A 115,343-nucleotide genomic window follows, 5' to 3' on the forward strand; every position below is an offset into this window, starting at 1 on the left:
AAGGATACCACCGTATACCGCAACTCACACCACCAAAACGGGTAGGTAAACCCAAATTCAAAGGCAATTTCATATGCTTGGGAAACCGGCACCCAAGGGTGCCTGATCCCCTTGCATGACGGTGTAAACCTGTCGATTTCAGAGCAATGCGCGATCTGTGGCGCAGCGATAGAATCTGGTGGTCAGCAGGTAACGGTCAGCGTGGCTTCAAGCGGATGCGCCCAGAACTCATCCGCCGCACGAAATGCTCATACCCCTTGTCGGGTTCGCCATCCAACAAGGCTGAAACACGCAAACAAGATTGCGGCGACGCAAACAATAGAGGGACCTGCGGGCGTGTCAAAAACATATGCCCCTCGCAACCCGGCGACGGCCGATACGGTTCCGATCGCCGCAGCAATCAATGCCATCGATTCCGGTGACCGGGCCAGACTTCGCGCGGCGGCGGCCGGAATGATCAACATGGCGGCGATCAAAAGCACGCCAACAACCTTGATCGCAACTGCGACAGTGACAGCGAGGGACAGGGTCAGGATCAACTGTTCCCGCTTGGGGTCAAAGCCGCTTGCATACGCCAGCTCTTCGTTGAGTGTTGCGGTCAGAAGCTGGGACCAGCGCCAGGCGATCAATGCAACGACCAGCGCAGCGCCGCCCCAGATCACCGCCAGATCAGTACGCGACACGGCCAGAATATCACCAAAAAGATAGGCCATCAGGTCGATACGCACGCCGGACAGGAACGAAACCGCAACCAGACCGAACGCAAGGGCAGAATGCGCCAAAACCCCCAACAGCGTATCCATCGCGTAACCACGACCCGCCAGAAATGTCACCGTCAACGCCATCAAAAGCGCAACCGCCAGCGCACCCGGAAAAACCGACATCTGAAACGTGAGTGACAGCGCGACACCGAGGATTGCGGCATGTGCTGTTGCGTCTCCGAAATAGGCCATGCGACGCCAGACGACAAAACACCCCAGCGGAGCGGCTGCGAAGGCCACGCCAACACCTGCGAGTGTTGCTCGCGTCATAAAATCATCCAGCATTATTCCGCGGCTTCCTGAATGTTATCATTGTGGTCATGATGGTGATCATGCTCGTGTCGATAAAGGGCAAGCGCACCACCGGTACCTGTTCCAAACAAAGCCCGGTATTCCGGAGCCGAAGCAACGACAGCAGGCGAGCCTTCGCAACAGACATGACCGTTTAGGCAAATGACCCGGTCAGAGGCACTCATGACCACATGCAACTCGTGGCTGATCATCAGCACGGCACACCCGGTTTCGCGACGGACCTCCTCGATCTGCTGATAGAACGCCGCAGAACCCCGTTGATCCAGACCTTGCGTCGCTTCATCCAACAACAGGATGTCCGGCCGATTAATCAGGGCGCGGGCCAGCAGCACACGCTGGAACTGCCCGCCAGAGAGTTGCGACATCTGGGATTTCAACAGATCCGGCACACCGGCCGCTTTAAGCGCGTCCATGCTGCTTTGCCGCGACACACGGGAGGTCAGACGCATGAAACGTTCCACCGTGATCGGCATCGTCGGATCGATATGCAGCTTTTGCGGCACATACCCGATTTTTAGCCCCGGCTTATGTGTCACCTGTCCTGCCGAAAGCGGGGTCGCGCCGATGATGGCTCGCAACAGACTGGTCTTGCCCGAACCATTAGGCCCGACAATGGTCACGATTTCACCCGGCTCGACCGTCATGTTCACATGGCGCAAAACCGTGTTGGCACCATAGCGCACGCTAAGATCTTCGACAGTAACAAGAGTCATTTCTAGGCCTTTTCGGTGCAGTCCGGGCAGATTCCCTCGGCTTCTACAACCGTTCGCTCAATCTCGAAACCCGCAGCACGCGCCGCAGCGCCGAGTAAACTTTTGGCGGGGGCCGTCTGTGCCTCTGCCACCATATCGCATTTCCGGCAAATCATGAAGGCGGGCGAATGCACGGCACCGGGATGGGAACAGGCGACAAACGCGTTCAACCGCTCGATCTTGTGTACGAACCCATTGTCGACAAGAAAATCAAGCGCGCGATAGGCCACTGGCGGCTGCGATCCGAACCCTTCCTCGCGCAGGCGGTCAAGAATGGCGTAAGCGCCAAGCGCCCGGTGTTCCTGAAGCAACATCTCAAGCACCTTGCGCCGAACCGGGGTCAGGCGCAGGCCTTCCTCACTGCATCGTTTCTCGGCATTGGACAGGCCGGATTCGACACAGTTTTCGTGGTCATGTTTGTGGAACCCAACAAGGCCCGATTCATCTGCGGGAACGGGTGGCATCTCGCTTGTCATGTTATTCCATATCATCTATAGCGCTCGTAACGTTATAAAATCACACAGAGGGCCTGATGTCCAGAAAGCTCCTTCCAGTTTCGATTACTGCTGCGCTGATAGGCAGCACGGCAATTGCCGAGGTCCCGAATGTCGCGGTCGATATTGCGCCAATACATTCTCTGGTCGCACGAGTGATGGACGGTGTTGGCGAACCTGACCTGATCGTGCCACCGGGTGCATCGCCGCATGAATACAATCTGCGCCCGTCCGAGGCAGCCGCGCTGCAAGAGGCGAACCTTGTGTTCTGGATGGGCGAAGACCTGACACCTTGGATGGAAGGCGCCGTTGAAACCCTCGCGGACCGCGCAACCGTCGTGAGCTTGCTGGAGGCTGACGGCACCATCCTTCTGGAGTCCCGCAAGAGCGCTCTGTTCGAAGCACATGACCACGGTGATCACGATGACCACGGAGACGACGCGCACGCTGAAGACGAAGATCATGATGATCACGGTGACGAAGCGCACGCCGAAGACGAGGATCATGATGATCATGCCCATGACGAAGAACATGCGCATGAAGACGAACACGAGGAACATGCCGAAGGTGGCGATCACGACCATGAAGAGCATGAAGGCCATGACGATCACGATGATCACGGCCATGGCGCGCATGATCCCCATGCATGGCTTTCACCTGAAAACGCCGGGATTTGGCTGAACGTGATCGCCGCTCAGCTTTCGTCGATCGATCCGGACAATGCGGGTGCCTATTTCGCCAACGCCACAGCGGCCCGCACCGAGATGGAGGCGCTATCCGCCAAAGTGGCCGAAATGCTGGAGCCCGTTCGCGGTGGCAGCTTTGTGGTGTTTCATGACGCCTATCAGTATTTTGAGGGTGCGTTCGACTTTCCGGCCTCGGGTGCGATTGCCCTGAGCGATGCATCCGACCCGAGCCCGGCCCGCATCGCCAAGATTCAAGATCGCATTCGCAACGAGGGTGTGAATTGCGTCCTCGCCGAACCGCAGTTCAACCCCGGCATCGTCGAAGTTGTACTGGATGGAACGGATGCGAATACCGGCGTGGTCGATCCGCTGGGGGCAGAGTTTGAGACCGGTGCAACCCTGTATCCGCAAGTCATCCGGGCCATAGCCAAAACGCTGGCCGAGTGCCTTTGAACCCTGCCATCAGCCCGGTTGAGCCAAGCGCATCAATCGGGCTGATCCTACCCGGCACTTCAGATTCGGTGGCACCTGTCACAGCAGATCCAATGTCGATTGGGACCGGCATTTGGACCCCACAACCTGAGCTGATTCACTTGCCGGGCAACTGAATAAGGCCAGAGTTCACGATTTGCTGCGCGGCTTTCGGCTCGGGTATTCTGACCCACCCATTTTCCCGGCCGCCAATCTGCGGGCGCGGTTCTTTTTGCTGGACGGTTTTCCCACCGGAGGTTTGGGCCCTGGGCGGCGCTGCTGCCCGTCAGACGTTTTCGGTTTTTTGTCACCGGAATGGCGGGGCTTGGGTGACTTGCTGGCGCCCCCCTCGCCCGCTCGCGTGCCCTTTGCCTTTGGCTGTTTCGACTGTTTCGGTTTTGCGGGTTTGGGCTTGGCCACCTGCACAACCGGATCATCTTTGCGGTCGATTGAATCTGCCGCCCTCGGCTTTTTGCCCTTTGACGACGCTGGAGCACCATCGGCCACAGATGGGCGCATCTTGTTGGTCGGTTTGCGGGGTGATTTGTCAAATTTGGGTGGTGTCGATAATTGCGTCAGCGCTGCACCGCCCTCCAGCGCCATCGATGGTCCGACAGCCGCAAGAAAACGCGCAACCGCAGTTTCGCGCAGTTCAATCAGTGAGTCCTCGGGCTGGATGCGAATAGCGCCGATATCGTCGCGGGAAAGGTTACCCAGCTTGCACAACATCGGCAGCAGGCGCCTTGGTTCCGCACCGGCAGACCGGCCACCCGCCAGTGAGAACCAGACACTCGGGCCAAAAGCCTCGCGCGGTTTATGGGCTTCGCTGACATCCGCCAATTCTTCGGGGGCCGAGTGCTTTTCGCGGTATTGCCGAAGATATGCGGCAGCGATCTGATCCGGTGTAAAACCTGCGACCAACTTGTCCACGAGCGCGCGGTCTGTCTCGGCGACCGGTTCAAGCCAGTCGGGACTGGCCAGCATCCGTTCTTCGTCCTTGGCGGCCACTGCCTCGGCACTTGGGGCGTCGGACCACTCGGCTGTTACCTTTGCCCAGCCCAGCAAACGTTCGGCTTTCTTACGGGTATTGGGCGGCACGATCATGGCGCTGACGCCCTTGCGTCCGGCACGGCCGGTTCGCCCGGACCGGTGCAAAAGCGTTTCCTGATTGGTCGGCAATTCCGCGTGGATCACCAGATCGAGGTTCGGCAGATCGATGCCGCGCGCCGCGACATCCGTGGCTACGCAAATCCGGGCGCGACCATCCCGCATCGCCTGCAATGCGTGGGTACGTTCATTCTGGGACAGCTCACCGGACAGCGCTACAACCGACAATCCACGATTGGATAACCGGGTCGTCAGGCGGTTCACCATCGCCCGCGTATTACAGAACACGATGGCATTCGGAGCCTCGTAAAAGCGCAGCACATTGATGATGGCGTTTTCGCCATCACGGCCTGACACTCGAAAGGCGCGATAGTCGATGTCGGCATGTTGGGTTGTGCCACTGCTTGTCGAGATGCGAAGGGCATCCCGTTGATAGCTTTTTGCCATCTTCGCGATTGCAGGCGGCACCGTGGCCGAGAACAACAACGTCTGGCGCTGCGCCGGAGCGTTCTCGAGGATGAATTCAAGGTCCTCACGAAAACCCAGATCCAGCATTTCATCAGCTTCGTCCAGCACAACAGCCCTGAGCGCTTTCAGGTTGATGGATTCCCGCATGATATGATCGCGCAGACGTCCAGGCGTAGCGACAACGATATGCGCGCCGCGCGCAAGCGCCCGACGCTCATCCCGCATGTCCATGCCACCAACGGTCGAGGCGACGATGGCTCCGGCCTGTTCATACAGCCAGGCCAATTCGCGTTTGACCTGCAAGGCCAGTTCACGCGTCGGGGCAATAATCAAGGCCAACGGCGCCCCGGCCTGTTCAAAGTGTTCACCTTCACCCAGAATACCGGACGCGATCGCCAGTCCAAACCCAATGGTTTTGCCTGAACCGGTCTGGGCTGAAACCAATAGGTCCTTGCCGTCAACATCTGGATCGGTCACGGCCTCCTGCACTGCAGTAAGTGACGTATATCCGCGCAGGTCCAGCGCTTCTGCCAGAGTTTTCTTCACGACCATTTCCTATTTAAGCTGGTTATCAAGCGGCCGACGGCGATCATTTTCCAGATCTCGGCCGACAAGGGGCGGTGTCTAGCCCTTTGCAAAGGGGATGTACAGGTTTCAAACGCGACGCGCGCCAAAAAGCCGATACTGACCCAAGCATTCAAAGGAGTTACATCGCAATTTTATTTGCGGGCCGGGTTTTGTGGGGCGGCCCGATGCTTCGGGCCGCTAATAGGCGACTTGCCGGATTAGGCGATTTCGCCCCATGCCACGCTGCACGACACGACGGACGGTCGTGATCACGTGCGAGCTTTTCCGCTCAAACGACGCAGTTATCGTGCAACGGCGGTTTGCTTGGGTTCGGGCATCACCCAGCAGTCTTGATCCCGCAGCACCTTTTCCGTATCGCCAGCAGTCTTTTCGGCAAAAGGATGCGCAACGATCCGGTCAGCGGGGTTTTCGACCTCATTCGGCAGGCGCTGAACCTGCCGGTGCGGCAGCAATCCGACGCGAATGGGCGTTCCATCCTCAAGAACTCCGCGGCCCAGAATGGATTGATCGTGGCACACGAACGGGGTGTCATTGAGGTGCAGCTGATAGCCGCCATCAGGTGCATCCCATTCCATCCCGATCTCGGTCAGCAATTCGTTGAGCGCCTTTTGGTCATCGAACCTGATTTCCGGATCTTCGGCGGCGGCAACCAGCTGGTCGATCACATTCAGCGTCGCAGGTGTTGCCCGGAAGCCGATAAATCCGAAACACAGCACATGCCCCCATGCCGCCAGCGTGGTGCGTGGCCAGACCGTGCCTTGCGACGCAACGATGTCCGCGTCAATGTCATCCACAATCGAAATCGGGTCCTGCTTCCAGACCGCATCCGCGTCCGAATGGATCACATTGTAGCCCGCCGCCAACAGCTCGCGGATCACCCTGAGACGCAACCGCCAAAGCTCGGACAGGTTGCCCGACCACGGTACGTGACACGTATTGAAACCGGCATCTGCCATATCTGCTGCCAGTTCTTCGTCCAGCGCGCAGATGACCAGTGGCTGATCGCCCGTTCCTTCCGCGTTGCAAAGCCAGTTATCCAGTATCGGGCGATAACTGCTGTTGCAGAAGACAAGCACGACATTGCCATTGTCATCCGCCGCGCTCTGCGCTGCGTCCAAAAGAGACTGGCTTTGCCGCCGGAGCGAATTACCGACGCGCACCATGGTTTTCGACTTGTAGTGTTGCGCCAGGTACCATCCGGCAATGCGTTCGCACGCGCCGCCAACAATGTGGCGGTTCTGCTGCAGCCTGGTACGGGCATCGTCACCGAGACGGGATTCGGAAAACCGGCTGACTGGGCCGCCCCGAACCTCTTTGAGTGCATCCAGCAAAACCGGAAGTTCCCGCTTAAGCCAGCTCTGGTAATCCAGAAAGACATCCTTGTCCAAAACATAGCTGCCCTTGAGCGGAACACGGGCCGTATCAGCAACCGGGTATCTGGCTTTCAGAAACCCGATCACGTCATCCGGGGCTTCCGCTTCTTCAAGGTAATACCAAAGGTGATGACCCGGCGTCGCTTCGATATAGGATAATGTCTGTCCGGCGAACGGATGCTGCAGCAATCCGCGTTGGGGTATCCGGGGAAGAAAAACCCGAACATTACCGGTGGCCATCGCCCACCGGTATGAAAACTTGTCGAACAGAGAATAGTTGAAAAGGCCGACCTGCCCCGCTGTCGGAACAACCGACATATGCCCGGTATATTCCGAAAGAATTGCGTCCAGATTCGGATAGTCAGATGCAAAGCGATCCAGCGTTTCGGGAAGAGCGCAGTCGTTCAGATCCACCAGGTGGCAACCGCGTACGTCGTCCAGCGCCTGTATCGACGAACGGGAAGCGTCGTTGTGGTAAAAGAAAAACAGTTCAAGGTTTATCTGCATATCTCTCGGTCCGAAACCCAATCCTTGCCGTCACGGCTGTTGGCATATGATCAGCGGATAACCCGCAGATCACTCTTCCCAGGGCAGTCTGTGTTTGCGAATACCGACCAAAGATTTCAACCGGTTGATCCGGCGATTGCGCTTGCGCGCCTTTGGCTCGAGGTAAGATACCTTTTCCCTGAGCTCTTTCACTTCGGCTTCCAGCCTGAGCATGTGCTGCTCGCCTTTTTTCCCGGGCTTGTGCTTCTCTAGCAGTTCCTTGGCGGTTTCCAGTTCCGATCGCATGGACTGGATGTCGGTGCAGAACGCGGAATAGGCATTCAATTCAGCCGGGCTGGGTTCAGGTTCGCCGTATCCCATCAGTCGCATGGCGGGACCGTTGTACAAATCGAATAGGGCGGCCTCGACATCCGAGAACTCTTTTTGCCAGTTCCCTGTCCGGCCAGCACCGACAAATCCTGACCGCGCGGCAGTCTGGAATTTTTCAATGTCCGGGAAGGGCTCGGTATTTGCGGGCAGGCCCATAAGTTCAGAAAGCTGCTGGGCAAATCCGGGAATATCCGCAACGATTTCCTCAAACTTGAAAAGTTTGTACTTTTCCGGGTTCGCCTGCGCCCAACTCAGCGTGTGACGCCCCCAGCTGCCAAAGGCAACACGGCCGGAAACAACATCCGACAGCGTAACATGCGCCCGTTTGGCGACGTTGTGATTATATTTGAGGTAAGACAGCGAGGAATCCCGTCCATCGCGCACGATGTGGACATAGGTGTCTTCTGCCTGTGTCATCTCGTCAGGGACATTGTGCGTCTTGATGAGATATGGCTTTTCATCCCTGCGCAACGCCTCAAGGTCGATCGAATTTGCGTCGCCGTCGATATGTCCAACCAGTTTTCCAAGCTCGGGATTCGAGGCGATGTCGGCCCTGTCACCATGGATCGACAGGCTGCCGAGGTTGAAATAGTGATTGAACACCGATCTAGTGAGTGTATTGCCGCTACGTGGGTAGGAAACCAGCCAGATAATCATGTTTGGAAGTATCTCTGTTCGTTCGTAAACGCCTTCACAGGCTTGTCATTTGACCGGGCTCTTACAGTAGCCCAATGCGGCGGGCAACACCAGATATCACATTGATCGGTGCCATTTGTGACAGTTCGGCGACAATCCGCGCCGAATCACTGGATACAACAATGACGAATACTCGCTGTTCAGAGTACAACCATTGCAGAACTTCACCACGGAACGGCCCGTTCGCAATATTGGCCAAAGGACCGGGTGCCCCCTTCCCCTCGGTCTGACGGCTGGCTAAGAAGTGCTTCCAACCAATCCAGGAGGCCCCTTTGGACCGTATCGCCCGCACCATCGCCACGGAAATCAGCGCCCGCCCGGAACAGGTCGGCGCTGCGGTCAGATTGTTGGACGAAGGGGCGACCGTGCCATTTGTCGCCCGCTATCGCAAAGAGGTGACGGGCGGGCTGGATGACAGTCAGTTGCGAACCCTGGCCGAACGGCTGTCCTATCTGCGCGAGCTAGAGGCACGGCGCGAGACGATCCTGAATTCGATCCGGGATCAGGGCAAGCTGACCGACGATCTGACCACATCCATCGCAAAGGCCGAAACCAAGGCGCAGCTTGAGGATATCTATCTGCCCTACAAGCCCAAGCGCCGCACCAAGGCTATGATCGCGCGGGAAAACGGACTGGAGCCGCTGGCCGATGCGATACTTGCCGACCGCAATGCCGATCCCGAGGCGCTGGCCGGTGCCTATGTCACCGAGGCGGTGGCCACCACAAAGGATGCGCTGAACGGTGCGCGTGACATCATAACCGAACGGCTATGCGAGAACGCGGCCCTGCTGGGCGAATTGCGCAGCTTTATGCAGCGCGAGGCGGTGCTGACATCGAAGGTTGTCGAGGGCAAGGAACAGGAAGGCGCCAAGTTCAGCGACTATTTCGATCATTCCGAGCTTTGGGCCAAGGCCCCGTCGCACCGGGCGCTGGCGATGCTTCGCGCTTCGAAAGAGGGTGTGGTGACATTGGATATCGCGCCAGAGCCGGAAACGGGCGCCGCGCGGGCCGAGGCGATGGTCGCTTCGCATCTGCAGACGCGGGGCGATGGGCCGGGTGACAAATGGCTGCGCAAGGTGGCGGGATGGACCTGGCGGGTCAAGCTGTCGTTGTCGATGATGGTGGAACTGATGGCCGATCTGCGCACCCGCGCGCAGGAAGAGGCGATTCAGGTCTTTGCCCGCAACCTCAAGGACCTGCTGTTTGCCGCCCCTGCCGGGGCCCGCGCGACGCTGGGTCTGGACCCGGGCATCCGGACCGGCGTGAAAGCGGCCGTCGTGGACGCAACCGGCAAACTGGTTGCCACCGACACGCTGTATCCGTTCCAACCCAAGAACGATCTGCGCGGCGCGCAGGCGACGATCCTGAAGCTGATCGCCGAGCACAAGATCGAACTGATCGCCATCGGCAACGGCACCGCCAGCCGCGAGACCGAGAGGCTGGTGACGGATACGCTGAAACTGTTGCCCGGATCAATGAAGGCCCCAACCAAGGTGGTGGTGTCCGAGGCGGGCGCCTCGGTCTATTCCGCATCCGAACTGGCGGCGCGCGAATTTCCCGATCTGGACGTGTCCCTACGTGGCGCGGTGTCGATTGCCCGCCGCCTGCAGGACCCGCTGGCGGAACTGGTCAAGATCGAACCCAAAAGCATCGGCGTCGGCCAGTATCAGCATGACGTGGACCAGCACCGCCTGTCCCAGTCTCTGGAGGCGGTCATCGAAGATGTGGTTAATGCCGTGGGCGTTGATCTGAACATGGCGTCGGCACCGCTGTTGTCCCATGTCTCGGGGCTTGGGCCGGGCTTGGCCGAGGCGATCGTCATGCACCGCGATCTGAACGGCGCTTTCCGGTCCCGCAAGGAGCTGTCGAAGGTTGCCAGACTTGGGCCGCGCGCCTTTGAGCAATGCGCGGGCTTCCTGCGCATCCGTGACGGGGCGGAGCCGCTGGATGCCTCCTCGGTCCACCCCGAGGCCTATGATGTTGCCCGCCGCATCGTAAAGGCCTGCGGACGCGATATCAGGCAGATCATGGGGCATGATGGCGCGCTGAAAGGGTTGCGGGCCGAGCAGTTCGTGGACGACACGTTCGGCCTGCCCACCGTGAGAGACATCCTGTCCGAACTGGAAAAGCCGGGGCGCGACCCCCGCCCGAGCTTTGTCACCGCGTCCTTCACGGATGGTGTGGAAGAGATCACCGACCTGAAACCCGGCATGATGCTGGAAGGTACAGTGACCAACGTGGCCGCCTTTGGCGCGTTTGTGGATATTGGCGTGCATCAGGACGGTCTGGTCCATGTCAGCCAGTTGGCCGACCGGTTCGTCAAGGACCCGCATGAAGTGGTCAAGACCGGTCAGGTGGTCAAGGTGCGCGTGGTCGAGGTGGACGTGCCCCGCAAACGGATTGGGCTGACCATGCGCAAGGATGGTGCCACGCAAAAGCGCGAGGATCGCGGCCCCCGAAGTGCGCCGAAAAGCCGGGGACCTGCCAAGGTAAAAAGTCAGGGCAATTCCGGACAGCCCAAGACCAACGATACCGGTGCGCTGGGGGCGGCGCTGATGGATGCGTTCAAAAAGCGGTAACCTTACGCTTTTTTGTTACCGAAAATTCCGAACCTGCGGCATTCCCATTGGCGGGAATGCCGGGACCGGGTATTGGAATTGCCTGTATTTTAAGCATTTCCGGATCAAATTGAGACTGAAATATATTATATCCAATATTGTTTTTGATTGATGCGCCGGACGGTGTAGGTTCAACCCGAACACACTCACAACACGTCCGAACGATGCCAAAACTCCAGACCGTCGACATAGGCAAGATCGAATCCGCTGCCACCATCATCTTCAACGCCATCCGCAAGGCGATCATCGAAGGCGAGCTGAGCGATGGCGATCCGCTGCGTCAGGATGAAATTGCCCGTATGTTCAACACCAGCCGCATCCCCGTGCGCGAGGCCATCACCATGCTGGAACAGCAGGGATTGGTGAAAACCGAACGCTATCGCGGCGCAATCGTGGCGGGGTTGTCACTGGATGAAGCCAGCGAGATTTTCGATTTCCGGGCGCTGGTCGAGGCGCAGGTGATCCGCAAGGCGGTTCCGAACATGACCAAAGCCGTTCTGGAAGAAGCGCGCGAATATCTGGTTCAGTTCAGTGCGGCCGAGGACCCCATGGAATACGGCGATCTGAACCGCAAGTTTCACGAGACCCTCTATGGCGCCAGCAACCTGAACTATCATCTGAGCGTGATCGACAATTCGATGGACCGGATCGATCGCTATCTGCGCGCGCAACTAATCCTGAGCGACGGGATGGAAAGGGCGAACCGCGAACATCTGGGCATTCTAGAGGCCTGCGAACGCGGAGACGCCGAAGCCGCCGCCGATCTGACGGCGGCCCATATCACCGGTGCCAAGACATCGCTGGCCGTTCACATCAAGAAACAGTCAGCCGACTAGACACAACCCGCTAAAGTGGGTGAAAACACGCCGCCTGGTGCGTCTCGCCCTCCATCTGCGGCGCTTGCTTCCGGCATTCCTCGGTCGCCTTCCAGCAGCGCGGCGCAAATGCACAGCCGGGGGGGACGTTCATCGGGGATGGCAGTTCACCTTCCAGCTTGATGCGGTCTTTTTTCGCCTCGGGGTCCGCCCGCGGTGTCGTGGACAGCAGCGCCTTGGAATAGGGATGTTTGGGCGCGGCAAACAGATCTTCCTTGCTGGCCTTTTCGACGGCGCGGCCCAGATACATGACGATCACGTCATCGGCAAAATGTTTCACCACTGACAGGTCATGAGAGATGAACAGATAGGCAAGGTTCAGCCTGTCCTGCAGTTCGACCAGCAGGTTCAAAATCTGACTTTGGATCGACACGTCCAGCGCCGAGACGGGCTCGTCCAGCACCAGAATGCGCGGGTCCAGCATCAGGGCCCGGGCAATCGCGATCCGCTGCCGCTGCCCGCCTGAGAACATGTGAGGGAAGCGGTCGAAATGTTCCGGTCGCAAACCCACCAGCGTCATCATCTCGCGCGCCTTCGCCTCGCGGTCTTCGGCAGTGATATCGGGGCGGTTGATGACCAGCGGCTCCATCAGGATGGTGCCGATTTTCTGGCGCGGGTTAAGTGAGCCATAGGGGTTCTGAAACACGATCTGCACGGCCTCGCGAAGGCTGGACCATGCGGCGGGGGTCACTTCCTTGCCGTCGATGGACAGCCGCCCGGCGGTGGGCTCCTCGATCATGGTGACTAGGCGGGCCAGCGTGGACTTGCCACACCCGGATTCACCCACGATGGCAAGTGTCTTGCCCGCTTCGAGTTCGAAATCCACCCCGGCAAGTGCCCGGACGGTCTTGGCTTTGGACAGGAACCCTTCCTTGACCTCATAAAACCGGGCAAGCCCTTCGGCTTTGACGATTGGCGCGGTCATCAGGCGGTCTCCTTCTGGCCGGTCAGGGCATAGTGGCACAGGGCGCGGCCAAGTTCCGGCCCGTTGGGCACGGGTGGCGTGGTATTGCATTTCTCATCGGCATACTGACAGCGCGGTGCGAACAGACAGCCCGCCGGACGGTCGAACTGACCCGGAACAACGCCCGGGATCGACGGCAGGAATTTTGATGTTGCCCGTTCCGGCAGCGCTGCCAGCAGGGCTGCGGTGTAAGGGTGATGCGGGTGACGGAACAGATCGCGGACGGGCTGTTCCTCGACCTTCTGGCCTGCATATTGCACCTGAACGCGCTCGGCGGTTTCGGCCACCACGCCCATATCATGGGTGATCAGAACCAGACCCATGCCGGTTTCATCCCTTAGCGAGACCAGCAGATCGAGAATCTGCGCCTGAATGGTCACGTCCAGCGCCGTCGTCGGTTCATCCGCGATCAGCAGTTTGGGGCGGCAGGCGATCGCCATGGCGATCATCACCCGCTGGTTCATACCGCCGGACATCTGGTGCGGGAACACGTTCAGACGGCCCTCGGGCGCGGGGATGCCGACCTGTTCGAACAGCTCGATCGCCCGCTTGTGCCGCGCCTTGCGGTCCAAACCCAGATGGATGCGCAGCGCCTCCTTGATCTGGAACCCGACAGTGAAGCACGGGTTGAGCGAGGACATCGGCTCCTGAAAGATCATCGCCAGATCCTTGCCGACGATTTTGCGGCGGTCGCGGGCGGACATGCCGCGCAGGTCGAGCCCCTCAAACGTCATCTCGTCGGCGGTGATCGTCGCCGTCCACGGCAACAGGCCCATCAGCGCCAGCATCGACACGGATTTGCCCGAGCCGCTTTCGCCCACGATGGCCAGGATTTCATGTTTGTCGAGTGTCAGGTCCACACCGTCCACGGCCCGGAACTGGCCCGAAGAGGTGGCGAAATCGACAGAAAGATTGCGGATGCGCAACAGGCTCATGTCATCAGCTCCGCTTGAGTTTCGGGTCGAGCGCGTCGCGCAAACCATCGCCCATCAGGTTGATGGCCAGCACGGTCACAAGGATGGCGAGGCCGGGGAAGGTCACCACCCACCATGCGCGCAGGATGAATTCGCGGGCCTCGGCCAGCATCGTGCCCCATTCCGGTGTGGGCGGTTGCGCCCCCATGCCGAGAAAGCCCAGTGCGGCTGCATCGAGGATCGCAGTCGAAAACGACAGCGCCCCCTGCACGATGATCGGCGCAAGGCAATTGGGCAGAACGGTGATGAACATCAGCCGTGGCAGCTTGGCGCCCGCGACCTTGGCCGAGGTCACATAGTCCTTTTGCCGTTCGGCCAGCACCTGTGCACGAGTCAGGCGCACATAATGGGGCTGGAACACGATGGCGATGGCGATCATCGCATTGGTCAGCGAGGGGCCAAGAATGGCCACCAGCACCAGTGCCAGCAGCAATGACGGGAAGGCCAGAATGATGTCCATGATCCGCATGATCAGGGTATCGACGGATTTCGGCGCAAAGCCAGACAGCAGGCCGATGATGATCCCGCCCGAGGCGGCAACGGTCACAACGACGATGCCCACAAAGAACGAGTAACGCGATCCTGCAATCAGCCGCGACAGCATATCCCGACCCAGCGGGTCAGTCCCCAGCGGGAACTGCCAGCTACCGCCCTCGGCCCATGCCGGGGGTTGCAGGATGTGATCGCGGAATTGCTCGGTCGGATCGTAAGGAGCCAGCCATGGGGCCAGCGCGGCGCACAGAACGAAGGCCGCAAAGAACCACATACCGATCACGGCACCACGGTTTTCGCGGAAGTAATACCAGAACTCGCGCAGCGCGCTGGGGCGGGCGGGGGTGGTTGCGGGGGGTTGAATTGCCTGATCCGCCATTACCGTTTCCTGATCTTGGGGTTGATCACGCCATAGAGCACGTCAACGATGAGGTTCACGATCATCACGATGGTGGCAATCAGCAGCAGGCCACCCTGCACCACCGGGTAATCGCGGCGGAAAATACTGTCGACCATCCACTTGCCGATACCCGGCCAGCTAAAGATCGTCTCGGTCAGAATAGCCCCGGCCAGCAAGGTGCCGACCGACAGGCCGATCACGGTGATCACCGGGATCAGCGCGTTGCGCAACGCATGCAGGCCATTGATCCGCGCGGGGCTGAGGCCCTTGGCGCGGGCGGTACGGATATAGTCCTCGCCCAATACTTCCAGCATGGCCGAGCGTGTCTGTCGTGCGATCACCGCCAATGGGATGGTCCCCAGAACGATGGTCGGCAGGATCAGGTGCCGCACGGCGGATTTGAACGCGCCCGCCTGCCCCGACAACAAACTGTCGATCAGCATGAAGCCGGTGACGTCATCGAACCAATAGATCAGGTCGATCCGCCCTGACACCGGCGTCCAGCCAAGGTTGCCCGAGAAGACGATGATCAGCAGCAGTGCCCACCAGAAGATCGGCATGGAATATCCCACAAGCGCCGAGGACATCAGCAGCCTGTCAAAGAACTTGCCCCGGTTCACCGCCGCGATCACGCCTGCAGGAAGGCCCAGCATCACCGCAAAGATCATCGCGCAGAGAGACAGTTCCAGCGTCGCCGGGAACAGAGAGAAGAACTCGTCCCATACCGGCTTTTTGGTGACAAAACTTTCGCCTAGATCGCCATGCATGACGCCCCAGAGGTAGTCGGTGTATTGCTGCCAGACGGGTTTGTCGAAGCCCAGCTTCTCGACCATCTCCTGATAGCGTTCCTCGGTCATGCCGCGTTCACCGGCCATGACAATGATGGGATCGCCCGGCAGAACCCGGATGAACATGAAAGATATGAACGTCACCCCGATGAATGTCGGCAGGAACGTTCCCAGTCTTGATAACAAGTAGCGTAGCATCAGCGACCCACGACCATGAGGTCTTTTGGAAAGGTTGTCAGGCTGCGATAGCCATCTTCGGTGATCAGCACGTCATCTTCGATCCTGACACCAAATTTGCCCACCGCATAGAGGCCGGGCTCATTAGTATAGACCGTGCCCGCTGGCAACACGGCGTGATTGCCGCGCATGATATAGGGCGCTTCGTGCACGTCCCGGCCCAGCCCGTGGCCGGTTTTGGTACGGATGCGGTCGGCATAGGGCGACGCCTCAAGCACGCCGGTCACCGCATCGTCGATCTGATGCGCGGTGACGCCCGCGCGGGTAACATCCATCCCTTTCAGGTTGGCAGCAAGGACGGTGTCATACACTGCGCGCCCTTCATCCGATACCTCACCGACAAAGACGGTTCGGGTGATATCGGCGGCAAATCCGTGTTTACGTGCGCCAAAATCGAAAAGCAGCGCATCCCCTGCCTGAATTTTGTAATCGTCGCGCGCATGGGCATGCGGCAGGGCCGAGTTTTCACCGGCTGCAACGATGGGCGAAAAGGCCATGCCATCCGCGCCTTCGGCGAAAAGCGCATGGATCAGCGCGGCCTCGATCTGTTTTTCGGTCTGACCGATCCGGACATTATCCAGAACCTGTTGCAGGGCGCGCTCGGAAATGGTGATTGCGGCCTCAAGCGCGGCCACATCCTCGGCCGTCTTGATCATGCGCAGGCCCGATATTTCACGTTCGGCATCAATGATCTGCACGTCACCATAGGCCTGCATCAGCGCGTGGTGGACAAAGACGCGCATGACCTGCCCCTCGACGGCCAGCCGTTTCAGCGGCAGATGCGCGGCCAGCGCGGCAAAAGCGTCGGCATAGCCGGTCTGGTCGCGCCAATCGAATACGGCGCCCTCAAACCCAACAAGGGCCCAACTGTCCAGTTCCAGATTGGGAACGATGGCTGCCGGGGCACCTTCGGTGGGGACCACCACAAGAAAGGGACGCTCATGGCTCATGAAACTCTGGCCGAGGGCGCGGGTAAAGTTCGGCCCGGGCACCAGCGCCACGGCATCAACCGACAGATCGCGGGCGGCCTGGCGGTATTCGGCTAGGCGGTCAGTCATTTATTCATGTCTCCGCAGACAAAAAGAACCGGGGCTGCAAAAGCAGCCCCGGTCCGGGTTCAAGTGATTATTCGACGCTTACGCCATAGAAGATGTGACCGCCCAGCGGGTGGACCTTGTAGCCCTTCACATTTTCCAGCATCGGCATGAAGACGACCGAGTGTGCGATGGTGGCCCAAGGTGCCTGATCCTTGAAGATGGTCTGCGCCTCTTCGTACAGCTTGGTGCGCTCGGCAACATCGGTCGACTGCTTGGCCTTGTTCACCACGTCGTCGAACGGCTGGTGACACCACTGCGCGCGGTTCGAAGCTTCGACACCGTCGCAACCCAGCAGAACGGCAAGGAAGTTGTCCGGATCACCATTGTCACCGGTCCAGCCCAGCAGAACGGCACCGTCACGGTTCAGTTCTTTCGAGCGCGACAGGTACTCGCCCCATTCGTAGGACACGATCTCGACATCGACACCGACCTTGGCAAAGTCCGCCTGGATCAGTTCAGCCATGCGGCGCGCATTCGGGTTGTACGGACGCTGCACCGGCATCGCCCAGATCTTCATGCTCAGATCGGTAACACCTTCGGCTTCCAGAGCGGCCTTGGCTGCTTCGGGATCATAGGCATCGTCCACGATGGCTTCGTTATAGCTCCACATTGTGGGCGGGATCGGGTTCTTGGCGACCTGACCCGAACCCTGGAACACCACGTCGATGATGGCATTCTTGTCGATGGCCATGTTCAGCGCCTTGCGGACCTTCGGGTTGTCGAAGGGTTCCATGGTGGTGTTGTAGGCCAGATAACCGACGTTCAGACCTTCCTGCTCCATCATGTTGATGGCCGGATCGTCCTTCATCGCCTGAATGTCAGCCGGGTTCGGATACGGCATGATGTGGCATTCGCCCGCCTTCAGCTTCTGATAGCGCACAGATGCGTCGGGGGTGATCGCAAAGATCAGCTGGTCGATATCCGCCTTGCCGTTCCAGTAGTCGGCGTTGGCCTGATAACGGATCACAGCGTCCTTCTGATACGCCACCATTTCGAACGGGCCGGTGCCGATCGGAGCGGTGTTGAGCTTTTCAGGCGTACCTGCGTCCATCATCGCCTGCGCGTATTCCGCCGACAGGATGGAGGCAAAGTCCATTGCCATGTTGGCAACAAACGGTGCTTCGGGCGTGGCGAGGGTGAACTTGACGGTGTGATCGTCGATCTTTTCAACCGATTTCACCAGATCCGGCATGCCCATACCGTTGAAGTATTCCCATGTGCCGCCGTTGACCTTGTTGAACGGGTGGTCCTCAAGGCGCTGACGCTCAAAGGTAAAGATCACGTCGTCGGCGTTGAAATCACGGGTCGGTGTGAATTCGTCGTTCGAATGGAACTTGACGCCCTTGCGCAGGGTAAAGGTGTATTCCAGACCGTCATCGCTGGCTTCGACACTTTCAGCAAGGCCGGGGATCACGTTGGTGGTGCCGGTCTCGAATTCCATCAGGCGGTTGTAGATGGGGTGCGACGAGGCGTCGAAGGTGGTGCCGGCGGTAAACAGCGCCGGGTCGAACCCTTCGGGTGAACCTTCGGAACAGTAGACGAGCGTGCCTGCCGCCATAGCGGGTGCAGTCATCAGACCAAGGGCGGCGGTTGCCGCCAGGATTCTGGATTTCATTCTCTCCTCCTCAGTTGGAAAAGTTGGATCGCTTGAGCGATTCCGGTTGAGACACCCCCCGGTTCGTTTGTGTTGACCGGGAAACTTCATCTGGTTTTCATTATATTGCATCCAATATCAACCGCTTTCGGCCAAGATTTCCGGATTTCGGGAAAGATTTTTGTCGCTTTTCGCGACAAAGTGCCGTTTTTGGCCGATTTACTCAGGCGCTTACAAAACCGGCGACCTCGCGCCGAACAAAAGTCGGCCTCATTCGTTGGCCGGAACCGGGTGCACCGTTGATCTGCCCGTTCGCCCTAGTGAACCGGCGCACCCTGCGCCGCTCCGGCCTTGGGTGGGCGGCAGAACAAAAGCAGCGGCAGCGTCGCCAAGGCCACCAGACCCAGGTTGTTGAATACCGTGAGATAGGACAAAAGCTCGGCCTGGTTGGAGACCTCCTGCGCCAGAATCGCCGCGCCTTCTGCGCTGTCAGGCGTCAGCCCGAGCGGCGCCAGATAGGCCTGTGCCGCCGGGTTATAGGGGGTCACGAACTGCGTCAGCTGCGCGGTATTGGTCTGCAGCCCGCGTACCACCCACGTGCCGACGATGGATATACCGATCGAAGATCCCAACTGACGCGTCACACTGAACAGGCCGGACGCCTCGTCCTGGCGCGCCTGGCTGATGTTTTCGAATGCCAGAATCGAAAGCGGCACAAACACTAGCCCCATCCCCGCGCCACTGACCACACCGGGCCATGCCAGTTCCCAAAAACCGGCATTCATGTTCAGCGCGCCAAGCATGAAATTGCCCGCCGCAATCAGGCTCATCCCGATTCCGGCCAGCACACGCGGGTCAAATCGCCCGACAAGAACGGCGCCGGTGATGACCATCGAGGCCCCGGCCGCGATACCGCGCGGAATGAACAGGTGCCCGGATTCGATCACCGGATAATCCAGAAGGGTTTGCACAAATGTGGGCAGGATCGCGATGCTACCGAACAGCGAAACCGCAAAACCCGCGATGATCAAGTTGCACATGGCAAAGTTGCGATCCGCGAACAGGCGCAAGTCAACGATTGGCTTGTCCTGCGTCAGCGCATGATAAAGCAGCCCGAGCGCCCCCAGAATCGAGGCGATGACCGCAACCTGAATGACCCGCGACGACAGCCAGTCCTTTGTTTCGCCCTGATCCAGAACAAATTGCAGGCATCCGATGGCAAGCGCGATCAGCGCAAGACCGGTCCAGTCGATCCGGATGTCCTGAGTTTCATCTTTTGGCAGTTCGCCTGACAACAGCAGCAAGGCCAGCGCAGCAACCGGCATGTTGACGAAAAACACCATCCGCCACGAAAAGTACTCGGTCAGCCAAGCCCCGATCGTCGGTCCGAGGATCGGGGCGACCACCACACCCAGCCCGAAAATCGCCATGGCCTGACCGCGTTTTTCGCGGGGAAAGGCATCAAACAGGATGGATTGGGACAGCGGGATAAGAAAGGCGCCGAACATCCCCTGCGCCAGCCGGAAGACAACGATTGTCTCAAGGCTCCAGGACAGGCCGCACAGGATGGACATCGCCGCAAAACCTGTCACGGCGGTCAGGATCAGCCGCTTGCGTCCGATGCGGCGGGCGGCAAACCCGGTCAGCGGCATCACCACCACCGCCGAGACAATGTAACTGGTCAGAATCCATGTGGCCTGATCGGTGGTGGCGCCGAATGCGGCCTGAATATGCGGCAGCGCGACGTTGACGATGGTGCTGTCCAGCACCTCAAGCATGGCGCTGAGCACCACGGCAACGACAATGACGGCGTTGACGCCGCTTCGCGTAACCGTGGCATCGCTCATTTTGCGGCTTTCGTGGTGTCGACGGTCACATTCGTGCTGCCACCCACGCGCAGGGGCGCATCGGTCGGATCAAGAAAGATGCGCACCGGAAAGCGGCGCGTAACCTTGACCCAGTTGCCGCTGGCATTTTCTGGCGGCAGCAGCGAAAACGTGTCCCCTGACCCGCGCCCGATCGAACCGACGGTTCCGGTCAGTTTCGTGCCCGGCAACATGTCGACCGAGATCGAGACGGGCTGACCCGGGCGCACGCGCGGCAGGTCGGTTTCCTTGAAATTCGCATCCACCCACCATTCCGAGGACTCGACAATCGCAAATTGCGGGGCGTTAGCGGATACGGACGACCCTACCCGCAAGGTCAGGTTGGCAATCCATCCATCTGCAGGCGCGATGATCTTGGTCCAGGCCAGGTTCGTCTCGGCGATCTGAAGCTGGGCCCGCGAGGACAGGACCGCATCCTGTTTGGCCGCAAGCCCGCTTTGCAGCGACAGTAGGCGCGATTGCGCACCCGTCAGCTGTGCCGAGGCCTGCGCGAAATTCGATGTGTTCTGATCCAGACTTGCCTGAGCAAGATCGCCGGATGAAAACAGCGCCTTTGCCCGTTCCAGATTTTTCTGCGCCGTGTCAAAAGCGGATTGCGTACTGTCCACTGTGGCCTGGGCCGCTGCGATCTGAGTGGCATAGGCTTCGGCATCCTTGATAGCGGAATCCAGATCGGCACGGGCCTGATCGACCGTCGCGCTGAATTGCGTGTCGTCGATTGCAAATAGCAGGTCCCCTGCGCTGACCTTCTGGTTTTCGATCACGGCCATTTCCGAGACCTGCCCCGTCACCTGCGGAGCGATGTTGATGATATTGGCGCCGACATAGGCGTCCTGCGTCGATGGATAGCGCTTTTCGTGCTGCCAATAGAAGAAAAGACCGACCGCGATGCCTACAACCAGACCTACCGCCACTAGAAGTTTGAGTGATTTCATTCCTGCCAACCTTTGTTTTGTTAGCCCGATCCCCATCGTTTTGGCGAGGTCACCCCATATGCATCCGCATCGCCAGATTGCCCAATATCCACACCGTCCCGAGGATGATGATCAACAGTACAAGCGTCGAGAACAGCACCAGATCCAGATCCTCGCGGCTGCTTCGGCGGCGATCGATGTGCAGGAAATAGATCAGCTGAACCACAAGCTGTGCCAAACCAAGCAGGCCAATGCTCAGATAAACGCCGACAGTTTTGATGCCATACCGGTATGCGATGACAAACACGGCGAGGGTCAGAGCCAGCGACAGACCGTATCCGATCACATATCTGCGCCGCTCGCGCTTGTGCATCTCGCTCCTTCTATCCATAGGTCAGCCCCCCGAAATAGACGATGGTGATGATGCCGATCCAGATCAGGTCGAGGAAATGCCAGAATAGCGCAAGTCGCATCACGCGGGATTTCATCAGGTCGGTCATTCCCATGACCCGCAGCTGAATCCCCAGCACGATCAGCCACAAGCACCCCACCGCAACATGCAGCCCGTGCAGCGGAACCAGACCGTAGAATGCTGACAGGAAACCACTGCGCTGTGGCACCCCGCCCTGCGCGGCCATCGACATGAAATCGCGGATTTCCAGCACCAGAAAGCTGAGACCCAACAGCAAGGTCAACCCGAACCAGAACACAATCCTGACCCGTGGCAGGTTGTATTTCAGCGCCAGCGAGGCCAGCCCCACCGTCAAACTGCTGGTCAGCAGGATCAGGGTCTGGGCAAAGATACTGTAGAGGTCGAACAGCTCATGCGGCCCCGGCCCGCCCGCCTGCGCATCGATCATCGTGATGTAGATGGCGAACATCAGGCCGAAATAGACGAGATCGCTCATCAGAAAGACCCAAAAGCCGAACTGAACCCTTTCCGTCGCCTTGTGGGCACTGGCGTGATCCTCGCCCAGATTCAGGCCGGGATAGCTGTGTCTCGGTGCGCGTCTCATGTGGCGGCCTCCAGATCGGGGCCAGCAAGACCGCGGTTTTCCGGAGCGGTTTCGTGATCGCGGTCCACCGGAGCGGCACTGCGGACCAGTTCGAGCCATGCTTCGTGCTGTTTGCGGACCTCTGCGGCGGGGATGATTTCCTCGGTATCGGTGTTAAAGCTCCAGACGATGACCGACAGGATGATAAGAACCGACACCAACGCAGCCAGCCACCAGATCCACCAGACCAGCGCAAACATCCAGACACCGCTGAGCACGCACAGGATGAAGCCGATAGACGTGTTTTTGGGCAAGGCGATATCCTCGTAAGCTTCGGGTGACGGATAGGCCTCGCCCCGCTCCTTGGCGGCGGCGAAGTCATCGCGTTCGGTCACTTTCGGAATGATCGCGAAATTATAGGGCGGCGGCGGCGCCGGGATCGACCATTCCAGCGTGCGACCGTCCCACGGATCGCCGACCGGTACGCGGGATTTATCGCGGTCGCGGATGCTGACCCACAGCTGGATCAGGATCGAAAACAGCGCGCAGGTGATGATGAGAGCTCCAAGGATCGCAACGATCATGTAGGGGTGGAACGACGGGTCGCTGTAACTGAACGACCGGCGCGGCATTCCCATCAGACCGACGAAATACAGAGGCATGAAAGTCAGCAGGAAGCCGACGGTCCACAGGATCGCCGACATCCGGCCCCAGAATTCATTCAGGCGGAACCCGAAGGCCTTGGGGAACCAATAGTTGTACCCGGCCAGCATCCCGAACAGCACCCCCGGCAGCAGCGCGTTATGGAAATGCGCCACAAGGAACAGGGTGTTGTGGACCTGATAATCGACGGTTGGATTGGCCAGAACCACACCGCTCAACCCGCCAATCACAAAGAGGATCAGGAAGGACAGGCCGTAAAGCATGGGGACCGACAGGCGAATGCGCCCACGATACAGCGTGGCCATCCAGTCATAGACTTTTACGCCCGTGGGGATGGCGATCAGCATTGTGGCAATACCAAAGACTGCGTTGATCAGCGCGCTTTGCCCCATGGTGAAGAAATGATGCAGCCAGACGGTAAACGACAGCACCGCAATCGACATGGTTGCGATGACAAGAGACGGATACCCATACAGCCGCTTGGCTGAGAAGGTGGCGAAGGTTTCGGAATAGATGCCATAGGCGGGCAGCACGAGCAGATAGACCTCGGGGTGGCCGAACAGCCAGAACAGGTTGGCATAGTTCATCATGTTGCCGCCAAGATCATTGGTGAAGAAATGGAAATCCAGATAGCGGTCAGCGGCCAGCAGCAGGGCGGCGACCCCGAGCGGCGGCATGGCAAAGATGATCAGGATCGAGCTGCAGATGATGGTCCAGCAGAACATCGGCATCCGCATGAACTTCATCCCCGGCGCGCGCATCTTGTAGATGGTGACGGCAAAGTTGATCCCGCTGAGTGTGGTCCCGACGCCCGACACGACAATGGCCCAGATCCAGTAATCCGGCCCCACCCCGGGATTGAAGGCCGCACCAGTATAAGGGGGATAGGCCGTCCAGCCGCCGGTCGAGAATTCGCCCACCACCAGCGACACCATCAGCATCATGCCTGCGGAAACGGTCAGACCAAGGCCGATCTGGTTCATGACGGGAAAGGCCACGTCCCGCGCCCCGATCTGCAGTGGCATGATGAAGTTGATGACGCCGACCACAAAGGGCACGGCGACAAAAAACACCATTATCGTGCCGTGCGTGCTGAACAGTTCGGCAAAATGGTCGGGTTCCAGAAACCCGTTATCCGGCCCCATCGCCTGCTGCGCACGCATGACGACGCCTTCCAGCACGCCGCGCGCCAGCATGACAATTGCCAGCACGATATACATGATGCCGATTTTCTTGTGATCGACACTGGTCAACCAGTCGCGCCACAGAACACCCCACAACCGAAAGTATGTGAGCAGACCCAACACCGCGACGACGCCGACAATGACAACGGCTGCCGCCGCGTTGGCGACGATCTCATTCACGCCGGGATTCTGGATCAGTGCTGTGATCGGCAGCGCATCCCAGTTCAGGCGGCCAATGAAACTGTTCTCGACCGATGTCATTGATCTGCCTCCTGCGCAGCAGTGCCTGCCTTGAACTCTGTGGTACCGGGCTGATCTGCGCGCGGCAGCGGCTTGCCGCTGTGGTACCGGGAGATGATCGACCGGAATAGATCATCCTGAACAGTGAAATACAGTGCCGCGTCGGGCATATCAGGTGTTCCCAAAGCCGCCTGAACCTCGTCCCGGTCCGAACGCATGGCGAGCGTGCCATACGTCGCCTCATCCAATGGGATCCCTACAGATTTCACCTGATCGACCCAGGCGTCAAAGCCGCCATCCTCCATGGCGAGGGTCGCGAATTTCTGCTTGGTAAACCCGCGGCCATTATACTGGGTGTTTTCCCCCTGCATCCGGCCCGGCACATCCGCTGACAGATGCAGCTGCGTGGTCATACCGGGCATTGCATAAATCTGGCCGGCCAGCGCGGGGATCATGAAGGATTGCATGACGGTATCGGTGGTCAGGGTCATGGCCACCTGACGTTTTACGGGAATGCCCAGTTCGCCCACAGTAGCGATACCGAGATCGGGATAAATAAACAGCCATTTCCAATCGAGACCGACCACCTGAACGCGCAGGGCCGGATCGTCGCCGAACGGAGCGGAATACGGATCAAGCCGGTGCGTGGCTTTCCAAAGATAGTAGGACAATAGCGCCACGATGGCGATCGGAACGCCCCACATCAGCAACTCAAGCCAGACGGAGAAATCCCAGTCGGGCCGATAAGCGGCGTTTCCGCCCTTGCGGCGGCGGTATCGCAGAACGATCAGCGGCACCAGAACCAGAACCGGGATGACCGCAATCATGATAAGCGCGGTCGCACGGATCAGATGGACTTTTTGCACCGACGCAATCGGTCCTTGCGGGTCCATGAACGTATTGCTGTCGCACAAGGCCGGACCGGCCATTGTTATCAGAGCGGCCGCGGCAAGTGCCGACAGGACCGCAGGTTTCTGTGCCGTTCGTGTCACGCCTGCCTTACCTGTATATGTCTCTGATCCCGTTCGATTATTAGGAGAAAACCAAAATTTCTCAAGGGTTTTGAGACCCCGGCCAGTTTGCAAACAATGTTCAATGCAGCCTCAGTTGCAGCGAATTCCGGGTTTTAGATGGTAAATGACCGGTCAAATTTACCCTGCCGGTTCCTGTCCTTCGGATAGCCAGTTCATAACGGTTCTTACCCGTTTGGTGGATCGCGCCTCGGGCACTTCTACGAAATAGCCATGGCTGGGCGGGATATTCTCGTCGAAGATTCTGACAATCCGCTTCTCGCTGATGTCCTGAGCGATCAACGGCAGCCAGCCCAGGATGACCCCCTGCCCATCCGCCGCGCCCCGCAGCAGAACATTGGCATCTTCAAACACAGGGCCACGCAGATGGTCGGGCGTGTCCACGCCCAGGGCGCGGAACCAGTCAAGCCATCCCCAATGGTCGCGCTGATGCAGGATCGGCACATCCAGCAAATCCGACGGTTGCCGGAACGGGCCGTGACGTCGGATGAAATCAGGGCTGGCAACTGCGACCGGCCGCAACTCCAGCAGCTTCACCGCGCTGGCCGATACATTCTGAACTCGTTCCCACCGAATGATGATATCGGCCCCCTGCCCACCGACCGACATGGGCCGATAAGACGGGACGACCTCCAGTTCGATGCCCGGATGACGATCCCAGAAATCACTGATCCGGGGCATCAGCCAGCGGGCGGTGAAAATGGGACCGGCAGCAATCCTGACAACGTTGCGGGATCGACCCTGCAGGATATCGACGGTTTCTTCGAGAACGGTAAAGGCCTGTTCGGTGGCCTCTGCCAGCCGCTTTCCATCTTCGGTCAATGCAATCCTGCGACCGGACCTGTCGAACAGGCGAATGCCAAGTTGTTCCTCGAGACCGCGCACGTGATGGCTGATTGCTGTGGGGCTGACCGATAGCCGAGAGGCCGCTTCTCTGAAGCTGCCGAGCCGAGCCGCCGCATCAAACGCGCGCAATGAGGGCAAAGACGGGAGCATGGCAAACCTATCAGATGAGTCAAACTCATCTAATGTTGAGAAACCTGTCTTTGTAAACAGGGATTTTCCGGTGTGTTTTGACTTCACCAACAAAGTAGGCTCATGAGCGAATGGCACCTCAATCGCGGCGGCGAGGTCGAAAAGACCGTATAGCCCGTGCTCAGCTACCGGATGAACACCCAGCCGTCTGGCCGGGAGTCGAAGGCGGTCGGTTCAAACCGCTTGCGCCGCATGAGGTCGAGCTGGTCGAGGAAAGCGTTCTTTCACTGCTGGAAACACTGGGGCTGAGTCAGGCGACCCCGTCGATGATCCGCCGTGTCACCAACGCCGGGGGCAGCCTGACCGGGGATGGCCGCCTGTTGTTTCCGCGAGCTCTGGTCAATGCGGCGATAAAGGACGCGTGCCGTGGATTTTCCTTGTGCGGCCAAGACATCCAGCACGATCTGCGTATCAAGGACGCGCGCGTGCACATGTCCACCGGGGGCGCGGCGCCGGGTGTGTTTGACATCGAAACCGGGGCCTATCGCGACTCGACCCTGAAAGACCTGTATGATGCCGCGCGCATCTCGGACCGGATGGAGAATATCCATCATTTCAGCCGCTCAGTCGTGGCGCGCGATATCGCGGATAACGCCGTGATGGATCTGAACACGGCCTATGCCTGCTTGATGGGCACGTCCAAACATGTCTCTATTTCCATCAGCGAGCCGGAAAACGTGTCCGCCATTGCCGAATTGTGTTATCGGGTCGCCGGTAGCGAGCGGGCATTTCGCGACCGGCCTTTTCTGACGGTGATGGTCTGTCATGTGGTGCCGCCGATGCGGTTTGCCGAAGACGCCTGCGAGATTCTGGAGCGGGCCATTCAGGCGGGTTTCCCCGTGCAACTGATCAGCGCCGGTCAGGCCGGTGCAACCAGCCCGGCGACGATAGCGGGGTCTTTGGTTCAGGCGGTTGCGGAAACGCTGGCGGGGCTGGTGTTTGCGCGTCTGGTCGACCCGCAGGTCCGCGCGATATTCGCACCAAAGCCGCTGGTGGCCGATCTGCGCACCGGGTCCATGTCCGGCGGCGGTGGCGAACAGGCCATTCTGATGGCAGCGGCGGCACAGATGGGGCGGCATTTCGACCTGCCGACCAGTTCCATCGCGGGCATCACCGACGCCAAGACACTGGATGCGCAATATGGCGCAGAAAAGTCGCTGGCCGTGGCCATGGCAGCGCATGCCGGATCGAACATCGTGACGCAGGCCGCCGGCATGCAGGCCAGCCTGCTGGGCGTGTCGCTTGAGGCTTATGTCAGCGACAATGACTTGCTGGGCAACATCTTGCGTACCATTCGCGGGGTCGAGGCGACACCGGATAACATCGCTGCCGATGTGATTGCCAACGTGTGCCGGGGCGAAGGTCACTATCTGGGTGAGACGCACACCTTCGGCCGTATGAAATCGGACTATTTCTATCCTCATCTCGGCGACCGCCGTACCCCGCGCGAATGGCAGGAGGACGGGGCAAAACCGGTCGGAGAGGCCGCAAAGACCGCGGCGCGCGAAATTCTGGCCTCACATTACCCGTCCCACATCGACGATGCGACAGACAGGGCGCTGCGCGACGCCTTCGACATCCGACTAAGCCGCGCTGACATAGGGAGGCCGGAATGAAATCCGAAGCCCTTGCGGAACGGGCCCGCAAAAACTTACCCGGTGGTGTCAGTCACGAATTGCGATACCGGGAACCATATCCCATCTGTTTCGACCGGGCCGAAGGCGCCGAAAAATGGGATGCCGACGGTCGGCGCTATGTGGATTTCAAGATGGGATCGGCCAGTCAGATGCTGGGCCATTGCCATCCCGCGATTGTGCAGGCGGTGCAGGAGCAGGCCGCGCGATCCCTGTTTTCCGCCGACTGCCATGAAGCGGAGGTCGAATGGGCCGAATGGGTGAACCGGCTTTTTCCATCGGCCGACCGAACCCGCTTTACCTCGTCCGGGACCGAGGCGACGATGCTGGCACTCAGGCTGGCGCGCGCATGGTCGGGCAAGGACAGGGTGCTGCGCATCGACGGCCATTTCCACGGCTGGCACGATCACGCGATGAAAGGGGCCAAGGCCGGCAGCGATGCACCATCGACGCTGGGCGTTCCAGACGCGGTGAACGATCTGATCGAGGTGTGCGCCGCCGATCCACAGGCTGCGGAAAGCGCATTGCAGGACGACCGCATCGGTACCGTCATTATCGAGGTTTCAGGGGCAAATTACGGCAGCATTCCGATGTCTACGGACACGCTAAAGGGCATTCACGATGTGGCGCGCGCGGCGGGCACGGTTCTTATCTTTGACGAGATCATCACCGGGTTCCGTTGGTCGCCTGGCGGACGCCAGGCGCGCGACGGGATCACCCCGGACCTGACGACGCTGGCCAAAATCGTGACCGGCGGCCTGCCGGGTGGCGCAGTTTGTGGACGGGCAGAGATCATGGAGCTTATGAACAACGCCGCCGTCCGCGATGGCCTGTCCCCTCCGGTCAGTCACAAGGGCACCTTCAACGCCTCGCCCCTGATCGCCGCCGGGGCCTGTGCGGCGATGCCGCTGCTGGCCTCGGGACAGGCGCAGGCACAGGCGGACGCCATGGCGCAACGTTTGCGCGACGGCATGAATGCGATCATGTCCCAGCTTGGCGTGAGCGGGTTTGCCTATGGCGAAAGCTCAGCCTTCCATGTGCATTTCGGGAACCGTGATCTGAGTGGTTTGACCCCTGCCCAGATACGCGGCCTGCCGGGGGACGTTGTTCGCGCCTATCGGAACGGGCTGCTGGAGCGGGGTGTCGACATGATGTCCTACACATCGGGCGTAACCTCGGGCGCGCATGAGGTCAGTCATATCGACAAGGCGCTTGACGCATTTCGCGACACACTGACGGAAATGATCCGGGACGGGGTGCTACAATGAGCCTACCCAATCACGCGCGCACGGTCATCATTGGTGGCGGGGTCATCGGCTGTTCGGTTGCCTATCACCTTGCCCGCGAGGGGCGAAAGGACATCGTGGTACTGGAGCGATCCAAGCTGACATCCGGCACCACATGGCACGCCGCCGGACTGGTGCGGCGGTTGCGCCCTTCGGCGACGCTGACCAGACTGATCAACTACTCGATCGACCTTTATGGCGAGCTGGAGAGAGAGACCGGTCAGGCCACAGGCTGGACCCAGACCGGATCACTGACACTGGCGACCAATCAGGACCGGCTGACCAACATCAAGCGTCAGGTCTCACTCGGTCGAGCCTTCGGGCTTGAGGCGCATGTGGTCGATGCAGCGCGCGCCAAGGAATTGTGGCCACTGATCGAGGTGGACGATGTGATCGGGGCCGTGTGGTCACCGGCTGACGGGCGGGTCAACCCGTCGGATGTGGCACTGGCCCTGTCCAAGGGTGCGCGGGCACGCGGTGTGCGGTTTTTCGAAGACACGGCTGTCACTGGATTGCAGAAGAAGGGCGGGCGCATTTCCGGCGTCAAGGTTGGAGAGCACCTCATCACCGCTGATGAGGTGGTGATCGCCTGCGGTCTGTGGTCCCGCGAGGTCGCCGCAATGGCCGGGGCAAACATGCCGCTTTACGCTTGCGAACATTTCTACATCCTGACGAAACCCCTGCCCGAGGTTCAGGCGCTTGGACCCGGCACGCACCTGCCGACGCTGAACGATCAGGACGCGTTTCTGTATGCCCGCGATGACGTTGAGGGGTTATTGGTCGGATCGTTCGAGCCACATGCGAAGGGCCTGCCGCTGGATCGCCTGCCCGCCGATTTCTCGTTCGATCTGCTGGATGAAGACTGGGATCACTTCATGCCGATGATGGAGAATGCCCTGCGCCGCATTCCGGCGCTGGAAAAGGCCGAGGTGCGGATGCTGCTGAACGGACCAGAGAGCTTTACCCTCGACAGTCAGTTCATGATCGGGGAAAGCCCGGACGTGCCGGGGCTATTCCTGCTGGGCGGGATGAATTCGACGGGTATCGCTCTGGCTGGCGGGGCGGGCAAGGCAATGGCGGACTGGATCATCGCGGGTGAGCCGACGGTGGACCTGAACGAGGCCGACATTCGCCGCTTTGGCCCCGAGATGAACGTTCTGGGCGCGCTTGAGGAACGGATACCCGAAGTTCTGGGCCGTCATTATGACAACCCCTATCCGGGCCGCGCCATGACCACGGCACGCGGTCAGCGACGCTCGCCCATCCACGCAGGGCTTGTGAAGGCAGGCGCCCTGTTCGAAAGTCGCGGCGGCTGGGAACGCGCGGTCCATTTCGGCGGCGAGGCGGCGCATCTGCCGCTGACGTTCGGTATTCCGAAGTGGCGCGAGCAGGTAGGACGCGAAGTTGCCGCCTGCCGGGCGGGCGCAGCCATTCTGGATCAAAGCGCGTTTGGCAAGATCATGGTACAGGGACCGGATGCCTGCGCTTTCCTCAATCGGCTATGCGCGGCGGAAATGGACATTGCGACCGGCCGCATCGCCTATAGCCAGATCCTGAACCGCCGGGGCGGGATCGAATCCGATGTGACGGTACAGCGACACGGGTCGGACATGTATCTGATGATCACCGGGGCCGGAGAGGTTGTTCGCAATTTGCAGCGGATGCGGGACCTCAGACCGGGTTTTCGCGTCGAAATCACGGATCTGACCAGCGGTTACGCAATCATCGGTCTTGCGGGCGTCCGCGCGCGCGAGGTTTTGCAGGCGACAACCAACACCCCGGTTCCCGATTTGAAACGGTTTCATTTTGCCCCGGTCGAGGTTGGTCTGGCGCGGGGCTGGGCCGGACGGCTGAGCTTTACCGGCGAAGACGGGTACGAGTTGTATCTATCTTCGGACATGGCGATGAGCGCCCATGAGGCTTTGGTGGCTGCGGGAGCAACGCATGCTGGTCTGTACGCCTCGGGCAGCTTGCGGATCGAAAGCGGGTATCGGGCGTTCGGGCATGAACTGACGCCGGGCGTGACGCCGGTGGAGGCTGGATTGCAGCAGTTCTGCGCCATGGGCAACGGCTTTGTCGGGGAAGAGGCGATACGGCAAGCCGGTACACCCGAACGCATGATCGTCTCGATACTGTTTGACGATCCAAACGCCATCCCGATCCATGACGAACCGATCTATTACGAGGATAAAGTGGTAGGTCAGATCACCTCAGCCGCATGGAGTGACCGGTTGGGGTGCACGGTTGCACTGGCGATGTTGACCGGGGTTCTGGATCGCATCCGGTCCGAACCTGTCATCGACGGGTTCGAGGTGGAAATCGCCTGTACCCGTTTCGCCGCCCGCGCTACGGCCAAACCGATCAAAGAGGTATTTTCATGAGCGATACGCTGCGAACCACGCAGGTCGCCATCATCGGTGGCGGGATCATGGGTGTCGCCACTCAGTTCCAACTGGCCGAAAACGGTTGGACGGATACGATCCTGTTCGAAAAGTCCGAGCTGACCTCGGGCTCGACATGGCATGCGGCGGGGCAGATCGCCCATGCGGTTGGCAGCCGGGTAATGGGTTGGATCAACAAAACCTCGATCGAAACATACAAGCGGGTCGAACGGGAAACCGGGCAGTCGATCGGCTGGCACGAGGTTGGCGGGTTCCGCATCGCCACAACGGATGACGAGGTGGACTGGATGAAGTCCATCATGGGCGTCGGCAAACTGCTGGATCTGCCCATGGAACTGGTCGGGCCGGATGAGGTGGCCCAAGGCAATCCGTTCTACCGCGTGGATGACGTGAAGGCCGCCGTTCGAACCTTTGAGGATGGCCATATCGACCCTTCTGGCGTCACGATGGCACTTGCCGCCGCCGCTCGCGCGCGGGGCACAGTGATCGAACGCCGCAACCGGGTGACCGGGGCCAGCCGAAAAGGGGATATGTGGTTGCTGCGGACCGAAGCCGGCGATGTTCTGGCCGAACATGTGGTGATTGCCGCGGGGTCTTATGCCAATCAGGTTGGAGAATGGTTCGGTCTGACGATCCCGTCGGTTTCCTGCCTGCATCACTATCTGGTGACTGACGCCGTTCCTGAATTCGAGGGCCGCGCAGAACTGCCGGTCATGCGCGACAACGCCTTTGGCGGCTATATTCGGCAGGAGCAGAAATCGGGGCTGATCGGCATCTACGAAGGTCACGTCTGCCCAACGGTTTGGGAAATGCCCGATGGCGCGCCCTGGGCGGCTGAAAATGAGCTGTTTCAGGCTGATTACGACAGTATCGGCGATTTTCTGATGGTGGCTTTCGGCAAGATGCCGATCCTGGCCGATCTGGGGATCAAACGCGTGGTGCGCGGTGCCATCACCCATACGCCGGATGGGGGCATGCTGGTCGGACCGTCGGGCGCGCCGAATGTCTGGCTGTCCTGCGGGTCGTCCATCGGGCTGGCCTGGGGCGGCGGTGCAGGCAAGGTGCTGGCCGACTGGATGGTGCATGGTGAAACACAGATCAACACGCGCGGGCTCGACCCGCGCCGGTATGGCAATTTCGCATCCGACCACTTCATCGTCGAGCGCACGAAAGATGAGTTCATGCGGCGCCACGACACCCCCTGCCCCGGCAAGCAATTCCATTCGCTTCGGCCCGTGCAGCGCCATCCACTCTATGACCGGCTGGCCACCAAAGGCGCGGTTTTCGGCGAAGTCGCAGGCTGGGAGCGGCCGCGGTATTTCGGTGAGGTTGGCGAACAGGAACAGATCGGCTGGGGTCGGCAGGCATGGCATGAGAACGCAAGGCGCGAAGCGGTGGCCACGCGGGACGCTGCAGGTGTCATCGATCTGTGCGCCTTTGCCCAGTTCGAGATTATCGGCAAGGACGCGGGTAACCTGCTGGATCGCCTGTCCGCCAATGGCATACCGGCCCGTGACGGGCGGATGAATCTGAGCCACCTGCTGACACCCAAAGGCCGGTTCGAAACCGAAATCACGATCTGGCGCATTGCCGGGGACAGGTTTTTCACCGGATCACCGATTGCACGCGCAAAGCCCGATCTGGAGTGGATCAGGGCTCATATCCGTGAAGGTGAAGATGTTCGGATCATCGACAGAACGTCAGATTGGGGGATGCTGGCACTGTCTGGACCCGCGTCGCGCGACATCCTGTCGGACCTCACCCGTACCGACCTGTCGAACGCAGTATTTCCGTGGCTGTCCGGTCAGGAGATCGAGGTCGCCGGGATCGCCTGCTACGCATTGCGCGTCTCGTTTGTTGGTGAGCTGGGGTGGGAACTGCACTGCCCTCTGTCGCAAATCGGTGACCTGTACGATGCCCTTTTCCAAGCGGGACAGGCGCATGGGCTGACCGATCTGGGGTCTTATGCCTTCAACGGGATGCGAATGGAAAAAGCTTATCGCGCGAGCGCCGAACTGACCACTGATGTCGGCCCTTTCGATGTCGGTCTGGAGCGGTTCGTCAAAAGTGACGGGCGGGATTTTGTCGGACGCGCAGCCCTATTGGATCGCAAGCCTGAGTGGGAGTTGCTTTTTGCCGAAATCCATAGTGGCGGTATGGATGTATCGGGGGGTGAACCGGTTCTGTCTGATGGCGCGGTCATCGGACTGACCACATCCGGCGGCTATGGGTACACCGTGGACAAAAGCCTTGGCTGGTTGTTCGTCCGCAGGGGCACACCACGAGTAAATCTGACGGTTCAGCTATTGAACGAAACATATGACGTGACCGTGCATGAAAAGGCTGTATTCGATCCAGAAAACCGACGACCGGATACGGATGGATAATCATGACAGGGATCACGGACCTTAGCGCCACAGAACTTGCAAAGCGTTTGCGCAATCTGGACCTCTCCCCAAGTGAGGTTCTTGCCGCGTGCCGCGCACAGATCGAAAGGCATCAACCTGCGATCAAAGCCTTTGTCACCCTCGATTGGCAAACAGCAGAGTCCCGGGCAGCCGAACTGGACCAGATGGCTGCGCGCGGGGAATTTGCCGGGCCGCTTCATGGAGTGCCCGTGGGGATCAAGGATGTTTTCGAAACTGCGGATCTGCGCACCACTTGGGGGTCGCAGAGTTTTGCGAACCATGTGCCGCAACGGGACGCGATGCACGTAAGCCGTTTGCGACAAGCCGGGGCGGTCATCGTCGGCAAGACCAACACACCCGAGTTTGCCTTTTCCGGGCAAACCGCAAACCTTGTTGTCGGAACAACCCGCAACCCGCTGAACCCGGCGAAGACCGTCGCCGGCAGTTCGGGCGGTGCGGCCGCTGCACTGGCTGCGCGTATGGTGGCGCTGGCGGATGGCTCGGATCTGGGCGGCAGCACGCGCACGCCTGCCGCTTGGTGCGGAGTGGTCGGGTATCGGCCAAGTTCGGGGCTGGTGCCGATGTCGCCGAACCCGACCCCGTTCGACGGCTTGCATGTTCCCGGACCAATGGCTCGAACCGTCACGGACCTGACGCTCATGCTGGAGGTCATGCAAGGTCGCACGCCATCGCAACCGTTGATGTTTGACGGCATCCTTCCCGGCCTGGCCACACTGGAACAGTCCGACCCGCCGGGACGACTGGCCCTGTCGCTTGCCCCGTTCGAGGCGCGCGTCGATCCTTCGGTGCAAGCTGCCATTGCGCCGGTTGAAAGCTTGTGTCGCGAGTTGGGGTGGCAGGTCGAACAGGGCGCCCCGAATCTTGCGCCCCTTCTGGAACATGGCGACTTGATCCGCGGGCAATCGGCCCTTTCAGTACGCGCAATGCTGAACCCAGACATGGCACTGGCGGGTGAAAGCTTTCGGACCGCCTGCGCGCAGGCCGAGGCGCTGAGCCTGATGGATGTGATTGCCTATCAGCACACCCGTACGCAGGTTTGGGAACATGTCGTCAACTTTTTTGAACGCTACGATTTTGCCCTGTGGCCAACCGCCACCGGCCTGCCCTTTGATGCAGATCTAAAAGATGGCGAGATCACCGAGGACTGGCAGACCGTTACCCTGACGCCGGTGATGGAACTGCCCTCGATCTCCCTGCCGTTCGGTACGTCCTCGGACGGAATGCCGGTTGGCCTTCATATCACCGGGCCCAAAGGTTCGGACGCTAAACTTCTGCGCTTTGCCCGAAGCATCGAGCGCGCATTGACCGGAGAAAGTTCATGAAACTCATAAACGGCGGAGAAGCGGTTTACCGCGTGTTGAAAGCCAACGGCATCGATACGGTATTCGGCCTGTTGGGCGGTTCGATGCTGGAGCTTTACGACGCGATGTATAAAGGCGGCGAGATTGCCTATGTCGGCGCGCGCGACGAACGGGCGGCGGGCCACATGGCCGATGCCTGGGCGCGCATGACCGGCAAACCCGGCGTCGTGCTGGGCGCGCAGGCCGGGCCCGGTGTCGTGAACATCGTAACCGCCGTGGCCGAAGCGTATCTGGCCTATTCGCCTTTGGTGGTCATCGCTGGTGCCATCACCCGGGCGGATCAGGCCAAGGACACGTTTCAGGAGGTCGATCAAGTCGCCCTGTTTGCCCCCATCAGCAAACGATCGGTCATGGTGACCGACCCGTCGCGGCTGGTTCCGATGCTGGAAGACGCAATTCGGCTGGCCAATACCGGACGTCGCGGACCGGTCGTGCTGCACGTGCCGCGCGACCTATTTGCGGCAGAAGTCCCGGCGATTGATCCCGTGGCCATCAAAGTGGCGCAATCGGGCCCGGCGGCGCCTGCGGATATTGCGGCCATTGCCGCGATGCTGTCTGCCGCGCAGCGGCCCGTCATTTTTGCCGGGGGTGGCTTCAAATGGGGTCAGGGACGAGACGCGCTGACGAAACTTGCAGAGACGTTGGAAGTTCCGGTCGTGGCCTCGACCGGTCATGCGGACGTGATGCGCCACGGGCATCCGTGGTTTGCCGGCCAGGCGGGGCCGCGCGGCAACCGGGTGGCCTCGCGCCTGACCAAGGAGGCGGACGTAATGGTCGTGCTGGGTGCGCGGCTGGGTTTCAATTCGACCTTTCACTCCCACGACTATGTCGGGCGAAACACGCGCATTGCGCATGTGGATATCGACGGGTCTGCCACCGGACGGTACTTTCCTGCCGAGATCGCCGCACAGGGGGATGCCCGTCTGACAGCCGAGGCCCTGACCCACGCCGCAAACCGTCCAGACGCTGAAGCTTGGCGAGCGGAATTCCGAAAGGACATGGAAGATTTGGCAGCGGAACGTCAGGCCGAGGCAGAGATATCCACCCTGCCCCTGCACCCCCGGCGCGCTCTGGCAGAAATACGCGCTGTCCTGCCGGAAAATGCGGTCGTTACACTTGATACAGGCAACACATGCCTGCAGGCCGCAGATCGGCTTGCACATTACGAGCCCCTGTCGCTGATTACGCCGTTGGATTTCGGGCTGGTTGGGTTTGGATTGGCCGCAGCCGTCGGAGCCAAGGCAGCAACACCGGAACGGCCCGTGGTGGCGATCATGGGTGACGGGGCTGTTGGCTATACGATGATCGAAATCCAGACGGCCATTCAACACGGCCTGCCGATAGTGATCGTCGTACTCGACAATCAAGCCTGGGGGGCTGAAAAGGCCTATCAACAGGAATTCTATGGCGGGCGCTTGCTGGGTGCGGAAATCCAATCCCCGAGGTACGACAAATTCGCCGAGCTTTGCGGCGGTAGGGGGATTTGGGTTGAAGGACCGGGGGAGCTTGGATCTGCGCTGCAGGCCGCAATAGCCAGCAATGAAACAACGGTTATCCAGGCCCGCATCGACCCCGGCGCGCTGATGACGCTGCGCAAGGATCTGTTCAAGACCCCCGACCGGAATGAGTAACCGGAGCTCTGATCCTTTTGTCAGGCCACGCGGCGAGCGCTTCGGCGTTCGCGTCGGCGAGTCGGTTCCTTGGCCAGAACCGACATGTCCAGATCTGCCTTGTCCACCGCGACCTGTGGAGGCAGCGCACTGTATTTGCCGTATTTCTTTGCAGCCCGAAACATAGCCAGCGCATTTTCCGGTAGAACCCCGGGATGAAGCGAATTTGACGAACACAGGATATGCCCGCCGTCATGGCTACCCTCGGCAATGCATTGCCGGACGGCCTCGTCCACCATGTCTGGTGTGCCAAAAACCAGCAGGTCAAGACAATCAACATTGCCGAACATAGCGCAACGCCCGTCGAACCAGGCCTTCACCTGCGCCAGATTCATGCATTGCGGCTGGACCGGGTGGAACCCGTCAAAGCCGATGTCCATCAGCTCATCCATCAGGGCCCACATATTGCCGTCCGAATGCTTCATCACCTTCATGCCCCTCGCATGGGCATAATCCACAATCTCTTGCTTGTAGGGTTTGATGAACTGCCGGAAATGCTCCATTGACATCAACATGTAATCATTGCCGGTCAGATCGCCGTCCAGGATAATACCGTCGGCCCCGATTTCATGGGCCATGTCGACGCAGGCCTTGTTAAAGTCGGTGGTTAGCCGACCAACGGCATGGGCCATCTTCGGATCGGCCCCCATGTCGACAAAGCTTTTGTCCATTCCGCCGCGTGCGAGCCAGCCTTCCTGAAACGGGCCGTTGACAGATTGAAGATGGAACTTTTCCGTTCCGAAACGACCCACCATATATTCCAGCATCCTGAAATCGCTGCGGTCCAGCAGATCTGCCATCGAAAAGGACAGGACATCCTCAAGCGTCTTCAGGCCGCTGTCCATAATCGCGGGAATACCGTGATCCGACAGCATGAAGCCGCGACCGTACTTGTCCCGTCCCCAGTCCTTTGTCTCAGGCACAAGATTGGTTGAATAGGCCGACCATGTGGCGTCCAAATCAAGCTCCTCAATCAGGTCGCAGTAGATTTTGAGAACTTCGTCGGTTTCCTCACCGTGACGCGTTGCCTCGCCATCCGTTGGACGACCGGAAACATCCCAGCCCAGCAGATCAGCCATACCCCAGACGACTTTTTCGTCAATCCAGTCAAAAACAGGCACTCTGTCGGGAATACCCCCATCCAGGGCACACAAAAAACGCTCTCGTCCGTTCATCACGCTACTCCCGTTTACTGCATCAATGCTAAGCGTGATTTTGACCCTGTACTACTGGTTGATATTGAATACTTTTGATAGATACCATCTATGCAAAAACGATTTCGCATGACTGAACGCCTACTGTCTGCACTGCCCGTGTTCGAGGCAGCAGCACGGCTTGGAAGTTTCACCAAAGCTGCAAATGAACTGAATCTGTCGCAACCAACCGTTAGTCACCACATCCGCCAAATCGAAGAGCAGCTCGATACAAAACTTTTTGCCCGCAACCACAACCGCCTGCGGCTCACCGCGGTAGGGCAGCAACTATCTGCGGCTGTTGCGCTTGGGTTTGGGCATGTGGAGCAGGAGCTTCGTTCGGTTCTGGGCCGGACCCATCCCGGGGGGCTGACACTGGCCTGTTCGATGGGCTTTGCCAATGGCTGGCTGATGCCCCGGTTTTCCAGTCTGCGGCGCGCAATCGGTGACACGATGGTCAACGTCGAGACCACCGACTGGCTGACGGGTTATGACAGGGACACCGCCGACCTAATCATTGTCTGGACCGGAGATCGGAAATCTCCGCATGAACGGATCGCCCTGTTTCCCGAAATCGTTTCACCCGTGTGCAGCCCTGAATTTCTGGCGCGCCACCCGCATCTGACCGGCCCCTGCCCTGCCGAACGGCTGCTGACGCTGAGACTGCTACATTATGACGAACGCGACTCGCAATTTATGAACTGGAGCAAATGGTTCGCGCTTCGCGGCGTATCGTTCGATCTTCCGAAGGACCGCTATGTCTTTTCCAACTATGAATTCTTGCTGCAGGCCGTGATTGAGGGCGAAGGGATCGGACTGGGCTGGGATCACCTGGTCCACGAGCTTTTGGCGACGCAAAAGCTGGTTCGGATCGGGAATTCTGTACAAGGCGAAGAAACGGCATATTTCCTAGAGGTACGTCGCGGGCGGGTTTCGGACGCAGTGCTGGACAGTGTCGTTGAATGGTTCCAAGCAGAAACCGGGTAACGAGCAAGCGCTGGCGCCAGAACGGATCATCGGGTTAGTCTGCAATCAACAGCAGTTCAGTCCGGAGCCCCTATCGATGCGCACCCTTCTATTTGTCCTTTGTCTGGCGATATGGCCGGGATTGGCGGTGGCACAAAACCGAGCTGCAATCGAAACGCAGTTTCAGGCATGGCTGGAGCAGACGGTCTGGCCACAGGCCCGTGCGGAAGACGTCTCACGCAAAACCATGAAACAGGCTTTTACTGGGGTGACGCTGAACTGGGAATTGCCGGATCTGGTCCCGCCGGGAACAAAGGCCAGAACACCCAAAAAGCAGCGTCAGGCCGAATTCGGGTCACCGGGAAAGTACTTTAACAAAAGCTCGGTCGGTGGGGCGACCTCGGTTGGGCGGCAGATGGCGCAGCGGCACGCCAAAACCCTTGCGCGGGTTGAAAGGTCCACGGGTGTGCCATCTCAGATCATTCTTGCCATCTGGGGCCGCGAAAGCGGTTATGGCCGCGTCGCCATTCGCCATGACGCGTTTCAGGTTCTGGGGACGAAGGCGTTCATGAGTACCCGATCCGATTACTTCTTTGAGGAACTGATTGCCGCCCTGAAGATTGCCGAAACAAGCAATATCTCTGGCCGCGCCATGAAAAGCAGCTGGGCAGGCGCGTTGGGTCAGCCACAATTCATGCCAACGAACTACCTGCAATATGCAGTGGATGGCGATGGCGATGGCCGGAGTGACATCTGGAATTCCGAGGCCGACACGATTGCTTCGATTGGCAACTATCTGGCCCGTCATGGCTGGGTTTCAGGCCGGGACTGGGGGTTCGAAGTTTCCGTTCCGGACTCGGTGTCCTGCGCGTTGGAAGGGCCGGATCAAGGCAGGCCCGTTGCCGAATGGGCCGGGATGGGCGTCACCCGTGTATCCGGCAAGCCCTTTCCCGCGCACGAACTTGCAGGCGAAGGATATCTGATGATGCCCGCAGGCCGAAATGGACCTGCCTTTATCGTCACACCGAATTTCTATGTTCTGAAAGACTATAACATGAGTGATCTTTATGCCCTGTTCGTTGGTCATGTCGGGGACCGCATCGAATACGGCATGGGCGATTTCACGGCATCCTGGGGAAAGGTCGGCGGTCTTTATCGCTCGGACATCGCAGCAATGCAGCGGGCGCTGGAAAAACAGGGGCACGACGTAGGGGGCGCTGACGGCCTGCCCGGTTTCAGGACACGGCGATCCATTGGCCGCTGGCAGCAGGCCAACGGGCACCCACCGACCTGTTTCCCGCAAGCCAGCATGAAATCGGATCTCAGAGGATGACGCCGAGGGGACACACCTTTGGATTGCCACACCTTGGCCGGGACGCCGGTTTCCTAGACACCCAACAGAATTTGCGATACCGGAGCGCGCAGGCAAATTAGTATTGTGACAAAACTTCGATATTCCAATGATCGAAATTAAAGAAACTCTGGTTGTATCACTCGCCGCTGACGAAAGGCGGCGCGCGCATATTCAAAAACATCTGACCGAGTTCGGGTTGGGCAAGTTTTCGATCATCGACGCAACTCCGGCGGACTCTGACGCAGTCAGAGATACGTATATGAGCGGGAAAGTTGCCAATTTTCCGATCTGCTTCAGGTGCAACAGGTCCATTGAACTCGGCTTTTTCATTGATCTGCTGCCTCGCTTCATCCGGAAAAAGTACAAGTGCAAATGCGAAAACAACATCATCATTCCCCAACAGGTCGCCAATTGGCTGTCCTTTATTGAGGTCTGGAAATATTGCGCCCAATTTCCTGATGACTATTTCATGATCTGCGAAGACGACGTGGCCTTTCATAACAATGCGCGCCAAATTCTTGATCGCTTTACCAAGGACTTTTCACCAACCCGGCAGAATGTTCTGATAAGAATGTGCTCTTCCGGCGAACGGCCCTTTCAGAATCTGCCCGAAACCTATGAACTCAGCGATCGCCCGGTAATGAGCAATGCGGCTCACATCCTTAACGGCCACATGGCCGCCCTGCTATTGCAGCAGTTCAAACGGATCGAGACAACATCGGACGTCTGGGTTCACGAGGTAATGGCTGCACGAGAGGATGTTGAGGCCGTTACAATCGAGCCGCTTCTTGCGACGGACCTGTCATTCAACAAGGACTTTGCGCAGTTTGCGTCCCGCATTCACCCCAAAGGCATCGATGCTGAGGATGCGGACAAACTCCGCACGCATGTCAGGCGTGTGGAAAACCGCCGTGAATACGAAAAACTGTTCCAGAAGTGGACGCAGCGCCCCAGTTGATTTTCCTGCCCCGATTGCGTCGGTTTTTTGCCCGCAATGAGGTTTGGTATTGACGGATCAGTTACGGCGAAACACCAGTACCTGACCGTCACCCAGTGTCCCGGCGAATTCGCGGACGAATTCCAACTTCTCATCCGCGTCACGCGCCAATTCCGGGATGGCCCGAAACATTCGGGACGGAAACAAGACCACCAATATCACCGGCCCCGGTTTCGCCATTTCCCTAGTATAGGCGTCGGAATCTCCGATGGTTGGCCAGTCTGCATCGAAGTGGCTTTCAAACACCGCACCGCCGGGGTTGATGGCCAGAACCCGTTCTGACGGGCCACGCAAACTTGTCACCAGCGCATATGCCCCGGCCAGATCCTGCTTTGGGGCAACGTAGTTTCGCGGAACAAGAAGAACCGACAATCCGATCATTGCGGCAACGCCCGTAGTGAACAGAAGACGTCCAAGAGCGGGCCGGTTGAACAGGTCGGCCATCAGGTTTGCGCCGTACCAACACCCAATCACGGCGAGCACAATGAAAAGCCCGATATCGGCAAAGAAAAATCTTGGCCAGATCCGCATGTTGAACGCCAAAAGGACAACAAGCGTTACGATGATGTGCGCTGCGACAGAGGCAAAAAACAGCGGCTGTGTCCCATGCGCACCCAAAGCCCCAAACGCAATGACCACCATCCCGCAGACCGCGACGACAAGTGTCAGGGGGCCGGTGTTCCCGATAGCAGTTCGCAACCCTTCCAGTACGGTCCAAAGCGGGTTTTGGTATTCCTGCATCGGATCAACAGCCGAAGTTTCCGAAACCCCACCTACGGTTTCAACAATGCTTGGAAAAATCGGCAGGTATGCCACCAGGATCAGGGCCGAGGCAACCATTACACCCAGCAGCGCGTTCAGAACCCATTCGCGGGTCAGTGCGCCTCGTCCAATTCCGGTCACCAGCGAAATCAACCAAACTAGCCCAAGCGCGACAAAGAAAAATGCGCCGGTCAGATGGGTAAATACTGCGGCAGCAGCCGTCAGACCGAAGGCTATCCAGACACCTACGGAAGGACGGTTCATTCCACGCATAAAGAAAATAAGGCCAAGCGTGCTCCAGAAGGCGAGCTCGGTATATCCGCGGGCGTTCTGGGAAAACCAGACCTGATGATAGGACAGCGCCACCAGCAGACCCGAAATATGTGCGATTTTGGTACCGGCGACATCCCTGGCCAGCCACCAAATTGCCCCGACAGTACCAACACCGAACAACATGGCAGGCAGGCGATAGGCCCAGGACTCGTGCCCGAAAATCTGAGACGCCAGCTTTGCCTTCATGCTGAAAAAGTAGTGATGGTTCATCGAGTAATCACGCATCATTTCGCCCCAAGGCAGGCGAACATGCGTGTCGACCGTCCAAATCTCATCATACCACAAAGGAGCATTCAGCCCGGCGGTTCTGAGTACCGCTGCAAGAAGCAGAATGAACAAAAGTAGCGCCAGATCATTGCGGCCAAGCGACCGGACGTTTTGGTTCATGCGGTTTCTCCGGACATCCACAGTCTAATTCAATGCGCCAGTATTTCCTGCTTTCTGGTCCCCGCCGGGACCGGCCCTTGCAGAAAGTAATCACAGTGAAACGTCTTAAATCCGCCCAACAAGGCTTGTTCGATCATCCCCAATCCACGGTCACGAGTCGATATGGAACTGAATATGCGGGTGTCGTCGATGGGCCTCTGTTGCCCATAGGTTAACTTTTCCCACTCAGGGCATCATTTGTTGACAAAATCACGACACAAGCCTCTGATAAACATACCCGCTGTTGAATTGAGCTTTCGGTCCCGGATCTTGAAGGTGAAAATCGGATTTGTGAACGTATTTAGCGTTACTTGGCAACCCTGAAGAAGACTGCAGAGAAGCCGCAGAATAAACAGGTCGAAGATATAGTATTTTAGTATTCACACCCTTGATGTCCCAATCTGTCCTATTGTCCGGGGTGAACCTTTTTTTGAGTTTTGGAGTGCGATTGATGAGAGCGAAAGAAACCGTCAAATGACCGGGAAGGGTAAATCCAGCGCAACAAAGAAGTACCTGTTGCGCGTCGCCGGGTCGGCGCTGATCCTGACCGCGTTGTTCTGGGTCATTCCGCTTGATGCGCTGTCCGAAGCCTTCAGTCGCCTGACCGTCCGGGACTTTCTGCTGGTTCTGGCCGCGTTTCTGGCTTTGCATTTGGCCGCAGCACTCAAGTGGTGGTTCATCCTCGATTTCAAGGTTTCGCCGCTTACGGCGATCCGATCACATTATTCCGGACTGGCGGCAGGGCTTTGCCTGCCCGGCGCCATCGGCGGCGACGCGGTCAGGGGTGGTATCGTCTATGCGGCCACCGGCAACGGCCCCCATGTTGTTGCAGCGGGCGCTACCGACAGGTTCATAGATTTTGCGGCTTTGATTATCCTGTCCGTCATTGGTTTGTCCTGGGCGCTGACCAGCGGTGGAAGTGTCAGCCTGACCATAGAAACCGTGCTGGTCTTTCTGGGTTTCACGGCACTGGCAGTTGTTGGTTTCCGGCTGCTTCCGCTTATCTGGACCGTGGCGCCATCCTTGCCCGGTCGAAACTTCGTTCACTCTTTGGGTGACGAGTTTGCAACCTTGTCGAAACGGCGCCTGCATCTTTGCCTGGCGCTTTGCCTGTCCGCCGCAATCCAGTTCGGGCTTGTCTATATTTCCTTCCGGCTGGCCCAGGCCGCCGGAGCGGGGATCGAACCGGGTCATTGGCTGTTTGCCTGGCCCATCGCCAAACTGGTCGCGGTGCTGCCCGTGTCACTGAACGGGCTGGGCTTGCGTGAGGGGACCCTGGCCAGCATTCTGGCCCCTCTCTACGGAGATGCCGCCGTTATTCTGGCCGCAGGTCTGGTCTGGCAGGGGGTCATGTTTGCTGCCGGCGGCCTTGGGGCGCTTACATTCCTGCTGACGGAAAAGGCCAAAACCGGGCGATCCATACCCACCGAATAGGATTTCATCAGCTCAAACAGAAATCCTGATCTATTGAGACTCCGGCGCCTTTTCAGGCACCGGTCCTTGTTTTCCGGATGGCTTGCGCCGATCAAATCTTGTCCAGAGATTCCTGAAGTTTTTCCAGCTCACCATCCCGCATCGAAATCGCCTGTGCCGGATAGGGGAATGCCTTGGCGCGCACTTCCGACTGAAACTCTTGCAGTGCCTCGACGCGCTCCTGATACATCTGATTGTGCAGGCGGCCCAGATCGCGGAACGCATGGGCGTGGCGCGGCGGGTTCTCGGCCTCGCCGCAGATATCGGCCATGAACAGGAAGATCACGTCGCCCGCATTGCCCGATCCCAGCGAGATGGTAACGATCGAGGTGCGATCATTCAGAAGGCGCAGGGTGTCTTCGGCCACACACTCGATCTCACATGCGAATGCACCGGCGTTTTCATAGCGCTTGAACGTGTCGTGAATCTGCATCGCCTCATCGGCGGTACGGCCAAAGGCACGCAGACCACCCGCCCAGTGGCTGAGCGACGGCACCAGACCCATGTGGACCTGAACCGGAATACCTTCTTTGGCCAACATCTCGACCACTTCATAGGATCGATTGGTGAAATACATGTCCGCGCCCTTTTCCATGCAGTCGATGGCGTGGCGCATGATTTCATCCTTGGTGGCGAACTGACCCCAGTTCATGGCGGTGCCTGCAAAGTGCGTCGGCGCAATTTCGCGCGCCATGTCCAGATGCACGTCCCATAGCGTCAGAAGGTCGATCCCCGCATCGACGCAGGCCTGCATTTCGGCCTCGTTGGCCGGGTTGCACATGGTCAGGCGCTGGCCGGTCTTTTTCAGGTCCAGCAGGTCCTTGACGGTATAGTTGCGCTGCGCCGGTCGGCGGCCAAAAGTATAGATGTTTTTCATCGCGTTCCCTGTCTTTCAAACGTGAATTGCCGGACCCCGAAAGGCCCGGCTTCTGAGGATTCCTTGCTTGCCTGTGTTATTCGGCGGCCCAGATTTTGCGGCGGCGTTCCTTCACCATTTCGTTTCCGTCGTCCGAACCGTCATGGAAGGTATTGAACCACTCATCCCACGGAGTTTCCCATGTGCCGTAGTTGCAGTCGAAAAACTTGTGGTGCAGCTGGTGGAAAAAGTCACCCACCTGGAATTTGGCATTCTTGCCGAGCTTCAGATGTTCGAACCCTGCATGCGAGGTTGGCGCGCCAATCCCGTGGTGGAACAGCAGAAAGATCGCGTGGATCGGGTGCGACGGCACAAGGAAGAAGATCATCGTGTCGAACATCAGGAAAAAGCTTTCCACCGGGTGCATCGCCAGACCCGACCACGGTCCGGTGTTGATGTTGCGGTGATGCCAAGCGTGAACCTTGGTGTACAGCGGACCGACATGGAGCAGCCGGTGCAGCCAGTAGAAATGGAAGCCCGCCCAGACAGGGATCAGGATCGTCACGACCGAGAACCAGACAGGGTTGCTGTCAAAGGTGATCATCGTGATCCAGCCATTGGCATAGGCGTACAGGATGAAACATTCCCAGAAGGTCCAGAAGGTCAGCGCCGGGCCAAGCGTCCAGAACATGTTGTCCCAGACCTGATTCTTGAAGGTAAACACCTTGGCGCCCTTCATCATCGGGCGCATGTCATAGCGGTATTCATCCTGTTGCGTGCGGACCTTCCACAGCGCCAGATGCAGGCCACCGGCGACAACCATCAGAATGCAGAAATTGCGGAACCAGATCTCCGCCACCCAGTCCCAGCTTAGCGTTTCGATCCGGGACAGAGACGGCGTCAGGTAATTCCATGTGATGATAGCAAAAATCAGCATCAACGTCCGCAACGCCAGCGGGTTCCAGCTTTGCAGCAGGTATTTCAGCGATGCCAGCGGCTTCATCGGCCAGTCCCAATAGGGCGAGGTTTGAATCGGCAGTTGGGGTGTGTAGTTCCAGATTTTCCGCTTGGGGCGCGGAGCATTGGCGGGACTTGTCATGTCTCGACTCTCATGGCTTGGGCAAGGCTGCAAAGCAGCGGATTTCAGTTCGCTGGCGAAGACACTATGACCGCCCGCCGGATTCTCAGCACATATTGTCTTGCCGGTAAGGATAAGTTTTGCTTAGCCTGCGGACATGAGCACCCGCATTCCTTCCCTCAACTGGCTTCGCGTGTTCGAAGCTGCGGCCCGCACCGAAAGTTTCGCACGCGCGGCTGTGCAGCTGAATATGTCGCCCGCTGCCGTCAGTCAGCAGGTCAAGGCGCTGGAAACCCGGCTGGGCACGCCCCTGTTCCAGCGTCACGCGCACGCGGTGACGCTGACCGAGGCCGGGCGGGCCTATCTGCCATCAGTCCAGCAATCGTTGCTGATGCTGGAAACCGCAACAACCGGCCTGTTCGGCGAAAGCCGCGAACAACGGCTTTTCGTTCAATCCGTTCTGCTGTTCGCGCATGGTGTTCTGGCCCGGGGCGTGCCCGAGTTTCAAGCCGCCCACCCCCGGATCAGTCTGGCCCTGAGCACCGGCAACATGATCGCGGATTTTGCAAATCAATTCACCGACTTGCAAATCGTATTCGGCAATCCATCACTGTTTGGCACAGACGGGGACGAGTTGATGCGCGAGGTTCTGTATCCAGTCGCGAGACCGGATATTGCGGCCAGCATCCACTCTGCTCAGGACCTGTTCAACCATACCCTGATCGAGGTCTCCACCCATCGGGCCAGCTGGCCCGGTGTGTTTGAGGAACTGCGGCTGTCTCATGGTTTGGCAAGGTACTTCTTTGCAGACAATTCGCTGATGGCGACCGAGCTGGCGGTGAATGGCGTCGGCATTGCGCTGGCGCGCGCACCCGCTTCGGATTCAGCTATTCGAGCGACCGGACTTGTCCCCTGCCTGCCCGACATCCAGGTTCCGGGGCAAGAGGCGTATCACCTGATTTACCCTGACCGCGCGGCCCTTCGCCCGCCAGCGCGACAGTTCAGAACATGGCTTCTGGATTACACATCCGAACTACGGACGCGCACAGGTTAGACAGAAATTTTGACTGGTGGACGCGTCGACGGTCCGCCGATGAATAACTTTACCGGACTGTTAGCGGCACAACACTATGGCCAATGGGACAATAAACAACTATTCCACGTCAGGATACTAACAGGCAGAGAATACAAACCCGTGTTCGACCTACCCACGCTGCGCGCAAACCTTTCCGAAAAATACGACCTTTCCCCCTCGCCCGAACTGGCGGCGGAGATGAGCGATGTCTACGACCGTATGAACCGTGTCGTATCGCCTGCGGACTGGGCGATCTATGCGCCCTATGTCAAGGCGATCAATCAGCTTAAAAAGGAACGTAACGCCGTGATTTTGGGTCACAATTATATGACCCCCGAAATCTATCACGGTATCTCAGACTTTGTCGGCGACAGCCTGCAGCTGGCCATCAAGGCCACCGAGGTCGAGGCGGATGTCATCGTTCAGTGCGGTGTGCACTTCATGGCTGAAACCTCCAAGATTCTGAGCCCGGACAAGACTGTCCTGATGCCGGATATGGAGGCCGGATGTTCGCTGGCCGAATCGATAACGGCCGACGGGATTGCCGAAATGCGCCGCCGCTATCCCGGCGCGCCGGTGGTGACCTATGTCAACACCACGGCCGAAGTTAAGGCCGCATCCGATATCTGCTGCACCTCGTCCAATGCCGCTCAGATCGTTGCCGCACAGGAAAGCCATACGGTGATCATGACGCCGGATCAGTATCTGGCGCAAAACGTGGCCAAGGATGTTCCGCAAAAGAACGTCGTCTGGTGGGAGGGGTCGTGCATCGTGCACGAGCAATACTCTCCGCAGGACCTGCGCGATTTCCGCGAGTGGAACCCCGGTACCCGGCTGATCGCACATCCCGAATGCCCGCCCGACGTGGTGGCCGAGGCGGATTATTCCGGCTCGACCAGCGGTATCATCAACTATGTGACGAAGGAAAAGCCGGAAAAGGCGCTGCTGATCACCGAATGTTCGATGGCGTCGAATATTGCGGATGAACTGCCCGAGGTCGAATTCGTCGGACCCTGCAACATGTGCCCCTACATGAAAAAGATCACTTTAGAGAAGGTGCTGTATGCGCTGGATACCATGACCGGTCAGGTCGAAGTTGACGCGACCGTCGCCGACAAGGCGCGACTTTCTGTTCAGCGCATGATCGACCTTTCGCGCAAGCTGGGCATCTGAGTCAGGCCATGCAAGAGATCACCACCAATCGGGTGGTCATAGTGGGCGCCGGCCTTGCCGCCGTTTATGCAGCGCTGAAACTGGCGCCCCGCCCGGTTGTGATGATCTCGCCTGATCCGCTTGGTTATGGGGCAAGTTCGGCATGGGCTCAGGGCGGTGTCGCCGCGGCGATGAACCCCGCCGACAGCCCCGAGGCACACGCAGCAGATACGGAAAAGGCCGGAGCCGGGGTCGTTCTGCAGGATGTGGCCGAATATGTGACCCGCGCAGCGCGCGATCATATTCTGGACCTGACCGATCTTGGCACGGGTTTTGATCGCACTGCGGATGGTGGCTATGTCCTGTCGCATGAGGCGGCCCACAGCATAGCGCGCGTCGTTCGCGTCAAAGGGGATCAGGCCGGAGCCGAGATCATGCGCGCGCTGATCGCCGAGCTGCGGAAGACCCCTTCGGTTCAGGTTTTCGAAGGCGCACAGGCCGTTCGGCTGGAAACGCAGGGGCAACGCGTCACGGGTGTCGTTTTGACCTCCTCCTCGGAAGGCGGGTCGCAACCGGTCGTGTTGCGAGGGTCCGCCTGTCTGCTGGCGGGCGGTGGTTCTGGCGGGCTTTATGCCCTGACGACCAATCCCCCGCGCATACGCGGTCAGGTGATCGGAATGGCCGCGCGCGCTGGTGCGGAAATCGCGGATGCGGAATTCGTTCAATTCCACCCCACGGCCATTGATGTCGGTGAGGACCCTGCCCCGCTTGCAACCGAAGCGCTGCGCGGGGAAGGTGCAGTTCTGGTCAACCGCGATGGCCACCGGTTCATGGCTGACATCCATCCCGACGCTGAATTGGCCCCCCGGGACATCGTGGCAAGGGCGATCTTTGCCGAAGCTCAGGCCGGCAACCGCCCGGTTCTGGACACACGACAGGCCATCGGTGATCGGATCGGCGTTGAATTCCCGGCTGTGGCCGACGCCTGCCGTCGTAATGGCGTGAACCCTTCCCTATCCCCGATTCCCGTGGCCGCCGCTGCCCACTACCATATGGGGGGCATCGCCACCGGCCTTGACGGGCGCACGTCGCTGGATGGTCTTTGGGCCTGTGGCGAGGCCGCATCCACCGGACTGCACGGCGCAAATCGTCTGGCGTCGAACGGTCTGCTCGAAGCTTTGGTTTTTGCGCGCGCTTGTGCATTGGACATTCTGGGCAGCGTTGAGGAATCCAGTGACCTGCCCGAGGTTGTGCTGTCCTTTCACGATGGCGGCTCAAAGACCGATACACATGCGGTTATGGAACTTCGGCAGACAATGACCAGAAATGTCGGCGTTGTCCGGGACGAGACGGGGCTGAAGGCTGCGCTGAACGACATCGCGCGGCTGGAGGCTGATAGTCTATCCGACGACGGGTTTCTCAACATGACCGCAACCGCCACCCTGATTGCCGCCGCGGCACTCTTGCGCAAGGAAAGCCGTGGCGCGCATTTCCGGTCCGATTTTCCAAGCCCCCTGCCCGATCCCGGCCAGCGGTCGCGTCTGACACTTGACCGCGCAGTTGCGCTGCGGAGCACCATTGCAAAGGAAGCAGTATGAACACCGCCACCCTGCCCGACCTTATTCTTGAACCTCTGGTGCGCAACGCGCTGATGGAGGATCTGGGCAGCTATGGCGACATCACCACGCGAACGGTGATTCCTTCGGGCACCACTTATACTGCGCGGCTGAACGCACGCGAAGACGCCGTGGTATCCGGGATGCAGATCGCGGCGCTGGCCTTTCGGCTGGTTGATCCGACGCTGGAGGTCACAACTTTGGTTGCTGACGGCATCACATGCGCAAAGGGTGACACGCTTATGGAAATCCGGGGCAGCGCAGCCTCGATCCTAAGCGGTGAGCGCGTTGCGTTGAATTTCGCCGGAAGGCTGAGCGGGATTGCGACCCAAACCGCCGCTCTGGTCGCCGAAACTAACGGAACAAACGCACGCATAACCTGCACCCGCAAAACCACGCCGGGTCTGCGTATTGTCGAGAAGCAGGCCGTTCTGCACGGTGGCGGGTTCAATCACCGCTATTCACTGTCCGATGCGATCCTGATCAAGGACAATCACATCGCCGCAGCCGGTGGCATCCGCAAGGTTCTTGAGGCAACCAAGGCGACTGCCTCGCACATGATGAAAGTCGAAATCGAAGTCGACACTCTGGACCAGCTATCAGAGGTTCTGGAAACCGGCGGTACGAATGTGGTTCTGCTGGACAACATGTCACCGGATACGCTGCACAAGGCCGTCGGGATGATCGAAGGTCGCTTGGTAAGCGAGGCATCCGGCAACGTCACCCGTGACACCGTGGCCGCAATCGCCGCAACCGGGGTCGACTACATTTCTTCAGGCGCGCTGACACATTCCTACAGAACCGTCGATCTGGGTCTGGATTTCTGACCGGCAACGACCTAGAGCAACCCTTCACCCAAGGCTTGCGGACTGACTGAGGTGGTCTAGGATCACCTTATAGTTCAATTCATGTCGGGTCCGTCGTGTCAGAATCTTTATTCCTCCGCATTGTGCGGGAACCATTTGTTCATTTCCTGCTCATGGGCGCCGGTATTTTCGCGCTGTACAGCTTTGCCGATACCCCCCAGACGCAACCTGAAGCCTTGGAGATTCAAATTACCCAAGCCGACATAACGGCCTTGGAGAATCAATTTGAAGCAACCTGGCGACGCAAACCCGATCCGGATGAGCTGAAAGCGCTGATCGACAATCAGGTATTCGAGGAAATCCTTGTTCGCGAAGCGCGCGCCTTGCGGATGGATGAAGGGGACGCCGTGATCCGAAATCGGTTGCGACAAAAGATGGAGTTCATTGCAACTTCGGCGGCAAGTGCTGAAACCCCGGATGACGAAGAACTGATGGATCTGTTTCTGACTGAAAGGGCGGAGTTTGAAACTCCCGGATCGGTTGCCTTTGATCAGGTGTTGCTGGACGAGGACTTTGCAGGTTCTGCGGACGGGATTCTGAAAGAGCTGAACGCAGGGCGCGTTCCGGACGGGATCGGAGCGCTGAGCCTTTTGCCCGCTCAGGTCCCACCGATGAACGCCCCCCGGATTGACGGTATATTCGGTGTCGGTTTTGCGGCTTCGCTGGATGATTTGGAACCCGGGAAATGGGACGGCCCGGTCCCGTCTGGTTATGGCCTGCATCTGGTGCGCATTCTGGAAAAGGCCGACGCAACCTTGCCAGAGTTCGAGACCGCCCGCGCGGCGGTTCTGTTAAAATGGCGGGAGGGTCGACAGGAAAATGCGCGGGATAGGCTGAATGAAGCACTTTTGAGCAAGTATCAGGTCAAAATAGACGAAGAATGATGTTTAAGTATTTGTTTTTAAATGTATTTTTGACAACATGCATTGCGATCGGCATAAATTTCGTTACTCCTGCCGATCTCCGAGCCCATGCGCTGGATCCGGGGTATCTGGAAATAACCGAAATATCACCGGAAACGTACCGCGTTTTCTGGCGAAAGCCTGACGTTCAGCAAAAGCCGATGGCAATCGAAGCCAGACTGCCGGAGATTTGCGAAGTCACTGCCCCCCCTGCCCCGCGATTTGACGGCGCTGCGTGGATCTCAGAGTGGACGACCCGTTGCCCCAGCGGCCTTGCGGGTATGACGATTGAAGTTCCAGGACTTGAGGACACCCGTACCGATGTCTTGCTGCGCGTTGACTTGCTGGACAGCCCAGCATCAACCACACGGCTTGTTCCTGACCAGATCACTTTCGTAGTCCCTGAAGACACAACCGGTCTGTCCGTTTTGCGCACCTACATCACCTTGGGCGTTGAACATATTCTGGAGGGGTTTGACCATCTGCTATTCGTCTTTGCCCTGCTCTTTCTGATCCGCGACTTCTGGCGGCTGCTGGGGGCAATTACGGCTTTTACTGCAGCCCATAGTATTACGCTTGCCCTTGCCTCTCTGGGCCTGATCCACGTACCCGCACCTCCGGTCGAGGCGGTCATTGCCTTGTCGATAATTTTTCTTGCAGTCGAAATAGCCAAAAGAACCGACGACGCGCCCCGCTTGTCTGAACGGGCGCCTTGGGTTGTCTCATTCTCGTTCGGGCTGTTGCATGGGCTTGGATTTGCCGGAGCGCTGAGCGATATCGGATTGCCTGAGGGGGACATTTTTGTCGCCTTGCTTGGATTCAATCTGGGTGTGGAGATCGGTCAGATCCTGTTTGTAGCTGCAGTACTGGTCATTGGTTGGACGCTCAAATTTATTGTCCCGGTCGGGAAATCCAGCCTGCAGGTGATGAATACAGCAGTCAGCTACTTTGTTGGGGCTGTTTCCGCCTACTGGCTGGTTGAACGTGTCATTGGGTTTTGGACATAGTCCGACATTTGGCTGGCAATGCGCCAGCCAGTTGCTAGTGATACTATGGCCCATGGCCTAGTCAAAAGCGTCCGGTTCAAGCTCCTCCCAGAATGTAAAAATGGCTTTGGCGTTCAGACCTGACCGCCAGCCATGAGCTCGAAAGTGCTCGCGGTCCAGTTCGTCGTTCAGGCCAGACATAAACAGACGCTTATCTGCATCCCGTTGTGTAGGGTTTCGCCGCGAAACCAGCTCTTCCACGATTGAGAGCTTTCTGGACCGATCGGCCCGTTCTGCGGCGCGCAATTCATAGGCCTGGTCCTCTTGCGCTTTCTCTGCCTGCCGCTTTCTGGCGGCCTCCAACGCTTCCGGGCTGGGTTCTTCCTGTTGCGAAGGCTTATCTTGAGCCTGATAGTCGTCGCGCAACGCAGCCGACAAATAACCCACGGTCGACTTGATACTCCCCTGCCCGACAACGTAGTTAAGTTTTTCCTGCACGTATTCTTCGCCGTGTTCCGCAATCCACTGCCGAGCCAGCCGATCCGAGACACCTTGCTTTCGCAACGTCTTGTAGACACCCAGATTGCGCACGCCGTCACTGTCGTCGATTTCGAACATCGCTTTTTGCGGATTGCTGCGGATCAGAAAACGAATATCGGTTACTGTCCGTCCCTTTTTCTGAAACTGGGGCTCAATCACAATGTCAGAGCTTTTGTTCACCTCTGCCACGGCGGTTTTGATAATTTTGGCATTCAGGTGCTTGAAACTGGCATAATAATCGCTGCCATCGACACCCATCAGTTTGCGAAACACGTCCAGTGACCACCATCCAGTGGAGCCTGTCCGGACAAAACGATAGCAGTTTTCATACAAGGCCAGCCCGTGACCCGAGTTGAAGTTTCGCTGAATATGCACATTGATTAGCGCATAGATCTTGGGATCATAGAGCTTTTGCGCCAAGGCCGGAGAATATGCGTACTCGCACACTCCGTTCTTGAGTTTGGCGAAACTCAGCAGGGAAGAAACACCCCACTCCTGTCGGCCCTGTTCATCCAACATGTCCCACTCGGCCACAGTCTCGGCCAACGCACGCAAACTGGCGCGCAGAGTATCGAAGTCGTTGGAGTTGTAGCCAACCATCATTGCCAGCGTTCGCGCGTCAATTGTGTGCGTCGCAGCTGAGGTCAACGCGTCATACGCATTGAGCAACAGGACGTTTGAAAGCTTACGCTGCAATAGCGTCAGCTTGCCGCTGATGTGAATCGCGGCGACGTTCTTTTTGACCGTCTCCCGGCGCAGGGCGCCCGCTAGGTGGTCCATGTCCAATTGTGTATCCGGCATGATTCTGCCTGGCTGCTCGTTTTGCTATTTGTGACATGAAAGGTACCTTCCAATCAAATGGATTTGGGTACCCAAATACGGGAGAGCCGCAATCCCGCAGACAGGTACCTTAAATCAGGGCCACCTGAGTTATCCACAGAAAATGGTCTTTCCTGGACTCAACACTGGCAATATCGCCGCCGACTGGAAGGCAACAGTGTTAATGTTAGACCCTAAAGCCTCAATAAATTCAGCCTCCTGCGAATCGGGCCTCTTGTTCCTGCTTCTTGGTCCATTTTGTCCCGGAATCAGTCACTCATTATCCTGCAAGCGGGTACCTTTCATCCCGTATGTTGGTACTCAAGATAGCTTATCTTATTGTTATTGCAGGCTAAAGTTCCGATAAAGAATCTAAAGACCTTAAAAAAATAAAACCTTTGTTGGTGTGTCTTTTGTTATTTTCCATTGGTTTCGCGGCGAAACCCCACTGATAAACCCGTTTCTGTGGAAAACACGGGAAAGAAAGATAGCGCTGCGCATAAATGTTCGCTAGATTGTCGAATATACGCTGGTAAGGCGAACATATTCAGAGGCATCGACAGTGAACAAACCTACGCAACCTCCCCTGCCCCCCTATCTGAATCTGGATCCTAAGGCGGCAGCTGAAAAGTTACCTGATCCTATTGGCACTTCGCGATTCGCAAAAGCGGCTGCTTTCTGCGGCAAGGGTCGTGAAGACCTTGCGCGGCGCGGTTATGCACCCGACGGCGAAAAACGCCTTCGCAAATTTTCAACTTGGGAAATTACCAAGTATTTGCTTCCGGTTGCTCCGGCTCACCTTCGCCGGGTACTCAAAGCCAATCCCGAGCTTCCCCAGGGAGAAGGTGAAGGCGGATCCAAGTGGTTCTCTCTCGAGGAGGTTCTGATTTTGCGGCAGCACTTTGCGGCCGAAGGCGTCAGCACCAAGGAATACCAGCCCTATCGCCCTGAAGGACAACCTGCAAAGGTTGCAGCGGTGGCTAACTTCAAGGGGGGTGTTGGCAAAACCTCCACCGCTGCTCATCTGGCGATGTCAGCGGCTCTGGATGGATACAAGGTTCTTGTTATTGACTTGGATAGCCAGGGATCGATGACGTCAATTCTGGGCGGTACTGTCGCCGATGAATGGCAAACCGTCTTTCCGTTGATCGCCAAGGACTATGCGCGTGCGGTGCAGGAAGAAAACCGGGTGCGTACAGCGGCGGGACAACCGGAAATCCCACTGGATGAAACCCTGCAAGAAGCACTGACCACTCAACCTCGTGATGTCATCCAGAAAACTCACTGGCCCAATATCGATCTGATTGGCGCTCAGTTGAACCTCTACTGGGCCGAATTCCAGATACCTGTTTGGCGCATGGGATTGCGCAGCTGGCCGTTATGGGATGGCCTCACCAATTTCCTGCAGGACGAGGGCATTCTGAACGACTACGATGTCGTATTCCTCGATACGCCTCCTGCTCTTGGGTACCTTACGATCAATGCGCTGGCGGCAGCGGATATCCTGCTGGTGCCGCTTGGGGCATCGTTTCTGGAGTTCGATTCGACGGGCAGGTTCTTTGACATGCTATATACGACCTTCGCCAGTATCGAGGATGGCGAAAATACAGCGCAGCGTGCGGCAGGTTTACCTGAACTTAAATTCGAATGGGATGTAGTGCGGGCCATCATCACGCGGTTTGACGCAAGCCAGCAAACCGATATGGCAAACGTCATTCAGGCTTACTTCGGGGATTTCATGAACGCATACCGGCAAGACTATACAGCGCTGGTCGGGCAGGCCGGTGAGCAGGTCAATGGCATCTACGAAGCGGACTATCGTGATTTCAACCGAGATACCTACGTGCGCGGACGAGAGGCGTTCGACCGGACATATGCCGAATTCAAGGAACTGCTGATCGGCTGCTGGTGGCGCGATGCACAGATGGAGGAGCAGGCAAATGGCTAAGCGCAGACGACTTATCGCCCCGGACGCGACCGAACTGGAAGAGCTAGAGGCGGGTTTCGCCGCGAAACCGTCTGTTGGCCCGTTCGAAACCAAATCTGCCGCCCCGCCAATTGCGCAGGTAGCGGGTGAGACGGCGGCGCTGAACGGAATGGCGGCCGTTACCGACCGTGTCGCGCTGGCTCAGGACCAAGGGGATGCTGCACGTTGGCGTGAGGCACAGGATGCCGGGTTGGTTGCCGAAACGGTGGCGCTGGACCAGATTGATGCGGATTTCATTCGTCGTGACCGAATGGTCGATGATGAAGAAGCAATGGCCGAGTTGTTGGAATCGCTACGTGTTCATGGTTTGCGCACGCCGATCGAAGTCACAAGAACGCCAGAGGGATACGGCCTGATCTCAGGCTACCGGAGGTTGGACGCGTTCACACGGTTAGCTGAAACGGACGAAAGATTCCGGGAGATTCCGGCTTTTGTTCGCGAGGCTGGGGCAGGGCAGGGCGCCTATGTCTCGATGGTCGAAGAGAATGAGCTGCGATCCGACCTTAGCCCGTATGAGAGAGGCCGTATTGCAGTATTGGCGGCAGGGCAGGGGGTATTCCCATCGATTGAGGCGGCCGTAGATGTGCTGTTTGCGGCGGCATCCAAGGCTAAACGGTCCAAGGTGCGCAGTTTTGCCGTTGTGCATGAGGCGCTGGGGGATCTTCTACAGCACCCGGTAGCCCTGTCTGAAAAGGCTGGGTTGCGATTGGCGGCTGCGCTGCGGGAAGGTGCCCAGCCTCAATTGCGAGAGGCGTTGGCCGGGACTGACGTTCAGGACGCAAAGGCGGAATGGGCGCTTCTGGACAATCTGTTGACGCAGACTTTTGCACCCCGAAAACAAAGTTCACGAGGAGGGCGGCCGCAGCAGATCGAACGCATCGCACGCCGTGCACTGCCTGGCGGCGGTGGCATCAGCGCCGAGGTTGGACCCGATGAACTCCGTATCCGGATCGACGGCAGGGCGTTCGACCGTGAAGCAGCCGAGGATTTCCTCAAGCAGCTTTCGGATGCATTGACCTAGTTTCGCGGTGAACCTCGGATCAGGGCCAATAGGGGCGCCATTCGGACAGGGATTGGCGTCCTGTACCTTTCCCGTAAATGGGTACCTAATGTGTATGCTGGCAGTTTCCGTCTCTTTGTCTCGGCAAGAAAGCTGTCGGATTCTCTCAGTTGTTCACATTGCTGCTTTGCTTCTGGGCCTGTGTAGTCGCACGACGCGAAGGGAGGTTCCTGGTGGCCAAGATTTCCCAGCTCGGGCTCTGCCAACGGGAGGACCAAAATTCTCGAACACCTCGGTCAGTTCCAACTAAATTATGATGGTCTGAGAGAACTTCTCTGTACTAAAGCGCTGGCTACAGATGCGACTTACTTTGACAAGGGACCGGAACTGCGATCCGCTGGGAATACCCAAACCCCGAACAAACACACCGACCATTTCGGATCTTTCTGGTGGACATCGTTCGATATCAATCCAGTGATATCGGACAGAAAATCCATCGGAAAAAACTCTCTGGGACAACGGAGAAGGGGCTTACTGGCCTGCATCATGGGGGATATTTCCGGTCAAATCAATCATAAGTGATAAGCGGTACTTATAGCGTGTAATGGCTAAGACAGAAAATGACTTATGTAATGTGCAAAAAGTTCAATTTATGATCGTAAAGAAAGTAGGTGGTTGCAATAAAACCCACAAACACTTTTCAAAACTGGCTGTTGACGTGTTCCAGAGCCGCTTTCAATTGCAGGACAAACTCACTTGCCAACGCAGATGAAGGGCGATGTGCCGGTTGCATTATTGAAACGTTTAAAACGACATGGGGATGAAACGCCCGAAAGACGATGGGTCTCGGCTCGGGTTGCATATTGACGTATCCAGCTGCGGTAATCGGATCGCAGATACAATAGCAAAGCCCTTTTTCCACCAGAGTTAACGCTGGGTGAAAAGTCCTGAGTTCGAACCGTTGTTCGAAACTGGCCTTTTGGCTGGCGAATGCCCTTTGGGTCGCAATCAGGTTTGGGTGACCCTCCTGCAACCCGGCCATCGGACGACCCGACAGGTGATGCGCTTGGACTATATCAAGTTCAGCCAATGGATCACCCGCAGGGATCGCACATACGCATTTCATGTCGAAGTCGACTGTATCAATTGCTGCCGTGGATTTTGGGGTTTCACCCAATCCGATGTCGTATTGCTGAGAGGCAACCCATTCCTCGATCACCGGGGATGCGCGCATCATCAACGAAGCTTTTACATCTGGTTTGTCCAGAAGAAACTCACCCAGAAGTTGCGGCATCAAAAGGCTGGAGGCGGCCGGCATACAGGCGATGTTCAAGCGCCCTTTTGTCAGCGCCCCAATCTCGCGCATCGTCCGGGTTGAAAGCGACAGGCGATCTAGGATCGCCTCAGCTTCGGTGAGGAAATATTGCGCCTCGGGGGTAGGGGCCATTTTCCCGCGCTGTCGGCGGAACAGAGCAATATCTAACTCGGCCTCGAGATTTGCGATCAGCGCGCTCACAGCGGGTTGAGTCCGTCCGAGGATTCGGGCGGCGCCTGATACTGATCCTGTCCGCATAACCTCTCGAAAGGCTTGCAATTGGCGAAAGCTGAGATTCATGCGCCTCTGTTAATCCTCATCTTTTTGCCGATCCATAAACTAACTTTATTCAACAATCAATTTAATCGTTTTGACTTAATACGATCAGCTCGTGATCTTCCCGCCACGAATACACCGCATGCGTTCGCTATGACGGAGGGGGAAATGACACGCTTTGCTAGCGTCTTGCTGACAGTCCTGATCTGCCTGGTTGCTCTTGGGCAATTTGTGCAGGTGATCACACGCTATGTGCTGGAAATCCCCGTTATGGGATTGGAAGAAAGCCTGCTCTATCCGACGCTGTGGTTGTACATGTTGGGCGCGGTCAACGCGTCGCGTGAAAACACGCATATTCGCGCCAATGTGCTTGAAATTTTTCTGTCCACCGAACGTCAGCATCAGGTTCTGGCAGTCATAGGTGAGGTCATCAGCCTTATCGTAGGTATCTGGCTGACCACATGGGCTTGGGATTTCACCAAGTACTCGATGCGTGTCTGGCGCGAGAGCCCGACCCTGTATCTGCCGACCTTCTATGTCGATGTCGCTTTGTTTGTCGGGTTGGTCCTGATGATGATCTTCACCGCCTGGCACCTGCTGATGCATCTGCGCGCGTTGTTTTCCCCTGTTACCGAACCCTCCGTTGAAGGAGGTCTGAAATGATCGAGATCGCGCTTCTCGCTGTACTGGTTCTGGTCATTCTGCTGACACTGGGTGTTCCACTGCCGTATTGCTTTGGTGCCGGTCTGATGGTGATGTACTTCGCCGGTGACGTGGTCATGAAGGGCAATATGCTGTGGGGTTTCCAACAGTTGGGCAACCCTGTGCTGCTGGCCATTCCGTTGTTTGTTCTGGCGGGGACGATCATGTCTGTCTCCGGTATCGCGGCGAGCCTTCTCAACTTCGTCAACATTTTCATCGGCCACCTGCGAGGTGGATTGGGCGTTGTAGCCACTGTGTCCTGCGCGCTGATCGGGGCGATCTCAGGCTCAGGCCTGACAGGTGTCGCCGCGATCGGCCCACTGCTGATCCCGGAAATGGAAAAGCAGGGCTATCCCCGCGAATACGCAACGGCGTTGATCGCGAATGCATCGCTTCTTGGCCTGCTGATCCCGCCTTCCGTGACGATGATCGTTTATGGCTGGGTGACGGATACGTCGATCCTGGCCTGTTTTCTGGCGACGCTTGGACCCGGCCTGCTGATCATGGCCAGCTTTTCGGCGGTCAATATCCGAATGGCCCGCAGGTTCCCCCTGCAACTGAATGAGCCCCTCAAAGGCGCGGCATTCATGTCCGAGGCAGCCCAACGCGGCTTCAAGGCCACGCCCGCACTGCTAATGCCGGTGATCATTCTGGGTGGTATCTATGGCGGCATCATGACCCCTACCGAGGCCGCTGCTGTGGCAGTGATCTATGCAATCCCGGTCGGGTTCCTGATCTACAAGGGGCTGGATGTTCGCACGTTCTTCGGTGCCGGCAAAGAAGCCGCAACATCGGTTGGAGCGATCATGCTTATGATCCTGTTCTCGATGATCCTCAGTCAGATGTTCGTGCTGGAAAGTGTGCCGCAGGCCATCGTGCAGGCGATTTTCTCGGTGACCGAAAACAAGGTCCTGCTGCTGGTGCTGATCAACATTCTGCTGTTTTTGGTTGGCATGGTGGTCAATGACGTGACCGCCATCATCCTGATCGCACCACTGCTGTTGCCTTTGATGCAGGCTATCGGTGTCAGTCCGATCCAGTTTGCCGCGATCATGGGGGTCAACACCGCGATGGGAGGTGTGACGCCGCCCTATGCCTCGATCCTGTATCTGGGCGCACGCATCGGCCAGGTGCCGGTCACCAAGGTGATCCGACCTGCCATGACCCTGATCCTATTGGGCTATTTACCAGTCGTGTTCCTGACCAGCTTCTGGCCGGACCTGTCGATGTGGCTGCCCCGCTTCTTTGGCTACTAAGCCGCCCACTTCATCACTCACGGAGGAGACTTATCCATGATGAACTTTCTGAAATCCACCTGCATGGCCGCAGCCGTTGTGGCAACCGCCGGGATCGCCGTCGCCGACACGATGAAGATCAGCCATATCCGCCCACAGGGTGCGACCATCGACAATGAATTGCGTGCCTTTGCCGAAGAACTGAAGACCGCAACGAATGGCTCGGTTGAGCTGAACCTATTCCCGGCGTCAGCGCTTGGGGACTATACCTCGGTTCAAGAGCGCATCTCGGTGGGTGCCATCGACATGGCCGTACAGCCCGCAGCCACCGCCGTTGATCGTCGCATGCAGATCTCGGCCTTTCCCTATGTGGCGGCAAACTGGGATGAGGCGAAAGAGATTTACGGTCCCGGCGGCGCAATTCACGGTGCGATGAAGGATCTCTATGCCAAGCAGGACATTACCATGCTGGCGGCCTATCCGGTGTATTTCGGTGGCGTTGCCCTGAACACCGACGCCGTAAACCCGGGCGATCCGACTGCCGCCAAGGGCATCAAGGTGCGCGTTCCGGGGATCAAGAGCTTTCAGCTGACCGCCGATGCTCTGGGTTACATTTCGTCGCCCATTCCATTCTCGGAAGCGTTCACTGCCGTACAAACCGGTGTTGTTGACGGTGTCGTCGGTTCGGGTGCCGAAGGTTATTATGCCTCGTTCCGTGATGTGACCACGTCCTATGTGCCGGTGAATACGCATTTCGAGGTTTGGTACATGATCATCAACTCGGGCACTTTGGCTGAGCTGAGCGATGAAGACCGTGCAGCGCTGGAAACCGCAGCACTGGCGTTCGAAGCAAAGCGTTGGGAAACCGCCGAGGCTGATCAGGGTGCGTTCGAGCAGAAGCTGGCCGACAATGGCGCAGTCATCGTGTCTCTGTCAGATGAAGAGCTTGCGGCCACTGCCGCGCACGTGCGTACGCAGGTCTGGCCGCAGGTCCTTGAAGACGTAGGCCAGGATTGGGGTCAGGCCATCCTCGACCAGATCGATCAATAAACCGACCCGACCCTGAAATCGGGCAAGGCGTGTTCTCCCTACGCCTTGCCCTGTTTATCCCGGAGATCAGCCAATGTTCAGATCCCTGCAAGATCATGACCGCGATCTGGTGACGCTGCGCGTCAATGGCCAGGTGGTCAAGGCTCGCAAAGGCCAGTCCGTTTGGTCTGCAATGGCGGTGGCTGGTCAGGTCGTGACCCGTAAAGCAGCCCTGTCAGGCGAAGCGCGGAGCGCTTATTGCGCCATGGGCGTCTGTTTCGAGTGCATGGTCGAAATCGATGGCCTTTCTAATCAGCAGGCCTGCCTGCGTCAGGTCCAGGACGGGATGAGCATAAACACACAGAACATAACCGAAGACACCGAGGCCGCCGATGCAAGCCTTTGATTGCGCCGTTGTTGGGGCGGGCCCAGCAGGCATGTCGGTCGCCATTGAGCTGGCGCAGGCCGGGGTCGATGTGGTTGTACTGGATCGTGCCGAACGGGCAGGGGGACAGATTTACCGGTCGGCGGCCAGCAGCCTTTTGCCGGACATGGCAAGCCTTGGCCCGGACTACGCGGCAGGGGCTGACCTGATCACCCGGTTCGAACGATCCGGCGCGAAACACATTGCCGGGGCCGATGCTTGGCACTTGGGGGATGATGGTCGCATTCTGTTTTCCTGTCAGGGCGAAACCCGTGAGTTGCATTGCCGTGAGATGCTGTTGTGTCCAGGTGCGATGGAACGGCCCATGCCGATCCCCGGTTGGACTCTGCCCGGGGTGATGACCGCAGGCGCGGCGCAGGTGATGCTGAAATCGGATGCCGTCGTCGCGGATGGCGCGGTCTTTGCCGGGTCCGGTCCTCTGCTGTACCTGATTGTGGCGCAATACCTGCGATTGGGTGTGCCCGTGGCAGCGCTGGTCGATACTACGCCGCAACAGCATTACCTTGACGCGGCCCCACTGATGCCACGCGCGATGCGGCAGGCCGGACAGTTGCGTAAGGGACTGTCTTTGTTGCGAGAAATTCGCGCTTCTGGCGTGACCATCCACCGATACGCCGAGAATCTCGAGGTCATCGGCGATCAAAAGGTCAAAGGGCTGCGTTTTGTAGCATCGGGCAAGCAGCACCTTATTTCAGCCGATACCGTTTTCCTGCACCATGGCGTTCAACCCAATTTAAACATGACCCAAGCGATGGGGCTGGCGCATCACTGGAACCACGCCCAGATGTGCTGGCAGGCCACTGTTGATGTATTTGGCCAAAGCTCAGTCGCGCATGTTTCAGTTGCTGGCGACGGTGCGGGAATTGTCGGAGCAGACGGCGCGCGTGCGGCCGGCCGCGTGGCCGCGCAGAATATCCTGTTTCGCCTTGGTCGGATTTCCGAGGCTGACAGGGATCAAAGGGCACGCGCTGATCAGAAACTCTTGTCCGCCTTGAAACCATTTCGCCGGTTCATCGACCGCCTGTACCGCCCAACTGAGGCGCTGAGATTGCCGCGTGACGCGGAAACCTTGGTATGTCGCTGTGAAGAGCAGTCTTTGGGCGACTTGCGAAAAGGATTCGAACAGGGCGCGCGGGATCCGAACGCCCTGAAATCCCTGACTCGGTGTGGAATGGGGCCATGTCAGGGGCGGCAATGCGGTCATGTGGTGGCCGGGTTGTTGTCGCAGTGGCGCGCAGAAAGCCCCGAAACGGTTGGGTATTACCGACTGCGCAGCCCCCAGCGCCTGCTGACCTTGGATGAACTGAGCCGCTACGGCACGGTTCCTGCGGAGGCTGCGGAATGAAGGCGGACGTACTGATCATTGGTGGCGGCATTCAAGGCTGCGCAACTGCCTACCATCTGGCGCGCAAAGGCGCTTCCGTGATCGTGGTTGAAAAGGATTATTCTGGACGGCATGCCTCGGGCGTCAACGCAGGTGGGGTGCGGCTTCTGGGACGTGACATGGCCGAGGTTCCTTTGTCGAAAGCGTCGATGGAGATGTGGCAGACACTGGATGAAGACCTCGGTCATGACACCGGGTTTCGCCGTCAGACGCTGGTCAACATCGCAGTTGATGAGGCCGATCTGGCAACCGTGCAGGCCCGCGAGGCCACGATGCGTGATGCTGGATACACACATGAACGGATCATAGATCAGGCCGAACTCAGGGAAAGACTGCCTCATGTGAACCCCGACTGCGTTGGTGGCGTGATCTCGGAACTGGACGGGTATGCAATCCCCTACAAGGCGACATCTGCGTTTCGTTTGGCCGCCGAAAACTTAGGTGTGCGGGTGATCGAAGGCGAAGAGATTCTTGGGCTCCGGCGTGTGGGTGATACTTGGTTGGCGCAGGGTGTGCGGCACACATACGAGGCTGAAACCGTCGTCAATTGTGCTGGCGCATGGGCAGATAAGATTGCTCTGATGATCGGGGACAACGTTCCACTCAGCCATGCTGCGCCAATGCTGATGATCACCGCCCGAATGCCGCATTTTGCCAAGCCGGTCGTTGGTGCGATCAGTCGCCAGCTCAGTTTCAAGCAATTCGAGAATGGCACGGTGTTGATCGGCGGCGGTGCCAAGGGTTTTGCCGAGCGCGCCAAAAATCGCACACGGTTGGACTATGCCAAACTCGCTGCTGCTTGTCGCACTACGGCGGAGTTTTTCCCGATCATGCGCAAGGCCAGTATCAACCGGATGTGGGCCGGGCTGGAGGCTTATATGCCCGACAACCTGCCTGTGATCGGCCCCGCTGTGAATGCTCCTCGTGCCTTCCATGCGTTCGGGTTTTCTGCACATGGATTTCAGATGGGACCTGTCGTGGGGCAGGTTCTGGCGGAACTGGTGACTGGTGGCCAAAGCCGCTTCAATCTATCGCCTTTCCGAATTGATCGATTTGACCGCAAGGTCCTTTAATGGAGATATCCGACATGACAATCACCCGTATCGAAACTGGCAAACGTATGAGCAAGATCGTCAAGCACAATGGCGTTGCCTATCTGTGCGGCCAGACCTCTGACGCTGCTACAGTCGCGGATCAGACCCGTGACATTCTGGCCAAGATCGAAGACCTTCTCGCCAAGGCAGGCAGCGATAAAACCCGGATACTGCAATGTGTGATTTGGTTGGCCGACATGGCGGATTTCGCCGAGATGAATGATGTTTGGGACGCTTGGGTGCCGGAAGGCCATGCGCCGGCCCGCGCCTGTGGCGAAGCCAAACTGGCACGCGAGGCGCTCAAGGTCGAGATGATTGTCACTTCTGCTTGCGACTGAGCTGAGCCGGACAGGATTATCGATTTTCGAAATAGGCGAACCCACATGGCCTCAGCAAGGCGCGTGGGTTTACCTCTTCAGTTCCCTAAATTGCGGTAAGCTGGTTCTGATAAACTGCGTTGCATTTAGACATGAATAGGGCGGATATCCGAGGCTGTTGCCTTAGTGCCGGTACACGGTATTTCAAAACTGTCGGAAGAGTATCGATATCGACTGGCTGCCGTCGCGTAATCACCTCTCCAACTTCCGCGAATGAGTGCTTGCACGGACCATCCTGATCAAGTGTGAAATCGCCCGAACTTAGATACATGCTGCTTAATGTTTGCCCGATATACGCTTTGTTCATCCGATGGTTCCTGTTTTCTGTCCGTTCATTCTGTCAACGGTCCTAAGCATTGAAAAAACTTGAAAAATAGCCTCACCAGCTCTGGATGCTTTTTCATTTTGGTGAATATATGACGTGCTGCCGTTGGCTACGGGTCATGTGGTTACTGCAAGAGTCGACATGGCCTGTATCACATAGAAAGAAAGGGATTTTCGGATGACTGGTTTGGAAGAACTTGAGGCGCGCGTTGCTGAGTTGGAGAAGCGACGTGCTGGCCAGTCGCGATTATTGGAAGAAATGCTCGAACAACTGAAAGCGCTCATCGAAACACAGCCGATGACACAGTTGGAAGCGTCGCACCAGGTGAACGCGCTTGTTGTCATCCAGTCGAAACTGCTGATCATGCTGTTGAAGAAAGAGCTAATCGCCCCCAGCGATATCAACGACTTTATCGGTGACGTTGAACATCACGCACGTGTCCTGCGCGCAAACCCCGAGACTTCGGCCATTGGCTGGATCGTTGCCGATCTGGCGCTCAACATCAGCGGCGAGATCTATAAATCTTCTGACGACCTGGGGTAGCGGTAAAAAATCTGCCATCATGGGGTCAATTCCGGTGTTGGCAGAAGTCTATCACAAGACATTGAGAGTCACCGCAAAGTCAGGCAACGCGTTCCAGAATTTTTGGGGAAGTACATCTGTTACTGGTACTCCTTAAATCTCTCGCGCCAGTACTTTGTTTCTGCAATTGATGATCGAATTGCCTGGGGGTCGCTGACATCCACATTTCTGGCTGCCATCAGATGCGGAATAAGGGCTAGGTTCTCAAATCCTGCAACGACCCCATAGTGGACAAAGTGCGGATACAAGGCATCTTCCGCCGCACTCAGAGTTTCTTCGTCATCAAAACCCTGTTCGTCGAAATTCTTTGCATTTTCAGTGAACTCCAACGAAGACGCATATGCTGTCCAAGGGGCGATAAGCGTCGATAGATGCCGAGGTTTGTCGAGGAAAAAGTCAATGAGCACCGAATGAACATTTTCCGAATCTTCAAAGACCTGCCTTGGAATAATCGCATCTTTCAAAACAACTTGGCTCCAAGCGCCGTCGACAAATTCGTTACCCCTGATTAAGGCTCGACGGGCGATTGCGACCACCGGAATGGTAAGCCATTCACCAACAGATTTGGTCCAACCTGTCTTTGGATAATTCAGGCGATTAGCCAACCCAGCTGTTGAAACGCATGTACGCCATTCCTCTGGGGAGACGACATTGTTTAGGTAATCTCCTTCCTTACGGGTGGCAAAATCTCTCGGGTTTCGCCATTGGTCAGCAAAGCATGTATTGCTTCCTGAAAGACCGGAAGCGCCGCTTCATAAGCTGTTTCCCAATCAGCGGATCGAAACTTCATTACGCTGCTCCAAGGTATTTTCAGAACCCTCTTGTCACCGGGACGTGCCAACAGGGGCAATCGCGAATAGCTGCTAAATTCGGTGCGATTACACCAATGACCGATTCAAAAAAATCTGATAACGTTGGCAAACGCAAAGGCCTATCCAAAGGCAACCAGTTTCTCGCAATCAGGCGGGTCCATACGCACACGAGCAGACATTTCTCACTAATTGTCGTTTTGACCTCTGACCTAACAATTTTTGGCGGGATATTCGTTAGAATGCATAAGCAAAAGAAAGAAGTGTTGCGAAGCCTTCTGTCGTATTTCGGTTGTCGAATTCCTTACCTAAACGAAGTGCAATTTGAGCGCCGGGTAAGCCTTTTGGTTTCCAAACGCCTTCCGCTCCATAAAGGTTTATCTCATACTTTGACGGATCGCCTCCGGGCGTCCCTTCTTGTCTTGAAACCTGCATAGAGCGTGCCGCCAAAAGGCCAATATTAATTCCCTGGGCAACTTCTTTTCCAAAGGCAAACTCCAGAGACAGCACATTCCCCGGCCGGATATCGGTGGCTTTCTGTCGCCCAAAAGTTTCGTACCGCGCCTGAAACGTAGCCGCCCAAGGCAGGCTGGCATCCTGCCTCCAGGTTGCGCCTCCAAAAAGCATATGGCTCCACAATCCTTTACCGGTGTTTGTGGTCCCGCCGACATCAAATTTCCCGGTTGGAGCCCAAAACGTATACGAAGTCTGAAAATGCCAGTTGTCACGATGCCACCCCAAAGCAATGGGTGTTACGACGGTATCTCCAAGGTGATAGTCAAATTCTGATCCCGGCTCTGGCCGCAACACCTGATCCCGGTAGGTCAGTACTATTCCTGCAGAATAATCAGCACTCAGTATTTTCACATCGCGAAATACGTAGCGGAAGGTCAGGCGAGCGGCGTTCACCGTTGCCGATGGTGCGCCGATATCATTTCCGTTTTCATCTACATATCTTTGGATTTCGTAATTTATCCAACCGTTCTCGATCACTCTGGTGCCTTGTGGCGGCAAGATGGCCGACGTCTGACCCAACCCGGCACCCAGCCCATAATTTCCCGCTATTGGGATTTGTGCATTCGCGGCGCAGCCCAATGACAAGAAGATAAATATGCAGAAACTCCTCAGGAACAGCGGGAAACCTGTCGATTCCTTGGTAGCCATTTCTTTTACCCCCTGACGATCAGATGCCTCTGTCGGTTGCCGGTTTGGTGCGGAGTCACACAGCCCCTTTGAATTGCCATTTGGAGATGGAAAAGCGTGCTGAAAATAAGGGAACATTAGCCTAGCCAGGCGCTTTTTTGCGCTTTGCCTCTGCAACCGACCTCCCGGTTCAGCGGCAAGACAGCCGATAGTGCCGGAGCATAATTGTGCAAATTACCGGAGAGTTCCCCTTAAATTCCATCCGCCCTTCGTTTTCCAGACACCGTAATATCACAAAAATCACATTAGAATGATTTTATTTGATGCGTTCGACTTCTGCCCTTGTCATCAGCTGCGGAGGAAGGGTGCTCCATGCTTTTCCAGATTTGTACTTGTTGAATCCGTAGACATACAGCGCCTGCATATATTCCTGATCAAAGGGAGCAGGCGGCGTTTGCGTAAATCCGGTTCCAATCCATGTCACCAGAAACCTGCCGCCGGCTTCCTGTGCACCCAGATACAATTCTAACAGATCGTCGGTGCCTTGTGTCTTGACCAGCGTCTCGAGCGACCTGCCTGCAATCTTCAACAATTTGGCCTTGGTGACGCTGGCTTCTGGCAAAACCCGGAAATTTCGAATGACATAAAGTGTTTCACGCTGATTGGGTAATTCCTGACCTGGGCGAGCCAAATACCATTCATCAAGTGCAGTCATCGTCGAAGATATCGCACCGTCGACATGCATCTCGTCTCGGGGGCCATCGGGGGTATCGACCTGGACCAGAACAGGAGGGAATGCGCCGGGTATAGACGCGGATGCAAGCAATGCATCCTGGAAAACAGTTTCGGCATTCGGCGCATTACTAGAGGCAATCACCCCCAGATTCCACAAAACGGGACGTTGCGCATCGAGGCTCAGAGATTGAACAAGAAGCCGTCGACCTTTGGCGTGTTCTCTGGCTATAGCGGCCAAAAACTCCGGTGTAACCGTGTCGTCTATGATCCGTTTCAAAGGGCTTGAATCAAGAGCGGACACATTGAAAACGGTTCCAATGGCCCCACGTGATCTGAAAATCTGACCGGCTGGTGTGCCGCTGTAGAATTCTCGGAGCTTTCCATCATACTTCTCGCCAAGAAATGCAAAAGGCGCGATCAGCGCACCTGTGCTGACGCCGGTCACCGTTGTGAATTCAGGGCGCGTCCCGCTCTCGGACCAGGCATTTAACAATCCGGCGGCGTAGGCACCGTTTTCGGCACCACCCGATAGCACCAGAACTTCACGCCCGTTTCGACCGACACCAGATCTTTGGCGCTGTTCAAAGGTTTCCCGGATCAAATATTGTAGTTCTTCGGGAGGTGAGTCCGCCCAATAACGTGCGCCGGGAATTCCCGGGACCTGGGGATTTTGCAAATCTCCGATACCCACTGGATCTCGTTTGATTGTTCCGCAGACAGACAAAAACGAGCACAAAAAAACACCCGTCAGAAGTGGGAAAAGTTTGGCCATATTGCCTCATCATCTGCCAATCCGTTGACCTGACACAAGCATTTCGTTGTATGGTTAATCAAGTGTTTTGATCGCGCCCGTCAGCTCAAGCGCAGCATCTGCAGGCATTTCCGGTTGGAAGTTTGTTTCATCTCAGGCCATCAAAATCATTGCGAATTGGACCAAATGAATGAGTTTCTCACGGCAAAAACGCAAAGCCCCGAGGCGCGCAGCGACGATCATGATGGCGGTGATAGGCGCCAGTTTGTTTCTGCTATTTCTATCCCGCGATCTTCCCGACGGCTTGCAGGATGATTGGGCGCGCGAGAATTTCGGGTTGGTTGCACGCTATGTGATCGCAATGACATTGGGCGGCGCGATAATGGGTTTTCTACTCGCCTCGTTATTCGGTCGCGACGGCATTGTCGGGTGGTTCGTCGCGCTTGCAGGAGGGTTATTGTCAACGCTGATAGCCGGCGCCTTTGGAAGTTTCATTGGTCTGCTGCCTGATCTTTTGGCAGATGGATGGCAGGCTACGGATTTCGTTGCGATTGCGTTTGGATTTTTGGTCTTGCCTCTTGCCGCAGCAGAAAACACCTTTTCCTTGCTTATCTGGGTCGCAATGGTGGCCGCCACGCACTTATTGTCGAAAGTCGAGCGAACGAAATCCGTTCAACATTCTTGATGCTCACTTAGGGATATTCGACTGAGCGCCACACTGAATTTTACCCGGCAGAGCACGGTCTGAACTGACCGAATATTCTGCCGGGTGATCATTCAAAGTTAATGCGGGCCAGAGTTTGACAAGGGATATACCGTTACACGAGTTTGCAACGATTGATCGTTCCTTCCTCGCCCGATTCCCCTGACAATAGACTGTTCGCTTTTCACCTGGGCGATGGCATCGTTCAGTATGGATACGTCTTTTGTAATTGCTTCCAGCAAATAGACCGTGATGACCGGCCAGACACTGTTCCATCTGGGACAGGCGAGCGCGAACTGAGCAAAGAAATTTGCCGCAAATTTAAGCAGTCGATCTGGACATTCCTCACGCGATTCCCTTGCCGCCCAAAGCAGCGTTTCCCAGAGCGCATTGTTGAAGGCGACCTGCGCCTTGTTCAACCCCTGGAAATCCACCCAATTCTCGTGGGTACGCGCCCGTTTCAGGTCAGATGCCCGCATGACAAGATCATGGGCCGCTGCGGTGGTCGAAGGGTATTGTTGCTGCAATACTGTCAGAAGTTCGAATTGAGACATTACTCACTCCATATTTCTGTTTTCGCCCAACAGAAATGAGGAAGCCTCACCAATACCAACAGGTGTTTTACAGTAGTGAAACCGTTAACGGGCGTTGTGCAGCTGCGGCAGTCTGGCAAGTGATTGAACAACTGGGCGATGATAGCAATCGGGTTCCTGTCCACTCTCGCCACCAGCGCGATCGCCCAATCAAACCGCCTAAACCCGACAACGGACTACGCGCTAATTTCTAAGGTTATCCATACGATGGACAAGGCAGGTATTGCGATCGTCCATGATTACGGCGTCCAGGGACTTGGGGCTGAAGAAGGTTTTCAGATTTTCATCGACCTCGAAGAAGTCGGAGAAATGCCCGTGTGTTTGCAAGGATCTTACTACTGGATTTATGCTCTTGTTCGAAAGACCAATTGCCGTAGGGGGCTGGATGGAAGTTTCGGAACATAACGGGACGGTCAAGAAAATCTCGGGGCGTTTGACCCAGCTCGAAACCTTAGACCGACACGAGGTCATTATTCTCAATCAGGACTTGATCGCAAACATAATAAAGAACCTTACCCTGACATCGCGGGTTACCAGATTAATCATACCAATTGGTGTGGCCTTCGACAGCGATCTAGAACGAACCAAATCTATACTTGAAGAGTCTGCCGTCGATCACGTCGAAATCCTTGCAGACCCGGCACCCAAAGCTTTGTTTCGGGGCATAGGTGAAAGTGCTCTGGAATTTGAACTGCGGTGTTACCTCAGGAATGTCGACGATATCCTGATGGTCCAGTCAGATCTGCTTTTTCGTATTTTTGCGGACCTGAATTCCGCGGGAATTGAGATACCCTTTCCGCGGAGAGATGTTCACCTTACTGACGCCAATGCTGTGCGGGAAAACTGATGGGGGTTTCGACGAGATTATTCCTCATATGTGGTCTTTTGCTGACCGTCTTAGGCTGCACCTATGTTCCATTTGATACGCCTCGTACGCCTTCACGCGCTTTGACCACGGATGGCACCCAGGCCCAACGGATCGTCACTGAACTTACGGGCAACGACAGCCAAGTTTTGGCGATGGCGCCCTTGTTTGATGGCAATGACGCGCTTGGTGCCAGGCTTCGGATGATCGAAGCGGCGGAAAGCTCGATTGACCTGCAAACCTTTTTGATCAAGCCCGATTTGGCGGGGTCTTTGATTTGGCTGGCACTGTATTCTGCGGCGGAACGAGGTGTGAAAGTCAGACTGTTGTTCGATGACGTTTTCACCACCGCGCGCGATGATCAGATTGCAACCCTGAACGCGCATCCGAATGTAGAGATCCGCGTCTTCAACCCTTTGTCCCGAAACAGCCCTGTCGCTGTCAATTTCCTGCTGGATTTTGGCCGCGTGAACCGGCGCATGCACAATAAAGTTCTGATCTCTGATGGCAGTTTTGCGATCGTGGGCGGCAGGAATATCGCTGATGAATACTACAGCATTGGGACAAAGTATGACTTTGCCGATTTTGATCTGTTCGTCGCAGGCAAAGCGGTTCAGGAATTATCCGAGTCATTTGACATCTATTGGAACGACGGTTGGTCCCTGCCAATTGCAGTATTCGACGACGGCGATATCGTTCCTCTGAATGAAGCTTACAAACAGTTTCAGAACCGCACACTCGGCGAAGAAGTTTCTGTTTATGACCGTGCGCTTGGCTCGAGTTACTTGCGCCAACTCCAGTCAGGTCAGGTGCCCGTCCATTTCGGTCATGTGCGAACCGTTACTGATAATCCGAGTAAGCTGCGCAATCGACCGGGCATAGGTCCATTTGCTGTCGGGGATGCATTTTATAACGTTTTGGGGCGCGCCAGCCATAGCGTGACGGTGGTGACACCTTATTTTATCCCAGAGGATTATGGTACCGAGTTTTTTGAAAGTTTGGTCAATAAGGGTGTTGAGGTCACCATCGTGACCAATTCGCTTGCCTCAACCAATCATCCCTACACGCATGGTCATTACGCGCGCTACCGTGATCGGCTATTGCGGGCTGGCGTAAAAATTGCCGAAGTTCGGGCAGATGTCCCCTCGTCGGTTGACGGTGTTGAAACGCCACTGACCCTGCACACCAAAATAACACTGATCGACGAGACATATGTTTTTGTCGGTTCCGCGAATGTCGATCCCAGATCTATCCGGCAGAACTCTGAAATCGGGTTAGTTATAGACAGTCCAAGTCTGGCGCAGGAAATCAGCGCGCAGCTGGATGCTGCGGTGCCAATATACACCTATAGGGTGACGCAATCAGATAATGGAAAGACACAATGGGAATATCTGGCGTCAAGCGAAGGCAAACCTCTGACGAAAGAACCTTCGGCAGGTTTGTGGCGCAAGCTGGTGGCCAAAATATCCAGTTGGTTGCCAATCGAAAAACAGCTTTGACTGCGTATTACCCGAAACCACACATCTGGTTAACCTTTGAAGCCGATTTCAGAGTGGTTCGGTGGCCTAGACGAACCGGTTCCCTTAGAGGTCTGGCTATTCCCCGGTTTCGGTCGAACGCAGAATCCCTGTTCCCTCACGAAGCATCTCCACGAGGCCGGAGGAATACGGAAGATCATCAAGATATTCCTCCAAGGTGAAATGACGGGTCGGAATTTTCGACAAAGCCTGTCGTGCCAGTTGCGTTTCACCGGCCAGTCCGTGGATAGCAGCGATCAGAAGCCAATCGCTTGCATATTCACGAGCGTCAATCAAACGCACTTTTTCAGAGGCTGATATGTAATCCCCGTTTTCGACATCTTCGAGGCACAGAGTGATATTCGTCCAGATGGGCAACATGGGATTGGCGTCCATTGCTTGTCGCACCATTTGCCCACCCAGTTTGATATCGCCAACAAGCGCAATCCATGCCCCGGTCAACGCTGTCAGCAAAGCTCCGTTTGGATTGGCGTGACTGGCCGCGTCAATCAGCCGTTGGAACCTTGGGTTGTCTCCGCCCACTTGTGAGTAAATCGCAGCCGCATACAACGCCTCGGGACATTGAGGTTCAAGCGCGATGGCCTTGTCGGCGTGCGCCTGACCTGCGCTCAGGATTGCGCCCAGACGTTTTTGCCCCAGCGCGACTTCTTCTATGTACCCTAGTGCCATCAGCGCATGCGCCAGTCCGCTGGCATCATTGCCTTGTACCGCGATCTTTGCCAAATCCACCATCTGCTTCAGGCTGCCCGATCTGGACGTGCGAAGGTGGGCGTGAAAGGCCAACAACGCCTCAAATACCAGTTTGTCAGAGGCCTGTCGGCCCGCAAATTGTTCCGCGGCATCTGTGGCAACAACACCATAAGCGTCAGCCAGTATCACCGCACATTGTTTGGATATCTCTTCCTGAGCTCTAAATGTATCTGTGTCATCCTGATTGATATCCCGCCGGCCAGACCAAGCCAGACTACTATCACTGGTTCGCTTTAGCTGGACGATCAGGCGCAAACTGGCCGCTTCCTCACGTACCGAGCCACCCAACAAATAATCACAATGTGGCCTAAATTGTTCTGGTGCTTCGTTTGCAAGCTCGCCCGGATATCCAGTCAGAACGCGGATATGGCCAAAGCGTGACAGCTCCAGACCGATTTCTTCGGGAAGGCCGTCGCGAAAAAGCCTGGCTCGTGGTGTATCCGATCCGGTAAAGGCGCAGATTCCTAATACAGGCCAAGCTGACTCTGGCGGAGATTGAATGTCGGGCCCCGACTTTTCTGAATTGGCATCAAAATGCGGGCGGTATTGTCCCTTTGGGATCGTTATCAATACAGGGTCAGCAGACCCGGCCGCGAGGTAGTAATTATATAGTGCCTTGCGAAGCTTGACGGCCTCGATACGAACGATCGGATCTACATTGGGATCAAAATCGGCGCCTCTTCCAAATACGTCCATGGCCAGAGCTGTTCCGCGCAACTCATCGCCCCGTCCCTCAAGCTCCAGTCGAACAAGGTGTTCCAGAAACGATTTTGTCCGTGCGCTGCCTTGGAAATCCTTGGATGATACAATCCGCTCCAACTGGTCCAGAACGTTGGCTTGGTTGACGGTACTGGCCATTAACATTCTCCTGATCCGTCTTGATACCAAATCTGTCAGCAAAGATTACTGAAACGCAATATGTAAATACCTACCGACAAGCCTCACCTGCCAAGCCAGAAATATGTAAATGCGACCCAAAGTTCACAACAGGACAATATTGCATGCCATGAGCATCAGTTGTCATTTATTGAAATCTATCCGGAGGACACTTCACCCCAGGTGCACAATTTTCTGGCGGCGAAGATATAGCACGTGCAGCGATGGTTCCCCCCAATGGGTCTTAGTGTGGAAGCCAACCAAAACGTTGATGAACAGCTATTGGGGCCAGTGCGACTTTGCAATCACTGCCCGCTGCGCTGCCTCCGCGATCAGAGCCATGTTGCCGACGCGCGGAATGTCGACACTCTCTGCTTCCGCGAGCAAAAAAATTGGATTGTGATTGCGGCAGATCATCGATCTAGAGTGCGCAACCACTATTTATGCTGGCATTCAGCTATGATTACACGAATGTAGACTTACGACCTGTTTATTAATCAGCATCCTCAAAGCGCACTTGTCTGCTCGTGAAACGTCAGGCAATCGGATCCTACGCTTTTTAGGATAGCCGGCTCAATAAGATCGGTGTTATCCGGATACGGACCTGACATTTCAAGTGCTGCCCGCAGGTTCGTTCCGGCTGGCACCCGACGCCAGACCACTCTTGTAGCGTATGGTGCGCCGCCCAACCGCCATGAACTTCCATGCATCAAGCCCGTCATAATATCGGGTCTGTAAGAATGAGGCGCATCCAGAGTTAACTGGCACACAGAATGCGGCGGTTCCGAGTTTTGTTCCGTTACATACACACGCCCGTTTATGAAAACTGCCGAGCCTCGATAGCGTGCTCTTTGCCGTGTGCCGACCTTACGGTCTTCTCCGCGTTCCGAAGTCCAAACGGCGACTTGGCCGTCGATTTCTTTCAGCACAGTCACACCAACTTTGATGGCGTTGGGCCATGACGGGGTGCGGTAAAACGTGTTGTAAATCCCCAGTATGTACCGCCATTCCTTGAGCGGGCTGACCCCAACAAATTGCCTCTGTTGTTCGAAGGATTTACCCTTTTCAGCAGAAGGTTGGCGATCATTGGTCTTCAAAGGCGGCGTATTCTCTGGCGCGGCAACAGCGTTTCCGGTTCGAGAGCCATTGGGGCGAACAAAACGCAGGCCTCGGCCATATTCCCATTGAATGCAACGCTCTGGTCCTTTGTCATCTGCGAGTGCCTTTCGCAATGCAGTGACCCGATTGTACATAGCGGCATCGGAAACTTCGCGACCATTCCAAACGGCTTCGATGAGTTCGTCTTTCGTAACCACGTCGCCCTCACGGCGCACCAGGTATTGAAACAGTTGCAAGACGCCCCGTTGCAACCGTACAACCTCACCGCCGACATACAGCAGATTTCGCGCAGCGTCGAAACTCCAGGGCCCATAGCTGATCAAATGGGGATTATAGTTCATACTGCTCTATCTCTTGCCGCTCTACTTTGCGTTTAGGTGTAATTCTCGTGTGATTCCACATCTAAACTCAACTTCAAGTTAGAAAAATGGGATTTGCGAGTGGAGATTCCCAAGGCGTGTGGCGTGTAGAAAACACAAGCTACTTCGCGCTTAACGGGCATTAGAAAAATAGTCTGAGAGCACAGGCAAAGGTGGTTTCAGGACCCTTGAAGATGTCGGTTTATGAGTTTGTCCTTACGAGTTCTTCCGGGAATGCCGGTTTTCGCGAGTGGCACCGGTCTGGGTTGACGAACTCTTTGACCGGTTAAAACGACAAAAAGAATTCCAAGGGGATCAGTCGGTGAATAGTACCAAATTGAAGCGGCACGTGAAAAATCACGTGGTCCGTGGCGGTCGAGTAGTGAAATGGAAGGGGACAGTGGCAAGTATGGCACCTTCGCTGTTCCTGGCGTCGGTGTCGGTGGGCGCGCTGTCGGTTGGAATGGCAGCAGCGGATGTCATTTCGTCTCTACAGAATACACCTGAAACGTTCACTACTGACACAGATCACACGATTACGTCCGATGGCGCCGTCAGCTTAACGACCGGCGTTGGCGCATCGGTTGAGATTACTACCGACTACAGCAGCACCTTCACCAACAATGGTACAATATCCAGACCGTCTACCAGCGGTTTATTCGGGACGGGTTTGTTTGTGTCTGGCGATTTGGAAACGACCGGTCAAATTGTGAATAACGGTACGATTGAAACTGACTTCAACGGCGGAGCCCGGGCCGAAGCGTATGGCGTCTCTGTATTGGGCCAAGTCGATGGTGTTCTTCTTAACACCGGCGCAATAACGGCCAAGGCAGACAACGCCACGGCATTTGTATCTGCCGTCGGGGTTTCAGTTGGCGGTCCCGTCACTTCAACCGCAACGATTCAGAACTCCGGGGTTATCTCAGCCATCGCTTCAGGCGTGTTCAGCCAAGCGTCCGCAACAGGGATGGTTTTCTTTTCCAACGTTGGTACCGACGTCGGCAACAGCGGCACAATTCAGGCAATAGCTGACAACGCCTCGACGTTGACTGCGGTCGGCATCCTGATGAGGGATGGGCTGAACGGGAACTTCGACAACTCGGGCACGATCAGCGCCATTGCAACGGACAACGGCAGTTTTGCGCAGGCGGCAGGTGTTCACATCCGCGACGATGTTACCGGCAATATCAACAACAGCGGGACTGTTACGGCACATGCGGCGGGCAACTCGTCGACGGTTAACGCTTATGCGTTTCATCTGGAATACAACCTGAACGGAAATTTCACCAACAGTGGGAGTTTGACCGCGACTGCGACTGAACAATTTTCTCGACCGGGGCCGCCTCCCTCTCGCGGGATACCAGCAGCCGCTGCAGTCTTTGTTGAGGAATACCTTAATGGAGACATTATCAACAACGGGTCCGTCACCGTTGAAGCGACCAATGTCAGCAGCGGCAGCGTGGTGGCAAGTGGCTTTTACATTGCCGAAGATTTGGGCGGGGCTTTCACGAACTCTGGCTCGATATCTGTTGTAGCAAGCTCACCAAGCGACGACGCCAAAGCTTACGGGCTTTTTGTCGGCAATGACCTTGACGCGGCCGTCTCGAACTATGGTTCAATCACGGTATCGGCAACGTCAGTCGACGATGATGCCGATGCCTATGGCGTCTATATAGATGATGATCTGGAGGCAAATTTCTCAAACTCTGGTTCTATCACAGCATCAGCGAAAACGACGAACGATGATGCCGAAGCTAATGGCATTCGCATCGACGACAAACTGAACGGGAATTTCAGAAACTCAGGCACGATCAGCGCAGCTGCGACAGTTATTGATGATATCGCACGGTCGAGCGGAGTTCTTATCGGCGATGATGTCACGGGTAATATCATTAACAGTGGGAAAGTTGTGGCAACTGCCGGTGGCTATAGCTCAGCTAATGCAATAGCGTTTTATCTCCGAGAGAAGCTGACGGGTAACTTCACGAACAGCGGAAGTCTTTCTGTAACTTCAAACGGGAAGTATTCTCTCCCGTTCCGGACACCTCCGTTTCCACGAGATCCGATGGCAGCCGCTGTTCTTGTAGAAGACGTTGTGCAGGGCAACATAACCAACAGCGGGACGGTGACTGTAAAAGCGACCGTGGCCTCAAGCGGCCTCGTGACGGCCTCAGGCTTTCATTTTCAAAATGATCTGAACGGGAATTTCTCGAACTCTGGCTCTATCGCAGTTGCGGCAAGCTCGGGAGACAGCGACGCTGAAGCTTATGGGCTTTATGTTGGTGGTGAATTGACCGGAAACCTATCAAATTCCGGATCGATCACGACGACGGTAAATTCTGTGGGTGATGACGTCGAAGCCTATGGCGTGTACATCGTCGGTGACCTGATCGGTGATCTGACAAATTCCGGCGTTATCTCGGCTTCAGCGAGTTCCCCAAGCAATGATGCGGATGCCTTTGGCCTGTATTTGAGTTCTGGATTGAACGGGTCTTTCTCAAACTCTGGGGTGATCACGGCAACCGCGAATGCCACTGACAGTGATGTTAGGGCGTTCGGTGTCAATATTACCGGAGACGTGAACGGTAACGTTACAAACAGTGGCACCGTTTTTGCCAAAACTGACAAGGCGACATCGGCGGTGGCTGCTGGTTTCTATTTCAGAAATGACTTCAATGGCGATTTCACCAATTCAGGTTCAATAACCGCAATTGCCACGGAACAAACGGACGAAGCCTATGCCTATGGCCTTTATGTCGATGGTGATGTGACCGGAGACATCAGCAATTCGGGAACAGTCAACACGTCCGCGGGATTAGATAGTGGTGCATCTGCCACTGCCTATGGAATCTTTATTGAAGGGGATTTGAACGGTACGTTCGAAAACTCGGGAACAATCCTGACAACGATCACCGGAAAAGGGGATTTGGCAAGTGCAGCGGGGCTTAGAATACGCCAGGACCTTGGCGCAGATGGCGGTATCCGCAACACCGGGTCAATCATAACCCGCACCGAGAATGAGAGCGGCTCTGCCGCCGTCGCGTCGGGGATTCTGATCCGTTACGACGTCGACTCTGACATTGAGAACTTGGGCACAATCAGTGCAGCCGCCACAGGAAACCAGATCGCCTCCGCCACCGCACTTGGCATAAACATCAGCGGCGGAATGAATGGTACATTGTCCAACAGCGGCACGATTTCGGCTTCCGTTGATGGAGCGTCTTCCGCCTTTGCATATGGAATAGGGGCGACTCGCAGCTTGGTCGGTGATCTGGTCAATTCGGGATCCATTACCGCAACTGTCGAAAACCTTGATAGCGGTGTTGGAGGAAGTGCCGGGGCCGTGACGATTGTCGGTACGCTAACTGGAAATGTTGAAAATTCTGGCACGCTGGTCGCAACCGCCAGAGGCGACGGTTCCTTCATGAACGCGGAAGGTATCAGCATTACCGATACGCTTGACGGGGAATTTACAAATAGCGGCACGATCCTGGCCATTGCGGCGAATGTCCAATCCGGCACGGCATCCACCACGGCAACTGCAGTTTTCATCGGTGAAACGTCTGGCGCAATCAGCAACATTGGATCAATTAGCGCTTCGGTTTCCGGAGCAGGGGCGGACGCCTTTGGTATCCATGTTGAAGACATGCAGGGCGATCTAACCAGCAACGGCGCGATTTTTGCCTCGGCGTCAGGTTCTGATGCAGATGCCATGGGTATCTATCTCGAAGGCACGCCGGGCCAAATCTCCAACAGCGGTAAGATCAGCGCATCCGTTTCCGGCGACGAAGCTGAGGCCTTTGGCATCCACGTTGAAGGCATGCAACGTAACCTCGCCAACAGCGGCGAAATCACCGCGTCGGCCTCAGGCAACGGAGCAGATGCCATTGGAATTTATGTGGGGCACTTTGACGGCGAAATTACTGATGTGGGCACTGTCACGGCAACATCGGAAAGCGGCGATGCCTACGCGATCTTCCTGGAAGGCGGGAACGGCACTCTGAACGTCGACACTGAGGACCGGGTAACAGGCACGATGCGGGTCGCCGGGCATGATGTGAACCTCGACGCACGCGGCGACAGCACCGTGTTTTATTTCGAGGACGCGGACACCGATACCGGCGCATTCACAACAACAGTGTCAGATGGCCGATCAGCGTGGTTTGTCGAGGATGAAGGCGGGCCTAATCCGATCTACGCAAGCGTCGATTCCGCGGACTTGTTCATACCGGGTGACGTCATTGCAACTTATGGCGAAGTGGTCGGAAGCGCCGGGCAGGCGCTTAGCTACAACGCACCGGCTCAGGTTACTCGTGGCCTTGCATACGGGGACAGCTTCGTGAACACGTTCCGTCCTTATGTGATGGCCGACGCCCAAACGAAACAGTTCGAGCAATCCGGTAGTCCCGACACGGATGTCGATATCCTGAACGGCAGCTTCGGCTTCTCGGGCCAGTTGGACAACGGAACGGCTTTGGCATTTGGCATCGGTGTGTTCACCGCCGATGGGGATAGCGACGGAACATCGTTCGATACCAATGCTTTCTATCTGAACGTTGCGGCTGGCCGCCAGTATGGTGCTTATACGGTCGAGGCGGATCTGGGCGTGGGCTTTTTGTCGACCGACAAGACCCGGGAAATCATCGGCAGCACGGATGCCAAGGGTGACTATGACTCGACCTTGTACACATTGAGCGTCGGTGTTGAGCGGTCGTTCGATTTGCAAGGCAATTTCGATCTGCTGGGCTTTGGAAACGTTCGCTACACCCGGCAGGAAGATGACGGCTATACGGAAACGGGCTCACTCGCGAATGCAACGGTTGGCGATGTAACAACCGAGGTTGTTGAGGCCCGGCTTGGGGTCGAGGTTGAAAAAACTATCGGGAAAGGCAGTGCGCTGATCGGCCAACTCAGCGGTGTTCTGAGGCGCAATCTGGGTGACTCGTCGACCAATGTCTCTGTTTTCTCGACCACGAATTCTCTGGTCTTCCCAAGCACGGATTTCACGGGGGGAAGCGTTCTGGTCGGTTATGAAAAGGACTTTGCCTCCGGCCTGAAATTGGAAGTCAATGCAGAACAGGAAGTCGGCTCCGATGCACAGGGACCTTTTGTCAAAGCCGGTTTGAAATGGTCGTTCTGAACCGGGGAAAAGACAATGAGAATGCCAGCTTGCAGGGGTTGGCGATGCAGGACGGGCGGCCCCGTTACGTAACAGCGATCAGCCGGTCGGACACGATTGATGGTTGGCGCGACAGGCGTGCTGATGGGGGCATCGTTATCGATGTCGATACCAACCAGATCATCTGCAAAGGCTTCTCGATGCCGCATTCACCACGTTTGCATGGCGGGAGGCTGTGGGTGCTCAACTCAGGCCGTGGCGAACTCGGAGAAGTGGAGATTGGCAGCGATGGCATGGGGCGGTTTGTTCCGCATGTCTTTTGCCCTGGTTTCGCGCGCGGGCTGGCCATTCACGGGCGGTACGCTTTTGTCGGTCTGTCAAAGCCGCGTTACGAGCGGTTCGAGGGGCTGGAATTGGACGCCCGTCTGGCCGAGGCCGATAGCGACCCCTGGTGCGGGGTTCAAATCATCGATCTGGAAACCAAGTCCTGCGTCGACTGGCTGCGCATCGACGGAGCGGTGTCCGAGCTTTATGATCTGGAGCTTTTGACGGGCCACTTGTGCCCGCTGGCCGTGGCATCAGGAACGGCGGAAGCCACTTCGTTGGTGACCATACCGAAACCCGGTTAGCCACTCAAATGCACAGCCAACGACCTCATAAAGATAAAAAATCAGGGATAGTAGCCATGAAAACCACGAACAGTGACACCGCGCAGGCATACAATCCGATTGCCCTGCTCAAGGGTGGGCGGATGACTAAGCACAAGGGGCAGGTCGCCAGCTATGCGCCCACGTCAGGGAGTGTTCTGTCGGGTGTGTCGGCCATTGCCCTTGGAGTGACGGTTACATTTGGCGGTGGCGCTGTGCAGGCGGGTAGTTGCACGGATTCCGGTGGTGGAAACGTCGTGTGCGTTGGCCCTGCTGTTCCGGGTGTGGATACCACTCAGTCTTTTTCAAACAATGGTCCCCTCACGGTTTCTACCACACCGGGTTTTGGGTTGGATGTCTCTAGCGGCGGCGCACTTAACTTGATTGGCGAGGAGATCACCTTCAGCGATGCCAGAAACTCGACGATTACAGCCGGTTCCACAGGGATAAACGCGCATATTGGCGCGGCCTACAGCGGCGATCTGACGATTACGACAAACGGTTCGGTCAATGGCGGTGTCACCGGAATTTACGGCAGGCAGAATGGTTCAGGCAGCCTAACTATCAATACAGCCGATACGCGCGGAACCGCATACTACGGTATAAATGCAAGGAATTATGGCGGTTCAGGCAGTCTATCCATTACTTCTACGGGAACCACTCAGGGCAATTTCGCAGGAATAGTTGCCGTCAATGACGGCAATGGACCAATGACTATATCGGCCGCTGATGTAACCGGTACTAGCGGAAACGGTATCTTTGCGGCGAATGATTCCGGTGATCTTTCAATCACTGCATCAGGAACTGTTTATGGTTCCGACAACGGGATTAACGCTACCAATTACGGAACAGGCGCGATGACGATTGTAGCTGCGGATGTCTCGGGCCGCTCATTCAGCGGCATACACGCTCGAAACTATGGAACCGATCTTTCAATTACCACGACGGGCGACGTATCGGGTAGAAACACAGGTATTCAGGCGGCAAACTATGGCTCTGGCACACTGACCATAACCGTGTCCGGCAATATGCGCGGGGGGCGAGCTTCGGCTGTATCCGCCCGGAATGGTGTGGGCCAATTGACAGTGATTGATCTACAGAATGGCGCATCGCTTTCTTCCAGTTCCGGTAACGCAATAACGATCAAGGACAGCGACAGCCAGGTGACGTTGCGGTCGGGATCAGCCGTCAGTGGTGCGGTGCTTTTAAGTAATGGCAAAGACACCCTGACGATTGAGGGTGGTGCCGATATCAGCTCCGTGACCCTGTTCGATGGTGGCGGCGGTACCGAAGATGATCTCACTCTCTCGGGCTTTACCGGCGCCTTCGACGGAGCCTTGTTCACCAACTGGGAAGTGCTGAACGCCAATAACGGCAGCGATCTGACGCTGAACAGCGCAGATACGGGGGCATTGCAAACGATCCAGATTGACAGTGGTGCGACTATCACAGCGCAGAATGCGGACTTTACCTTTGGCGGTGACTTGCAGGTGAATGCGACTGGCCAAATCCTGGCCGGGGCCGCTGGGTTGGGCAACGCTGTGCTGAGCGGAAATGTCCTCAACGACGGTCTGATCTCGCTGGCAGATGGACAAAGCGGCGACCGGCTGACTTTTGGCGCAGACCTGTCGGGCAACGGCACTATCGGATTGGATGTGAACCTAAGCACTGGCGCGAATGATCAGGTTTTCGTGCAAGGTGACAGCGCAGGGGCCCGTCAGGGTTTGCAAGTGACCAAATCCGGCAGCGGCAATGGAACCGTGCATGATTTTAAATTGGCCACGGTTACCGGCGCGAGCACCGAAGGAGATTTCCAGCTGGTCAACGCCGATTTTGTCACCAATGACGGCGATCAGGCGATCAACGACGGAGAGATTGCGTATGTTTTGGAATATGACGCCGTCACTGGTGAGTTTATCCTGACACCGTTCGGCAACCCGGGCTCGAATAGTGGCGAACCCAGCGAGGTCAATCAGAACCCCGGCGGCGAATTACTGGCCGCAGGCGTGCAACAGGTCAGTGACCAATTAACCTTTGGTTCAGCGTTACGGCGGATCATGAGCGCCACGCGGCAGGACGCGTCCGAGGCCAACACAGTCAGTCGCGCATTGAACGAGCTAACCTCGACTACACGCCCTCTGGTCTGGGTGGAGGCTCAAGGCCAACGCGATAGCTACACTTTCGATGATCGCGATGTGGAAACCAATAGCGGAGGATTGCGCTTTGGCGCGGGTCTGCCGCTGGCCGGGGTTGCCGGTGGTCAGTTGATCGGCGGGTTAGAGTTTGGCTTCAGTAGCCTGTCGACGAATGTAACCACAACGCTGACCAGTGCAGACATCGACACCGATGCCTATGATGCAACGCTCAGCGCGCTGTGGATCGCGAACAGCCAGCTCTATATCGACGGGCAAATTCGTTACGCTTATTTTGACAGCACCATCCAACCAAGCGGTGGAGTAGGGGTTGATACCGATAGTCGTGGGTATGGCTTGTCTGTCGAGGTTGGCAAACCATTCGATCTGCAGAACGGACTGACGTTAGTCCCGCAGGCGCAGCTAATGTACAGCGACATCAATACCGACGATGTAGTCAATCTGGCCGGCGGTGGCCAAACCGGTTCGCTGGAAGACGGGGACACCCTGACCGCGCGCCTTGGTTTGCGTGCCGAGCGCGATTTTGTGGGCAAGTCTGTGCTGTATGGTCAAGTCGATTACTACCATGCTTTCGACGACGAAACCGCTGTGACCTTTGCCCGAAACACCATCGTGACTGCGCGCGGCAAGAACACCGCTGCTCTGACGGTTGGGGGGCATTTGGCATTATCCGCCAGAACAACGCTATTTGGAGAGATTAGCGGAGAGACGGGGTTGGGTCGCAATTCCAGCGACTATGCCTTTGGCGGAAATGTCGGGTTTGAAATTCGGTTTTGAGGCCATCGAAACGGCTCTGATTCCTCGAGTTCCCGCACAAAAACTCGAAAATTGAAATTGGAAGCAAAGAGCCTTTGCGGGCGCATGGCTATGTAACCTGCAGGCAAACCCAAACCTTGCGCCTCTTTCAAAAGCCTTGGTGCTAGTGAGCTGCATAAATACAGCTAAAACACGTTATTTAGCCTCGAAAACAACTTCGCCCTCGACGAACGTCTTTAATATCTGCGCCTCACTGACTTCCGCGATCGGGATTTCAAAGAGGTTGCGGTCAAGCACGATGAAATCGGCAAGCTTGCCGGTTTCGATTGAGCCGAGCTCCTCGTCCGCAAAATCCAGGTATGCAGAGTTGATTGTTCGGGCCGAAATGGCCTCCTTTAGCGTGATCGCTTGATCCGCCGCAGGATCGGGTGGACTCGTGTCGGCCACAGGATCGATACGGGTCACGGCCGCCTCTATCGATGCCAATGGGGTTTGCATGAACAGCGGACCATCAGAAGCGATAACGACCCGTCCTCCGACATCAGCCACAGAGCGCATTGGGAAAACCCTCTGCGCGCGTTCCGGGCCAACCACGCGATTGACGACGTCGTTGTGAGGGTTTGAAAACCATAGTACTGGCGAGAATTCCGGTGTCAGATCGAGTTCCACCAGTCTAGGCATGTCTTCTTCGGATATGAAAAACGAGTGGGCAAGCTGGTAGCGGCCTTTCAACTCGCCCAGCTGGTTTCGTGCGATTTCCATTGCGTCCAGAACAAGCCGAGCACCGCGGTCACCCACAGTGTGGAAAACCATGCCTTTCATACCTTGTTCTTCAAACCGTATGATGTCGGCCACAAGTTCCTTTTCGGTGAAGAAGATCAGCCCATAGTCGCCCTGACCAGAAGCAAGAGGATCATACTGTGAACCCGCGTCAGACTGGGACTGTTCCACTTCCGAGTCGTTCGTCAGGAAAGGTTCCAGCATCGCACCGGTCTCAGTCGGGATGCCATCGATATTGACCTTTATAAAGGTTGGGTCGAGCCGCGGCGCGATAAAGTCTTGAAACTTGTCAATTGCAGCACGTTGATCTTCCACGGATTGATATGCCCGCGTCGGAGAATCGTAGGTCCACGCTACACTGACTCTGATCGGAAGACCTTCGGATGTGGCAAGCTGATGTAGTGCCTGCACATTAATCAATTCGCTATGCATGTTCCTGGCGGATGTCACCCCCATCGAGGCAAGCAAGTGCAATACGTCCCTTGCGCCGTCCACGTGGGTTTCGAGTTCCAGACTGCGTAGAAATGGCATCGCGTAAAGACCCATTGCGGCCTCTTTCATGTAGCCTGTTGCTTCTCCTGTTTCAGGGTCCCGCACGATGATCCCGTTCCGTGGGTCCGGCGTATCGGCATCAATACCGCTATTGATCATCGCCGGTGTATTCAGTACTGCCTCATGCCCGGTTGCGGTGATAATGTAGACCGGAATGTCAGAGACCGCCTCGTCAAGCCAGGCAGTGGTCGGTTCTCCATCAAACAGCTCGTTGGCCAATCCAGCTCCAAAAAGGTATTCGAGATCTGGTCGCGCGGCTACAAAATCGCGAATTAACTCCGCTGCTGTTTCCGGATCGGCATCGCCGGGGAGTTGGATCGTCTCGTCAGACAATGCCGCGGCGACGTACCAATTGCGGAAATGAACATGGATGTCATAGAGGCCTGGCAACACCATCGCACCCGCAAGGTCGATCGTTTCAGTCTCGTCCCCAGCCAGTGCAGCGACTTCTTCCGCTGAACCGACAGCAATGAAACGTCCATCTTCAATGGCAAACGCCTCGGCCCATTCTTGATCAGGGTTGACCGTATAAACCTGCGCATTGGTGTAGATGGTGTCCGCAGATTGCGCCTGTACCGCCGTCACCGCAAGGACGATTGATGCAACGGACGCTGTAAGGAAGCCAACAGTAAAGGTCATGAGTGCGATCCATTCATTGTACAAACATTGATCCTCGCTAACGCAAGGATTGGCGGAACGGGTCCCTAAAGCAAGCTTCCAGGCAATGTACGTGCGCCCCATCTGATACACAGCGTTGAGTATCTTGATGCCAATAGCAACTTTAGAAAGTACCAATCACCGCTGGATTTGACACTTGCTGTGTCCGCAAGTGGGTCCTTCGGTTCTGGGTCGTCGAAGGTTAGCTTCCTCTTCACGAGGCAGGTGGCGTTTGTGATTGCGGCGGCAAGTCGCCGCAATCGAGCACTCAATCCAAAAGCACGACGGCCTCGACCTCGAAAAGCATCGCGTCAATGGCGAGCTTCGGAACAGGGACCAACGTTTGCGCGGGCAATGTGTCGCCAAACATCCGCAGCACATTTTCGGCCAGCACACCCAGCTTCGACATATCGTGGTCGACCACGAATACGGTCAGCTTCACCACATGACGAGGGAGAGCGCCGAGCGCGTCGAGAACTGCAGCCAGATTGGCATAGGCCCGCTCAACCTGCTTTCCAAACTCCGGCGATAGGTTGCCGAGCTGATCCTGTCCGCCCTGTCCTGAGACAAAGGCAAGCTGTCCTGCAGCAGGAGACACGACTGCCGTGCTATAGCCGTTTGGCGTGAGATCATGCAGATGCGGCGGATTGACGATGACCGGTAGTGCATCGTTGGATGTATTCTGATCTCGGGACGTCATGTTCATTCTCCTTGTTGAGTGGTCCGGGATCGACTTAGAACCTTATGGTGACAAAATTTGTCACCAAATGTGCTAAGGTGAGTAAATGAACATCCGTCTCCGACATGATGCCATCGTGCGCGCACTTCGCCGTAACGGAACAGCAACGGTTGATGAACTTGCCTGTCTGGTCGGTGCATCCAGGCGAACGATTTTGCGCGATATCGGGGCGTTGCGGGACCAGGGCTTTGTCATCCATTCCGAATGTGGGCGCGGTGGGGGCGTGCAACTTGATCCGCAATCCGTGCAGACCACCGCGCGTCTCTCGGTCTCAGAGGTGTTTGCTCTTCTCGTCAGTGTCGCTGCTATGCGTGCGGCGCGAAGCCTTCCCTTCTCCGGTCTCGCCGACGCGGGGCTTGCCAAAATCGAGAAGGCTCTGCCATCGGACAAGGTGAGGGATCTGCGCAGGTTCCTTGACTGTCTGCATGTCGGACAACTTTCGCCCAAACAAGACATCTCGGACTTGGGCACTATTGATCCTGCGCTTTTGCCAGCCTTCGAAGCCGCGTTTCTGCAACAGCAAAACCTGCGCTTCGGCTACCGGGACGCCAAGGGCGCGGAGACGAGTCGCGAAGTCGAACCGCAAGCTATGCTCATCCTGCCGCCGCTCTGGTATCTCGTAGCCTGGGATTCCAGCCGCGAGGATTTCCGGCATTTTCGCATGGATCGTATCAGCCGGCCCGAGATCGTCGAGGGAACATCGTTCCGGAGACGGCATGTTCCGTTCGAGGACGATGTCTGTCCTTTCAATGAACTACCGCGCTGAACACCAGGAACGCGTGAAGTCCGGGCAGTAGTGTTCCAGTATCTTGAACCTTCAACAGCCCCAAAATTGTGGATCGGAGTCCACGCACAGTTCTTTCACCCCTTTTTGGGTTTCTTTTTGGAACGTTTGGCGTCGATCTGCTTCTTCGTCAGCGCAACACGGATGATGCGCTGAAATCGAGGGCAATCCAGATGGTTTTCGGCGGTGCAATTCATGACATGGCGGAGGCCGTCCCGTAAGGCCGTTAGTTCCTTGATCCTCACGTCAATTGCATCTGCCCTTGCCGCCAGAACCGTACGATCAAGTTCGGGCCTGCCTTCTGAACCTATCGTCTCTTTGATTTCGCCGAGTGAGAACCCGGCGGATTGCGCCAGAGAAATGAGGGAAATTCGTGTTCTCACCTCATCCTCATAGAGACGTTTCAATCCCCTTCGACCCACCGACCGGATCAGGCCAACCTCTTCATAATAGCGGAGTTTTGACGGTGAAAACCGGCTTTCGCGAGAGAGTTCGGAAATGTCGAGCATGGCCTTGACCTCAAGTGGGCTTGAAGTTGCATGTTGCCCCTCCACTGCAAAACATCAACAGAAATTAGGGTCGATACCTCAATGACAACAGGAATTTTCTACAGCGCGGTTTTGATCGGCATCGGCGCGACAGCCTTCATGGATGTGGTCGCTCTTTTCCAGAAGCTGATCTTCTCTCAGCAATCGCTAAACTACGCGACGGTGGGTCGTTGGCTCGGCCATGTCGCGCAGGGGAGGTTTGTTCACAGGCACATCACGGCCAGCGACCCTGTTCCGGCGGAGCGTTTGTTGGGCTGGAGCGCACATTATCTGACGGGAGGCGTGTTCGCGTTGGGTTTTCTGGCCGTGGTTGGTCGGGGCTGGCTTGAAACGCCGAGCCTGCTGCCTGCGATTGTATTTGGAGTACTTACAGTGCTCGCGCCTTTTCTGATCCTTCAGCCGGGCATGGGAGCGGGGCTAGCGGCACGGTTGACGCCTGACCCACGAGCTGCGCGGCTCAAGAGCGTTTTTGCACATCTCAGCTTTGGAATTGGGCTTTGGGTCGCGGCAAACTGCATATCCATTTTATTATAACAATTCGCGAAGAGCACATCGAAAGCAGACAAAAGCGCCACGGGGCGCTTATGACTGCTTTGTTGCGCGACCTGGTCGGAGCGAGAAGAATTTTCCCAAAGTTGCTGGGCTGCCACTGAGCTCCGCAATGAGCTCAAAGCGGACGTCGCGATACGTATCTGATACAGTGTCACTCGGTAACGGCCCTTGAGGTTTCACTAATGGTCGATCTGGAAAATCTACTTGAAGTGCCCTTCAGAAAAGCGACGGAACGCGACCTGGAGCAAGTTATACTTCTCGCCAAATACACAGTGCCGGGGTTCGTTGAACGACTTTGGCAAAGGTTGGCAGAAGAAGAAGAAACAGCAGACGATTTTGGGCGCCGGGCACAAAGTGCATTCATCCATGAGGGAAACACAATTGTCGTGGAAATTGAAGGTAAGTTGGGTGCGATGCTGATTTCCTATCCCATGGCGGAGACGCCAAACCCACACGTTCCCGGCATGGATGAAATGATACAACCCCTTATGAGATTGTTCTCGAAAGCCAAAGGGACATGGTATTTACACGGTATCGCGACCTATCCAGAGCACTCAGGTCGCGGGTTTGGTTCCAGCCTGATGAATATCGCTGAAGAGCTGGGAAGGGCCGCCGGAAAATCGGGGATCAGCCTGGTCGTCATAGACAGCAATCATTCTGCGATAAATTTTTACGAGAGACGCGGCTACACCAAAACTGCAACTGAACCTGTGGTTCGGAAGGGATGGGAAACGAATGCCAATAAGTGGCTCTTGATGGAAAAAGAGCTGTACTGAAAGCGGTTTAGAACCGGTAACGCTAAGAGGTAATTTAGTGAGGTCGATTGAAGCGGCCAGACCAAGAGTCATTCGAATAGCAACCCGTTTATCCGCTTTGTTCGCGACACGGTCGTACGTCGCGCGCTGCCGGGCCGTCTGCCCAAAGTGGCCTTTAATTCGCGATGGAACAGCAAACGTTCAAGGGGGCACGAATGTAGACCTTGAGGGTCATTGCCTCTAACGTAAATTTCGCGGAGGGCTGACAGTGAAGCGGAAACTTGCGGCGATCTTGGCAGCCGATGTCGTTGGCTTTTCACGCCTCATGGGGCGTGATGAAGAAAACACGATTCTGCGTCTAAACCTTTTGCTTTCTGAATTGGTTCAACCCCAAATACGCGATTCCGGAGGGCGAATTGTCAAATTGATGGGCGATGGCCTGTTGGCGGAATTCACCAGTGTTGTCGACGCAGCGGACTGCGCTGTTGCCATTCAACGGGCTATGCCGGACCGAGAGTCTGACGTTCCCAACGAGCAACGCATTCAATTGCGGATCGGTATTCATCTGGGAGATGTGATTTCCGAAGGTTCAGATGTTTTTGGCGAAGGCGTCAACGTGGCCGCAAGATTGGAAGCAATCGCAGAACCCGGAGGCGTTTGCATTTCCGAGGATGTATACCGTCAGATCAAAGGAAAGGTCTCCGGCAGTTTCAGGGATCTGGGTGAACAAGATCTAAAAAACATCGAACATCGGATTGGCGCCTACAGCATCGATCTCGACCCGGCGCGCCTGTCGCCTGAGTTCTACGAAGTTCTAACCGGTGAGCCGTTGGAGTTGCCGGACCAACCGTCAATCGCAGTCTTGCCATTTCAAAACATGTCAGGCGACCCGGAGCAGGAATACTTCGCGGACGGAATTACCGAAGACATCATCACTGCCTTGTCGCATATCAATGGCCTCATCGTGATGGCGCGAAATTCGACATTTGCCTACAAAGGAAGGTCTGTCGATGTAAGACAGGTCGGACGGGAATTAGGTGTTCGTTTCGTCCTTGAAGGGAGTGTCCGAAAGGCGGGGCAGCAGGTTCGCATCACCGGGCAGCTTATTGAATGTCAAACCGGCTCGCATTTATGGGCCGACCGGTATGATCGTCAGATTGAAGATATTTTTGCAGTTCAAGATGAAATCACACGCGAAATTTCCGTCTCATTGGCGGTCAATCTTACACACGGACAAGAGCTCAGGCTTTGGGCTGATCAAGCGCCTAACTTTGAGGCGTGGGACTTGATGATGCGTGGCATCAGTGAACAGTACAAGTTTACAAAAGAAGGGAACCTCGCCGCGCTTCAACTTTACCGGCAAGCAATCGAACTTGACCCTGAGAACTCGTCATTCAAAACGGGCCTCGGCTGGGCGTTGCAAAGCGGTGCCCGCCTTGGGTTTCATCAAGACCCGAAGGCGTCAACTGACGAGGCCCAGTCAATTTGCAACACGTTGTTAAAGAGAAACGATGTCTCAGCTGATGTCTATGCGCTACAAGGGTATATTTTCACAAACCAATCTCGTTTTGATGAAGCCAAAGCCTTCTGCAAAGAAGCTATCGAACGGCAACCCAGTGTCTCGCTTTCTCACGCGATGCTGGCAATTGCGTACAATAGTTGTGGTGAATTTGAAGAAAGCCTGAATAGCATGCGAAAGGCCATTCGGCTGTCTCCCTACAGCCCGGACTGGTATTTCAGCCATTTGGGGGATGCCTATCGCGGCTTAGGGCAGCTGGAGCAGGCAAGAACAGTTTATCGGCACTTGGAAACCCGCTTGCCTGGAACCTTGTTGTGCCAAGTCCGTTTGGCAGTGATCCACGCTGATTTTGATGACACTGAAAATGCGAAGAATGCAGTAAACGCAGTTCTTTCAATCGATCCGCAATTTTCAGTGGAAACCTATACCGGCCACACGGTCTATAAGACTGACGCCCTGCGCAAATTCTGGGCGGATGCTATGCTAAAGGCCGGTCTACCAGAGTAGTACCGCAGTATTGTATTTTGTTTACCGAGATCAGAAGATTGCATCGTGCGCCCGACTTTTGAGGGAAAACGGCGACCCCTGAAGAAAATCCAGAATATGCTAGTCTTCGTTTCGAACGAAAGTGAGAGACGCAGTGATGGGTGGCCGAAAAACGGCAACGAGTTACTGTAATTGGAGCAGGTATTGCTGGTCTGATGACCGCTGCTGTATTCGCAGACCAATTTGCTGAGGTCATAGTCATCGAAAAGGATGATTTACCTCGCACACCTCAAGTTCGAAAAGGAGTCCCCCAGTCCAATTGGAAAAACTGGGGTCGGCCAGATCAAATCTAAACGAATTCAACTGATTGACCCGCAATAGCCAGTTTTCTACAGGTCAACTCCTGCGGTCCAGCCACTCCCACCTAATATCTCTCAGCAAGCAAGATTTCAGGGCGGCTTTGTTTTGATCCGTCATGGCCTGAATCAGCGCTTCGTGCTCATCGCTCCAGGAGTCGGTTGCGTGTTCACCTTCAAGGCCATTGCGTAAAGACGGGCCTGTTTGCATCCAAAGCTGCTCGATCACCGCGATCATGTCGGGGTTGCCGCACAGTTTGTAGATCAGAAAATGAAACTGGTGATTTTCGACCATGTATTGGGTGTGATCCCGATCCGCAATTGCCGCCTTCATCCGCGGAATCGTGGCGTTGAGCGCTGCAATATCCTTGGGTGTGATGTTTTCAAGCGCTTGAACGGCTGCTTCCGACTCCAGCAGAGCGCGAAGGTTGAACAGATCGGCGGCACGCTTCCGGTCCAGCACCGGGACGATATAGGATCGCTTTACAAGGCTGCTCAGAACACGCTCGGACGCCAGACGTTTCAATGCCTCGCGCACCGGAGACATGCCGGCGCCCACCTCTTCGGCGAGTTTGCGGATCGACAGCTTCTGGCCCGGTAGATAGGCACCAGTCATCAGCTTGTATTTGAGCTGACCATAAAGCTCTTCGGCCTGCGTGGGCTGATCTGGAACCGTCAAAAGCATGACGGGAAGATTACCTGTCAAATCAGCCCTTGCAATGCGACGAGTTCTACACCCCGATCTGGCGCGACATATAACCGATGAAGTCGCGGATCGTGCCTTCAAAGTCATCCGGGGCCAGGGGTCCGCCCTGATAGGTGCGGGTTTTCAACGCCTGCTGCAATGCCTCCAGTTTTTCTTTGTCTTCGGCGTTGAATGACCGGCAGAGCGATACGTAGTCCCGAACCTTGTCCGATTTCGGATCATTCTCCAGCCCGGTAACTCCCCAGCGGATTTTCACGCGATCCGGTCCCGCAGGGCGCAGGCACATGAACAGGGTGAAGTTGGTCGCCATACCAACCACCAAGTTCGGAAACACGCCGTACATGGGCGAATTGGTTCGCTCTTCCTCGGTCAAGTCGGGGTGGAACGGCCCGCGCGGCGGGTAGTCCGGATCGTAATAGGCGTGATAGCCCGTCCAGCCGTCACCGCTTTTCATCTTTTTGCACAGCTTGGTCGGCGTGATCGGATGCAAGGTATGCAGGTGCGTCGCACTGAGGTGATACCCTTCCATGAAGTTTTCAAACAGGGCCTTCCAGTTACAGGCCCAGCTGTCTTCTTCCATGAAAACCAGAAAGCGATCCTCGGGGTGATAATTTCTGACGATTTCGCCCAATCCCTCGAGGCGCGGCGTCAAAGGTGTCGCGTTTCCATCGAGATTTACAAAAATCCAACCCTTCCAGATTTCGCTGGCAAATTCCGGCAGGCCGCAGCCTTTCTTGTCGAATTTAGTTTGCCCCTTCATCAAGGGGGCGGCGACAAGGGCTCCGGTCGTATCATAGCTCCAGGTATGATAGCGGCAGATGAATTTACGTGTGTTTCCAGCGCCTTCGGCAACACGGTTGCCCCGATGGCGACAAACATTGGACAGAACACGTACCTGTCCATCCATATCGCGGGTAACGATCAACAACTCCTCAGCCAAATCGGTGGTGAAATAGTCGCCGGGGTTTGGAATTTCTCCAACATGGCCGACGCACATCCATTCACGCCGCAGGACTTCGTTCGTCTCCAGCTCAAGAAAATCCGGCGACGTATAGAATTCCGCGGGCATCGCATAACCGTCTTCCGGTGCGAGATTTCCGAGTTCTCCCAGACGCTCGCGAAGAGCGTTCACCTGATCTGCTTTCCCATCCAGCATCGCAAAAATCCTTTGACAGAAGAATCAAACTGTGATCACAGATAGAGAATACTGGTTGCTGTGACTAGTCCGAATCTTTGCACACCCAAGACGCGGGCTGGACCGGATAGGCCGTCATGTTTGTGTGCGTGACTCTGAAAAGGACCAAGACTGAAAGATGTTCCTGAAAAATGCATGGTATGTCGCCGCGTGGAGCGATGAGATCACTGATGAGCTTCAGCAGATCGTTCTATTGAACCAAAAAGTCTGCATGTATCGTGACGGGCAGGGGCGCATAGCCGCGCTGGAAGACGCCTGTCCGCACCGCAAGCTGCCGCTCAGCAAGGGGCGCCGCAAGGGTGACAATGTGGAATGCGGCTATCATGGGCTGACCTTCAACTGCACCGGTCAATGCGTGCGCGCTCCGGGCAAGGGGGGGATCCCGTCAAACGCTAAAGTGCACGCTTATCCGGTGGAAGAGCGGTATGGCCTTGTCTGGATCTGGATGGGCAATCCGGCATTGGCTGATGCCTCCGAGATTTTCGAAATCCCGGAATTTGGCAAACCTGACTGGGGGATGAACCGGGGCAAGGCGCTGGAGATAGACTGTAACTATCTGTTTGTTACCGACAATCTGCTGGACCCGACTCATGTGGCATGGGTTCACCAGTCCTCGTTCGGACAGGCCGCGACCGAGGATACGCCGCTGCGCATTACCAAGCGGGATGACGGTATCACGGTCTGGCGCTGGATGATGGATGTGGAACCGGCCCCGTTCTACAAAAAGATCGTGGAATTCGAAGGAAACTGCGATCGCCTACAGCATTACGAGGTCCGCTATCCCTGTCACGCGCTGATCCGTGCGGTGTTCACACCAGCTGGTACCGGGGGTGAGGAGGGACCTCTGCATGACAAGACGTTTGTCATGAACAGCTACAATTTCATGACCCCCGAAACCGAAGGCCGCACCCGATACTACTGGTTCCAGATGCGCAACATCCGGCCCGATGACGAGGGCCTGTCGCAAATGATGAGCGACGACGTCAAACACGCCTTTGAAGAGGACCGTGAAGTCCTGAACGAAGTTCAGAAGGGCATGGCCAATAAAACCAGCCCTCATATCGATCTGCCCATAGACGGCGGACAGCTGCGGTTCCGCCGCCAACTGGAAGTGCTGATTGATCAGGAGCGTACTGCAGACAAAGCGCTCGCCTAATCAACGGCAACAACAAAGCAGCGACTTTCCCAACAGGAGCTAAAAAGATGAACACCGACAGAACTGCCCATCCGGCTGCAGATCAATGGGCTGCAGAATGCAGAAACGGCGAGATGAGCCGACGTGAATTCCTTTCCCGGGCCACGGCGCTTGGGGTCTCCGCCGGTGCTGCCTATGCGTTGATCGGAATGCCATCGCCCGCGCAGGCCCAAACCTCTGCCAAACAGGGCGGCACACTGCGCATTGCAATGCCGGTGCGTGAACTGCGCGCGCCGCGCATGTATGACACGGTGGAGATGGGCAATCTTACAACCGGTTGTTTTGAAAGCCTTGTCGAGTATCAGGCCGACGGTACGTTCCGCCCCATGCTTCTGGAAAGTTGGGAGGTGAACGAAGACGCAACAGAGTACGTGCTGCACCTGCGCAAAGGTGTCAAATGGGCCAATGGCGAAGACCTGACGGTCGAACAGGTTGCGGGCGCAATCGAAGGATGGTGCGACAAATCCGATGAAGGCAACGGGATGCCGAACCGTGTGACGTCTTTGATTGATCCCGACACGGAAAAAGCGGCCGAGGGTGCGATCACCGTAAAGGACGACAGCACAATTGTTCTGCGCCCGCGTATTTCGGACATCACCCTGATCCCTTCCATGGCCGATTATGCCGCCGCAATCGCACACCCGTCCTTTGACCCCACCGATCTGGCAACAGCGATCGGCACCGGACCATACCGTCTGGTTGATCACGCAGTGGGCTCGAAGCTGGCGATTGAGCGGGTACCGGATTTTGCTTGGTGGGGTACCGATATCTACGGTGGTCCCTACCTTGACCGGGTCGAGTTTCTGGATTTCGGCACCGACATGGTGACATCCGTGGCGGCCGTTGAAAGTGATGAAGTGGACATGCTTTTTGAATCCACCGGTGATTTCATCACGGTCCTTGATGATATTGGCTGGACCAGATCCGAGGTTGTCACCGGCCAGACCGTCGTACTGAGGCCTCAGCAACTGGCCGAGGTGGAAGGGAACAAACCATATTCCGACATGCGCGTCAGGCGGGCGCTGGCACTTGCTGTCGACAACAATACCGTTTTGGAACTGGGGTATTCCGGCTTGGGTACGACAGGCGAAAACCATCACGTGTCACCGGTTCATCCGGAATATGCAAAGCTGCCGGAAATCGAGAGAAACCCCGAGGAAGCCCTGCGTCTTCTTGACGAGGCCGGAATGGCCGACTTTGAACATGAGCTTGTTTCAATCGATACAGGATGGATGAAAGACACGGCGGACGCCACGGCTGCGCAACTTCGGGACGCCGGGATCAAGGTCAACCGCAGCGTAGTGCCATCAGCGGCATTCTGGAACGACTGGAACAAGTACCCGTTCTCGACAACCAACTGGAACCACCGCCCGCTGGGTGTGCAGGTACTCAATATCGCCTATCGCGGTGGGGCGTCCTGGAACGAATCCGGTTTCAACAACGCCGAATTCGACAGCCTGCTGGATCAGGCGCTTGCCATCGCCGATGCCGACAAGCGTCGCGAAGTGTCCAAGCGCCTGCAAGAGATCATGCAGGAAGAAGGCGTAACGATCCAACCCTACTGGCGTAGCCTCTATCGCCATCACAAGCCTGACGTTGTGGGTGCAGACATGCATCCGGCGTCGCAGATATTCCCGTATCGGCTGGGTTATTCAGGCTGAGACACAAGGCATGAACCCGTCTGACAGGGCTGTGTTCATGCCGTTCAGGCCTGGTTGGTTGAAATCCACCGCTTCACGCTTCTTTTCCTGAGAGCGTTTTTCGCAAATGCTCGAGAAACAAACGGACGCGGTTTGGTTGGAACGCCTTGTCTGGATAAACGCCAAAGACGCCGACGTCTGGAAATCTGTCATCAAGATAAATTGGAGACAGTTGTTGGGTCTCAACTAGATCCAGAGCCATGATCTCTGGCATTAGCCCGATCCCCATTCCGCGGATCAGCGCTTCTCGGTAGATGTGGGTTTGGTTTACCACCATTCGCCAAGGTTGCCGCAATTTGCGCAGGCCAGTCTTTGTTAACAGTGGCCAGCTGTCGCCAAAGCGTGAGCCGCCGAATACCAGACAGGCATGGTTATCGAGCTCCTGAACGGTGGTCGGCACACCGTTACTCTCAAGATAGGATGGGGCTGCAAATAAACTCAGTCGGGTGCCGGCGAGCTTGGCGACAATCAGGGAACTATCTTCAAGCGATATTGCAAGTCGGATCGCAAGATCGACGTTTGCACTGACAAAATCGGTCTGATCATTCTCGATCACCAGATCGAACAACACGTTTGGATAGAGCTTCTGGAAACTTTCAACGGCATCTATCAGTGGTGTTCCCATGCCTTCGGGCGCTGCTACGCGGACAATGCCCGAAGGGCCGACGCCTTTTCGATCCGCGACTTCCTGTTCCAGTTCCGCCATCTGGTCCAGCATGGTTTTGCACCCGTGATAATAGCGCTGACCGGCATCAGTTACCTCCATCGACCGGGTGGTGCGGTTGATAAGCCGCAGACCCAGCATTGCTTCAAGATCGGCCACATGGCGACCCACGATGGCGGGTGTAACGTTTTGGTCGGCGGCAGCGGATGCGAAGCTGCCCAGTTCAACCACGCGGGCGAAAACAGCCATCTTCCTGAGCTTATCCATTCGATACCTTCAGTAAGTTCTGTGTTGCATAACGATCTAATTATGCCTGCTGTAGTAAAATATATATTGCCTCCCAGACAATAGGAGGCCCGTGCCATGAAACGCATTCTCACCGCCCTTGCGGCCGCAACCGTCTTTGCGAACGCCTCGGTCGCCGCAGAAGACGATATGAAGCCGGTCATGACCGAGCTGAAAGACGGTGTCTATCAGTTCCACATGGCGCATTATTCAAGCCTGATCGTGATTACCGATGACGGCGTAATCGTTGTGGACCCCAATCAGGAATTTCGTGCCGCAGCAATGCGCGCTGAAATTGCAAAGCTGACGGATCAGCCCGTGGTCAAGGTGCTCTACTCACATCCGCATTTCGATCATTCCCGCGGGGGGCAGATATTCAAAGAGGAAGGCGCCGAATTTATCACGCACGAGGGGTGCACGGAGTTGTTGGGCCGTGATCTTGAAGGCCAGGTTGTGCCGCCTGATGTAACCTATGTAGGAGACGAATACCGGATCGAGCTTGGCGGCAAGATCGTCGAAATGCGCTACTACGGTTCGAACGATGGTCAGTGCAACAGCGCTATCTACATGCCAGAAGACAAGGTTCTTATGGCGGTCGATTGGCACCTTCAGGGTTTCGTGAACCTTCCCGGTCGCCTGAACACCCATGACTACATAGGCTCGCTGAACACTCTGCGTCGCGTGACGACCGAACTGGATTTTGACACAGTCATATCAGGGCACATGCCAATGTCGTCGCCGGAGCAACTGGCCGAGGACCTAGCCTTTAACGAAGCACTCTTCAAGGCCGTGTCCGAAGGTCTTGCTGCAGGCAAGACGGTCGAGGAATTGAAGGAAACGGTCGAGCTGCCCGAGTTCAGCCACTGGTTCATGTATGACCAGAACCTGCCGGCCCATGTGAAGCGCATGGCCTATTCGATTTGGCACGGCCACTGACCTGAACAGCGCCGGGCAGGCACACTGCCCGGTGCTGTCCATCGCAGATGACTCGAGAACGGAGCATGACATGTCCAAGAAAACCGTAACCACTGGCAAGAAGACGGTCATTAGCGGCTGGCATGAAGGCCGCAAGTATTTCATGGCCGAAAACGAATACACTTCGGTCGCGGCTGGCAAAGAGGACACGCAGTCGGAATATGTTTTCGGCGCGGGTGAAATTGCGCCCGGCAGCTATATCCCGGATCACTACCACAAATGGGAAGACCAGACCTTCCACATCATCGAAGGTGATCTTGATGTCAAAATTGGTGATGAGGTTTTCAGGGTCGGGCCCGGCGCCAGCATACAATGCCCGCGCGGCGTCTCCCACTACATGAAAAACGTGGGCAGTACGACGGCCAAGATCATCAGCTATATCTTCCCCGGCGATTGGGCCGAGGACTTCATGGTCGAAACATCTCGCCAGAATGAAACCGGAAAACGGGACCTCAAGCTGATCGAAGACCGTTTTGGCGTAGTTTACCTGTAAAGGCGATGGTGTGGCTTCAATGAAACTCTACATCTTTGAAACCTGCCCGTTCTGTGTGCGAGCTCGGATAATGGCTGGCCTAAAAGATCTGTCGCCCGAACTCGTCTATATGGAGCCGGGGCAGATTCCACCCGAGATTGACGGCCGGATCGAAAAGTTGACCGTTCCGATTTTGGTGGATGGCGAGACTCTGATCCAGGGCAGCACAGAGATCATTCGTTATATCGGCGCAATCGGCAGTCCGTTGTTGCCCTCTTATGGCACCGGCGCCGAATTGGAGGAATGGCGCAAGGCGATTGCCACACCGCTAAACGCCCTGTGCTATCCGCGCATGCCGTACTTGAATGTTCCTGAACTGGCATCGTCCGAGGCCTGCGCGTTCTTTGAAAGAGCAATTCCAGAGCGGATCGGAATGACATTTGCGGACGCTCTTGCGCAAACTCCGCAGCTTGTTTCTGAGGTTGAAGCTTCACTCCCTAGGGTCACTCCCTTTCTGACCGGCAAATTCAGTTTCGACACACTCGCTGCGCTGTCGGACCTACGAAGCCTTACCATGGTGGCGGAACTCGATTTTCCGGAACAGATTTCAGCGTCATTTCATGAACTGATGACCCGCGCCGGTATAGCGCCGTTCACGCCTGTGGAGGTCCCTTATGCAGATCTGACGGTTACCGTCGATGTCTGACATGGCATCCCTATCGCGCGTTGGTCAGGTCCAAGACAACTCGGCCAACCAGGATTTGACTGTAGTTACTGACAAACGCACGTCATCTGAATGCGATAGCAGCCATACATCCCGCGCCATGGCTGACTTCGATGACTCCGCGCCGATACAACGAAACCGTTTGTCATCCTCGCAAACGAGTTTTGGCAGGACAGCTTTCCCATAGCCCCTCGCCGCCGCCTCCAGAGCGGTATTGATATCTGAAACCCGGAAACCGCATGGACGCTGTTTGTGCTGCCTTCGAAGCTCCTCCGTCCATCTCGCCTGCGGAAGAAACGCTGAGGCAGCATCGTAGCAAATCCAGTCAGAACTATCCTGCTGTTCCGGTGCCAGCTGCAATCCGCAAAACACATCAAACTCAAGTCCGCCGAGTTTTTGGGCCTTTGTCGCCAAACCGCCCTGTTCGGGCCGGGAGAAACGGATGGCCAGATCGGCTTCTCGTTTTGTCAGGTCTATGTTTCGTGCTTCAGGAACCAGTTCGACGGTCAGGTGCGGATGCTGGTCGCCCAGCTTTCGCAGGTGAGGCAATAGAATATGATTGATGATTACGGGAACGGCGCTGATCCTGACCGTGCCTTCGATGCGACCAGAGCTCTGGTCCAGTCGCTCACGCAATGCCATGTTTTTGCGTTCCATGGATTCAGCGTGATCAAGTATCTGATGAGCTGCTTCCGCCAATTGGTGCCGACCCGTTTCATTTCGGACAAACAGCGTTGTACCCAGCGCCTGTTGCAGCCGTTTCAATCGCCGCGCGACCGTCGTTTCATTCACGCCGCACCGCTGTGCCGCGCCTGACAGCGTGCCTGTTCTGTGCAGCGCGAGCAGATACTTGAAGTCATCCCAATCATGATCCTGCATTTTTGCAGAGTAGACTGGCAAGATGGCTTTGCCAAACAGCAACTTTGCTCTGTCATAGTGGCCCGGCATAGCAAAGTGAGGGCCCTCAATGAAGTTTATCGTCCTGTTTGAAGATGCCGCAGATGCCGATCCCGGCATTCGGGCGGCACACATGAAAGAGCATATCGCTTTTCTCGAAGCCAACGCCGCGACGGTAGAAGCCGCTGGGCCGCTGACGGATACAGAGAAGGGTGGGCGAGACGGTCTTTGGATTGTCGATGCAGAGGATCAAAGCGAGGTGGTGAAACTGATCCATCGCGATCCTTTTTGGCCGACGGGTCTCAGGGCGTCCTTTTCCATTCTGCCCTGGAAACAGGTCTATCGGAACGGCCGTGGGATGATCCCTGATTGAGGTTTGCTGGAGCTCGACATGATCGTGTCAATAAGCTCTTTGAGTCGACCCACCGGGTTAGCCCTCAGTCCCCTTTACCCAAAACTCGTTTTTGCGGGCGGTGACACGGTTCGCAAGAAAGTCCACGAACAGGCGCACCCGGGCTGTATTGCGAAGATCACGGTGCAAAAGCAGCCAGAGGCCGCGATACGGAAGCGGCTTCTGAAAGGGTGCACGGATCAAATCGGGGTGCCGGTCGCCGATATTGCAGGCCAGATAGGCCATGCCGAGACCGGACGCCGCGAGGGTGATCAACGGTACCAGTTCAGAGACGCGATGTTTTAACTGTGCTTTCGGATAGCAGCTGTCCTTCACCCATTTCGCGGTCACATCGCTTTCGGGCTCGTGCCAGCCGATCAGGTTAAGCCCTTCGCCCCCGTTGTCGCGGATGCGTGCGGCATAATCCTTGCTGCAATAGGCGGCTTGTGACATCTGAACCAGCTTTCGCCCGACCACGTCGTCGCTCACCTCGTGGGCCACACGTAGGGACACATCCGCCTCGCGCCGCGTCAGGTCGGCCACGTCATTGGTGAAGTTCATGTTGAGGATGATGTCCGGGTAGAGATCTGCAAAGGCCGCCAGATCATCCATGATCGATGTCATTGCCAACCCGTGGGGCAAGGTCAGATAGACGGTGCCGGACGGCTGCGCGTCGCGTCCGATGATTACACGAGAGGCGGCAGTCATTTCTTCTTCGACCCGTTCGGCATAAGGAAGCAAGTCCTCGCCCAATTGGGTCAAGGCGAGCCCCTGTTTCGAGCGGTCAAACAAGCGGCTACCCAGTCGTTCCTCCATCAGGGACAGGCGTCGTGTCAGCGTGGTGTGGTTGATCAGGATACTCTCGGCGCCGCCCCGGATCGTGCCGGTGCGGGCCACCGCCAGAAAGACTTTCAGATCGTCCCAGTTGAAGGCATGGCTTTCCTGCAGCATCGGCAGACCTCAGTAAGCTGGTTCATTTTTGACACGCGGTGTCCAGTTTTACCCATATACACGGCGATTTCCAAACACCTTATTTCCGAACGACAGAAAGGACCCCGATCCGGGCCCTGGGAAAATGGCAAAGGAAACGCAACATGAAACCGATTCAATCTGTGCTCATCACCGGCGCCAATGCCGGACTGGGCCGCGAGGCCGCGCGACAGCTTGCGCTGCAGAAAGGCATCGACAAAATCTATCTGGCCTGCCGCAACCGAACCAAGGCCGAGGCCGCCAGAGCGGCGCTTGAAAGTGACACCGGACGTAAGATATTTGAGAATGTTTTGATGGATGTCACCGACCCAGCCACGGTTCGTGCGGCTGTGGCGAAACTCACCACCCCGATTGATGCTGTCATTCTGAATGCGGGCGGTACCGGCGGGCGGCAACCTAACAGCCTCACTGATGAAGGCGTAACCAACATCTTCGCCACCAATGTATTGGGCCATGTGGTGCTTGTGGATGAGCTGTTGGAACGCCAGTTGGTGACATCCACTGTCCTATATGCCGGGTCCGAGGCCGCTCGCGGAATTCCAAAGATGGGTATGGAACGCCCCGACCTGTCCGAAGGAACCGTGGACGAGTTCAGGTCAATCGCCGATGGCAGCAAGTTCGGCCCCGAGGGCGATCCGATGAAGACCTACGGCTATGCCAAGCTCACCGCGACCCTGTGGATGGGTGCGATGGCGCGTCAGCACCCGCATATCCGCTTTGTAACCATGAGCCCCGGCGGCACCGCTGGCACTGCGGGTTTTGACGATCTTCCACTCATGAAGCGCATCTTCTTCAAGCATGTTGGCGGTGTACTGATGCCGATGTTCGGCATGATGCACAGCGTTGAAACTGGCGCAAAACGGTATCTGGACGGGTTGCTCAACCCCGAATTCAAGACCGGCCACTTCTATGCCAGTCAAACAGGATATCCCACAGGGTCGGTCGTGGATCAGGCCAGCATCGATGGGGTCTTGTCGGACATCACCACTCAGGAAAATGCCAACCAGGCCCTGCGCCAGTTCGCTTGAGCCAAAGGAGATTTGAAATGGAAACCACGTTGAACGCCCTCGTCATCCTTGTCACCCTCATGCTGACGGGCCTCGGAATCATGTCGATGTTTGCGCCACGCCGCATGGTCGCCAACTTTGGTATCGAACCGGTGGGCACAGCCGGGCTCAGCACCATCCGCTCGGTAATTGGCGGATTGTTCCTGTCTTCTGTCGCGCTGTTGGTGATCGGCCTGATCACGGGACAGACGCTGGGCTTTGTGGCCGTTGCAATCCTGATGGGCGTCGTAGCCTTCGGGCGCGTTGTTGGCATTCTGATCGACGGGTTCGATAAGGCAGTTATTCCACCATTGGTCGTCGAGCTGGTGATCATCGCGGTTCTGCTGGTGGCCTATTAGAACCCGACGGCGTGACCCGCGTTCAAAACAGAACCACCCGGCAGAGCGCATAGTCTCTTTGCCGGGTGTCGGCTACTGCGCTGAAATGAGGGAAGCTGCTAAGATCAGCAGAGACCGTTTCAAGAGATAGAGGTCGCTCAGGTCCACCATTGATCGTTCGCCGCTATGTCCACATCGGTCCAGCCAAAATGATGCGCGAAGCCCTACGCTGCGGTTTGCAGCTTGTCAGGACCCAAGCCGCTTGATCAGGAAATCCATAAAGCAACGCACTTTTGGTGTTAGAACGTTTGAGCGTGGGTAGATCAGCCATAGAACGGACCGGTCGTTCAGCTGCCAATCGGGCAAAATGTGAACCAGCCGCCCTGAGGCGATCTCATGCGCGATATTCCAGAACGAATTGATGGAAATACCGGCGCCGGCCATGGTGGCGACGCGCTGAGAGGCACCGTCATCAAAAATCGCTCGGCAATGCATTTCCTCGGGATCAAGTGTGAACAGCGTTCCATCCCTATCAATAAGATCCCGAGGGGCCAGATCCGACCAGGCAAGAAAGTCATGATGGCTCAGGTCTTCAGGTTTCTGGGGTGTGCCCCGTGCCTCTAGATAGGTGGGGGACGCGCAAAGGACACGGGTATCGTCTGCCAGTTTTCGCCCCTTCAGGCTGCTATCCTGCAAGGGGGCGCTGCGCAGGGCGAGGTCAAAGCTGCCTTCGATCAGATCAAAGCGGGTATCAGAAAGACGTAAATCCAAAATGATGCCGGGGTGAAGCGCCTGAAACTCGGGCAGCAACGGCATGATGTGCAACTGTGCAAAACTGCTGGGCGCGGCAAAACGCAAGGTGCCGGTGGGCTCGGCTGCACCCAGCCCAAGTGCCGCGCACCCGGCGTCGGCCTGGGCAAGGATTTCACGCGCGTAGGGCAGAAAGGCCTCTCCTTCTTGGCTGAGCGACACCTTGCGGGTTGTGCGATGCAGCAGTTCGACACCCAGTTCATGCTCCAGCTTGGCCAATCGGGCGCTGGCAATTGCCGGGGCGAGGCCGAGGCTGCGTCCGGCACCTGAAATGTTCAATTGCTCCGCCGCGCGGACGAATAGGCGGATCGACTGCGTGTCCATTCGATTATCCTGAAATCCCGAATTCTGAAATAAAAAATCGGTAGTTTCTATAAAAATGGCAATGAATAAATTGCCTTCCAAGCGAAATGCCAAGGAGCACGGCAAGAGATGAAAGCGATCGGATACAACCGGATTGGGCCAGTGGACGGTGCGGGTGCGCTGCGCCTTTTTGATGCGGACAAGCCGCAGCCCGGACCGCGCGACCTGTTGGTGCAGGTAAAAGGGCTTTCCCTGAACCCGGTGGATGTGAAACTGCGCGCCATCCGGGCCCCCGAAAAAGGCCCGGGCATTCTGGGTTTTGACGCGGCGGGCGTGGTGGTGGAGGTTGGACCCGAAGTCACCGGCTACAAAATCGGCGATGAAGTATTCTATGCCGGGGACGTGACCCGCCCAGGTTCCAACGCGGAATTGCAGGCGGTGGATGAACGCATCGTCGGGCGCAAACCCGCTTCTCTGGATTTTGTAGAAGCGGCGGGGATGCCCCTGACATCGATCACCGCTTGGGAAATGCTGTTCGACAGTTTCCGCCTGACCGAAGGCGGCGGAGCGGGCAAAAGCTTGCTGATTATCGGCGGCGCGGGCGGGGTCGGTTCGATCCTGATCCAGTTGGCGAAAAAGCTGACCAAGTTGACCGTGATCGTAACTGCTTCCCGCCCCGAGACCGAGGACTGGGTGCGCAAGATGGGGGCTGATCATGTGATCAATCACCGTGGAGATCTGGTGGCCCAGTCGCGCGCGTTAGGGCTAGAGCCGGACTATGTGGCGGCCCTGACTGCAACCGATCAGCACTGGCCCGCGATCATCGAAATGATTGCGCCGCGCGGCCATGTGGCCCTGATCGACGATCCTGAGAATTTTGACATTGCACCTGCCAAGCCCAAGGCGCTGACGATCTCTTGGGAGTTCATGTTCACACGTTCGATGTTCGGCACAAAGGACATCGAGGTTCAGCGGGAACTACTGAACAGGGTCTCTGCAATGCTGGATGCAGGAGACCTGATCTCGACCGTCACGGAGCGCGCCAGCGAACTTACGGTCGAAACACTGACCGATGCTCATCTGCGGCAGGAAAGCGGCCGGGTCATCGGCAAGCAGGTTTTGCCTAGCTTCTAATTCTTTCGCACAACCCTGAAATCAAGGAATATATGCAATGACTTACTATTCGGTTCTGGACGTGACGCCCACTAACGAAGACTGGATTCCCGGCTACTTGCCGACTGCCAATGAACGGGTCGCAGCACATGGCGGGCGCTACATTGCCCGCACAGCCAATCATGAACAGGTCGAAGGCGACGCCCAGTCCGCGGCGCTTCGGATCATCATTGAGTGGCCATCGAAAGAGGCAGCATTGGCCTTCATGCAGGATGAAGCCTACGCCCCCCACCTTGCTGCCCGGATAAACGGATCGGTCAGCAATCATTATCTGATAGAAGGTAAGGATGACCTTGCCTAATGCAATCGGGCTGTCGCCATCTAGACGGCCCTTTTCGCGTCGTGACCTGTCGCAGTTCAGTTGAGGAAACCATGATGCCTAAATCAATTCTCATCACCGGAGCGACCGACGGAATAGGTCGCGCCACGGCGCGGGCGCTTGCCCAACAGGGTCACCACCTGCTGATCCACGGTCGCAACCCCGATAAACTGAACGCGGTGTCAGATGATCTTAAGACACAGGGCGCGGAGGTGGATGCTTTTCTCGCGGATCTGTCCAATCTGGAGGACGTTCAGCGCCTCGCGCATTCTGTGCTTGCAGCGCATAAGCATCTGGACGTGCTCATCAACAATGCCGGCGTGCTCAGAACGCCAACTCCCATAACGCCCGATGGGCTGGACGTCCGGTTTGTTGTCAACACATTCGCGCCTGCTCTGCTGACCCGGATGCTGCTGCCGGTCCTGCCCAAAGATGGGCGTGTTATTCATCTGTCCTCAGCCGCACAGGCGCCGGTAGATCTTGCTGCAATGAACGGTCAACGAACACTTGAGGCGATGGAAGCTTACGCACAAAGCAAACTGGCCATAACTATGTGGAGTCAGGCCTTCGCCCAAGAATTTCCGTTGGGCCCGGTCTCGATCGCTGTCAATCCCGGCTCTCTGCTGGCCACAAATATGGTGAAGGAAGGATTTGGTGTTGCGGGCAATGACATTGATATCGGCGCGGACATATTGATCAGGGCCGCGCTGTCTTCGGAATTCGCCAACGCGTCCGGGCGGTATTTCGATAATGACAGGGGGAAGTTTGCGGCTCCCCATCACGGCGCTTCCGATCAATCGAAGGTAAGCAGTGTAGTAGACGTGATTTCATCTCATGTGGGTGAATATGAAACGAAGGTGCGATGAGTGTGATCGCAATGGTTTCTCTTTCTTGACCGAACATTCTGCTAATCTCTGATCTCTGCATGGTTTTCTAATCAAACCCGAATAGCAGATCGAATTCTTGCTTTATTATGCAATGAAGTTCGAGTGGCCGATTGAGGCATTCTTTGTGAGGGATCAAGCGAGCCTAAGAAGTCTGTTTTTTGTGCCGCTGCGATCGTCCAATTGTCATATCTGAACGCGTATTTTTGAGGATGCGGTGAACTGTATGGATTGCCGCCCGAGATTGCGGGCGGCATTGCATTTCCCTAAGCCGTCAGAAACTGGTTCGCAGCAACGTGTTCGACAGAGTCCAGAGTTCTTGGGCGCCGTCCGCATCGTAAGCGTGTGGGACATGACCGCCTTCCATAAGGTCTTTGCCACCCGGTTCGGCGACGTGACAGTCTTCCAGATAAAGGCCGGTCTTGCCATTCAAGTCGGGGGATGTCGCAGCCCAACAAGACGTCGCGGCGCCTTGGGGGATGGTTTTCCAGAGATCAGGGTAGTCCCTGACCATTTGCTCAAACCGTTCCAACAGGGCGGGGTCCAGATTGCGGCCCAGTTCGGTTTGGATGCCACCGGGGTGCACGGCAAAGCTGGTGACGCCATGGTCAGCCCAGCGGCGTGCGAGTTCGAGCGTAAACCAGATGTTTGCAGTCTTTGACTGCCCATAAGCCTGCATCGGTTCATAGTCGCGGTTCAGGTAATTCGGATCGTCGAGATCAACGGTCGAATACCAATGTCCCGCTGAAGACAGGTTGACGACTCGTGCCGCGCCCGCGGCCTTAATTGGCTTGGCCAGCAGATTGGTCAACAGGAAATGCCCCAGGTGGTTCGTGGCGAACTGGCTTTCCCAGCCTTCGGCGGTGCGCGTCAGAGGGGTTGCCATGATGCCTGCGTTGTTGACCAGGATGTCGAGCGTGTCATGTGCTGCCAGCCAGTTTTCGGCAAAGGCGCGGATGGTGTCGGGTTTGTTGTCGGGCGACACATAGTTTTACCATTCAACGACAGCTAAGCCATTGATTTTGAGTCATTCGGTTTTTCATGGGCGCACGGGTTTTGCCATTTGCGACTCAAAGGCTTTCCTTCACGTTGGAGCAACCGAAAGAGTCTATTCTGGTTTTTGATCGCCCTCATCGGTGCAAATCGTATCTAAATCACTCAAAATTCCGGCCAGTTCTTCTCTGACAAGCTTTAGCCGTGCTATCGATATCGCTTCACTCCGTCCCGCCAATTCGAGTACAACCGCGAAAACTGTGTCTGAATGCTTCATCAATGCGATCAAGTTTTCGCCTGTTGGTCCGTATGAGCCAGATATCCAGTTCTTAGCCGTTCGTTCACTTGCTCCAGTCCACCGCATCGTTGATTTTGTAGCTCGCCCTGCCCCACCCAGTTCTTGAGAAAGAGCGTCGCTGATCGCCTCCCTGTATTCTGACGCCGAAACGCGCTCGTCGCACTTTCGAAGAAACGTGTTGCCCTTTTTATGAAACATGTTTCCGGACCTCTCCCTTTAGGATTGAGAAAGGAATCGCAGAGTTCCCGTACAGGTTTGCAAATTTGAGTGGTGGGAGCCGCAGCATTGAGTTGGCCGAAGAACAAGACAGACAGGGAAAACCGCCGGAACGCTGCACAGTACGTTCGCATGTCGACAGAGCATCAGCGCTACTCGACCGAAAACCAGGCCGACGCCATCCAGCGCTATGCCGATGAACGCGGCTACAAAATTATCCGGACTTATTCTGATGCAGGCAAAAGCGGATTGAGAATTCAAGGCCGTGCAGGCCTATCGCAATTGATCGACGACATCGAAACTGGTCAGACCGAATTCGGAACTATTCTCGTTTACGACGTCAGCCGTTGGGGGCGCTTCCAGGACGCGGATGAAAGCGCCTACTACGAGTATATCTGCAAACGGGCGGGCATTTCGGTCGAATACTGCGCTGAACAATTCGAAAACGATGGCAGCCCAATGTCAACCGTCGTCAAAGGTTTAAAGCGGGCTATGGCTGGCGAATATAGTCGTGAGCTTTCACAAAAGGTCTTTGCGGGGCAGCAGCGGCTGATCGAGTTGGGCTATCGACAAGGCGGCGCAGCCGGGTTCGGGTTGCGGCGGATGCTGATTGATGAAGCCGGACGTACCAAGGGCATTCTTTCGCGAGGTGAACACAAGAGTATTCAGACCGACCGGGTAACACTTGTTCCGGGTCCCGCTGAAGAAATCGCAATAGTGAACCAGATCTTCTTGAGGTTTGTGAACGACGGTTGGTCTGAAGCTGAGATTGCGTCAAACCTGAATCAGCGCGGAATTCGAACCGATCTGGATCGGGATTGGTCACCGGCGGTTGTGCGTCAAATTCTAACCAACGAAAAATACATCGGGAATAATCTCTGGAACCGCAATTCCTTCAAACTCAAGAAACGCCATGTTCGGAACGATCCGGAAAATTGGGTCCGCGCTGTTGGTGCCTTTGAAGCAATCGTTGACGCCAACCTGTTCGACGCTGCCGGAGCAATTATTGCGGCCCGCTCCCATGTGTTGTCCGACGAAGAAATGCTGGATCGGCTAAAGGAGGTTTTGGAGGAAAACGGGTATCTCTCGGGCTTTGTCATCAATGAAGCGCCAAAGCTTCCATCCAGCGGGGCCTATCAGAACAGATTTGGTAGCCTGTTGCGCGCTTACAGCCTCGTCGGCTTCAAGCCTGACAGAGATTACCGGTACATTGAGATCAACAGACGATTGCGCAGCCTGCATTCCGACATCATCCGGGACATCATCGCCGGAGTCGAAGCCGTTGGCGGAGAGGTTGCTCATGACCCCGATACAGATACCCTCATCATCAATGACGAGTTCACCGTTTCAATTGTCATTGCGCGCTGTCTTCAGACAGGCGCAGGTGCGTATCGCTGGAACATTCGTTTGAACACCGGTCAGCTCCCCGACATGTCCATCGTCGTCAGGATGGGGCAGTCAAACAGAACGCCGCTCGACTACTACTTGCTGCCTACCTTTGACATGACCAAATCAAAGCTGCGCTTGGCGGAAAACAACGGTTTGTCCCTTGATGCATTCCGCTTCGATAACCTGGCTCATTTCTTCGACATGGCCGCACGTACGCCAATACTGGAGGCAGCGTGATGGACCATGCGCCGGTCGGACGCACTGTTCTTGTTCCTGTCGATGCAATTACTGTCGTCAACCCAAGGCTCAGGAACAAAAAGGTTTTCGACGAGATTACCGCGAACATCGCGGAGCTTGGGTTAAAAAGACCCATAACGGTTGCTGCGCGTGAGACTGAGAACGGAAGTGAGCCAGCATACGAATTGGTCTGCGGCCAGGGCCGTCTTGAGGCATTCAAGGTTCTTGGCCAATCTGAAATACCGGCGATCGTCATAGATGCCAGCAGCGAAGATTGCCTTGTTATGAGCCTGGTGGAAAACCTGGCGCGCAGGCACCACCATTCGCTGGACTTGCTCAGAGACATTGGGCGCCTCAAAGAAAGAGGTTACTCTGAAACTGAAATCGCCGCCAAGACTCAGCTGTCCAAGAAGTATGTCCACGGCGTCATCAAACTTCTGGAAAGTCACGAACACCGCCTTCTGCGTGCAGTGGAGAGCGGTAAGATTCCGGTCAGTGTTGCCGTTGACATTGCGGACGCGGATGACGTCGGCGTGCAACGTGTTCTGAGGCAAGCTTATGAGAAAAAGCTTCTGCGCGGCGGCAGACTCCTGGCGGCCAAGCGTCTTGTTGAGGCGCGCCAGAAACACGGCAAGGGTCGCGCGAACACTGTCGAACGGCCACGCAAAAGCCTTTCTGTCGAGACACTGCTCAAGACCTATGAAAACGATGTCGAGAAAAAGAAGGTGTTGCTGAGAAAAGCAAGCGCAACGCGCAGCGAACTGCTCTTTCTGACACAAGCGCTCAAGACCCTGATGACTGACGAAAACTTCGTCACTTTGCTTCGCGCCGAAGGGCTAACCAATCTGCCAAAGCAGGTTGCAAACCGGTTGGCGCAATCCGAGGAGGTGTCCGCATGACGGTGACCAGGAAAGAACGGACGGTTGTAGCTGCTTTTGAACAGGAGTTGGTGACACTCTCATTCGAAAACATCGCGCCGCTCCATGTGCTCACGCCGCAAAAGAAGGCCAGCATCAAATTCAAACAGATCGCCGCATCCGTTCAGGAAATTGGCCTTGTTGAACCTATTGTTGTGTCCCGCGACCCATACAACGCTGGTCAATACACTCTGCTTGATGGGCATCTACGCCTTGAGGTTTTGAAAGACCAGGGTCAGACACATGCGCGATGTCTTGTCTCCACGGACGACGAAGCCTTCACCTACAACAAACGCATCTCTCGTCTCGCGACCATTCAAGAGCACAAGATGATCCTGAGAGCCCTCTCTCTTGGCGTACCGGAGGCCCGTTTGGCGAGCGCGCTTAATGTCAACATCAAGACTCTGAAGCAGAAACGCCAGCTTCTGGATGGTATCTGCGATGAGGCGGCGGAACTGCTGAAAGACAAACAAGTGGCTTTGACCGGGTTTCAGATTCTGAAGAAAATGAAGCCGATCCGGCAGATTGAAGCGGCGCAGCTCATGGTCGCCATGAACAAGTTCACGATCAACTATGCCCGATCGCTTCTAGCCGCGACACCCGAGAGCCAGTTGGTGTCAGCAGCAACGCCGAAAAAGATCAAAGGTATTTCACGCGAGCAACTGGAGCTGATGGAGCGCGAGTCTGCCAACCTAGAACGCGAGGTCCGCCTTGTCGAAAACAGCTACGGCGCGGACCATCTCGATCTGGTTCTGACACGCGGGTACATCGCGAAGCTGATGCGCAGCGAGCAGATCACGCGCTACCTGTCGCTGCACCATGACGCGTTCTTACCCGCGTTTGAAAAGATCACGGAAAACGAGGCCTTCACTTCCTGAACCTTCACGGCTGATTGGAATTGTTTTTGGGGACCCGGACCCATCAAGCGCGGGGACCGCAGGAGACGCCGCACGGTGGGGCGGATCAAGCGCGGCGATGGGGAGGATGGCGAACCCGTCGGAGCCCATCATGCCGGGCCAGACGCCCGGCAGGTTTCTCGAAAGTCTGCGCGTATTTTCTGGTTCAGAAGCGCGCAGACATCATTTTTCCGAAACGCTACGACACAACAAATCGCGAACATCGCTGAACAGATGTTACGGTCAGGCGATCCCGCATTTGATCTATCAAAATAGCAGAGGTCACGGAGTGACCTCTGCCTCATCTGCTTATCTGCCAAAGAACTCAGCTACAGCGTCCGTCGACGCCTTTACCGCCTCGGGCTTGTAGTAGAAGTCCACATGGGAGAACTCATCAAACGCCAATTCTTCATGTTCGTTGGTCAACTTCGCGACAAACTGGGTGGAGCATGGCGCGGTAAAGGCCGTGCTGCTGTAAATTGTCAGGGATGGCTGCACGATCTTGTCGGCATAAGCTTCCCCGATGGAAATCAACGACTGCATACCCTGATCGCCAATGTGCATGTTGGTATAGGTCGGAACCGCGACCGGGCCTTTGACTCCATCGCGCCCGTAGTAGTCATAGGATTCTCCGGCCATCGGATTAACGCCCGATCCGACAAAGTCCTCTCGGGATTGCTCATCATTGAGGCCAAAAGGAGCGACATAATCCGGTTCGCCTGTTTCATACATCTTCTGCATCGAGGCGTTCGAGGCTGCGATCTGCTGGTTGACCATATCGCGGTCGGTCCATTGAAAACCATCAGCCGCCATCATGCCCGACACCATGGCGATTTTCTTGATGCGATGATCGGTCACGGCAGCCGATGCGATGATTGAACCTCCTTGGCATACGCCCAAGCCATAGATCTCATCTACGAATGGAAGGGTTCCCAGGTAGGAAACGGCGTCCCATGTGTTTTCGATCAGGCGAAACATGTAGCGCGACTGCTTGTACTCTCCGGGCAGCGCCGGGGAAGAACCCATACCTAGGTAATCGAAGCCGAGATAGATGAAGCCCCGTGCGGCCATTTCCGGGCCGTAGGTGGCGGGGATCTGATCTTTCACCTGCGGGAACGGGCTGGCACCCACGATGGCCTTGTACGTTTTGGTCTTATCAAAGCCTTCGGGCAGGTAGAGATCGCCCGCCATATCCACGCCAAAGGATTTGAAGGTGACTTCGTTTTTGCCCGCGGTCAGATGTTGAGTCGTCATGGTCTTGGTCCTTTCGGGGTCAGGCAGCTTTGCGCCTTGCTAAAGTAAATTGTTGTGTTTACTTATGGTGGGGAGGTGACGTTTGTAAACACGTCTTTTTACTTTTTGGGGCAGAAATCTTGAAACGCACTGAAAAAAAACGAAAAGATATCATTGATGCGGCAATCGATGAATTCAAAGAGCAGGGGTTTCTGGGGGCAAAGACCACTTCAATCGCCAAAAAAGCGAACGTATCGAGTCGCACGCTCTACAATCATTTCGAGAGCAAGGAGGCCCTTTTCGAGGCGATCTCACAGATCATGCTGGAGCAGAACCGGAGCATGGAGCCAGTGCCCTATGATCCGGATCGCGACTTCGTCAAGCAATTGAAGGAAGCCTTGTGGCGCTACATTGGGGTGATCACAGATGAGACCGCCATCGGATTAAACCGGATGGTTATCTCAGAATTGATCCGTGACCTTGACCGGTCCCGGCAATTCTTCAGTGAAACCGCGACACATGACTACCCGATTACGAGGCTGATCAGCGAAGCCATGGACGCAGGTGTAATCCGAAAAGCTGATCCGGTTTTTGCGACCAACCAGCTTCTGGCACTCGTCAAAAACTTCTTCTTCTGGCCGGAGTTCTTCCTTGGCGAGAACCCGACGCCTAAAGATGTACTGGACGATTGCGTTGCCATGTTTCTGGCTCACTATAAGGCTGAAGTTTGACCGGTCACCACTTAAGACAGCAGTGTTGCGCATCGTAGTCTTCGCCAAAACAGAGCTTGATCGGCCGAATTTCGCAACCAATGCACGAATTGCAGCGTCATAACAAACCGCGAACATCGCTGAAGCGGTTTTATGAGAAGCGATCTCTGGTTGAGTGGTCTGCTTACCCGCAGTCCCAACACACCATCACCGAACGGACAAGACTTTCAGCAATACATCACATG

The 115,343-nt window shown here is 56.5% G+C and carries 100 protein-coding genes and 1 pseudogene; 57 read left to right on the top strand and 44 right to left on the bottom strand.

Translation table 11 applies throughout. The features are described from left to right. Positions 1 to 248: 248 nt before the first annotated feature. The 3 genes from ACR0D6_RS15835 to ACR0D6_RS15845 are packed head-to-tail and all read right to left on the bottom strand — an operon-like array spanning position 249 to position 2,289. A complete protein-coding gene (locus tag ACR0D6_RS15835) occupies positions 249 to 1,046 on the bottom strand; it encodes a metal ABC transporter permease (protein ID WP_480730551.1) in 798 nt (265 codons plus the stop codon). Beyond that, on the bottom strand, positions 1,046 to 1,786 hold the full coding sequence (locus ACR0D6_RS15840) for a metal ABC transporter ATP-binding protein (protein WP_480766189.1): 741 nt from the start codon (positions 1,784 to 1,786) through the stop codon (positions 1,046 to 1,048). Before ACR0D6_RS15840 ends, ACR0D6_RS15835 begins: the two co-directional genes overlap by 1 nt. Before the next feature lie 2 nt (positions 1,787 to 1,788). Continuing rightward, a complete protein-coding gene (locus ACR0D6_RS15845) occupies positions 1,789 to 2,289 on the bottom strand; it encodes a transcriptional repressor (protein ID WP_480766190.1) in 501 nt (166 codons plus the stop codon). A 68-nt stretch (positions 2,290 to 2,357) separates the two neighbouring features. Between ACR0D6_RS15845 and ACR0D6_RS15850 the strand changes: the two genes are divergently transcribed. Continuing rightward, positions 2,358 to 3,458 carry a zinc ABC transporter substrate-binding protein gene (locus ACR0D6_RS15850; RefSeq protein ID WP_480766191.1) on the top strand — a complete coding sequence of 367 codons (1,101 nt, stop codon included), beginning with the start codon at positions 2,358 to 2,360 and terminating at the stop codon, positions 3,456 to 3,458. Between the two features lie 168 nt (positions 3,459 to 3,626). Here ACR0D6_RS15850 and ACR0D6_RS15855 read toward each other — a convergent pair whose 3' ends face one another. The 3 genes from ACR0D6_RS15855 to ACR0D6_RS15865 form a co-directional block, all read right to left on the bottom strand. Beyond that, positions 3,627 to 5,597: a DEAD/DEAH box helicase gene (locus ACR0D6_RS15855; protein ID WP_480766192.1), complete on the bottom strand. Its 1,971-nt coding sequence runs from the start codon at positions 5,595 to 5,597 to the stop codon at positions 3,627 to 3,629. A 323-nt stretch (positions 5,598 to 5,920) separates the two neighbouring features. Beyond that, the gene (locus ACR0D6_RS15860; protein WP_480766193.1) at positions 5,921 to 7,519 is read right to left on the bottom strand and encodes a putative nucleotide-diphospho-sugar transferase; all 1,599 of its coding nucleotides are present in this window, start codon (positions 7,517 to 7,519) and stop codon (positions 5,921 to 5,923) included. 69 nt (positions 7,520 to 7,588) lie between these two features. Then, positions 7,589 to 8,545 (bottom strand): sulfotransferase domain-containing protein, encoded by a 957-nt coding sequence (locus tag ACR0D6_RS15865; RefSeq protein WP_170656379.1) that lies wholly within the window; start codon positions 8,543 to 8,545, stop codon positions 7,589 to 7,591. A 311-nt stretch (positions 8,546 to 8,856) separates the two neighbouring features. Between ACR0D6_RS15865 and ACR0D6_RS15870 the strand changes: the two genes are divergently transcribed. Together ACR0D6_RS15870 and ACR0D6_RS15875 are read left to right on the top strand one after the other, a co-directional pair. Continuing rightward, positions 8,857 to 11,163, top strand: coding sequence for a Tex family protein (locus tag ACR0D6_RS15870; protein WP_480766194.1), 2,307 nt, complete (start codon positions 8,857 to 8,859; stop codon positions 11,161 to 11,163). A gap of 203 nt (positions 11,164 to 11,366) precedes the next feature. Beyond that, positions 11,367 to 12,038, top strand: coding sequence for a GntR family transcriptional regulator (locus tag ACR0D6_RS15875; RefSeq protein ID WP_170656383.1), 672 nt, complete (start codon positions 11,367 to 11,369; stop codon positions 12,036 to 12,038). A gap of 10 nt (positions 12,039 to 12,048) precedes the next feature. On the opposite strand, the gene ACR0D6_RS15880 is transcribed toward ACR0D6_RS15875, so the two are convergent. The 13 genes from ACR0D6_RS15880 to ACR0D6_RS15940 all read right to left on the bottom strand — a co-directional run bounded on the left by ACR0D6_RS15880 (position 12,049) and on the right by ACR0D6_RS15940 (position 26,532). Further along, positions 12,049 to 13,002 (bottom strand): dipeptide ABC transporter ATP-binding protein, encoded by a 954-nt coding sequence (locus tag ACR0D6_RS15880; protein WP_480766195.1) that lies wholly within the window; start codon positions 13,000 to 13,002, stop codon positions 12,049 to 12,051. Further along, positions 13,002 to 13,976, bottom strand: coding sequence for an ABC transporter ATP-binding protein (locus ACR0D6_RS15885; RefSeq protein WP_480452023.1), 975 nt, complete (start codon positions 13,974 to 13,976; stop codon positions 13,002 to 13,004). Before ACR0D6_RS15885 ends, ACR0D6_RS15880 begins: the two co-directional genes overlap by 1 nt. A 4-nt stretch (positions 13,977 to 13,980) precedes the next feature. Next, positions 13,981 to 14,886, bottom strand: a complete 906-nt coding sequence (locus tag ACR0D6_RS15890; protein WP_170656389.1) for an ABC transporter permease subunit — start codon at positions 14,884 to 14,886, stop codon at positions 13,981 to 13,983. Beyond that, the gene (locus ACR0D6_RS15895; protein ID WP_170656391.1) at positions 14,886 to 15,893 is read right to left on the bottom strand and encodes an ABC transporter permease subunit; all 1,008 of its coding nucleotides are present in this window, start codon (positions 15,891 to 15,893) and stop codon (positions 14,886 to 14,888) included. Before ACR0D6_RS15895 ends, ACR0D6_RS15890 begins: the two co-directional genes overlap by 1 nt. Next, a complete protein-coding gene (locus tag ACR0D6_RS15900; RefSeq protein WP_480766196.1) occupies positions 15,893 to 16,990 on the bottom strand; it encodes a M24 family metallopeptidase in 1,098 nt (365 codons plus the stop codon). The genes ACR0D6_RS15895 and ACR0D6_RS15900 overlap by 1 nt, the downstream gene beginning before the upstream one ends. A gap of 67 nt (positions 16,991 to 17,057) precedes the next feature. Then, a complete protein-coding gene (locus tag ACR0D6_RS15905; protein WP_170656395.1) occupies positions 17,058 to 18,644 on the bottom strand; it encodes an ABC transporter substrate-binding protein in 1,587 nt (528 codons plus the stop codon). Between the two features lie 296 nt (positions 18,645 to 18,940). After that, entirely contained in the window at positions 18,941 to 20,470 is a 1,530-nt protein-coding gene (locus ACR0D6_RS15910; protein ID WP_480766197.1) for a DHA2 family efflux MFS transporter permease subunit, read from the bottom strand. Further along, positions 20,467 to 21,444: an HlyD family secretion protein gene (locus tag ACR0D6_RS15915; RefSeq protein WP_480766198.1), complete on the bottom strand. Its 978-nt coding sequence runs from the start codon at positions 21,442 to 21,444 to the stop codon at positions 20,467 to 20,469. Before ACR0D6_RS15915 ends, ACR0D6_RS15910 begins: the two co-directional genes overlap by 4 nt. 49 nt (positions 21,445 to 21,493) lie before the next feature. Beyond that, positions 21,494 to 21,814 (bottom strand): cytochrome C oxidase subunit IV family protein, encoded by a 321-nt coding sequence (locus ACR0D6_RS15920; RefSeq protein WP_170656401.1) that lies wholly within the window; start codon positions 21,812 to 21,814, stop codon positions 21,494 to 21,496. After that, on the bottom strand, positions 21,807 to 22,439 hold the full coding sequence (locus ACR0D6_RS15925) for a cytochrome c oxidase subunit 3 (RefSeq protein ID WP_170656403.1): 633 nt from the start codon (positions 22,437 to 22,439) through the stop codon (positions 21,807 to 21,809). Before ACR0D6_RS15925 ends, ACR0D6_RS15920 begins: the two co-directional genes overlap by 8 nt. After that, positions 22,436 to 24,526: a cbb3-type cytochrome c oxidase subunit I gene (locus tag ACR0D6_RS15930; protein ID WP_480766199.1), complete on the bottom strand. Its 2,091-nt coding sequence runs from the start codon at positions 24,524 to 24,526 to the stop codon at positions 22,436 to 22,438. The genes ACR0D6_RS15925 and ACR0D6_RS15930 overlap by 4 nt, the downstream gene beginning before the upstream one ends. Then, positions 24,523 to 25,497, bottom strand: a complete 975-nt coding sequence (locus ACR0D6_RS15935; RefSeq protein WP_480766200.1) for a cytochrome ubiquinol oxidase subunit II — start codon at positions 25,495 to 25,497, stop codon at positions 24,523 to 24,525. The genes ACR0D6_RS15930 and ACR0D6_RS15935 overlap by 4 nt, the downstream gene beginning before the upstream one ends. Before the next feature lie 159 nt (positions 25,498 to 25,656). Then, positions 25,657 to 26,532, bottom strand: a complete 876-nt coding sequence (locus ACR0D6_RS15940; RefSeq protein ID WP_480766201.1) for a LysR substrate-binding domain-containing protein — start codon at positions 26,530 to 26,532, stop codon at positions 25,657 to 25,659. Positions 26,533 to 26,642: 110 nt separating this feature from the next. Here ACR0D6_RS15940 and ACR0D6_RS15945 point away from each other — a divergent pair, with 110 nt between their 5' ends. From ACR0D6_RS15945 to ACR0D6_RS15970, 6 genes are read left to right on the top strand one after another with little or no spacing between them, the layout of a single operon-like run. Further along, on the top strand, positions 26,643 to 28,187 hold the full coding sequence (locus ACR0D6_RS15945) for a trimethylamine methyltransferase family protein (RefSeq protein ID WP_480766202.1): 1,545 nt from the start codon (positions 26,643 to 26,645) through the stop codon (positions 28,185 to 28,187). Next, positions 28,184 to 29,473 carry an aspartate aminotransferase family protein gene (locus ACR0D6_RS15950; protein ID WP_480766203.1) on the top strand — a complete coding sequence of 430 codons (1,290 nt, stop codon included), beginning with the start codon at positions 28,184 to 28,186 and terminating at the stop codon, positions 29,471 to 29,473. The genes ACR0D6_RS15945 and ACR0D6_RS15950 overlap by 4 nt, the downstream gene beginning before the upstream one ends. Next, complete coding sequence (locus ACR0D6_RS15955) at positions 29,470 to 31,872, top strand: GcvT family protein (RefSeq protein ID WP_480766204.1); 2,403 nt, start codon at positions 29,470 to 29,472, stop codon at positions 31,870 to 31,872. Before ACR0D6_RS15950 ends, ACR0D6_RS15955 begins: the two co-directional genes overlap by 4 nt. Continuing rightward, the gene (locus ACR0D6_RS15960; protein ID WP_480766205.1) at positions 31,869 to 34,280 is read left to right on the top strand and encodes an FAD-dependent oxidoreductase; all 2,412 of its coding nucleotides are present in this window, start codon (positions 31,869 to 31,871) and stop codon (positions 34,278 to 34,280) included. The genes ACR0D6_RS15955 and ACR0D6_RS15960 overlap by 4 nt, the downstream gene beginning before the upstream one ends. Before the next feature lie 2 nt (positions 34,281 to 34,282). Then, positions 34,283 to 35,644 (top strand): amidase, encoded by a 1,362-nt coding sequence (locus ACR0D6_RS15965; RefSeq protein WP_480766206.1) that lies wholly within the window; start codon positions 34,283 to 34,285, stop codon positions 35,642 to 35,644. Further along, positions 35,641 to 37,314 (top strand): thiamine pyrophosphate-binding protein, encoded by a 1,674-nt coding sequence (locus ACR0D6_RS15970; RefSeq protein WP_480766207.1) that lies wholly within the window; start codon positions 35,641 to 35,643, stop codon positions 37,312 to 37,314. Before ACR0D6_RS15965 ends, ACR0D6_RS15970 begins: the two co-directional genes overlap by 4 nt. Positions 37,315 to 37,334: 20 nt before the next feature. Here ACR0D6_RS15970 and ACR0D6_RS15975 read toward each other — a convergent pair whose 3' ends face one another. Then, positions 37,335 to 38,528 (bottom strand): uroporphyrinogen decarboxylase family protein, encoded by a 1,194-nt coding sequence (locus ACR0D6_RS15975; protein WP_480766208.1) that lies wholly within the window; start codon positions 38,526 to 38,528, stop codon positions 37,335 to 37,337. A 108-nt stretch (positions 38,529 to 38,636) separates the two neighbouring features. On the opposite strand from ACR0D6_RS15975, the gene ACR0D6_RS15980 reads away from it, so the two are divergent. From ACR0D6_RS15980 to ACR0D6_RS15995, 4 genes and pseudogenes are all read left to right on the top strand, one after another. Next, entirely contained in the window at positions 38,637 to 39,533 is an 897-nt protein-coding gene (locus tag ACR0D6_RS15980; protein ID WP_480766209.1) for a LysR family transcriptional regulator, read from the top strand. Between the two features lie 76 nt (positions 39,534 to 39,609). Next, a complete protein-coding gene (locus ACR0D6_RS15985) occupies positions 39,610 to 40,845 on the top strand; it encodes a lytic murein transglycosylase (protein WP_480766210.1) in 1,236 nt (411 codons plus the stop codon). Between the two features lie 127 nt (positions 40,846 to 40,972). Next, a pseudogene (locus tag ACR0D6_RS15990) lies at positions 40,973 to 41,374 on the top strand (glycosyltransferase family 25 protein); the annotation flags it as partial. A gap of 132 nt (positions 41,375 to 41,506) precedes the next feature. Next, a complete protein-coding gene (locus tag ACR0D6_RS15995; RefSeq protein ID WP_480766354.1) occupies positions 41,507 to 41,824 on the top strand; it encodes a hypothetical protein in 318 nt (105 codons plus the stop codon). 57 nt (positions 41,825 to 41,881) lie between these two features. Here ACR0D6_RS15995 and ACR0D6_RS16000 read toward each other — a convergent pair whose 3' ends face one another. Further along, on the bottom strand, positions 41,882 to 43,345 hold the full coding sequence (locus tag ACR0D6_RS16000) for a glycosyltransferase family 39 protein (protein ID WP_480766211.1): 1,464 nt from the start codon (positions 43,343 to 43,345) through the stop codon (positions 41,882 to 41,884). A 513-nt stretch (positions 43,346 to 43,858) separates the two neighbouring features. On the opposite strand from ACR0D6_RS16000, the gene ACR0D6_RS16005 reads away from it, so the two are divergent. After that, complete coding sequence (locus ACR0D6_RS16005; RefSeq protein WP_480452047.1) at positions 43,859 to 44,818, top strand: lysylphosphatidylglycerol synthase transmembrane domain-containing protein; 960 nt, start codon at positions 43,859 to 43,861, stop codon at positions 44,816 to 44,818. A gap of 91 nt (positions 44,819 to 44,909) precedes the next feature. On the opposite strand, the gene ACR0D6_RS16010 is transcribed toward ACR0D6_RS16005, so the two are convergent. After that, positions 44,910 to 45,734: a 3-methyl-2-oxobutanoate hydroxymethyltransferase gene (locus ACR0D6_RS16010; protein ID WP_480766212.1), complete on the bottom strand. Its 825-nt coding sequence runs from the start codon at positions 45,732 to 45,734 to the stop codon at positions 44,910 to 44,912. A gap of 76 nt (positions 45,735 to 45,810) precedes the next feature. Then, positions 45,811 to 46,812 (bottom strand): sterol desaturase family protein, encoded by a 1,002-nt coding sequence (locus tag ACR0D6_RS16015; RefSeq protein ID WP_480766213.1) that lies wholly within the window; start codon positions 46,810 to 46,812, stop codon positions 45,811 to 45,813. 136 nt (positions 46,813 to 46,948) lie between these two features. On the opposite strand from ACR0D6_RS16015, the gene ACR0D6_RS16020 reads away from it, so the two are divergent. From ACR0D6_RS16020 to ACR0D6_RS16045, 6 genes are all read left to right on the top strand, one after another. Next, a complete protein-coding gene (locus ACR0D6_RS16020; RefSeq protein WP_480766214.1) occupies positions 46,949 to 47,845 on the top strand; it encodes a LysR family transcriptional regulator in 897 nt (298 codons plus the stop codon). Between the two features lie 141 nt (positions 47,846 to 47,986). Further along, positions 47,987 to 49,039 carry a quinolinate synthase NadA gene (gene nadA / locus ACR0D6_RS16025; RefSeq protein WP_480452053.1) on the top strand — a complete coding sequence of 351 codons (1,053 nt, stop codon included), beginning with the start codon at positions 47,987 to 47,989 and terminating at the stop codon, positions 49,037 to 49,039. An 8-nt stretch (positions 49,040 to 49,047) separates the two neighbouring features. Further along, positions 49,048 to 50,616 (top strand): L-aspartate oxidase, encoded by a 1,569-nt coding sequence (locus ACR0D6_RS16030; RefSeq protein ID WP_480766215.1) that lies wholly within the window; start codon positions 49,048 to 49,050, stop codon positions 50,614 to 50,616. Next, positions 50,613 to 51,461, top strand: coding sequence for a carboxylating nicotinate-nucleotide diphosphorylase (nadC, locus tag ACR0D6_RS16035; protein ID WP_480766216.1), 849 nt, complete (start codon positions 50,613 to 50,615; stop codon positions 51,459 to 51,461). The genes ACR0D6_RS16030 and nadC overlap by 4 nt, the downstream gene beginning before the upstream one ends. Positions 51,462 to 51,613: 152 nt before the next feature. Next, entirely contained in the window at positions 51,614 to 52,384 is a 771-nt protein-coding gene (locus ACR0D6_RS16040; RefSeq protein WP_480766217.1) for a peptidyl-prolyl cis-trans isomerase, read from the top strand. Between the two features lie 179 nt (positions 52,385 to 52,563). Beyond that, on the top strand, positions 52,564 to 53,409 hold the full coding sequence (locus ACR0D6_RS16045) for a HupE/UreJ family protein (RefSeq protein WP_480766218.1): 846 nt from the start codon (positions 52,564 to 52,566) through the stop codon (positions 53,407 to 53,409). A gap of 57 nt (positions 53,410 to 53,466) precedes the next feature. Here ACR0D6_RS16045 and ACR0D6_RS16050 read toward each other — a convergent pair whose 3' ends face one another. Continuing rightward, entirely contained in the window at positions 53,467 to 54,729 is a 1,263-nt protein-coding gene (locus ACR0D6_RS16050) for a replication initiation protein (protein ID WP_480766219.1), read from the bottom strand. 580 nt (positions 54,730 to 55,309) lie between these two features. On the opposite strand from ACR0D6_RS16050, the gene ACR0D6_RS16055 reads away from it, so the two are divergent. Together ACR0D6_RS16055 and ACR0D6_RS16060 are read left to right on the top strand one after the other, a co-directional pair. Further along, complete coding sequence (locus ACR0D6_RS16055; protein WP_480766220.1) at positions 55,310 to 56,695, top strand: AAA family ATPase; 1,386 nt, start codon at positions 55,310 to 55,312, stop codon at positions 56,693 to 56,695. Next, on the top strand, positions 56,688 to 57,755 hold the full coding sequence (locus ACR0D6_RS16060) for a ParB/RepB/Spo0J family partition protein (RefSeq protein WP_480766221.1): 1,068 nt from the start codon (positions 56,688 to 56,690) through the stop codon (positions 57,753 to 57,755). Before ACR0D6_RS16055 ends, ACR0D6_RS16060 begins: the two co-directional genes overlap by 8 nt. A 679-nt stretch (positions 57,756 to 58,434) precedes the next feature. Here the strand turns inward: ACR0D6_RS16060 and ACR0D6_RS16065 are convergent. Beyond that, positions 58,435 to 59,349: a LysR substrate-binding domain-containing protein gene (locus ACR0D6_RS16065; protein ID WP_480766222.1), complete on the bottom strand. Its 915-nt coding sequence runs from the start codon at positions 59,347 to 59,349 to the stop codon at positions 58,435 to 58,437. Positions 59,350 to 59,493: 144 nt separating this feature from the next. Here ACR0D6_RS16065 and ACR0D6_RS16070 point away from each other — a divergent pair, with 144 nt between their 5' ends. The 8 genes from ACR0D6_RS16070 to ACR0D6_RS16105 all read left to right on the top strand — a co-directional run bounded on the left by ACR0D6_RS16070 (position 59,494) and on the right by ACR0D6_RS16105 (position 66,459). Then, the gene (locus tag ACR0D6_RS16070) at positions 59,494 to 59,988 is read left to right on the top strand and encodes a TRAP transporter small permease (protein WP_480766223.1); all 495 of its coding nucleotides are present in this window, start codon (positions 59,494 to 59,496) and stop codon (positions 59,986 to 59,988) included. After that, complete coding sequence (locus ACR0D6_RS16075; RefSeq protein ID WP_170656459.1) at positions 59,985 to 61,283, top strand: TRAP transporter large permease; 1,299 nt, start codon at positions 59,985 to 59,987, stop codon at positions 61,281 to 61,283. Before ACR0D6_RS16070 ends, ACR0D6_RS16075 begins: the two co-directional genes overlap by 4 nt. A 36-nt stretch (positions 61,284 to 61,319) precedes the next feature. After that, positions 61,320 to 62,312: a TRAP transporter substrate-binding protein DctP gene (gene dctP, locus ACR0D6_RS16080; RefSeq protein WP_480766224.1), complete on the top strand. Its 993-nt coding sequence runs from the start codon at positions 61,320 to 61,322 to the stop codon at positions 62,310 to 62,312. Positions 62,313 to 62,385: 73 nt separating this feature from the next. Next, a complete protein-coding gene (locus ACR0D6_RS16085) occupies positions 62,386 to 62,697 on the top strand; it encodes a (2Fe-2S)-binding protein (RefSeq protein ID WP_480766225.1) in 312 nt (103 codons plus the stop codon). Next, positions 62,684 to 64,081, top strand: coding sequence for an FAD/NAD(P)-dependent oxidoreductase (locus tag ACR0D6_RS16090; protein WP_480766226.1), 1,398 nt, complete (start codon positions 62,684 to 62,686; stop codon positions 64,079 to 64,081). The genes ACR0D6_RS16085 and ACR0D6_RS16090 overlap by 14 nt, the downstream gene beginning before the upstream one ends. Continuing rightward, positions 64,078 to 65,193, top strand: a complete 1,116-nt coding sequence (locus ACR0D6_RS16095) for an NAD(P)/FAD-dependent oxidoreductase (protein WP_480766227.1) — start codon at positions 64,078 to 64,080, stop codon at positions 65,191 to 65,193. The genes ACR0D6_RS16090 and ACR0D6_RS16095 overlap by 4 nt, the downstream gene beginning before the upstream one ends. A 14-nt stretch (positions 65,194 to 65,207) precedes the next feature. Continuing rightward, a complete protein-coding gene (locus tag ACR0D6_RS16100) occupies positions 65,208 to 65,552 on the top strand; it encodes a RidA family protein (protein ID WP_480766228.1) in 345 nt (114 codons plus the stop codon). A 541-nt stretch (positions 65,553 to 66,093) separates the two neighbouring features. Next, a complete protein-coding gene (locus ACR0D6_RS16105) occupies positions 66,094 to 66,459 on the top strand; it encodes a hypothetical protein (protein ID WP_170656471.1) in 366 nt (121 codons plus the stop codon). Between the two features lie 119 nt (positions 66,460 to 66,578). On the opposite strand, the gene ACR0D6_RS16110 is transcribed toward ACR0D6_RS16105, so the two are convergent. From ACR0D6_RS16110 to ACR0D6_RS16125, 4 genes are all read right to left on the bottom strand, one after another. Further along, the gene (locus tag ACR0D6_RS16110; protein WP_480766229.1) at positions 66,579 to 67,103 is read right to left on the bottom strand and encodes a hypothetical protein; all 525 of its coding nucleotides are present in this window, start codon (positions 67,101 to 67,103) and stop codon (positions 66,579 to 66,581) included. A 50-nt stretch (positions 67,104 to 67,153) separates the two neighbouring features. Next, a complete protein-coding gene (locus ACR0D6_RS16115; protein ID WP_480766230.1) occupies positions 67,154 to 67,288 on the bottom strand; it encodes a hypothetical protein in 135 nt (44 codons plus the stop codon). Between the two features lie 256 nt (positions 67,289 to 67,544). Next, positions 67,545 to 68,471, bottom strand: coding sequence for a SphA family protein (locus ACR0D6_RS16120; RefSeq protein ID WP_480766231.1), 927 nt, complete (start codon positions 68,469 to 68,471; stop codon positions 67,545 to 67,547). Between the two features lie 295 nt (positions 68,472 to 68,766). Then, on the bottom strand, positions 68,767 to 69,786 hold the full coding sequence (locus ACR0D6_RS16125) for a patatin-like phospholipase family protein (RefSeq protein WP_480766232.1): 1,020 nt from the start codon (positions 69,784 to 69,786) through the stop codon (positions 68,767 to 68,769). 340 nt (positions 69,787 to 70,126) lie between these two features. On the opposite strand from ACR0D6_RS16125, the gene ACR0D6_RS16130 reads away from it, so the two are divergent. After that, positions 70,127 to 70,621, top strand: coding sequence for a hypothetical protein (locus tag ACR0D6_RS16130; RefSeq protein WP_480766233.1), 495 nt, complete (start codon positions 70,127 to 70,129; stop codon positions 70,619 to 70,621). Positions 70,622 to 70,719: 98 nt separating this feature from the next. Here the strand turns inward: ACR0D6_RS16130 and ACR0D6_RS16135 are convergent, their stop codons facing one another. Further along, entirely contained in the window at positions 70,720 to 71,193 is a 474-nt protein-coding gene (locus ACR0D6_RS16135) for a hypothetical protein (protein ID WP_480452078.1), read from the bottom strand. A 123-nt stretch (positions 71,194 to 71,316) separates the two neighbouring features. Between ACR0D6_RS16135 and ACR0D6_RS16140 the strand changes: the two genes are divergently transcribed. The 3 genes from ACR0D6_RS16140 to ACR0D6_RS16150 all read left to right on the top strand — a co-directional run bounded on the left by ACR0D6_RS16140 (position 71,317) and on the right by ACR0D6_RS16150 (position 73,596). Continuing rightward, the gene (locus ACR0D6_RS16140) at positions 71,317 to 71,637 is read left to right on the top strand and encodes a hypothetical protein (protein ID WP_480766234.1); all 321 of its coding nucleotides are present in this window, start codon (positions 71,317 to 71,319) and stop codon (positions 71,635 to 71,637) included. Continuing rightward, entirely contained in the window at positions 71,618 to 72,079 is a 462-nt protein-coding gene (locus ACR0D6_RS16145; protein WP_480766235.1) for a mechanosensitive ion channel family protein, read from the top strand. Before ACR0D6_RS16140 ends, ACR0D6_RS16145 begins: the two co-directional genes overlap by 20 nt. 221 nt (positions 72,080 to 72,300) lie before the next feature. Next, positions 72,301 to 73,596, top strand: a complete 1,296-nt coding sequence (locus ACR0D6_RS16150) for a phospholipase D family protein (protein WP_480766350.1) — start codon at positions 72,301 to 72,303, stop codon at positions 73,594 to 73,596. A 96-nt stretch (positions 73,597 to 73,692) separates the two neighbouring features. Here ACR0D6_RS16150 and ACR0D6_RS16155 read toward each other — a convergent pair whose 3' ends face one another. Both ACR0D6_RS16155 and ACR0D6_RS16160 read right to left on the bottom strand, forming a co-directional pair. Continuing rightward, positions 73,693 to 75,243: a hypothetical protein gene (locus ACR0D6_RS16155; RefSeq protein WP_480766236.1), complete on the bottom strand. Its 1,551-nt coding sequence runs from the start codon at positions 75,241 to 75,243 to the stop codon at positions 73,693 to 73,695. A 524-nt stretch (positions 75,244 to 75,767) separates the two neighbouring features. Further along, positions 75,768 to 76,721: a winged helix-turn-helix domain-containing protein gene (locus ACR0D6_RS16160; RefSeq protein WP_480766237.1), complete on the bottom strand. Its 954-nt coding sequence runs from the start codon at positions 76,719 to 76,721 to the stop codon at positions 75,768 to 75,770. Between the two features lie 418 nt (positions 76,722 to 77,139). On the opposite strand from ACR0D6_RS16160, the gene ACR0D6_RS16165 reads away from it, so the two are divergent. Genes ACR0D6_RS16165 through ACR0D6_RS16175 form a run of 3 tightly spaced genes read left to right on the top strand, consistent with a single transcriptional unit; the run spans position 77,140 to position 85,435 of the window. Continuing rightward, positions 77,140 to 81,879 carry a beta strand repeat-containing protein gene (locus ACR0D6_RS16165; RefSeq protein ID WP_480766238.1) on the top strand — a complete coding sequence of 1,580 codons (4,740 nt, stop codon included), beginning with the start codon at positions 77,140 to 77,142 and terminating at the stop codon, positions 81,877 to 81,879. Beyond that, entirely contained in the window at positions 81,867 to 82,487 is a 621-nt protein-coding gene (locus ACR0D6_RS16170) for a DUF4915 domain-containing protein (RefSeq protein WP_480766239.1), read from the top strand. Before ACR0D6_RS16165 ends, ACR0D6_RS16170 begins: the two co-directional genes overlap by 13 nt. Before the next feature lie 56 nt (positions 82,488 to 82,543). Then, a complete protein-coding gene (locus tag ACR0D6_RS16175; protein ID WP_480766240.1) occupies positions 82,544 to 85,435 on the top strand; it encodes an autotransporter outer membrane beta-barrel domain-containing protein in 2,892 nt (963 codons plus the stop codon). Between the two features lie 174 nt (positions 85,436 to 85,609). Here ACR0D6_RS16175 and ACR0D6_RS16180 read toward each other — a convergent pair whose 3' ends face one another. Continuing rightward, on the bottom strand, positions 85,610 to 87,541 hold the full coding sequence (locus ACR0D6_RS16180; RefSeq protein WP_480766241.1) for an amidohydrolase: 1,932 nt from the start codon (positions 87,539 to 87,541) through the stop codon (positions 85,610 to 85,612). 130 nt (positions 87,542 to 87,671) lie between these two features. Next, positions 87,672 to 88,103: a RidA family protein gene (locus ACR0D6_RS16185; protein ID WP_480766242.1), complete on the bottom strand. Its 432-nt coding sequence runs from the start codon at positions 88,101 to 88,103 to the stop codon at positions 87,672 to 87,674. An 85-nt stretch (positions 88,104 to 88,188) separates the two neighbouring features. Here ACR0D6_RS16185 and ACR0D6_RS16190 point away from each other — a divergent pair, with 85 nt between their 5' ends. After that, a complete protein-coding gene (locus ACR0D6_RS16190) occupies positions 88,189 to 88,908 on the top strand; it encodes a helix-turn-helix transcriptional regulator (RefSeq protein WP_480766243.1) in 720 nt (239 codons plus the stop codon). A 95-nt stretch (positions 88,909 to 89,003) separates the two neighbouring features. Here ACR0D6_RS16190 and ACR0D6_RS16195 read toward each other — a convergent pair whose 3' ends face one another. Beyond that, on the bottom strand, positions 89,004 to 89,435 hold the full coding sequence (locus ACR0D6_RS16195; protein WP_480766244.1) for a helix-turn-helix domain-containing protein: 432 nt from the start codon (positions 89,433 to 89,435) through the stop codon (positions 89,004 to 89,006). Positions 89,436 to 89,516: 81 nt separating this feature from the next. Here ACR0D6_RS16195 and ACR0D6_RS16200 point away from each other — a divergent pair, with 81 nt between their 5' ends. From ACR0D6_RS16200 to ACR0D6_RS16215, 4 genes are all read left to right on the top strand, one after another. After that, a complete protein-coding gene (locus ACR0D6_RS16200; RefSeq protein ID WP_480766245.1) occupies positions 89,517 to 90,008 on the top strand; it encodes a DUF2938 domain-containing protein in 492 nt (163 codons plus the stop codon). Between the two features lie 200 nt (positions 90,009 to 90,208). Then, positions 90,209 to 90,802 carry a GNAT family N-acetyltransferase gene (locus ACR0D6_RS16205; RefSeq protein WP_480766246.1) on the top strand — a complete coding sequence of 198 codons (594 nt, stop codon included), beginning with the start codon at positions 90,209 to 90,211 and terminating at the stop codon, positions 90,800 to 90,802. Positions 90,803 to 91,049: 247 nt separating this feature from the next. Next, entirely contained in the window at positions 91,050 to 92,807 is a 1,758-nt protein-coding gene (locus ACR0D6_RS16210; RefSeq protein ID WP_480766247.1) for an adenylate/guanylate cyclase domain-containing protein, read from the top strand. 140 nt (positions 92,808 to 92,947) lie between these two features. Beyond that, entirely contained in the window at positions 92,948 to 93,139 is a 192-nt protein-coding gene (locus ACR0D6_RS16215; protein ID WP_480766248.1) for a tryptophan 7-halogenase, read from the top strand. A gap of 43 nt (positions 93,140 to 93,182) precedes the next feature. Here ACR0D6_RS16215 and ACR0D6_RS16220 read toward each other — a convergent pair whose 3' ends face one another. Then, complete coding sequence (locus ACR0D6_RS16220) at positions 93,183 to 93,827, bottom strand: GntR family transcriptional regulator (RefSeq protein WP_170653366.1); 645 nt, start codon at positions 93,825 to 93,827, stop codon at positions 93,183 to 93,185. Positions 93,828 to 93,873: 46 nt separating this feature from the next. Further along, complete coding sequence (locus ACR0D6_RS16225) at positions 93,874 to 95,004, bottom strand: aromatic ring-hydroxylating oxygenase subunit alpha (RefSeq protein WP_480766249.1); 1,131 nt, start codon at positions 95,002 to 95,004, stop codon at positions 93,874 to 93,876. A 157-nt stretch (positions 95,005 to 95,161) separates the two neighbouring features. Here ACR0D6_RS16225 and ACR0D6_RS16230 point away from each other — a divergent pair, with 157 nt between their 5' ends. Both ACR0D6_RS16230 and ACR0D6_RS16235 read left to right on the top strand, forming a co-directional pair. Beyond that, positions 95,162 to 96,199: an aromatic ring-hydroxylating dioxygenase subunit alpha gene (locus tag ACR0D6_RS16230; RefSeq protein ID WP_480766250.1), complete on the top strand. Its 1,038-nt coding sequence runs from the start codon at positions 95,162 to 95,164 to the stop codon at positions 96,197 to 96,199. Between the two features lie 47 nt (positions 96,200 to 96,246). Beyond that, positions 96,247 to 97,899, top strand: coding sequence for an ABC transporter substrate-binding protein (locus ACR0D6_RS16235; RefSeq protein WP_480766251.1), 1,653 nt, complete (start codon positions 96,247 to 96,249; stop codon positions 97,897 to 97,899). A gap of 73 nt (positions 97,900 to 97,972) precedes the next feature. Here ACR0D6_RS16235 and ACR0D6_RS16240 read toward each other — a convergent pair whose 3' ends face one another. Further along, positions 97,973 to 98,869 carry a LysR substrate-binding domain-containing protein gene (locus ACR0D6_RS16240; protein WP_480766252.1) on the bottom strand — a complete coding sequence of 299 codons (897 nt, stop codon included), beginning with the start codon at positions 98,867 to 98,869 and terminating at the stop codon, positions 97,973 to 97,975. 96 nt (positions 98,870 to 98,965) lie between these two features. Between ACR0D6_RS16240 and ACR0D6_RS16245 the strand changes: the two genes are divergently transcribed. The 3 genes from ACR0D6_RS16245 to ACR0D6_RS16255 all read left to right on the top strand — a co-directional run bounded on the left by ACR0D6_RS16245 (position 98,966) and on the right by ACR0D6_RS16255 (position 101,040). Further along, the gene (locus tag ACR0D6_RS16245) at positions 98,966 to 99,823 is read left to right on the top strand and encodes an MBL fold metallo-hydrolase (protein ID WP_480766253.1); all 858 of its coding nucleotides are present in this window, start codon (positions 98,966 to 98,968) and stop codon (positions 99,821 to 99,823) included. Between the two features lie 70 nt (positions 99,824 to 99,893). Further along, entirely contained in the window at positions 99,894 to 100,355 is a 462-nt protein-coding gene (locus ACR0D6_RS16250; RefSeq protein ID WP_480766254.1) for a cupin domain-containing protein, read from the top strand. A 19-nt stretch (positions 100,356 to 100,374) separates the two neighbouring features. Continuing rightward, on the top strand, positions 100,375 to 101,040 hold the full coding sequence (locus tag ACR0D6_RS16255; RefSeq protein ID WP_480766255.1) for a glutathione S-transferase N-terminal domain-containing protein: 666 nt from the start codon (positions 100,375 to 100,377) through the stop codon (positions 101,038 to 101,040). Positions 101,041 to 101,064: 24 nt separating this feature from the next. On the opposite strand, the gene ACR0D6_RS16260 is transcribed toward ACR0D6_RS16255, so the two are convergent. Further along, complete coding sequence (locus ACR0D6_RS16260) at positions 101,065 to 101,937, bottom strand: LysR family transcriptional regulator (RefSeq protein WP_480766256.1); 873 nt, start codon at positions 101,935 to 101,937, stop codon at positions 101,065 to 101,067. An 88-nt stretch (positions 101,938 to 102,025) separates the two neighbouring features. On the opposite strand from ACR0D6_RS16260, the gene ACR0D6_RS16265 reads away from it, so the two are divergent. Continuing rightward, positions 102,026 to 102,328 (top strand): YciI family protein, encoded by a 303-nt coding sequence (locus tag ACR0D6_RS16265; RefSeq protein ID WP_480452125.1) that lies wholly within the window; start codon positions 102,026 to 102,028, stop codon positions 102,326 to 102,328. Positions 102,329 to 102,385: 57 nt separating this feature from the next. On the opposite strand, the gene ACR0D6_RS16270 is transcribed toward ACR0D6_RS16265, so the two are convergent. Continuing rightward, the gene (locus ACR0D6_RS16270) at positions 102,386 to 103,297 is read right to left on the bottom strand and encodes a LysR family transcriptional regulator (RefSeq protein ID WP_480766257.1); all 912 of its coding nucleotides are present in this window, start codon (positions 103,295 to 103,297) and stop codon (positions 102,386 to 102,388) included. A 143-nt stretch (positions 103,298 to 103,440) separates the two neighbouring features. Between ACR0D6_RS16270 and ACR0D6_RS16275 the strand changes: the two genes are divergently transcribed. After that, positions 103,441 to 104,364, top strand: a complete 924-nt coding sequence (locus tag ACR0D6_RS16275) for an SDR family NAD(P)-dependent oxidoreductase (RefSeq protein WP_480766258.1) — start codon at positions 103,441 to 103,443, stop codon at positions 104,362 to 104,364. Positions 104,365 to 104,381: 17 nt separating this feature from the next. Continuing rightward, positions 104,382 to 104,741, top strand: a complete 360-nt coding sequence (locus ACR0D6_RS16280; protein WP_480766259.1) for a DUF4345 family protein — start codon at positions 104,382 to 104,384, stop codon at positions 104,739 to 104,741. Positions 104,742 to 104,966: 225 nt separating this feature from the next. On the opposite strand, the gene ACR0D6_RS16285 is transcribed toward ACR0D6_RS16280, so the two are convergent. Continuing rightward, positions 104,967 to 105,854 carry a LysR family transcriptional regulator gene (locus tag ACR0D6_RS16285; protein ID WP_480766260.1) on the bottom strand — a complete coding sequence of 296 codons (888 nt, stop codon included), beginning with the start codon at positions 105,852 to 105,854 and terminating at the stop codon, positions 104,967 to 104,969. Between the two features lie 108 nt (positions 105,855 to 105,962). Here ACR0D6_RS16285 and ACR0D6_RS16290 point away from each other — a divergent pair, with 108 nt between their 5' ends. The 3 genes from ACR0D6_RS16290 (at position 105,963) to ACR0D6_RS16300 (ending at position 108,191) form a co-directional block, all read left to right on the top strand. After that, complete coding sequence (locus ACR0D6_RS16290) at positions 105,963 to 106,967, top strand: zinc-binding alcohol dehydrogenase family protein (protein ID WP_480766261.1); 1,005 nt, start codon at positions 105,963 to 105,965, stop codon at positions 106,965 to 106,967. A 37-nt stretch (positions 106,968 to 107,004) separates the two neighbouring features. Beyond that, positions 107,005 to 107,307: a DUF1330 domain-containing protein gene (locus ACR0D6_RS16295; RefSeq protein WP_480766262.1), complete on the top strand. Its 303-nt coding sequence runs from the start codon at positions 107,005 to 107,007 to the stop codon at positions 107,305 to 107,307. A 74-nt stretch (positions 107,308 to 107,381) separates the two neighbouring features. Then, on the top strand, positions 107,382 to 108,191 hold the full coding sequence (locus tag ACR0D6_RS16300; protein WP_480766263.1) for an SDR family NAD(P)-dependent oxidoreductase: 810 nt from the start codon (positions 107,382 to 107,384) through the stop codon (positions 108,189 to 108,191). Positions 108,192 to 108,483: 292 nt separating this feature from the next. Here the strand turns inward: ACR0D6_RS16300 and ACR0D6_RS16305 are convergent, their stop codons facing one another. Both ACR0D6_RS16305 and ACR0D6_RS16310 read right to left on the bottom strand, forming a co-directional pair. Further along, the gene (locus tag ACR0D6_RS16305; protein WP_480766264.1) at positions 108,484 to 109,194 is read right to left on the bottom strand and encodes an SDR family NAD(P)-dependent oxidoreductase; all 711 of its coding nucleotides are present in this window, start codon (positions 109,192 to 109,194) and stop codon (positions 108,484 to 108,486) included. A 123-nt stretch (positions 109,195 to 109,317) separates the two neighbouring features. Beyond that, complete coding sequence (locus tag ACR0D6_RS16310; RefSeq protein ID WP_480766265.1) at positions 109,318 to 109,698, bottom strand: hypothetical protein; 381 nt, start codon at positions 109,696 to 109,698, stop codon at positions 109,318 to 109,320. Positions 109,699 to 109,770: 72 nt separating this feature from the next. Between ACR0D6_RS16310 and ACR0D6_RS16315 the strand changes: the two genes are divergently transcribed. The 3 genes from ACR0D6_RS16315 to ACR0D6_RS16325 are packed head-to-tail and all read left to right on the top strand — an operon-like array spanning position 109,771 to position 113,137. Beyond that, complete coding sequence (locus tag ACR0D6_RS16315) at positions 109,771 to 111,342, top strand: recombinase family protein (protein ID WP_480766266.1); 1,572 nt, start codon at positions 109,771 to 109,773, stop codon at positions 111,340 to 111,342. Further along, on the top strand, positions 111,342 to 112,241 hold the full coding sequence (locus ACR0D6_RS16320; RefSeq protein ID WP_480766267.1) for a plasmid partitioning protein RepB C-terminal domain-containing protein: 900 nt from the start codon (positions 111,342 to 111,344) through the stop codon (positions 112,239 to 112,241). Before ACR0D6_RS16315 ends, ACR0D6_RS16320 begins: the two co-directional genes overlap by 1 nt. Then, entirely contained in the window at positions 112,238 to 113,137 is a 900-nt protein-coding gene (locus ACR0D6_RS16325; RefSeq protein ID WP_480766268.1) for a plasmid partitioning protein RepB C-terminal domain-containing protein, read from the top strand. Before ACR0D6_RS16320 ends, ACR0D6_RS16325 begins: the two co-directional genes overlap by 4 nt. A gap of 327 nt (positions 113,138 to 113,464) precedes the next feature. Here ACR0D6_RS16325 and ACR0D6_RS16330 read toward each other — a convergent pair whose 3' ends face one another. Continuing rightward, positions 113,465 to 114,409: an alpha/beta hydrolase gene (locus ACR0D6_RS16330; RefSeq protein WP_480766269.1), complete on the bottom strand. Its 945-nt coding sequence runs from the start codon at positions 114,407 to 114,409 to the stop codon at positions 113,465 to 113,467. Positions 114,410 to 114,528: 119 nt separating this feature from the next. On the opposite strand from ACR0D6_RS16330, the gene ACR0D6_RS16335 reads away from it, so the two are divergent. After that, positions 114,529 to 115,119, top strand: a complete 591-nt coding sequence (locus ACR0D6_RS16335; RefSeq protein WP_480766270.1) for a TetR/AcrR family transcriptional regulator — start codon at positions 114,529 to 114,531, stop codon at positions 115,117 to 115,119. Positions 115,120 to 115,343: the final 224 nt, after the last annotated feature.

The sequence above is a fragment of the Ruegeria sp. BJ6 genome, from assembly GCF_056537885.1.

Excerpts from the sequence above, each read along its gene's own strand:
- ACR0D6_RS16295 (WP_480766262.1), top strand. The coding sequence starts at position 107,005 with ATGACTTACTATTCGGTTCTGGACGTGACGCCCACTAACGAAGACTGG.
- ACR0D6_RS16030 (WP_480766215.1), top strand. The coding sequence starts at position 49,048 with ATGCAAGAGATCACCACCAATCGGGTGGTCATAGTGGGCGCCGGCCTT.
- ACR0D6_RS15915 (WP_480766198.1), bottom strand. The coding sequence starts at position 21,444 with ATGAAATCACTCAAACTTCTAGTGGCGGTAGGTCTGGTTGTAGGCATC.
- ACR0D6_RS16245 (WP_480766253.1), top strand. The coding sequence starts at position 98,966 with ATGAAACGCATTCTCACCGCCCTTGCGGCCGCAACCGTCTTTGCGAAC.
- ACR0D6_RS15925 (WP_170656403.1), bottom strand. The coding sequence starts at position 22,439 with ATGAGACGCGCACCGAGACACAGCTATCCCGGCCTGAATCTGGGCGAG.
- ACR0D6_RS16325 (WP_480766268.1), top strand. The coding sequence starts at position 112,238 with ATGACGGTGACCAGGAAAGAACGGACGGTTGTAGCTGCTTTTGAACAG.
- ACR0D6_RS16015 (WP_480766213.1), bottom strand. The coding sequence starts at position 46,812 with ATGACAAGTCCCGCCAATGCTCCGCGCCCCAAGCGGAAAATCTGGAAC.
- ACR0D6_RS16020 (WP_480766214.1), top strand. The coding sequence starts at position 46,949 with ATGAGCACCCGCATTCCTTCCCTCAACTGGCTTCGCGTGTTCGAAGCT.
- ACR0D6_RS16225 (WP_480766249.1), bottom strand. The coding sequence starts at position 95,004 with ATGCTGGATGGGAAAGCAGATCAGGTGAACGCTCTTCGCGAGCGTCTG.
- ACR0D6_RS16170 (WP_480766239.1), top strand. The coding sequence starts at position 81,867 with ATGGTCGTTCTGAACCGGGGAAAAGACAATGAGAATGCCAGCTTGCAG.
- ACR0D6_RS16185 (WP_480766242.1), bottom strand. The coding sequence starts at position 88,103 with ATGACGTCCCGAGATCAGAATACATCCAACGATGCACTACCGGTCATC.
- ACR0D6_RS15910 (WP_480766197.1), bottom strand. The coding sequence starts at position 20,470 with ATGAGCGATGCCACGGTTACGCGAAGCGGCGTCAACGCCGTCATTGTC.
- nadC (WP_480766216.1), top strand. The coding sequence starts at position 50,613 with ATGAACACCGCCACCCTGCCCGACCTTATTCTTGAACCTCTGGTGCGC.
- ACR0D6_RS16075 (WP_170656459.1), top strand. The coding sequence starts at position 59,985 with ATGATCGAGATCGCGCTTCTCGCTGTACTGGTTCTGGTCATTCTGCTG.
- ACR0D6_RS16130 (WP_480766233.1), top strand. The coding sequence starts at position 70,127 with ATGAGTTTCTCACGGCAAAAACGCAAAGCCCCGAGGCGCGCAGCGACG.
- ACR0D6_RS16145 (WP_480766235.1), top strand. The coding sequence starts at position 71,618 with ATGGAAGTTTCGGAACATAACGGGACGGTCAAGAAAATCTCGGGGCGT.
- ACR0D6_RS15880 (WP_480766195.1), bottom strand. The coding sequence starts at position 13,002 with ATGACCGCGCCAATCGTCAAAGCCGAAGGGCTTGCCCGGTTTTATGAG.
- ACR0D6_RS16200 (WP_480766245.1), top strand. The coding sequence starts at position 89,517 with ATGACAACAGGAATTTTCTACAGCGCGGTTTTGATCGGCATCGGCGCG.
- ACR0D6_RS16010 (WP_480766212.1), bottom strand. The coding sequence starts at position 45,734 with ATGAAAAACATCTATACTTTTGGCCGCCGACCGGCGCAGCGCAACTAT.
- ACR0D6_RS16065 (WP_480766222.1), bottom strand. The coding sequence starts at position 59,349 with ATGAATCTCAGCTTTCGCCAATTGCAAGCCTTTCGAGAGGTTATGCGG.
- ACR0D6_RS15890 (WP_170656389.1), bottom strand. The coding sequence starts at position 14,886 with ATGGCGGATCAGGCAATTCAACCCCCCGCAACCACCCCCGCCCGCCCC.
- ACR0D6_RS16280 (WP_480766259.1), top strand. The coding sequence starts at position 104,382 with ATGGAAACCACGTTGAACGCCCTCGTCATCCTTGTCACCCTCATGCTG.
- ACR0D6_RS15980 (WP_480766209.1), top strand. The coding sequence starts at position 38,637 with ATGACTGAACGCCTACTGTCTGCACTGCCCGTGTTCGAGGCAGCAGCA.
- ACR0D6_RS16060 (WP_480766221.1), top strand. The coding sequence starts at position 56,688 with ATGGCTAAGCGCAGACGACTTATCGCCCCGGACGCGACCGAACTGGAA.
- ACR0D6_RS15885 (WP_480452023.1), bottom strand. The coding sequence starts at position 13,976 with ATGAGCCTGTTGCGCATCCGCAATCTTTCTGTCGATTTCGCCACCTCT.
- ACR0D6_RS16310 (WP_480766265.1), bottom strand. The coding sequence starts at position 109,698 with ATGTTTCATAAAAAGGGCAACACGTTTCTTCGAAAGTGCGACGAGCGC.
- ACR0D6_RS15955 (WP_480766204.1), top strand. The coding sequence starts at position 29,470 with ATGAGCCTACCCAATCACGCGCGCACGGTCATCATTGGTGGCGGGGTC.
- ACR0D6_RS16235 (WP_480766251.1), top strand. The coding sequence starts at position 96,247 with ATGAACACCGACAGAACTGCCCATCCGGCTGCAGATCAATGGGCTGCA.
- ACR0D6_RS16240 (WP_480766252.1), bottom strand. The coding sequence starts at position 98,869 with ATGGATAAGCTCAGGAAGATGGCTGTTTTCGCCCGCGTGGTTGAACTG.
- ACR0D6_RS16270 (WP_480766257.1), bottom strand. The coding sequence starts at position 103,297 with ATGCTGCAGGAAAGCCATGCCTTCAACTGGGACGATCTGAAAGTCTTT.
- ACR0D6_RS16250 (WP_480766254.1), top strand. The coding sequence starts at position 99,894 with ATGTCCAAGAAAACCGTAACCACTGGCAAGAAGACGGTCATTAGCGGC.
- ACR0D6_RS16040 (WP_480766217.1), top strand. The coding sequence starts at position 51,614 with ATGGGCGCCGGTATTTTCGCGCTGTACAGCTTTGCCGATACCCCCCAG.
- ACR0D6_RS16220 (WP_170653366.1), bottom strand. The coding sequence starts at position 93,827 with ATGCTTTTGACGGTTCCAGATCAGCCCACGCAGGCCGAAGAGCTTTAT.
- ACR0D6_RS15840 (WP_480766189.1), bottom strand. The coding sequence starts at position 1,786 with ATGACTCTTGTTACTGTCGAAGATCTTAGCGTGCGCTATGGTGCCAAC.
- dctP (WP_480766224.1), top strand. The coding sequence starts at position 61,320 with ATGATGAACTTTCTGAAATCCACCTGCATGGCCGCAGCCGTTGTGGCA.
- ACR0D6_RS15845 (WP_480766190.1), bottom strand. The coding sequence starts at position 2,289 with ATGCCACCCGTTCCCGCAGATGAATCGGGCCTTGTTGGGTTCCACAAA.
- ACR0D6_RS15835 (WP_480730551.1), bottom strand. The coding sequence starts at position 1,046 with ATGCTGGATGATTTTATGACGCGAGCAACACTCGCAGGTGTTGGCGTG.
- ACR0D6_RS16120 (WP_480766231.1), bottom strand. The coding sequence starts at position 68,471 with ATGGCTACCAAGGAATCGACAGGTTTCCCGCTGTTCCTGAGGAGTTTC.
- ACR0D6_RS15860 (WP_480766193.1), bottom strand. The coding sequence starts at position 7,519 with ATGCAGATAAACCTTGAACTGTTTTTCTTTTACCACAACGACGCTTCC.
- ACR0D6_RS16095 (WP_480766227.1), top strand. The coding sequence starts at position 64,078 with ATGAAGGCGGACGTACTGATCATTGGTGGCGGCATTCAAGGCTGCGCA.
- ACR0D6_RS16155 (WP_480766236.1), bottom strand. The coding sequence starts at position 75,243 with ATGGCCAGTACCGTCAACCAAGCCAACGTTCTGGACCAGTTGGAGCGG.
- ACR0D6_RS16085 (WP_480766225.1), top strand. The coding sequence starts at position 62,386 with ATGTTCAGATCCCTGCAAGATCATGACCGCGATCTGGTGACGCTGCGC.
- ACR0D6_RS15960 (WP_480766205.1), top strand. The coding sequence starts at position 31,869 with ATGAGCGATACGCTGCGAACCACGCAGGTCGCCATCATCGGTGGCGGG.
- ACR0D6_RS15945 (WP_480766202.1), top strand. The coding sequence starts at position 26,643 with ATGGCACCTCAATCGCGGCGGCGAGGTCGAAAAGACCGTATAGCCCGT.
- ACR0D6_RS15985 (WP_480766210.1), top strand. The coding sequence starts at position 39,610 with ATGCGCACCCTTCTATTTGTCCTTTGTCTGGCGATATGGCCGGGATTG.
- ACR0D6_RS15970 (WP_480766207.1), top strand. The coding sequence starts at position 35,641 with ATGAAACTCATAAACGGCGGAGAAGCGGTTTACCGCGTGTTGAAAGCC.
- ACR0D6_RS15900 (WP_480766196.1), bottom strand. The coding sequence starts at position 16,990 with ATGACTGACCGCCTAGCCGAATACCGCCAGGCCGCCCGCGATCTGTCG.
- ACR0D6_RS16320 (WP_480766267.1), top strand. The coding sequence starts at position 111,342 with ATGGACCATGCGCCGGTCGGACGCACTGTTCTTGTTCCTGTCGATGCA.
- ACR0D6_RS16275 (WP_480766258.1), top strand. The coding sequence starts at position 103,441 with ATGAAACCGATTCAATCTGTGCTCATCACCGGCGCCAATGCCGGACTG.
- ACR0D6_RS16195 (WP_480766244.1), bottom strand. The coding sequence starts at position 89,435 with ATGCTCGACATTTCCGAACTCTCTCGCGAAAGCCGGTTTTCACCGTCA.
- ACR0D6_RS16150 (WP_480766350.1), top strand. The coding sequence starts at position 72,301 with ATGATCGAAGCGGCGGAAAGCTCGATTGACCTGCAAACCTTTTTGATC.
- ACR0D6_RS16290 (WP_480766261.1), top strand. The coding sequence starts at position 105,963 with ATGAAAGCGATCGGATACAACCGGATTGGGCCAGTGGACGGTGCGGGT.
- ACR0D6_RS16205 (WP_480766246.1), top strand. The coding sequence starts at position 90,209 with ATGGTCGATCTGGAAAATCTACTTGAAGTGCCCTTCAGAAAAGCGACG.
- ACR0D6_RS15965 (WP_480766206.1), top strand. The coding sequence starts at position 34,283 with ATGACAGGGATCACGGACCTTAGCGCCACAGAACTTGCAAAGCGTTTG.
- ACR0D6_RS16265 (WP_480452125.1), top strand. The coding sequence starts at position 102,026 with ATGAAGTTTATCGTCCTGTTTGAAGATGCCGCAGATGCCGATCCCGGC.
- ACR0D6_RS15975 (WP_480766208.1), bottom strand. The coding sequence starts at position 38,528 with ATGAACGGACGAGAGCGTTTTTTGTGTGCCCTGGATGGGGGTATTCCC.
- ACR0D6_RS15850 (WP_480766191.1), top strand. The coding sequence starts at position 2,358 with ATGTCCAGAAAGCTCCTTCCAGTTTCGATTACTGCTGCGCTGATAGGC.
- ACR0D6_RS15930 (WP_480766199.1), bottom strand. The coding sequence starts at position 24,526 with ATGACATCGGTCGAGAACAGTTTCATTGGCCGCCTGAACTGGGATGCG.
- ACR0D6_RS16105 (WP_170656471.1), top strand. The coding sequence starts at position 66,094 with ATGACTGGTTTGGAAGAACTTGAGGCGCGCGTTGCTGAGTTGGAGAAG.
- ACR0D6_RS16100 (WP_480766228.1), top strand. The coding sequence starts at position 65,208 with ATGACAATCACCCGTATCGAAACTGGCAAACGTATGAGCAAGATCGTC.
- ACR0D6_RS15950 (WP_480766203.1), top strand. The coding sequence starts at position 28,184 with ATGAAATCCGAAGCCCTTGCGGAACGGGCCCGCAAAAACTTACCCGGT.
- ACR0D6_RS16050 (WP_480766219.1), bottom strand. The coding sequence starts at position 54,729 with ATGCCGGATACACAATTGGACATGGACCACCTAGCGGGCGCCCTGCGC.
- ACR0D6_RS15995 (WP_480766354.1), top strand. The coding sequence starts at position 41,507 with ATGAGCAATGCGGCTCACATCCTTAACGGCCACATGGCCGCCCTGCTA.
- ACR0D6_RS16190 (WP_480766243.1), top strand. The coding sequence starts at position 88,189 with ATGAACATCCGTCTCCGACATGATGCCATCGTGCGCGCACTTCGCCGT.
- ACR0D6_RS15920 (WP_170656401.1), bottom strand. The coding sequence starts at position 21,814 with ATGGATAGAAGGAGCGAGATGCACAAGCGCGAGCGGCGCAGATATGTG.
- ACR0D6_RS16255 (WP_480766255.1), top strand. The coding sequence starts at position 100,375 with ATGAAACTCTACATCTTTGAAACCTGCCCGTTCTGTGTGCGAGCTCGG.
- ACR0D6_RS16135 (WP_480452078.1), bottom strand. The coding sequence starts at position 71,193 with ATGTCTCAATTCGAACTTCTGACAGTATTGCAGCAACAATACCCTTCG.
- ACR0D6_RS16285 (WP_480766260.1), bottom strand. The coding sequence starts at position 105,854 with ATGGACACGCAGTCGATCCGCCTATTCGTCCGCGCGGCGGAGCAATTG.
- ACR0D6_RS16090 (WP_480766226.1), top strand. The coding sequence starts at position 62,684 with ATGCAAGCCTTTGATTGCGCCGTTGTTGGGGCGGGCCCAGCAGGCATG.
- ACR0D6_RS15895 (WP_170656391.1), bottom strand. The coding sequence starts at position 15,893 with ATGCTACGCTACTTGTTATCAAGACTGGGAACGTTCCTGCCGACATTC.
- ACR0D6_RS16045 (WP_480766218.1), top strand. The coding sequence starts at position 52,564 with ATGGCAATCGAAGCCAGACTGCCGGAGATTTGCGAAGTCACTGCCCCC.
- ACR0D6_RS16115 (WP_480766230.1), bottom strand. The coding sequence starts at position 67,288 with ATGAAGTTTCGATCCGCTGATTGGGAAACAGCTTATGAAGCGGCGCTT.
- ACR0D6_RS16070 (WP_480766223.1), top strand. The coding sequence starts at position 59,494 with ATGACACGCTTTGCTAGCGTCTTGCTGACAGTCCTGATCTGCCTGGTT.
- ACR0D6_RS15865 (WP_170656379.1), bottom strand. The coding sequence starts at position 8,545 with ATGATTATCTGGCTGGTTTCCTACCCACGTAGCGGCAATACACTCACT.
- ACR0D6_RS15875 (WP_170656383.1), top strand. The coding sequence starts at position 11,367 with ATGCCAAAACTCCAGACCGTCGACATAGGCAAGATCGAATCCGCTGCC.
- ACR0D6_RS15940 (WP_480766201.1), bottom strand. The coding sequence starts at position 26,532 with ATGCTCCCGTCTTTGCCCTCATTGCGCGCGTTTGATGCGGCGGCTCGG.
- ACR0D6_RS16300 (WP_480766263.1), top strand. The coding sequence starts at position 107,382 with ATGCCTAAATCAATTCTCATCACCGGAGCGACCGACGGAATAGGTCGC.
- ACR0D6_RS16005 (WP_480452047.1), top strand. The coding sequence starts at position 43,859 with ATGACCGGGAAGGGTAAATCCAGCGCAACAAAGAAGTACCTGTTGCGC.
- ACR0D6_RS16330 (WP_480766269.1), bottom strand. The coding sequence starts at position 114,409 with ATGACGACTCAACATCTGACCGCGGGCAAAAACGAAGTCACCTTCAAA.
- ACR0D6_RS16230 (WP_480766250.1), top strand. The coding sequence starts at position 95,162 with ATGTTCCTGAAAAATGCATGGTATGTCGCCGCGTGGAGCGATGAGATC.
- ACR0D6_RS16260 (WP_480766256.1), bottom strand. The coding sequence starts at position 101,937 with ATGCAGGATCATGATTGGGATGACTTCAAGTATCTGCTCGCGCTGCAC.
- ACR0D6_RS16000 (WP_480766211.1), bottom strand. The coding sequence starts at position 43,345 with ATGAACCAAAACGTCCGGTCGCTTGGCCGCAATGATCTGGCGCTACTT.
- ACR0D6_RS16160 (WP_480766237.1), bottom strand. The coding sequence starts at position 76,721 with ATGAACTATAATCCCCATTTGATCAGCTATGGGCCCTGGAGTTTCGAC.
- ACR0D6_RS15905 (WP_170656395.1), bottom strand. The coding sequence starts at position 18,644 with ATGAAATCCAGAATCCTGGCGGCAACCGCCGCCCTTGGTCTGATGACT.
- ACR0D6_RS16175 (WP_480766240.1), top strand. The coding sequence starts at position 82,544 with ATGAAAACCACGAACAGTGACACCGCGCAGGCATACAATCCGATTGCC.